We start from the raw sequence: 115343 nt of genomic DNA on the forward strand, positions 1-115343 counted from the left end.
AAGCGCCGGGTCAAGGTCTCGTAGATGGCGCTCATATCGTCCACAGCGCCCCTGCCGTCTTCGCCGCGAATGGCGAATCGACGGTATTCGGACTTCTTGGGGACAGCATCCTCGAAGACCACCATGGAGGCCACCTGGAACTGGCCGCCTACGGTGTTGGAGATGTCGTAGCACTCGATGCGCAGCGGGGCTCGGTCCAGGCCCAGTGCCTTGGCCACGTCGTTCATGGCCTGGGTGCGGGTGCCCATGTCGCTCATGCGGCTGAGCTTGCTGCGCTGCAGGGCCTGACGGGCGTTGGCGTTGGCCCGGTCCATCAGTGACTTCTTCTCGCCCCGGCTGGCCACTCGGATGGTCACTGCTGACCCGCGCAACTGACGCAGCCACTCCTGCAGGTCGCCGGTCCGGTCGGGCTGGACTGGGACAATGACCTCGGGAGGCACTGGCGAGATGGGGGCCAGCAGGTCGGCACGTCCGGTCAGGTCCTGATGGCGGTGTCGGCTCCTGGTGGCCTTGGCCCGTGACTCGGCATCCAGGGCTGTGACCTTCTGGGTGGACCCCATGGCATCCCTGTCCTGGCTGATGGAGACGGGCGTATCGGAATTCCCGGGTAGCTTGTGCAGCTCGCTGTCGTTCTCATTCATCAGGTCCGAGTAGACCTGCACCAGCAGGTCGCTGATCAGCTCGCTGTCAGAGACGTCCTCGACCCGCTCCACGCTCCAGTTGCGTTCGCCGCGGATGGCTCCAGAGCGGACGAAGAAAGCATGGACCGAGGCCTCAAGTTCGTCCGAGGCCACGCCGAAAACGTCTACATCCACGTTGGATGCGAAGGCCACGGCGTTCTGCTCAATGACCGTGTCCAGCATGGCAATCTGGTCGCGCAGGCGGGCGGCCTTCTCGAAGTCCAGATCCTTGCTGGCCTTCTGCATGTTTCTGGTCAGCCCGGCCCGGTAGCTCTTACCCAGTCTGCCGGTGATGACCCCGGTCAGCTCCGTGCACAGACGACGGTGATCGCTGGCGCTGATCCGGCCCACACAAGGGGCCGAGCACTTGCCGATGGAGGCCAGCAGGCAGGGACGGCCGCTGAGCTTGGCCCTGCGGAAGACGCCGGGGGTGCAGGTGCGCACCGGATAGGTCTTGAGCAGAGCGTCCAGGGTGTGCTTCATATCCCAGACCTTGGCGTAGGGGCCGAAGTAGCGGGTGTCGTGCCGCTTGCGCACACGGGTCATCCAGACCCGGGGGAACTCCTCCCCCACGGAGACGGCCAGGTAGGGGTAGGTCTTGTCGTCGCGCAGCTTGACGTTGAAGCGGGGGTCGAACTCCTTGATCCAGGTGTATTCCAGGGTCAGGGATTCCAGGTCAGTGCCCACCACGGTCCACTCCAGGCTCCGGGCCGTCAGCACCATGGTTTGGGTGCGTGGATGCAGGTTTTCCAGGGGCTGGAAGTAGTTGGTCAGACGGTTGCGCAGGTTCTTGGCCTTGCCCACGTAGATGACCCGGCCGTCGCCGTCCCTCCACTTATAGACGCCCGGCTGGGCGGGAATGTCCGAGGTCTTAGGGCGGAAGAGGTCCCGACTGTCGCCCAGCAGGGGTGCGCCGTTCCTGTTGACGCCGGTCGTGGTGCCGGTGGCGGACTCCTCCTCCAGGGCTTGGGCGGTGCGTCGCCATACCTGCGGCGTGTGCCGCTCGAAGCAGCTGCGGGTCATGATCGTGTGGCCTTGGCTACCTTGGCTGGATCCAGCATGGGCTTCAGGTACTTGCCGGTCCAGCTGTTCGGATTGGCGGCCACCTGCTCGGGAGTGCCCTTGGCCACCACGGTGCCGCCGCCGTCGCCGCCCTCGGGTCCCAGGTCGATGATCCAGTCGGCGGTCTTGATCACGTCCAGGTTGTGTTCGATGACGATGACCGTATTGCCCTTGTCGACCAAGCCGTGAAGAACCTTGAGCAGCTTGCGGACATCCTCGAAGTGCAGGCCCGTAGTGGGTTCGTCCAGAATGTAGACGGTCTTGCCGTCGGAGCGCCGCTGCAACTCGGTGGCCAGCTTGACCCGCTGGGACTCGCCTCCGGACAGGGTGGGCGCCGGCTGGCCCAGGCGGATGTAGCCCAGGCCTACGTCCACCAGGGTGTCCAGGTAGCGGGCGATGGAGGGATAGGCCTTGAAGAAGCGCGCGGCCTCCTCGATGGGCATATCCAGCACATCCGAGACGGTCTTGCCGTTGTAGGTGACCTCCAGGGTCTCCCTGTTGTAGCGCTTGCCGTGGCAGGTCTCGCACTGCACGTAGACGTCGGGCAGGAAGTTCATCTCGATCTTGATGGTTCCGTCACCGTGGCAGGTCTCGCAGCGGCCGCCCTTGACATTGAAGGAGAAGCGGCCAGGACCATAGCCGCGCACCTGGGCCTCCGGGGTCTTGGCGAAGAGCTGGCGAATCTTGTCCCAGACGCCGGTGTAGGTGGCCGGGTTGGATCGCGGGGTGCGGCCGATCGGGTTCTGGTCCACATGGATGACCTTGCGCACCTGGTCCACGCCCTCCACTCGGGTGTGCTTGCCGGGCACGATGCGGGCATTGTTGAGCTGGTCAGCCAGGACGGGGTAGAGGATGGAGTTGACAAGGGTGGACTTGCCGGAGCCGGAGACACCGGTTACCAGGGTCATGACCCCCAAGGGGAAGGAGACCTTGAGGTTCTTCAGGTTATTCTCCCGAGCCCCCACCACGGTCAGCTGGCGGGTGCGGCTGGTCTTGCGGCGGCGCTTGGGCACCTCGATGGAACGGCGACCGGCGATGTAGTCAGCGGTGATTGAGCGGGAGGCTTTGGCCAGATCTTGCGAGCGCCCGGAAAAGATGACTTCACCGCCATGTTCGCCTGCTCCCGGGCCGATGTCGACCAGCCAGTCGGCCTGGCGGATGGTGTCCTCGTCGTGTTCGACCACAATCAGTGTGTTGCCCAGGTCGCGCAGCCGCTGCAGGGTTTTGATTAGCCGGTCGTTATCCCGCTGGTGCAAGCCAATGGAAGGCTCGTCCAGCACGTACATAACGCCCACCAGGCCCGAGCCGATCTGAGTGGCCAGACGGATGCGCTGGGCTTCACCGCCGGAGAGGGTGGCTGCCGCCCGGGACAAGGTCAGGTAGTTCAGTCCCACGTCGTTGAGGAAGCGCAAGCGGGCGCGGATCTCCTTGAGGACTTCCCCGGCGATCTTGGCCTGGGCGCCCTCCATGTGCAGGCTCTCAATCCACTTCAGACTGACGGACACGGCCATGTCGCAGACCTGGGCGATGGAGAGCCCGTCCACAGTCACGGCCAGGACCTCGGGCTTCAGACGCTTGCCTTGGCAGACCTGGCAGGGCACCTCGCGCATATAGGACTCGTAATACTGCTTCATAGGCTGCGAGTCGGTCTCGTCATGGCGACGCATCAGGGTGCGGACCACGCCCTCGAACCCGGTGGTGTATTCGCGCAGCCGGCCCCAGCGGTTCCGGTAGGAGACGTCCACCTTGAAGTCATGCCCGTACATGACGGCGTGACGAACGTCCTCGGGCAGGTCCTTCCAGGGAGTCGAGGTGGAGAAGCCCATCTCTTTGGCCAGGCCGTCCAGCAGGTGGCCGTAGAAGCGCTGCTGGCTCTTGGTGCCGCTCCAGGGCTCCACAGCACCGTCTTTGAGGCTCTTCTCCGGGTCGGGCACCACCAGCTCAGGGTCGATCTCCAGGTTGAATCCCAGACCGGTGCAGGCCGGGCAGGCTCCGTAGGGGGCGTTGAAGGAGAAGGTCCGAGGCTCGATCTCGTCCAATTCCAGCTCGTGGCCGTTGGGGCAGGACCGCTTCTCTGAGAACGGCTGGCGACGCTCGGGATCCTTGGCATCCAAATCCACGAAGTCGGCCACCACAGTGCCCTTGGCCAGTCGCAGGGCGGTCTCCACGGAGTCGGTCAGCCGCTGGCGCATGCCTTCCCGAATAACCAGCCTGTCCACTACCACCTCAATGGTGTGCTTTTTCTGCTTGGTCAGCTTGATGGAGTCGGACAGCTGGTGCATTTCTCCGTCGATGACGGCCCGGGAGTAACCGTCGGAGCGCAGAAGCTCCAGAGTCTCCACAAACTCGCCCTTGCGGCCCTTGACGATTGGGGCTAGCAGCTGGAAGCGGGTCCCCACGGGTCTGGACATGAGGGTGTCGACGATCTGCTGCGGCGACTGGGCGCGCACCTCGGCCCCGCAGACCGGGCAGTGGGGAATGCCTGTCCTGGCGAAGAGCAGACGCAGGTAGTCGTAGACCTCGGTAATGGTGCCTACGGTGGACCGGGGGTTGCGGTTGGTGGTCTTCTGGTCGATGGAGACCGCCGGGCTCAGGCCCTCGATGAAGTCCACGTCAGGCTTGTCCATTTGGCCCAGGAACTGGCGGGCATAGGCAGAGAGGGACTCCACATAGCGGCGCTGACCCTCGGCGAAGAGGGTGTCGAAAGCCAGGGAGGACTTGCCGGAGCCCGACAGGCCGGTGAAGACCACCATCCGGTTGCGGGGTATGGACAGGTTGACGTTCTTGAGGTTGTGCGCCCGGGCGCCTTGGATGACTATTTTGCGGTCGTTGGGCACCATGGACAGGTCCGCCACCAAGGACCCCTTGGATTCGATCATGCGCGGGTTCTCGATGGCCGCGTCCACTGTCGATTTAGGCTTGTTCTGCTGCTTCACGTGCTTCCCATCCGCTTCCCTGAAGACCCATGGCCAAGGCTGAGGCCAAAGCCTGACCATGATATCGCCGGGACCGAATAATTCGAACAGGTGTTCGATGACGGCTTAGATGGCAGGTGCAGGCGCATCCAGGGGCGGTCGACCACAGCCGTTGAGGAAGCAGCCATTTTGATGGTCGTTGATCATGCCGGCCGCTTGGAGGAACGAATGGACCGTCACCGGACCCAGGAAGCGCAGCCCCAGGTCGCGCATATCCTTGCAGACGATGACTGACAGGTGGTCGTAACGCGGTATGGACGGATCGTCCGGGTAGTCGTGGTTGATGGTCAGCCCGCCGGTGAAGGACCAGCAGTAGCGGTCGAATGCCTCCCCGGGAAATTGGCGGGCGATCAGGGCGGCATTGGCGACCGTGGCTTCGATTTTCCCTCTATTGCGGATGATGGCCGGATCGGCCATGAGTCGGTCGATATGGTCGGCGTCGAAAGCGGAGACCGCTTGAACATCGAAGTTTTCGAAATCTTTGAAGAGGGCCTGGCGACGGCGCAGGACCAGCTGCCAGCTGAGTCCGCACTGGAATATCTCTAGGGAGAGCATGGCGAAGAGCCTCTGAGAGCCGTGCAGGGGGCGGCCCCACTCATGGTCGTGGTAGCTGCGCATAAGCGGATCGTTCACCTGAGCCCAGTCGCATCGACATAAAGGTTCGGCCATCTCGCACTCCTCTCTCCAATATTTGGCCTCAGGCTAGCACCGGCGGACGCCCGGACCGGGTGGTCAATACCACCGGGCCAGGCTGGCCGATTTAGAGTTGGAACAGAGGCCGGTCGGCCCATGCCCGGGGCAATCCCCACGGCGACAGCAGGCTGCGGCCGGCAAGGAGAGGAAGCATGTGCCATGACTGACAAGGACAATCCGCGCAGACTCTGGACCGACGATGAGGACCCGGCCGAAAGGGCCAAGCGCACCTCCCCGGCCATGCAGGGCCGCCAATCAACGTCAGGCTCGTCATCAGCAACCAGGAATTCGAGGAATGGAAGTTCGGCATCTTCTGCCGCGTCGACTTCGAATTCATCCAGCTCAGGCCCGTCGCCTTCGGGTACCGCAGCCAAACAGTCTGAAAAAACCAGCGCCGATGGGACCGCCAATGGAGGCAAGAGTCGCTCCGATCGCAGCAGCAATGAAGCGGCGCAGGGATCAAATCAGACAAAGCAGGGTCAGTCCGAAAAGGAGCAGGAACCCTCCAAGGGTCGCGGCTGGAAGCTGTTTGAGGATATCCTGCTCTGGGTGGCCTGGATGGCCATGGTGGGCTTCAACGGCTATGCGGAGGTCTACCGCTTCAATGGCACGACCGTAGGCGGCCTGGCCCGCAAGGTCGACCTGTGGATCATGCCCGCCGGCTATGTCTTCGCCATCTGGGGGGTCATCTACATCGCCCTGGCCATCTGGCTCTTCCGCTTCTGCCTGGCAGGCCCCAGCCGCAAACGCCTGGGATTCCTGCCCTTCACACTGAGCGGGCTGCTCTTCGTGGCCACCTGTTGCCTGAACATCGCCTGGCTGGCCCTCTGGCACATGGAGCGCAACTTCTGGGCTCTGGTCATCATCCTCATTCTGACCGTGCTGGCTTGGATGCTCTACGCCCTGGTGCGCAGGGATGCCACCAAGGCCGGAACTCCAACCGCCGCTAAGGCTCTTGATTGGATTCCCCTATCCATCTACGCCAGCTGGCTGAGCGTGGCCACCCTGGTTAACGCCGGATACATGGTGGTCGCGGGGCACAGGGTCGGCAATGCCGTTCAGGGATTCGCCACCATCATCGTGGTCGGCGCCCTCCTGGCCGTCGCATACCTGATGAACAGACATGGCAATGACTGGGTCTTCGGCCTGGTGGTCATCTGGGCCTGCCTGGGCATCGGCATCAGGATCTTCTCCTTCGCGGCCGCCATGGGCGTGCTGGTCATCGCTCTGACCGCTGTGGGCGCCTTCCTGGTCTACTTCCCCTGGAGCAAGTTCAGGCTGGTTCGTCGCTGATCCATCCATGATTCATCCGTTGCCCCGTCAGCCGAGACGCACTGGCGGGGCTTGCTTCTTGCTACCATGATTCCTTGCAAGTTTTGAATCCACAAGGAAAGCGGGGTCGGAGGCGGCATGGCTATTGAGGCGCAGGGACTTGAGATCCGAATAGGTGCCCGACTACTGCTGCAAGCCACCGACTTCCATGTGACCAAGGGCGACAGGATAGGCCTGGTGGGCCGCAACGGCGCCGGCAAAACCACGCTGACACGGGTCATCACGGGCGACATGCTCCCCTCGGCGGGCAAGGTGCGGGTGACCGGACAGCTGGGATACCTGCCCCAGTCCACCCATGCGGGCGACTCCGAGCAGAGCGCCCTGGACCGGGTCATGAGCGCCAGGGACATTGCCTCCATCATCCAGCGGATGCGCAAGGCCGAGACCGAGATGACCAGTCCAGACCCCAAAATCATGGAAAAGGCCATGAAACGCTATGACAAGGCGCAGCAGGACTTCGAGAACGCGGGTGGCTATGCGGCCCAATCGCAGGCCATCGTCATGGGCGAGAGCCTGGGACTGAGCCAGGAGACACTGCAGCAGGCACTAGGCACCCTTTCCGGCGGTCAGCGCCGACGGGTCGAACTGGCCAGGATCCTTTTCTCTGACGCTGACACCCTGATTCTGGACGAGCCCACCAACCATTTGGATGCCGACTCCATCGAGTGGCTCAAGGGCTACCTGCGCCGGTTCGAGGGCGGTTTCCTGGTCATCTCCCATTCCACCGAGCTGCTGGACGAGACCGTCAACCGCATCTGGCACCTGGATGCCCAGCGTTCCTGCATCGACATGTACGCCATGGGATGGAAGGCCTACCTGCGCCAGCGGGTGGTGGACGAGGAGCGCCGCCGCCGCGAACGCGAGGTGGCGGAGAAAAAGGCCGACCGGCTGATGCGGCAGGGCATCCGCTTGCACGCCAAAGCCACCAAGGCTGTGGCTGCCCAGAACATGATGCGCCGCGCTCAGCGTCTGCTGGCCGACACCCAGGAGGCGGAAAAGGCTGAAAAGGTGGCCGACCTGCGTTTCCCGGATCCCGCCCCCTGCGGCCGCACGCCCATCATGGCCGAGGACCTGTCCAAGGCCTACGGCTCCAACATCGTTTTCGCCGGCATCAACCTGGCCATCGACAAAGGCTCCCGGGTGGTCATCCTGGGATACAACGGCGCTGGCAAGACCACCACCCTGCGGCTGCTGGCCGGCATCGAACAGCCTGATACAGGCAAGGTGACCCTGGGGCACGGGGCCAAGATCGGCTACTTCGCCCAGGAGCACGACACCTTGGATAACGAGGTCACCGTTCTGGAGAACCTGCAGCATGTGGCCCCTGACCTGGACAACACCCAGGCACGGACCATCCTGGGCTCCTTCCTCTTCTCAGGGGACGACGCCATGAAGCCCACCAAGGTGCTTTCGGGCGGAGAGAAGACCCGTCTGGCCCTGGCCACCCTAGTGACCAGTCGGGCCAACGTCCTGCTGCTGGATGAGCCCACCAACAACCTGGATCCTGCTTCGCGCGACGAAATACTCAAGGCCATCGCCAAGTACGAAGGGGCCATCGTGCTGGTCACCCATGACGAGGGTGCCGTCAAGGCGCTCAATCCAGAGCGGGTGTTGCTCATGCCCGACGGTGATGAGGACCTTTGGAGCGACGACTACCTGGATCTGGTGGCCGAAGAGTAAGTAGCCACCAGTTGGCCCGCGCCTGTGGGGAGTCTGTCGTCAGCGGGTCAGTCGTCTTCCCCCAGGACCTCTACGCCCTTGACCCCTGGAGTCTGGCCAATGGATTCGACCAGCTCGGTCACGTCCCCCTTGCCCAGCAGGTTGACGGTGACATCGGCGCCCTTCCAGGCATCCCGGTGCAGCTCGTGGATCGTCAGCACCCGGGACTCAAAGCCCATACGGGTGGCCAGCAACAGGGATTCGCGCAGGCAGCCGTGACCGTCCTGATATACGATGCGCAGAACCGTGTTCTGACGGTTGCGCAGGAACCACTTGAGAATGGGCGCGATGACCAGGACGGCCAGAAAGTAGAAGACGACCGCCAGGATGGCGATGGCGAAGAGCTGGACCCCACAGGCCATGCCCACGGCGGCGGCCACCCAGATGGCGCTGGCCGTGGTCAGACCCTTGACTGAATCATGGTTGAAGAAGATGACTCCAGCGCCGATGAAACCGATGCCCGAGGCCACTCCGGCCGCAATTCGCGATGCATCCCAGGAGTAGTTGCCCACAGCAGCCTGGATGCCGTAGAGAGAGACCATGGTGAACAGGCAGCTGCCCAGGCCCACCAGAATATGGGTGCGGATGCCAGCGTCATGCTTGAGGAACTCGCGCTCGAAGCCGATAAGGCCACAGAGGACCACCGTCAGGACTACCGCCATGATCTGGCCCTGGTTCGGCATTGCGAATCCCTGCATGATTTCCTTCCTGCCCTCGTAAGTAGGCAGACCTTATAACGCTTGCAGGACAAGGCCATCGGATAGAGTGGAGAGAGCACGTGGCCGGCTGTGCCGCCGCACGTGGACCTGTTGAATGAGGGGTGTGATGCCATGAAGCCGTCACCAGATGAACGCCGCGAAGCCCGCCGGATCCTGGCCACCAGCGCTTATTCCGCCGACATGATCCGATCTCTGGAACAGCCGTTTTTGGACGACGGGGTGCCCCTGATGCGCATCGCCGCCGGGTCCTTGGCCTCCGTGGCCGACGTCATGCTGACCCATGCCGGGCTGGAGCCGACAGGAGCCAGGATCGTCCTGTTGGCAGGGGCCGGCAATAACGGCGGAGACGGGCTCTATGCCTCGGCTGACCTGGCCAGGCACGGGGCCGACGTGACTGTGGTGGCGGCCGGACGAAGCCTGCACCAGGGTGGGCTGGATGCACTTCTGCGCGCCGGCGGAGTGGTCACGGCCCTGGATCCTCAGGCAGCCATCCCTGGCTGCGAGGCACCGGTTGGACCCAACCAGGCTACCGAGGAGCTGGACCAAGCCCTGGAGCTATGCCGGCAGGCGGATCTGATCATCGATGCTATGACGGGAATCGGCCTCAAGGGGGCGCTGCGCGGAATTCCAGCCGCTCTGGCCTCAGAACTGGGCATGGAGAGCGGTCTGCCCGACAGACCCGCCTGGCACGACCCCGCCGGACAAGACGGGCCCCTGGTGCTGGCCGTGGACACTCCCTCCGGCGTGGACATCGATGAAGGCACCCTGCCCGGTGCCTACATCCCGGCTGACGTGACCGTGACCATGGGAGCCATGAAGCCCTGCCTGATGCTGCCCCCAGCCGCCTACGTCTGCGGCAGAATCGTCCTGGTTGACTTCGGTTTCGACACATCGGCCCTGGCCCCCAGCGTTTCCTGCATGAACGCCGAGGACTGCGCCGGGCTTTTGCGGGCGCCCCGGGTGGATGACACCAAGTACAGCCGAGGCGTGGTCGGCCTGGTCACCGGATCCGCCCTCTACCATGGCGCGGGGCTGCTCTCCAGCAGGGCTGCGGCCAGCAGCAACGTGGGCATGATCCGCTACTGCGGCCCCGGACAGGTGGGTGATCTGATCCTGCAGGAGCTGCCCGAAACGGTACTAGGCCGTGGACGGGTCGAGTCCTGGGTGCTGGGCTCGGGAGTGCCCACTCGGCAGGCTCAGAAGGCCGCCGAGCGTGAAGGCCAAGACGGTCAGCGGGATCTGATCGCCGACATACTCAGTCAACAGGCCGCTGACCTGGACGAGGACGAGGCAGCGGCCGATCCGCCGGTTGTGGCAGATGCCGGGGCCTTGGATCTGCTGCCGGACCGGCTGGGCCCTCGCACTGTGTTGACTCCGCATGCTGGCGAGATGGCCGCCCTGCTCAACTCGCATGGCGAGAATGTGGACGGCGAACAGGTCATGGCCGAACCCTTGCACTGGGCTGTACGCGCCTGCCAGCTGACCGGAGCCACGATTCTGCTCAAGGGTGCCATTACGCTGATTGTCGGCGATGACGGTACCGACCGCCCCCGGGTCATGACCACCGGCTTCGGCCCAGCTTGGCTGTCCACGGCGGGGTCAGGGGACGTGCTCTCCGGAGCCATCGGGGCCATGCTGGCCCAGAACGCCGGACCGATCCAGGACGATGCCACGCTGATGGTGGATCTGACTGCGGCTGCGGCCTTCCTGCATGGGCTGGCCGGTTCCCTGGCCAGCGGCGGCAGGCAGACCGGTTGGGAACAGCCGTTGATCTTCGATCCCCGCAAGCCCCAGGACTTTGCTGATCTGGTAGCCGAGGACAACCAACCGGCGGGCCAGGGGACCGTTACAGGACGCATGGGACAGCCGATCCGTGCCGGGCAGGTGGCCGATGCCCTGCCCAGGGCTATAGGACTGGTCATGTCCAGATCCGTGAGGGCCGCTGAACAGATTGACCAACCCATCCAAGACGGAGAGGATGCCTCTTTTTTCTTCGAGAACAGCTCGCTTTGGTTCTAAGCACATCATTAGAAAAGGAGTCGATTCGATGACCTCGCAACTCATCGTCATGCGTCACGGAGAAAGCGTCTGGACCCAAAAGTCCGTCAACCGTTTTGCCGGTTGGGTGGACGTGCCCCTGACGGATCGCGGACTGGAACAGGCCCGCCATGCCGGACAGCTGCTCAAGGAATCAGGCCTGCTGCCCGACATGGTCTTCACCTCACTGCTGACCCGCAGCATCGTCACGGCTAACACGGTCCTGGACCTGGTAGATCGAGCCTGGATTCCGGTGGAGCGCACCTGGAGGCTGAACGAGCGCCACTACGGTGCCTTCCAGGGACAGACGCGACCGGCCATGCTGAAACGATACGGCCAGCAGCAATTTAATATCTACCGACGTTCCTACGATGTTCGGCCGCCGGCCATCGAAACCGATTCAGCCTACTTTCAGGGACAGGATCCACGCTATGCCCCGGCCTTGGCCGACGGGCTGGACAGCCAGAATCCGGCCGGGATACGTGCCGAGTGCCTCAAAGACCTGCTGCTTCGTCTGCATCCCTACTGGGGCAGCCGGATAGCCCCCAATCTGGTGCAAGACCGGACTGTGCTCGTCGTTACCCATGGTTCCGTGGTCCGCAGTCTGATCAAGGTTCTTGAGAAAGTGGACGACAAGGACATACAATCCATCAATGTGCCCACCGGTGTGCCCATGGTCTTCAGCTTCGAGACGAATCGGCATGGCAACCCCCAGGTCCAGGGTCCGGGTCGCTATCTGGATCAGAAGGCCGCGAATCAGGGTATGGCTGAAACCGAGGCCCTAGGCCGATAGGGCCTCGGGTATAGATTGGCCTATATGACACTGCTCCAACTGCGCTACATCGTCAAGATTGTCGAATGCGGTTCTATGAACGAGGCCTCGCATGAGCTCTACATCTCTCAGCCGGCCCTGAGTTCATCGGTCAAGGAGCTGGAGAACGAGCTGGGCATCGAGATCTTTACTCGCCACTCCCAGGGGATTGCTCTGACCGTGGACGGGGCGGAATTCCTGACCTACGCGCGTCAGATTCTGGATCAGACCGATCTGCTGGAGGCCCGCTATAGGCAGGTCAGGCCCCGCAAGCAGCTCTGCCGGGTCTCCACCCAGCACTACATGTTCGCAGTGGAAGCTTTCGTGGAGATGATTAACTCCATCGATTCCGACGAATACGAATTCACCATACGGGAGACGCGCACCAGGGACATCATCGACCAGGTGGCCACCCTCCAGTCGGAGATCGGCATCATCTACGAGTCCGACTTCAACAAACGGGTCCTGTCCAAGATGCTCCGCGAGAAGCATCTTGACTTCCATCCGCTCTTCCGGGCGGACCTGCATGTCTTCATCGCACGGACCAACCCCTTGGCCGATCGGGCCATGGTGACCATGAAAGATTTGGAGCCCTACCCCTTCCTGCAGTACGAGCAGGGTGAAGAGGGCTCCTTCTACTTTGCCGAGGAGGCGGTCTGGCCCGACTACTCCCCCAAGCAGATCACCGTGAGCGACCGGGCCACCATGCTCAACTTCATCGTGGGGCTGAACGCCTACACGGTCTGCACCGGCATCGACAACGAGGACCTGAACAACGAGAAGATCGTCAGCGTCCCCCTAGAGTCGGACGAATCCATGCTGGTAGGCTGGATCGTCAATAGCCGGACCAAGCTGTCCAATGCCGCTGAACTCTATTTGGACAAACTGCGCCAGGTGGTGTCCAACCATGGATACTCGCTGATTGAACAGGAGTCAGGCGAGTAACAACCGAGCAAACAACAATCGAGCAAGTATCAGCGGAACAGACATCGAATTCCACAGGCTACGGTTCATCTTCCAGCGGCGATAAGCGAAAATCGCCGCTGGTCAGTAGCCTTGGGTTACATTGCTTTCAGCGCTTTTCCCTGGGCTCCGATGGATGGCATCCTCCCCTGATGGCCTACATCCTGCGATTTGAGTCCCAGGGCCTTGAGCAGGGCCCGGTCCAGATGTTCCAGCCCGCCCTGGCTCTTTGCCGCTGCAGTCAGGTCCCAGACCTTGCCGTTGATCATGATGGTGGGCGTCGAGAACTCCCCCTTGGTGTCCTTGGCATCCTTCCTGGTGATGGCGTAGGCATTGACCTTGTCAACCCATGGCCTGTAGGTGCCTTGGACGAAACGGTCTGCCAGGGACCTGGGCACCCCCGCTCCCACGGCCTGGTCGGCCAGTCGGGCATCGGAGACCGCCTGATAGGAGCTTTCATCGGGCTGGAAGTCGGCTGCGAAGACGGCGGCTGCAAAGGCCGGCAGATGATCTGGATCCTCCTGGGCCACCATGGCCAGGGCGTTGTCCACGCGGCTGGAGTACTGGTCGCTGGATGCCGAATCCAGGAAATTCAAAAAGTTGTAGGTGACGTTGATCTGACCGGCGCTGATCATGCGCTGCAACTGGGGATCGATAACCCGGCCCACCTTGCCGCACCAGGGACACATGGGATCCATGAAGATCTCAAGGGTCGGCGCGTCGGCAACCTTCTTCTTGCTGCCGACCCCCCTGGCTGAAACGGTCAACCCTCCTTGGTCGTCGGCCACCGAAGGCTTGGCATTGACCTCTTGCAAAGCCTTGTAGGCCTTGGCATCCCCGTTGGGGCCATTTCTGACTTGCGCGTTCGGTGCTCCTGATGAAGTCTTTTGGGCTGACAGGTTGCCTGCTGAATGATCAACCCACAGCATGTATATGCCTGCTGCAAGCACCAGCACAAGAGCCACCGCGACCAGTATCAGCGACAGCCTCAACGACCGCCGTGCGGTAATGCGTTCTTCAGGCTCGCTCTCCCGCGACTGGCCTGTCTTCCCCGGTTTCTCTTCAGTCGACATTCGTCCATCCACGGGCTCTGCAGCCTTCGGAGATTTCACAGTGCCGGCTGTTGTGGCCGAGACGGCAGGCTTGGTCGCCTTCACTGCGTCGACCCCAGTCTGGTCAGGTTCCTCATGACCGTTCTGCTCCAGCGGTTTCGTCATGATCCATGGCCTTCCCTTGCGACGATGATCCGTCGGCCTGCCCGTCGGACACCTACCAATCTACACGAGGGTCGGCCGACAGATTGGCCGTCCGAAGAATGTGCGTCAATGGCGGTCTGCATGCACAAGTTGGCTGCCCGTATGAGCCCGACATTTGCTCAGGCCCCGTAACGCTCCAGGTAGTCCCTGGCGGCATCGGCGGTGCGCTGGTCCAGAATGGGCGACCCGCCCGGGCCCTTCATGTTGGCGGCGGCATCGAAGATCTGACGGACGTTGACGATGCTGATGACCGGGAAGCGGAACTCGTCCATGATGGATTCGACAGCTGAGCCCTGACCCTGGCCCGTGCGCTCCATCCGGTCCACGGAGAGCACCAGGCCGACGATGGTCACCTTGGCCTGGGACATGATCTTGGGCACCACCTGGCGGACGGCGGTCCCGGCCGTCATGACATCATCCACCAGCAGCACCCTCATGCCGTCCCTGAGCTGGGTACCGACCATGAGCCCTCCATCGCCATGGTCCTTGACCTCCTTGCGGTCAAAGGTGAAGCCGACCGGCATCCCATGCGCCCCGCTCAGCGCGATGGCAGTGGAGACGGCCAGAGGAATCCCCTTGTAGGCCGGGCCGAATACCGTGTCGATGTCTGCGGGCAGGGTTCCCTGCTTCACGGCCTGCACGATGGTCCGGGCGTAGAACTCCCCCAGCAGAGCGATCAGCCGTCCGTCGTTGAAGGCCCCGGCGTTGATGAAGTAGGGCGAGCGCCGCCCCGACTTCAGGGTGAAGTCACCGAACTTGAGCGCTCCGCTCTGGAGCAGGAAGCTGGTGAAACCCTCCTGGATGCGGCGGGTCCGCTTCTGGGCATCTCCGTCATGCTTGGACTTGTTTTCTGCTTCGGATGCGCTCATCGCCAGCACTCCCCTTTCTTGAGCAAATCAGCCAGATCAGGCCGCTCGTCCAACAGATCGTCCAGCTCCCGGGCCACCCGCATGGGCGCCACAGGATCCACTAGGGCCGCAGCCCCCACCTCAACGGCGTTGGCACCCGCATAGAGAAATTCCAAGGCCGTGCGTCCTGAGTCGATGCCACCGATGCCGATGATGGGAATGTCGGGCAGTGCCCGGCGTACCCGCCAGACGAAGGACAAGGCTATGGGCAGGATGCAGGGGCCCGAGACACCGCCGGTGCCCTGGGCCAGTATGGGCCTGCCGTCATTGATGTCGATGCGCATGCCTACCAGGGTGTTGATCAGACTGAGGGCATCCGCTCCCCCATCGGCGGCAGCCCTTGCCACCTCCACGATGTCGGTGACGTTGGGGGTCAGCTTGACCACCATGGGCTTGTCGGTCAGACCCCGCAGCCGGGTGATCAGCCGGTTCAGAGCCTTGGCGTCGGTGCCCACGGACATCCCTCCATGGGAGACGTTGGGACAGGAGACGTTGATTTCCAGCATGTCCGCCGGGGAGTCGGCCAACCGTTCCACGACCGTGGCATAGTCTTCGTCGCTGTGACCAGCCACATTGGTGATCACATTGGCTCCCAGGGCCTTGAGTCTGGGCAGCTCATCCACCAGGTAATGGTCCACGCCCGGGTTCTGCAGGCCCACGGAGTTGACCATGCCGGCTGGGCTTTCGGCGGTCCTGGGCGTGGGGTTGCCTTCCCAGGGAACCGGCGAAACCCCCTTGGTGGAGATGGCGCCCATCTGGGAGACGTCATAATAGCCCCCGCAGGCATCCAGGTTGAAGGTGCCCGAGGCCGTGCCCACCGGGTTCTTCCAGAGCGTCCCGGCCACAACGGTTCCATGCCGCCAGGCGTGCGGCTCCAAAGGATCCATGATTGTCAGCCCGCTCATCGTGTCTCCTTCTTGTCCTCGTCTGTATTCCAGATCAGACGGTCGGCAGCAAAGACCGGGCCGTCCTTGCAGACCTTGAGCCTGCCGTCCACGGTGTCGACCACGCAGGCCACGCAGGTGCCATAGCCGCAGCCCATACGGGACTCCATGCAGCACTGGGTCGGCAGGCCGACTTTACGGGCCCAGGCGGCAACGGCCCGCATCATGGGTAAGGGGCCGCAGGTCAGGATGATGGTTTGCTCGGGGTTGATGTCTTCGCGAACCCGGTCCAAAAGGGTTATGACATCCCCTGAGGCGTTGTCGATGGACTCAAGCCGGTCGGTCAGCGAGCCCATGATGGCATCGGCGAACCGATGATCCCGGTAGCCCAGCAGGGCGGTGGTGCGCGCTCCAGACCGGTCTTGGAGGCACTGGGCTGCGCGGATAAGCGGAGGGACGCCCAGGCCGCCGCCCACCAACAGATAGTGAGCGGGCTTCTCCAGGTCGAAACCATGGCCCAGAGGCCCCAGCAGGTCCACAGCCATGCCTGGCCGCAGTCGGGAGAATTCAGAAGTCCCCTGACCCACCACGGCGAAGATGATCTCGATTTGCTCGCCATCCAGAACTCGGCTGATGCCGAAGGGTCTGGGCATCATGGTTATACGGTCTGCCGAGTAGAGATTGATGAAGGCTCCTGCCGGGGCGTGGGATGCCAGGTAGGGGTCGCGGATGGCCATCCGCCAGACTTGCCTGTCCAGGGGCTCCATGCCGGTGACCAGGGCGGTGCGCCGTCCGGGTAGCCGGCCTGCCTGTTGGGCCTGCTCCTCCACCTGGCTGGTGGATATGAAGAGGTTGGGTTTCATCGGACCTCCTTGATCGCCTGATTGAGATCGTCTTTCATGGCCTGCGCGGCCTGGCGGGCATCGCGGGTGACCATGCCTAGGGCCGCTTGAACGCTGAGCTGCGGGCTGTAGCCCGGATCCTTCCGCCAGGCTCCGATGATTCCCCGTGAGGAGTTGACTACAGCGCCGCCTCCGAACCGGTCGAACATGGGCGCCACATCGGCCCCCGAACCGCCCTGGGCTCCGTAGCCAGGGACCAGGAAGAAGGTGTGGGGCATGGCCCGGCGCAGAAGGGCGCCGTCTTCGGAGTGGGTGGCGCCGACCACGGCTCCGAGCCTGGAATAGCCCGACTGACCGATGGAGGGCTGCCCCCAGGATTCGACAAGGTCGCCCAGGCGCTGATAGATGGTGCCGCCGCCCGAGTCCCTATCCAGGCCCAGTTCCTGGATCTGGCCGCCCGAAGGGTTGGAGGTGCGCACCAGGGCGAAGAGGTCACCATGGGTGTGCTCCGCCGCCTGCAGAAAGGGTTCCACCCCGTCGGAACCCAGGTAGACGTTGATGGTCAGCGCATCCTCGTACCAGGGGAATCTCCCGCCTATTCGGGCCGGGCCATCTACTGCCTGCCTTGGTGCGAAGGGCAGGGGAAGCCCATCCAGATGGGCAGCGTAGGCTTCGGCCGTGGAGCCGATGTCCCCGCGTTTGACATCCCCGATGACGTAGAGGCCACGGTCGGCTGCGGCCCGGCAGGTGCCGGTGTAGGCCCTGATGCCCCAGGGTCCCAAGGCCTCATACATGGCGATCTGGGGTTTGACTGCGGGTACTAGGCCGGCCACGCCCTCCAGGATGGCCAGGTTGAAGCGCAGATAGGCCCGGGCCAGATGGTCTGCCCAGACGGCCTGGGCCTGCTCGTCCTGGGTCTGTTGCGGATCCTTGGGGTCCAGGCCCATCTCTGTCATGCTTCCGGCGGTACGCTGCCTGGCCTGTTCAATCAGTTGGCTGGGCAGCAGTTCCGGTCGCGGATCCAGACCAACCACGGTCGGATTGTGCTTGTCCTCGATGAGCGCGGTCAGTCGGTCCATGCTCAGATCCTTTCCCTGGTGATGACGCGGTTTGCGGGCAGACGGGAAAAAACCAGACGCCCCTCCTTGATGTTGGCCAGGACCCGTCCGGCCAGTTCCGCCCCGGCGAAGGGGGTGTTCCTCGCCTTGGAGTGGAAACGGCTGGGATCCACCTTCCACTTGGCTGCAGGGTCCAAGATGACCAAGTCGACAGGCGGCTGGCCGGAATCGCTGTGCTGGTCGACCTCCAGCTGAAGATGACCGGTGCCGGCCTTATTGACCTTGTCAGCTGTGTGCGAGGGCAGGTCTTCGGGCAGTAGCCGATGCATGCCCATGAGCTCGGCCGGAGCCAGGGACATGAGCTCGATCAGACGGTCATGGCCGATGAGCCCGCTCTTGACCAGGACCTGGTTGCAGACCGCATAGGCAGTTTCCAGGCCGATAATGCCGTTGGGGGCGTCCTTGAGCCCCAGGGCTTTCTCAGCGGTGGTGTGCGGCGCGTGGTCGGTGGCGATCATGTCCACAGTGCCGTCAGCCACCGCCTCAAGGGCTGCCTGCTGGTCGGCGCGGGAGCGCAGCGGAGGGTTCATCTTGGCCATGCTGCCGCAGCGCAGCAGGTCCTCGTCGCAGAGGGCCAGATAGTGGGGCGCGGTCTCGCAGGTGACTGGCAATCCACGGGCCTTGGCCCGTCTGACAGCCTCGAATCCGCCGGCGGTGCTGACATGCTGCAGATGCACCCGGGTGCCGGTGCGCTCCGCCAGGTCGATGTCGCGATTGATGACGGCGGTCTCGGTTGAGGCGGGAATCCCCTCCAGCCCCAGTTGGCGACTGACTGATCCGAGGTTGACCTGACCGTGCTCGTGGTGCTCACAGTGATCCAAAACGGGCAGGTCGAAAGACCGGGCATTGGCGGCCACAGCCTCCAGGGTTTGGTCGGTCACTGCCGAGCCGTCGTCGCTGATGGCCACTACAGGATGTGTCCATCCGTGGCCGGCCAGGTGCTTCGACCAGTCGTCTGGGTTTGAGGCCTGGCGGCCAGTCCGGTCTACGGTGGCAGCCACACAGAGGGCGTAGTCCACCGGCAGGCTCAGCCCACGGTCCCGCTCGTAGGACTCCAGATAGTCGATAACTGTGCGCCCGTCGGCCATCCTGGTGCGGCCGTCCATGGCGGGCTGGGTGTTGGGCATGAGCAGTATCAGCCCGTAGCCTCCGGCCGCTGCGGCAGCCGTACCGCTGACCATGTCCTCCTTGTCGGTCTGCCCGGGGTCGCGCAGGTGGACGTGGGGGTCAACCAGAGCAGGAGCCAGCACCAACCCCCGGGCGTCTATCTGATCCACCTCTGTCGACATGGCACCGGTCTCGTCAACCAGCGTACTGTCAATGGTCTGGGGAAGTACCAGATCGACCGCCCGGCTGCTGCACCAATCAGTCAACCCCAGCAGCCGCATGTCAGTCTTCAGCCTTCTCGTCGCAGTAGTCACAACGGTAGACCCCAGCATCATCCAGGTGGAAGCGTTGGTCCACGCCGGTCTCCACCGTGGTGACGCAACGAGGGTTGACGCAGGTGATGACGTTGACCAGGCGGCTGGGGCGGTCCGGCTGATGCTTGCTGACGATCCTGCCCTGCCGGACCACATTGACGGTGGCCTCGGGGGCGATGAACCCCAGGGCGGTCAGGTCCAGGTCCCCGGTCTGCTCGATCTTGATGATGTCCTTGGATCCGTACTTGAGGCTGTCCGTATTCATGATCAGGGCGAGCCGGGTCTTCGACGGGTCCACACGCAGGTAATGCAAGACCTTCAGGGCTGTGCCCGCACGAACGTGGTCGATGATGATTCCGTCAACAATGCTGGTGACCTTCATGCCGCCACCTCCTTCTGCTTGCGGTAACCGGGCAGCTCGTCGCCCAGCAGGGCGCTCTCCAGGGCCATCCTGACCAGCATGCCGTTGCGGACCTGCTGGAAGTAGGCCGCACGCGGATCATCGTCCACCTCCACGGCGATCTCGTTGACCCTGGGCAGAGGGTGGAGGATGGCCATGTCGGAGCGCGCAGCCCGAAGCTTGTCAGTATCCAAAATGTAGGTGTCGCGCAGCCGCAGGTAGTCGTCCTCGTTGAAGAAACGCTCTTGCTGGACACGGGTCATATAGAGCACGTCCAGGTCGCCGATGACCCCGTTCAGGTCTCCGGTCTCCCGGTAGGTGCAATCGGACGAGGAACGAATCCTCTCCAGGACGTATTCGGGGGTGCGCAGCTCGTCGGGGCTGATCAGAACAAAATCCACGTGGCCCAGGCGGCAGAGGGTGGTGATCAGAGAGTGGACGGTGCGTCCGAAGGTCAGGTCCCCGCACAGGCCGATAGTCAGGTGGTTCAGCCGACCCTTGCGGGCGCGGATGGTGGCCAGGTCGGTAAGGGTCTGGGTGGGATGCATGTGCCCGCCGTCGCCAGCATTGATGACAGGGACCGTGGCCGCCTGGGAGGCCACCAGGGCGGCACCCTCCTTGGGATGGCGGATGGCCACGATGTCAGCGTAGTTGGAGACGGTCTTCAGGGTGTCGCTGATGGACTCCCCCTTGGAGACGCTGGCCAGTTGAGCGCCGGCGAATCCGATGACCTGGCCGCCCAGACGGAGCATGGCCGTCTCGAAGCTGAGCCTGGTTCGAGTGCTGGGCTCATAGAAGAGCGTAGCCAGAACCCGGCCGTCGCAGGTGTGGGCCACCTGACGACGATGATTGTCGATGTAGGCCGCCCGGTCCAGCAGATCCAGGATCTGGGTCATGGGAATGTCGTCGAGGGTTACCACACTTCGCCCACGAAGCGGAAAGACGGCGGAAGAGGTGTTGGATGCGTGATCAACTTGTTGGGACAACGGCTCACCTTCCTCAAGGTGGCCACCTTATGTGACCTGAACAAGCATACGACCGCGGATGGACCCAGGGTCAGCCTCCGTAGAAGAGCCGTTCCATGACCTGCCTGCAGCGGCGCATGGCAGCCAGCAGCTCGTTGACAAAGTGCTGTCCTCGGCGGGCCGGGTAGCCCAGACAGACTGCGATGCCCCCCAGAACCTGACCATCGTCAGGTAGGATGTCCGCCTGGGATACCCTTCCAGACCAAAGGAAATTGGCGTTGCGGGCTGCAGTGCACAGCACCCAGCCGCGGCGCAGGGCCTTGGCATCCTTGGCTTCTATGAATCCCGCAGCCTCCAGGGCGTCCAGGGCGGTCATCGTTCCGGTGACCTGCAGCTCAGGCAGATCGTGGGCGTGACGCAGTTGGAGAAGCTGGACCGTCCACTCCACGTCAGACAGCCCTCCCCGGCCCAGTTTCAGATGCCGGTCCCGACGCACCCCGCGCGGCAGCCGCTCCGCCTCCATCCTGGCCTTGAGACGGCGAATCTGCCCCAGCTCCTCCTCGTTGGGCGGCTGCTGAGGGTAGCGAAGCGGATTGGCTATGCCCACCAGAAAGTCCTTGGCCAGGCCGGCATTCCCGGCTGCGAATCTGGCCCGGATCAGGGCCTGATGTTCCCAGGTTTCAGACCAGTCGCGGTAGTAGCGCTGGTAGGAGTCCAGGGAACGCACCAGAGGCCCCTGGCGTCCTTCGGGGCGCAGGTCGAAATCCAGGTCAATGCCTGGCTCCAGACTGGCCCTTCCTGCCAGGACGGCCCGCAGGTCGGCGGTCACTCCACGCGCGAATTCCGCCGCCCGGTTCTGGTCGACGCCTGACACGGGACGGTAGACCAGCATGATGTCGGCGTCCGAGTTGAAGTTGACCTCTCTGCCCCCGTAGCGACCCATGCCGATCACGGCCAGATCGGCTGGTGCGCCAGCCTGTTCCAGACGGTGGTCCACGGCCCAGTCCAAGGCTGCATTGATGGCTGCATCGTAGACATCCGACATGCCTGCCAGGCAGGCCTGTTGATCGTCCACCCCGCTCATCCAGCCCAGCCCGATCCGCTCGATCTCCTGGCGACGCATGGCCCGGACCGCAGTGGCGAACTCCTCCAGCGAATCCGCATGCCGGGTTCGATAGGCCGCGGCGCGCTTGTCCAAGGTGGCCCGATCACGGGGAATCATGTCCTGGTCATGGCCCAGCCAGGTCACCGACTGAACGGACCGGGCCAGGGCGCCGGACAAATAGCGGGAGTTGGACAGGACGTGGCAGAGGCGACGGGCGGCCGAGGTGGAGTCCCGCAGGAAGCCCAAGTAGGTGCTCTTGCCGCCGAAGTGCTCCTCAAGGGTTCGCCAGCCCAAAAGCCCCATGTCGGGGTCCTGCCCCTCACCCAGCCACTGGAGGACAGCGGGCATGAGAATACGGTTGATCCGCGCCGACCTGGTAACTCCTGTGGTCAGGGCCGCAACGTGGCGGATGGCCGCTTCGGGATCGGCAAAGCCGATGGATGCGAACCGAGCACGGGCTGCCTGGGGGCGCAGGCTGACCTCGTCCTCGTCCACCTGGGCGTTGATGGGCAGCATGGGACGGAAGTAGATGGCCTGGTGAAGATTGCGGACCTCAATCCTGGTGGCCTGATATTGGGCCAGCATCTGGTCGGCGTGCAGACCGAATGCCCGGGCCAGCCGCCTCAGATCGCGGTTGTTCTCCAGCTCCTGCAGGCTGGGCGGCCGCCGGCCGGAAGTGCCTGAACGGTTGGTTTTCGGAAAGAGATGGGTGCGACGCAGTTGCCACATCTGCAGTCGATGCTCCATGACCCGCTCGAATCGGTAGTCGTGGTCCAGCTGGTCGCCGTGCTTGCGTGAAATGTAGCCGCCGCGGGACAGGGCCTGCAGAGCATCCAGGGTTGCAGGACAACGCAGATCCTGGTCGCTGGAGCCATGGACCAGCTGGAGCATCTGGACGGTGAATTCCACGTCCCGCAATCCGCCCTGGCCCAGCTTGATCTCCCGATCCCTGAGTTTTTCGGGTATATTCCGTTCCACTCTGGCCCGCATGGCCTGGCAATCATAGACGAAGTTCCTGCGTTGGGATGCCCCCCAGACGAATTGTTGGGCCATGTCGTGGTATGCAGATCCCAGCACGGCATCGCCGGCAACTGGACGTGCTTTCAACAGGGCCTGGAACTCCCAGCTTTCGGCCCAGGACCGGTAGTAGTCGGCGTGAGACTCCAGACGGCGCACCAGGGGCCCGTCCTTCCCCTCGGGCCGCAAGGCGGTATCAACCTTCCACAGGGGCGGCTCGGTAGATCCGGGAATGATGGACTGGCAGACCTTCTGCAAAAGGATGGCAATCTTGGTGCCGATGCCGATCAGGTCCTGATCGGCAATCTCTCCGGATGGTTCAACTACGTAGATAAGGTCGACGTCGGACACGTAATTCAGCTCCCTGGCGCCCAGTTTGCCCATTCCGATGACGGAGAAACGGCAATGCTCCGACGATGGAACCTGCTTCCTGGCAATGGTCAGCGCCCCTTCCAAGGTGGCCTCGGCCAGATCCGACAGGGACAGGCTGATCTCCGGTTGCACGGTTTCGGGATCCGCGGCGGCCAGGTCGCGAGCCATGACTGCGACCAGCTGTGTCCGATATTCGGCGCGAAGGGCATCGACCTCTTCGGCCAGGGTCCCTTCCCCTGCTGGTTCACCCCCGTCGGCATCCAGTGCCTTGGCGAACCTTTTCTTTCGGACTTGAAGAGGGCAGTCGCTCAGATGAAAGGGATCACAGGCCGCTGTCTCGACCAGGGCGGGGCGCGAGCGCATCAATCTGCCCATGGCCTCAGAAGCCCCCAGGACGCGAACGAGTGATCTGATGGCCGGGCAGGCCAGCTCTGCCTGTCCTCGGAGAAAGCCTGGTGGTCCACCGGAGGAACGCTGGTCAAGAATCATCACCAATGAAGACAGGGCGACATCCGGATCGCAGGCCGATTCCAGGGCACCGATCAGGGCATCCTTGATCCGTCCGTCCAGGCCCAACCCATCCAGGCGGATCAGATCGACCCTGGCCCGGTCCAGGTCCTGCAGACCCAGCCGGATCAAGTCCGATGTCTTGAGCTGCCGCTGCTCACCTTCCGCCATGCCGCCTCCACCCGATACTTGTAAGGAGATGCCCAAGTCATTATAGGTAAAAATCGAAACCGACCGCCGGAGTCAAGGCGCCCGGCGGACGTCCGACCTACTCCTGGACGCATGTCTTACCTGATGCTCTCGTCTCCATCTTCCGCTGGTTGGTATTCCAGGATATCCCCCGGCTGGCAGTGCAGTTCCCGACAAATACCAGCCAGGGTGGTGAAGCGAATGGCCGAGACACGGTTGTTCTTGATCTTGGACAGGTTGACCGGGGTGATGCCCACCCTGGCGGCCAGTTCCTTTAAGGTCATCCGCCGCTCCGCTATGATCCTGTCCAGCCTCAGGACGATCCGACCTTGAGGAATGTGTTCCGTGCGCTGAGAGGGTCCGGCCTTCTCCTGTTCAGATAAGACCATCATCCTCCCTCTGCAGCGTGATTCCGTATGCAAGAATTCGAGCCAGGGCATAGACGACGATAGCGGCCAAAACCAACAGCGCAACGACCGTAAAGTTGTCTTCCATCGTAATGTGAATCGGGCTTTCGTATCCAGCAAGGCCGGATTCCCGCATCGGCCCGTACCGATCGGCGGAGGCCCCTGTGGCCGTATATTCGGCAGTTGCTTCCATGGCTCCTTCAGCAAATCCAATGACCATAGGCACGCCTGAAAAAATCACGGCCAGAGCAATCAGACAGCGGCCCATGCCATGGAGATGACGCAGGTTGGCCTGGTTGAAGGGGGTCACGGGTGTGCGCTCCTCACTATCGGATTTCGCATAGGTCGACATGGCGGCAAGATCATGGAAGAACGATGCCAGCAGGACCAATATGATGGCGGCAAGAAGATAGGAGATTACCGCCTGGATCCGGATACTGGGCCCGTTCGACCGTGTAACGTTCAGCCCTACGCTATAGACGTTGGGCAGGAGGGCATCGGTACACCCCAGCAACCTGAAGGGGAGATTGGACCAGGGAAGAACGGTCATTCCCACAACGACCACCAATGCCCCTGCCCAGTGCAGGTACTCCAGACCACGTGTCAGATTGTGCAGGAAACGATCCATCGGCTGCGGTTTATACATGTTGGCATCCTCGTCATCGAATAAAGAAGCAACGTAACGTCAGCGACAGTATAACATATCGTTTATCGATACGCGATCAGTAGGATACGAGACGCGCCGCAAACAGTCTTCACCGAGGCACAGCACGAACCTACGCCAATTCTCGACATTTCGAACCCGCCGGCCGTTCCAATGGATCAACGAGCATGACCCCGATCCTCCGGGGTTCATGCCGGCGTGGCATCCGTGCCGCCCTCACCCCTAGTCGACGAAACGGGAAGACGGCTATGCGCGTACCCCGAGATTCTCGCGAACGATTCAACGGGCACTCCGGCCTCCACCAGACCATTTCGTCGCAGGACATACCGGGAACCATCCATACTGCCGAACCTCGGCAGGGTGCCCGCTGTGGCATCATCGTGGTTAATGTGTAGGGGTATCATCCGATTGCTCTTGGACGAGGACCGTAATCCCCCAGCTCCATGAAGATACAGACGGGCAGCCGCTCGGACGATTTCGGACTTCCTCATTCCTGCACTCGACTTGGACAAGGTCGGAATGAAGAATTCCGAACCCGTTATTTCCGTTTGTGCATAATACTCATCGTCAGGTCGGAAGCTGTTCGCTCAAGACGCCTCAGTTCCGTGACCGCGAATCCCGATTGTCCCGGCCCCCGTTTTCCTTCCCCGCCTTCCGGCCCTCCTTCCAGGCGCAAACCGCGCAATACAGGGTTACAACCGTTAGGCAGAGCGAAAAAACGATGGTGGGCCAGCTCAGCAGGCTACCATCCCTCGAAGCCTCGCTCAGGGACTGAATCAGCCAGAGGGCACACGCCGCCGCAGTCAGACCGTACAGTCTTGAACGGCCCTTTTCATCGATTTTCATATGACACTCCTTGGTGGTTGCGCTGATAGTGACCTGCCGTGTGCCCCGGGCCGATGACCGTTGGCCCGACCCGGGGACTTGCATCTGGTTGAGGTCTCCCGACCGGCGGTTAGCTCTTGCGGCGCTTGGACATGACATCAATAGCCACGGCCAGCAGGAGGACCAGCCCCTTGATGGTCTTGACGATGGCCGTGTCCACGCCCATGATGGACAGTCCTTGGTTGATCACGCCCATGACGAAGGCTCCGACGACTGCCCCAGGAATGGTTCCGATGCCGCCGGTGACAGCCGTACCGCCTATAAAGCAGGATGCGATGGCGTCCATTTCGAACTCCATGCCAGCCTGGGCGGTGGCCGAGGCCAGTCGTGAAAGCATGCAGATGGCTGCCACAGCCGACAGGAAGCCCATGTGGACGAAGAGCGTGAAGTCCACCCGTTTGGCGTTGATGCCCGAGAGCACGGCAGCCTTGCGGTTGCCGCCCACTGCGTAGACATGCCGGCCGAAGACGGTCCTGGTGAGGATGAAGTTGTAGATCAGGACCAATGCGGCCACAATGACCAGCATTATGGGCGTCCCGCCCTGGTCCTCATTGCCGGAGGAAGCCAGCAGGTAGGTCACGAAAAGGATGACGGCTGCAGCCACGATGATCTTGCCGGTCATCAAGGCCTTGGGTTCGGGAACCAGACCTACAGCCAGGGTCTTGCGGCGGCGGGCAATCTGGGACCAGGCGTAGGCAAGGATGCAGATCAGGCCCAGCACCACGGTCAGGCCGTCCAAGGGGCCCCACCACCCCAGGATGTTTGGCAGGTAGTCACGGGCGATCCCCCTGAACTGCGCGGAGGTGATAGGCACAGACTCGCCGACGATGACAGTGGCCAGGCCACGGAAGATCAGCATGCCAGCCAGGGTGGTGATGAATCCTGGAATGCCGATGACGGCGACCCAGAACCCCTGCCAGATGCCGATCAGCAGACCCACGATCAGGGACAGGCCAATGGCCACGATCCAATTGACTCCCATATGCTCCATGAGGATGGCGCATACGCCTCCGATGAAGGCCACCAGGGAGCCCACCGACAGATCAATGTGGGTGGCGATGATGACCATGACCATGCCGATGGCCAGGATGATCACGTAGGCGTTCTGTTGGATCAGCGAGACAAAACTGTTGGGTTTGAGCAGCACCCCCTTGGTCAGTATTTCGAAGACGACCACGATGACCACCAGAGCGCCGACGATGCCATACTGGCGGGCGTTGCTGGCCAGGGAGGCCAGAATACCAGGTCCTGCCTGTTCTTGTTCCACCGCCTGGGCGGTGCTCTTGTTGCTGTTGGGCGAGCTCATCTGGCTGCCACTCCCTTCTTTTCCTGGGTCATGCCCTTCATCAGATATTTCTGCGAGAAATCCCGGCGCTCCACGTCGTTGGTGATGACCCCCTGGCTGACCGTATAGATCCGGTCACAGATGCCGATCAGCTCAGGCAATTCCGAGGAGATGACCACCACAGCCTTGCCCTGGTCGACCAGCCGGTCGATGATCTCGTAGATCTCATACTTGGCTCCCACATCAATGCCTCGAGTGGGCTCGTCCAGGATGAGCACATCAGGATCCGAGATCACCCACTTGGCCAGCACGACCTTTTGCTGGTTGCCTCCGGAAAGGGTGGAGACGGGCACGTCGATGTCGGTGCACTTGATGTTGAAGTCCTTGCGGTACTCCTCCACCCGTGCCCTCTCCAGGTTCTCATTCATGACTCCATGGCGGCTCATTCTCTTCAGCGAGGCCATGGAGGCGTTTTCCCTGATGTTCTGCAACAGGTTGAGTCCGAAGACCTTGCGGTCCTCAGTGGCGTAGGCCAGGCCTGAATCGATGGCCGACTGGACGTTCGGCAGCTCGACCTGACGGCCATGCATCTCGATTCTGCCGCTGATGCGGCTGCCATAGGACCGCCCGAAGATGCTCATGGCCATCTCGGTGCGACCTGCACCCATAAGTCCCGCCAGTCCGACGATCTCGCCCTGGCGAACCACCAAATTGGCATGATCGACCACGGTTCGTGAGGAATCCTGCGGGTGGTGGACAGTCCAATCACTGACCTTGAGCACCTCCTTGCCGATGTGTGGCACGTGCTCGGGATAGAGGTTTGTCAGCTCGCGGCCGACCATCTTCTGGATGAGCAGATCCTGATCCAGGGGGTGGTCCGTGTCGATTCGCATACCGCCCACCGTGGAACCATCGCGCAGAATGGTCACGCCATCCGCAATCTGTCCTACCTCCCCCAGCTTGTGGGTGATGAGGATGCTGGTCACTCCCTGCTGGTCACGCAGCTGCCTGACCAGGTCCAGCAGATGCTCGGAATCATCGTCATTCAAGGCGGCTGTGGGCTCATCAAGAATAAGCAACCTGACATGCTTGGACAGCGCCTTGGCGATTTCCACCAGCTGCTGCTTGCCCACTCCAAGATCCATGACCCTGGTGTCGGGGTTCTCGTTCAGCCCCACACGCTCCAACAGACGCGAGGCCTTGGCCCTGGTGGTATCCCAGTCCATTACGCCATTGTGGGCCTGCTCATTGCCCAAGAAGATGTTCTCGGCAATGGACAGGAAAGGGCTCAGCGCCAGCTCCTGATGGATGATGACGATGCCGTCGTCCTCCGAATCATTGATGGTCCGATAGCGGCAGGGCTTGCCGTCGAACAGAATTTCGCCGGTATAGCTGCCGTGCGGGTAGACCCCGGACAGCACGTTCATCAGGGTGGACTTGCCGGCCCCGTTTTCCCCGCAGATGCCATGGATTTCGCCCTTGCGCACGTCCATGTCGACGTTGGACAGGGCCTTTACCGGACCGAAGGTCTTGGTTATTCCCTGCATTCGCAACAAGATGTCCTCATCGGGCATGCTCTCACCTCCTCTACGCCGAATGTCCCTCCCCTTGACCGGAAGCGGGACGGTCCGGCGCGACTGTGATGCCAACCTCACTTGGTCAGCTGATCGAATCGTTCCTGGGTCAGGTAGTTCGCCTTGACCAGCTCGGTCAGGTTGTCCTTGGTGATGGCCTGGGGATCCAGCAGCTTCGAGGGCACCTTGATGCTGTTGTTGTCAAAGGTGCCGTTGATGCCGGTAACCTTCTTGCCCTGGGCGATTTCGATGATCATGTCGTAAACGGCCTGGGCCAGCTTGTTGACGTCCTTGAAGACTGTCTGGCCCTGCAGTCCCTTGGAGATATTGGCCACGGAGATCTCCATGGCGTCCTGCCCGGTGATCTTGGGCCAGTTGTCGGTATTGGGCTGGATGTCGGGCCTCTTGGACTGGATGGCGTTGATGACCCCCTGGCTGATGCCGTCATAGGGGCTCAGCACGGCATCCAGCCGCTCGCCGTGGGCGTAGGTCGAATCAAGAATGGACTCCATGTCCTTCTGGGCCTGCTCGGTCTTCCAGGACTGGACGGAGATCTTCTGCCAGTCGGAGAGTTTGAAGTCCTTGGTCACACCGCCGCCATGCTGGGAGGGGCTGACCAGAACGCCCGACTTGAAGTAGGGCTGCAGCAGCTCCCAGGCGCCTTTGAAGAAGTACTTGGCGTTGTTGTCGTCGGGAGAACCGGTAAAGAGCTCAATATTGAATGGACCCTTGGCTCCGTTTTTGAGACCCAGCTGGTCGATCAGCCAGTTGGCCTCCAGCACGCCGGTGCGCTCAAGCTGGAATGTCGCATAGTAGTCGACGGCCTTGGTGTTCATGATCAGCCGGTCATAAGCGATGACCTTGGCCCCGGCATCCTTGGCCTTCTCGACAGCAGGCCCCACAGCGGTGCCGTCCTTGGAGGCCACCACCACGATCTTGGCGCCCTTGTTGACCATGTTCTCGATGTCGGCATTCTGCTGGGCGGGCTTGTCATCCGCGAAGGAGAGCACCACCTTGTAGCCTGCCTTCTCCAGTTTGTTCTTGAGGTTGTTGCCATCCTTGTTCCAACGCTCCTCGGACTTGGTGGGCATGGACACGCCGATGGTGGCGCCTTTGCTGATCGCCCCTCCCTCCTGGGAGGAACTGGAGGCTCGTGAACTTCCGCAAGCGCCCAGTCCGGTCAGCATGGCGACGCCGATAACCGCCGCCATAGCTCGTTGCATCATCTTCATGAAGACTCCTTCATCCTTGAATTCTCTGGCAGGCATCTCTGTCTGCCTTGGCCCCTTCATTACAGGCCCAGTGGTCAGCATACCCATTTGTGTTAACTTTATCAATTCAATAAGGCTTATTTTTTATTTATCTGTTTTGTACATGAATTTAATAATTCACCCGAGTTTTTGGCATCCTCGGCGCAAGGGGTTCTATGGGCGGGGGCAAGCCGCGATCTTGGCTACACTGGAACCTATGGCACATCGATTGTTCGGTTCACAGTCCTCATTGCGTGAGGCCAACCGTGCACTACTGCTGGATACGATCCGAAGATTCGGCGCCATGACCCAGATCGAATTGGCTGAAAATACCGGGCTCTCAACAGCAACTGTCTCCAACCTGGTACGTCTGATGGGCGATCAGGGACTTCTGGAGACATCCTCCACCACAAGAAACGGCCGCCGCGCCACGCTGGTCATGCTGGCCCGCCGCAAGGGCCTCGGGGTCGGGCTCTACATCGGCCGCCACGAGATGCGACTGGAAGTAGTCGACGCCAGCCATGCCATACTGGCAGAGCATGACATGGCTCTGCCACGCCAGCACAAACCGGACACAACCCTGGAACGGGCCATGATCCTGATCAAGGAGACGCTGACTTCCATCGGTGCCCAATCGGATGAGCTTGTCGGTCTGGGCCTGGCCATGGGGGCCCCTGTGGACTGCAGAACTCACCAGCTGGCCATTCCCGGCATCCTGCGAGGCTGGGACAAACAGGATCTGATAGGCACCTTCCATGAGGCTTTTCAGGTGCCGGTCCAAGTGGACAACGACGCCAACTTCTCAGCCATGGCCGAGCTGAGAATGGGCGCAGCAGTCGGCAGACGAAACTTCGTCTACATCCACGCCAACGACGGGGTGGGCGCGGGAATCGTCATCAACGGCGAGATGTGGCGGGGCACCACCGGGCTTGCAGGCGAGATAGGCCATGTTCAAGTGGACCCCTTGGGCGATATCTGCATCTGCGGCAACCGCGGATGCCTGAATACGGTGGTGGACGAGAGCCGCTTGGTCTCCTTGCTCAGCGTGACCCACGGGAACATGACTCTGGAGGATCTGGTGGCCAATGCCGTCAAGGGGACCCAGGGTGCAGACGGATCGTGGGAGATGCGGCCATCCGCATCGGCAATGTAGTGGCCGATCTTTGCAACGCCGTGGATCCCGAAGTAGTGGTCCTGGGAGGCATCCTGAGCACAACCGAAGACGTCTTTCTGGATCCCCTCCGAGAGACTCTTCAGCGCTTGCTTTTCCCTGACGCCATGGTTCCCATGGAAGTGCTCCCTGCCCGCTATCCGATTACCGGATCGGCTCTAGGAGCAGCTATGATGGCTGTCGATAGCGTCAACGAACACATTGATGTGTCCACAAAATCCGCAGGTCGATCATCGTAGAGGAGGTGACCTGGATTGCATGAAACCGCTGTCTTGATGCAGATGGACGACCTCTGCATCAGGTTCGGATTCGTTGAGGCCCTCAAACACATAAACCTGGATATTCGTCAACACGAAGTGCTCGCCGTCGTGGGCGACAATGGAGCAGGCAAGTCCACTCTGGTCAGGATTTTGTCCGGATTGATCCGACCCGACCAGGGTACCTTGTTCTGGAAGGGCCGACCGACCAGCATTCCCTCGATCAGAGTCGCCAATCAGTTGGGCATTGCAGCCGTCTTCCAGGGGCAGGACTTCTGCGACAACCTGGATGTCTCCTCCAACCTCTTCCTAGGCAAGGAACTGCGCGATCGACACCATCGTCGCGATGACGAAGCCATGCGTCGGCGCACCCGTCAGGTCCTCCAGTCGCTGTCCTCCCCTATCCGCGTGGGCCAACCCATGGCCACCCTTTCCTTGGGACAAAAACAGACCGTATCGATCGCCAGGACCCTGCTGGACAATCCCGAGCTGATCCTGCTGGACGAGCCGACGGCCTCCTTATCCGTCATGCAGTCCGCCGAGGTGCTCAACTACATCAAGCGCATGCGTTCAGAGGGCCGCAGCATCCTTATGGTCTGCCACGATCTGCCGGACGTTTTCGCGGTTTCTGACCGCATAGCAGTCATGCGTCAGGGACGGCTGGTAGGAGTTCTTCCTACGGCCAAGACATCTTATGAAACTGTAATAGCGCTGATTTCAGGCATTGATCCTGAGGACGTCATACAGGACCAGGGCCAGCTGGATGCCATGGCCAGGGCCAACGCCCGCGCCCACGCCCTGCGCGGTACCAGAAAGGCCCTGCCCGAGAAATCATGAACAAAGGAATCCTAGAATGCAGCTGACCGATACCCTTCCGACCATCGTCTGTGCCCTGATAGGACTGGCAGTGGGACTGATAGACGGACTTTTGCCAAAGAGCAACGACCGGCAGACCGATTCTCAGCAACGCTGGACAGCGGTTTTCTCCCTGATAGGAACCGGCATGGTAGTAATTCTCATTCTGCTGGGACGTGACCTGACCTCCTGGGTGGCCATCGGCGCTGTGGTCCTAGGGTTGTTGCTCGGCATGATACCACCCCACTGAACAGGGCTGCGCTCAAGACTTGGCCATGGCTGAGGCCCCGCACCGACGATCAGCGCCGAAAGCGTCGCTGAAAGCCGGAAATCTCCCTTTTGCGGTTATTTTCGGCTCCTGACCGTCTCCTCCTTGGTGCCTGCCTGCCGAAAGAGATGACGGACGTTGTGCCAGATGCGCCTGGTGACCCCTGAGTGATTCATGGAGTAGAGGTGGATACCGTCTACTCCATGGGCCACCAGATCTGCGATCTGCTGTGAGGCGTAGATGATGCCTGCTTCGCGCAGGCTGGCCCGGTCGTCCCCCCAGCGCTCCAGGATGGACTCAACCGCTGCCGGGATCCGGGCCTGGCAGACCCGGCTCATATGCCGGACCTGGCCCTCGTTGGTGATGGGCATGATCCCTGCCTCAATGGGCACTAGAATGCCCGCTGCCCGAGCCCGGTCCAGGAAGTCCAGAAAATCGGCGTTGTCATAGAAGAGCTGCGAGATCAGATGGTTGACACCGGCATCCACCTTGATCCGCAGATGTTCAATATCCTCTTCGGGCGAGGAGGCCTCCGGGTGTGTCTCCGGATAACAGGCGCCATAAATCGGCAGGTTCGGCCGACGGAACCGGATGTAGGCGGCCAGATCGCTGGCATGGTCGAAGACCCCTGCGGGCTCGCGGCCCTCCACGCTGTCGCCACGCAGGGCCAGCACCGCTGCCACCCCTGCGTCGTCGAACATGTCCAGGGCCTGATCGATCACCTCGCGGTCCGCATACCGGGCAGTCAGGTGTGCCACGGCAGGGATGCCGTACTCGGTATGGATGGTCTTGGATATGCGGGCCGTGGCTGTGCGGTCCGAGCGGCGGCCGGTCCCGTAAGTCACCGAGATGAAGTCGGGCATCAGCCCTTCCAGGCCATCCAGGGTGTCATAGATGGTGCCCACCGGGGCATCGCGCTTGGGGGGAAAGACCTCCAGGGAAAAAATAGGCTCATGCACGATCTGACACCTGACTGGACGATAGCTCCGCACGCACCTGATGGGCGGCGGCCACCATGTGCTCCAAGCTGGGCCAGGTCTCCTTCTCGCCACGGGTCTTGAGCCCACAGTCGGGGTTGATCCAGACCTTGGCCGCGTCCAGCTTCTTCAGGATGGCATGGATCCGTTCCGCAATCTCATCAGTGGAAGGGATGCGCGGTGAGTGGATGTCGTAGACTCCAGGGCCCGCCTCGGTCTCAAACTTGGCCTCCTGGATGGCATCCAGGACGGTCAGGTCGGAGCGGGAGGCTTCGAAGGAGATCACATCGGCGTCCATGGCATCAATGTCCTTGATGATGTCGTTGAACTCCGAGTAGCACATGTGGGTGTGAATTTGTGTAGTTGGTTTGACCCCGGAATGAACGAGCCGGAAGGCGGGAATGGCCCAGTCCAGGTATCGGCTGTGCCAGTCGGAGCGTCGCAACGGCAACTTCTCGCGCAGGGCGGCCTCGTCGATCTGGATGATGCGGATACCCGCGGCCTCCAGGTCCAGAACCTCGTCACGGATGGCCAGAGCCAGCTGGCGGGTCTGCTGCTTGTGATCGATGTCCTCGCGTGGCCAGGACCAGTTGAGAATGGTCACCGGCCCGGTCAGCATCCCCTTGACCACATGCTTGGTCCGGGACTGGGCATATGAGGACCAGCGCACAGTGATGGGCCGGGCGCGGGAGATGTCTCCCCAGACGATGGGAGGCTTGACGCAGCGGGTGCCGTAGGACTGGACCCAAGCATTCCGGGTGAACAGGTAGCCCTTGAGGTTCTGGCCGAAGTACTCGACCATGTCGTTGCGCTCGAACTCGCCGTGGACCAGAACATCCAGGCCAATCTGTTCCTGGTGGTCGATGACCTGGTCGATTTTGCGGGCGATGAAGTCGTCGTAGTCCTTCCGGCTGATCTCCTTCTTGCGCAGGCGGGCCCGTTGGGCGCGAACTTCAGCGGTCTGGGGGAAGGAGCCGATGGTGGTGGTGGGCAGCAGGGGCAGACCCAGCTCCTGGGCCTGGATCCTCTGGCGTTCGGGCCGGGCGGGGGTACGCACGAAGTCCCCGTCCTCAAGACCGGCCAGGCGTTGCTGCACCTGCGGGTCAGGCTGGACGCGGCTGCCGTCGAAGAGCTTCTGATTGTCAGCAAGGGCCTTGCTGGAGCGGCGCTGGTCCTCATTGGCATCGGCCAGCTGGGCCAGGTCGTGCAGCTCGCCCAGCTTCTCCAGGGCGAAGGCGAAGTGGGGCCGCACGGTGACGGCATCCAGCCCGTTCTCGTCGGCCACGGTGTAGGGCACGTGCAGGAGGGAACACGCTGTGGACACCACCACGTTCGAGGTCACCTGGTGCAGGGCATCCAGCAGGCCCAGGCTGACTGCGTAGTCGTTGCGCCAGATGTTGCGGCCGTTGACCAGGCCGGCGAAGATGGTGGTTGCCTCCGGCACGCCGTGTTCCTTGAGGGCCGCCAGATTCTCGTCCCTGCCCTCGACCAGATCCAGGCCGATGCCGTCGAAGCCCATGGCAACCAGCAGGCCATAGCAGTCGCCCACATGGCCGAAGTATGTGTTGAGCAGGATGCGGACCTTGCCCTGGTCGCTCTGGCGGGCTCTGAGGATAGGTTCATAGAGGGTCTCGAAGAGGTCCTGGTCGCCTGGTTCCTTGTCCAGGACCAGATAGGGCTCGTCCAGCTGCACCCAGTCGGCGCCAAGGCCGATGAACCGCTCCAGAATGTCCGCATAGGCCTTGGCCAGGTCCTGGACCAATGCCGGGTCGGGATCCAGCACCTCGCCCTGGGGACCACGTGCCAGTTTCAGGAAGGTGTAGGGGCCGATCAGCACCGGCTTGGCGGCGATGCCCTGCTCGCGCGCCTCCTGGAACTCCTTGAAAGGCTTGTCGCCTTCGAGTGCGATTTCAGTGTCCTGATCGATCTCGGGCACCAGGTAGTGGTAATTGGTGGTGAACCACTTCTTCATGGGCAAGGCGGTCACGTCACCCTGCTCCCCCTGGTAGCCGCGGCCCATGGCGAAAAGGGTGTCCTCGGGGCACAGGCCCAGCTTCCGATAGCGCTCGGGTACGACGCCGAGGAGGATGGAGGTATCCAAGACCTGGTCGTAGTAGCTGAAATCATTGACGGGAATCAGGTCGACGCCAGCCTCCTGCTGAAACTGCCAGTGCCTGGCCCGCAGATCGGCGGCCGTGCGCCGGACCTCGTCCAGATCCCGTTCGCCCTTCCAATAGCCTTCGATGGCCCGCTTGAGTTCGCGGTGCGCGCCGATGCGCGGGAATCCGGACACGGATGTAATCGCTGCCATGAAACCTCCCAGTTTCGTCCTGATGTCTTTGGTCAGCCTATCAGCGGCGGGGGGAGGCCGGTAATTGGTGCAAATAAGGTGTCGCCATAACCTGAATTGATAACGAGAAGACGGCAGGCACGGGACTGATGCTCGCTAAGCCTGCCCGCAGAAGGTTGCCTCTAGCTTGTTCTGCCGGTCAGCCCTCCAGGTCTTGGGGGCCCAGAATGCCAAGCAAACGGGCCTGGTGGGTTCCCCAGTCGTTCAAGGGCCGCTCGGAGCCCAGCAGGACCATAGTAGCCGGTGGCAGCCCAAGATTGAGCAGGTCCAAAAGGTCGGGATCGGAGTTGCCCTCGGCCAGCCACTGTGAGCAGATAGACATGGTGGGCTCATGACCTAGGATCAGGACCCGGTGGTCACGGTCCTCGGCCTGCACCAACTGGTCGAAGACCGCCTGCATGCCGGATTCATAGAGAGATTCCCGGTAATCGACACGGGGCCGGTCGCCCAGAGGTTTCAGCATGCCATCCAGGGTCTGACGGGCCCGGGGCGCACCCGAACAGATGATGCGGTCTGGCACCAGACCCAAAGCAGCCAATCCACGGCCCATGATCCGGGCCTGTTTCTGGCCACGGTCGGTCAGCTTGCGGCTGCGGTCGCCCTGTGACCCCTGGCGTTCGGTCTTGGCATGACGCATGAGCATAAGGGTTCGGCTGCACCGCCGCAGATCCTCAGCCTTCATACCCTTTCGCAAACCCATTCACGCTTCCTTTCCCGACGATCTCATCAGTCGCCCTTACCATTATGACAAAGCCCAGAGGATACGCTGACCCTGCGCGATCAGTCTTCCTGATCCTCCCTGCCTTGCAGAGTGCGCACCTGATGGTCCAGGTCACGCAGCACCTTGCGCAGTTTGCGATCGGAGACACGGCGCAGCTCCAGATCCGCCAACTCGCGCCCCTGACCGAAGTCGCTGCTCTCGGTGGGCGGCCGACCCTGATCCACGTCAGTCTGGTAGTCCTTGGTAGCCCGGATATGCTTGCGCAGAGCCTGCTGACCGGGAGCCATGGCCCTGCTGGTCAACAAGAAGCCGGTGTGCCCGATCATCTCGTGCTCGGGTCGGACCGCCAGACCGTCGGCCTTCCAGGAACGCTCCAGGCTCTCCATGATCTCGGGCTCGGTCCATCGGCCATCGGCGCGCAGGGCCTCGGCCAGTCGGCTGAGCTGGGTGGTGGTGGTCACGTAGGCGGTCAGCACGCCGCCGGGAGCCATGACACGGTAGGCCTGATCCAGGCGGTTCCAGGGGTCCAGCATGTCCAGAACAATACGGTCGAATTCGTCCTCGGGCAGGTCGGCCGCAACTGTGTCGAAGTCGCCAGTGCGCAGGTCCCACTGGGCAGGGCGCCGCCCAAAGAAGACAGTGGCATTGCCCACGGCTACCCGGGCGAACTCCTCCCGCCGCTCGATGCTGGTCAGCTTCCCCTCCGCGCCAATGGCATCCAACAAGCCCAGGCTCATGGCCCCTGAGCCGGCCCCCGACTCCAAGACCCTCATGCCCGGAAGGATGTCGCCCAGGAGGATGACCCTGGCCACATCCTTGGGGTACATGATCTGGGCGCCGCGAGGCATGGAGAGGATATAGTCCTCCAGCCGGGGGCGCATGACGGTGAAGGCCCAGCCGCCGATGCTTCGCGAAGACTTCCATGGCTGGGCCCTGTCAGACGCCTCTGTATCAGTGTGGTCATTCGGCTTGTGACGCATCTGCCGCCACTCGTCAGCCGAAATTGTGACGACCACGGATCCCTCGGGCAGACCAATCATGGCCTCGTGCGGCAGAAGACCATGGTCGGTCTGGGTCAGGCCGCCAGGTTCCAGCATCACCGTCAGCTTGCGGCCGCGCCGGTCGGTCAGCTGGACCCGCTCCCCTACACTCAGCGGACCGTTTCTAAGGCTCATGCCCCCTCAGTCCTCCTCGCCCTTGGTGAACTGGGAGTTGTAGAGGGAGGCATAGGCGCCGCCACGCTCCAGAAGCTGGTCGTGGGTGCCCTGCTCGACCACCGAGCCGTGGTTGACCACCAGGATCAGGTCGGCGTCGCGGATGGTGGACAGCCTATGCGCGATGACGAAGGAGGTCCTGCCCTTGCGCAGGGTGTTCATGGCCTGCTGGACCAGCAGCTCGGTCCTGGTGTCCACTGAGGATGTGGCCTCGTCCAGGATCAGGATGTCCGGATCGGACAGAAAGGCCCGGCAGATGGTCATCAGCTGGCGTTCGCCCTGGCTGAGCTCGCTGCTGTCCTCGTTGAGAACGGTGTCATAACCTTGGGGCAGCTTGCGGATGAACTCGTCCACGTGGGTGGCCTTGGCGCCCTCGATCATGGTCTGCTCAGGGATGGTCTGCCCCTCGCCCAATCCGTAGAGCAGGTTGTCGCGAACAGTGCCGTCGAAGAGCCAGGTGTCCTGCAGGACCATGCCGAAGTGGCTGCGCAGGTCTTGGCGCGTCACTCTGGAGGTGTCCACGCCGTCGATGGTGATGCGCCCGCCCTGGATCTCGTAGAAGCGCATGAGCAGGTTGACCAGGGTGGTCTTGCCCGCCCCAGTCGGCCCGACGATGGCGATGGTCTGCCCAGGCTTGGCTTCGATGGACAGGTCCTTGATCAGCGGCTCAGCCGGATCGTAAGAGAAGCGGACGTGGTCGAAGCGGACATGGCCCTCGACCTTGCCTCCGGTCTCCTGGCCCAGATGGTCGGGATGCTCGATGTCCGGCATCTCCTCGGCCTCGTCCAGGAAGTCGAAGACCCTGCGGCAGGAGGCCAGGGAAGATTGGAGCATGGTGCCCATGGAGGCCAGCTGGCCGATGGGCTGGGAGGCCTGACGGGTGTACTGGGTGAAGGCCTGCAGGCCGCCCAGGCTCATGCTTCCGTTGAGCACGTGCACGCCGCCGACGATGACTACGATCACGAAGCTCAAGTTGCCGAAGAAGGTCGACATAGGCGTGACCAGAGCCGAGAAGAAGGACGCCTTGAAGCTGGCCTGGTAGAGCTCCTGGTTGCGCTCCTCAAACTCCTCCTCCGCCTTGCGTTGGTGGCCGAAGGCCCGGACCACCATGTGGCCGGAGAACATCTCCTCCACGTGGCTGTTTACCTGGCCGGTGCGAATCCACTGCCTGGTGAACTGCGGCTGGGTCTTCTTGAGGATGATGCCCGCGCACAGGGCCATGACCGGGATGATGATGAAAGCGATCAGGGTCAGCAGGGGCGAGATGGTCAGCATCATGATGAAGGCGCCGATGATGGAGAAGACCGAAAAGAGCAGCTCGCCCAGAATCTGCTGCAGGGTGCCCGAGATGTTGTCGATGTCGTTGGTGGTCCGGCTCATGACTTCGCCGCGCGGGGTCCGGTCGAAGTACTGCAGGGGCAGCCGGTCCAGCTTGTCCTCGATCTGCCTGCGCATGGTGTAGACCGCGTCGGAGACCAGCCGGGTCATCAAAAAGTTCTGCACCAGCCTGACCAAGATGGAAATCAGGTAGATGCCGATGACAAACATGAGGATGGTGCCAAAGCGCCCCCAATCGATGCCCACGCCCACCTGGACGTTCATGGAGTCGATCATCCGGGCGAACTTGTCCTGGCCGCGGGACTGCAGGTAGGTGACCACAGCCTGCTTGGGGGTGCCGGGCTTGGCGCCCATCTTGACCAGCATGGAACCCAGCAGTCCCTCGAAGAGGACGTTGGTGGCCTCGCCCATGACCTTGGGTCCGATGACTATCATGGCCACGGCGGTCATGCCGGCGAGGACCATGACAATGACCCTCCAGGGGCTGACCAGCAGGTAACGGACCAGTCGGCCCACGGTGTGACGGTGTGCACCCACAGCTTGCGAGCCTGTATTTACGCTCAAGTTCTTAGCCATCTACTCGGCCCTCCCCTCGTCAATGCTGAGCTCTTCCACGTCGGGACCCTGCCCGCCCTGGGACTGGACGATCTCCTGATAGGTTGGGCAGTCCTCCATGAGCTGGTCGTGGGTGCCCCGGCCCACGATGCGGCCTCGGGCCAGGACCAGAATCTGGTCGGCCTGGCGGATGGATGCCGCCCTCTGGGCCACGACGATCTGGGTGGCCTCGCGGGTGACCGGCACCAAGGCCTCATGCAGGGCGCGGTCGGTGGTCATGTCCAGTGCGGAGAAGGAGTCGTCGAAGGTGTAGATGCGGGGGTTGCGCAGGATGGCCCTGGCCATGCAGAGCCGCTGCTTCTGCCCGCCAGAGAAGTTGGTGCCGCCCTCAGCCACACGAGCGTCCAGGCCCTCGGGGATCTCACGAACGAAGTCCTCGGCCTGGGCGATGCGCAGGGCCTGCCAGATGCGGTCGTCGTCGGCATCAGGGTCCCCGTAGTGCATGTTGTCACGGATGGTGCCGGTGAAGAGGGTGGCCTTCTGCGGGACCGGCCCAAAGATCAGGGCCAGCCGGTCGGGGTCGTACTCGCGCACGTCATGGCCATCCACCAGGACCTGGCCGTCGGTGACGTCGAACATGCGGTTGGCCAGTCGGATGATGGTGGACCTGCCGGATCCGGTGGCCCCGATGAGGGCCGTCGTGGTGCCCGGCCGGGCGGTGAAGGAAATGTCCGAAAGGACCGGATCCTGGGCGCCCGGGTAGCTGAAGTCCACGTGCTTGAACTCCAACAGTCCCTGGGGGTGCTCATTGCGGTAGGGGTGCTCGGGAGCGGTGATCTCGCTGGTGGCCTCCAGGACCTCATTGATCCTTCGGGCGGCCACAGCAGCCCTGGGCAGCATGACCGACATCATGGCGGCCATCATCAGGCCAGACAGGATGATCATCAGGTACTGGATGAATGCCTGCAGGGCGCCGATCTGCATGGCTCCGGAGTCGATACGGCGGCCGCCGAACCACATGATGGCCACGTTGGACATGTTCAGCAGGAACCACATGAGCGGCACCATCATGCTCATCAGCCGGCCGGTGGAGATCAGGACGCCGTAGACGTCGCGGTTGGCCCTGTCGAAGCGGGCGGCCTCGGTCTTCTCGCGGACGAAGGCGCGGATGACGCGCACGCCGGAGATCTGCTCGCGGACCAGGCGGTTGACCGAGTCCAGCATGTTCTGCAGGCGGGTGAACAGGGGTCCCATCCTGCCCATGAGCACCAGGGCCACCAGGAGGACCAGGGGGACGATGACCGCCAGGGACCAGGTCAGGGGGCCGTCCTGGCGCAGGGCCAGAATCAGGCCGCCGATCAGCATGACCGGGGCCTGCAGAATGATCATCAGAGTCTGCATGGTGGTCATCTGCATCTGCTGGACGTCGTTGGTGGTGCGGGTGATCAGGGAACCTGCCGAAAAGCGCTCGATCTCGTTGAGGCTGAAGCCCTCCACCGAGGCGAACAGGTCCCTGCGCAGCTCGTAGCCCATCCTCATGGCCAGCCGGGTCGCGCAGTAGACGGCGACCACGTTGGCCACGATCTGGATGGCGGTGATGCCCATCATCTGCCAGCCGATCCGGTAGATGGCATTCTGGTCGCCTACGGCCACGCCCTTGTCGATGATGTCTGCCTGCAGGTTGGGCAGGTAGAGGTTCAAGGCCGTCTGCGCCACCTGAAAGAGCACCAGAACGGCCACCTGGAGCCAGTAAGGCCGCAGGTAGCGAGTCCATATCTTGATCACGTCAACATCCTTCACGCTTACAGGTCTGCCGCGGTCCCCGGCAGACAAACCACCACAGTCTATACCCATGCCCTGGGGAACGAATTTGCTATTCCTTGAGCTGATAGGGGCGTGTCAGAACGGGTCCGCGGGCAGTAACGTTCAGACGGCGAAGGCACCCCAGCGTCCGCCGCGGTGAACCACGGTCAGGTCCAGACCGAAGAGCTCGCTCAGGCGCGGACCGGTCAGTCCACCCTCCAAGGGTCCCTGATAGACGATGGTGCCCGGATCCGGATCGCCGGTGTCTTCGGTGTCGGCAGGACGCCGACCCATCATGGCTATCCGATCGAAACCCGGAGGAATCTCCTCAAGCCGGTGGGTGACCAGGATGACCGTGCGGTCCTTGTCCTCGCGGCCGATGTCGCTCAAGGCCCTGAGCACCAGCTCCCGGCCGCCTAGGTCCAGCCCGGTGGTCGGCTCGTCCAAGATAAGCAAATCAGGATTGGCCATCAGCGCCCGGCAAATCAGCACCCGGCCGCGCTCCCCCTCAGAGAGCCGGTACATGCGCTTGCCCTTGAGGTAGGCGATGCCGAACCGGTCCATGAGGGCCAGGGTGGCCTCCTCCTGATCGGGCGTAAAGGTCTCCTTCCAACGTCCCGTGGTGTCGCTGAAGGCAGTCAGCACCACGTCGTAGGGATCCTCCTGGGGGCTGATGGTCTTGGCCAGGCCGGCCGAGGCCAGCCCTATCCGATGCCGGTAGGAGAAGACGTTCACCTTGCCCAACCGGTTGCCCAGGATGTCCACACTGCCGCTGCTGGGGAAACCCCGGGTGCTCATCATGGCCACCAAGGTTGATTTGCCCACGCCATTGGGCCCGAAGAGCACCCACTTCTGCCCTTGTCCCACCTCAAGGTCGACATCGTCCAGTATGACCCGGCCCTGACGGCGGAATCCTACGTGGTGCATGAGCACGGCCTGTTTTTCAGCCACGCTTTCGCCCATGGTCACAGGGCCGTTCCATAGGAGTCCAGGCGGGGATTGTCTCGGTTGCCTCCCACCAGGAAGAGCCCCAGCACGCCCAGACAGAAGACCGCCGCTATGGCGATGGTGGCCCAGATGGGAACATGGGGCAGCCACATGCAGACCAGGAAGGCCAAGCCTGAACAGATGATCAGGGCCCAGACCAGGATTCGCAGCCACTGACGCACGCCGCTGGGAGCCTTCAGCAGACGAGGGTTGCGGTCGTTGGGGTCCACGGAGTCCTTCTGCAACAGGTCGTCGGTGTGCCCGGCAGGCTTCCACTCGGCGCCCTGGCCCGCCTCAAGCCGACGGGAGCGCTCCTGCAAGGCCCGTTCATCCATCACTCCGGCCCTGCCCTTGGCCGTCATCCTCCGGTCGTCGCTGCCGCCACGGCGGCTCCGCTTGGCCTGCGCCCTACGTTCAGCGCGGTTGGTCATATCCCACTGCCTCCATCCCTTCGATCGGCACCATACCTTTTCATATTAGCGTGGGCGCCGGTCGGCCGCAGGTAGGGTCATGGCGCGCTCATCGGCTCGTATGAGGGCAGGCAGTTCGGTGGCACCGGTCAGATATCGGTCCACGGCAGCCGCACAGGAACGGCCCTCCGCCAAGGCCCAAACCACCAGGGACTGGCCACGCCCGGCATCACCGCAGACAAAAATGCCGTCACGGTCAGTGGCGTAGTCGGCATCACGGGCCACGTTGCCGTGAGCGTCCAGGCCTACGCCGGTCTGTCCGGTCAGGGCGGCCGTCTCCGGATGGGCAAAGCCAACGCTGATCAGAACCAAGTCGGCAGGCAGGACGCGTTCGGTATCGGGATGAGGGATGATTCGGTCCTGATCGTCACGACTGACGTCGACCACGCGAACGCCACGCACCCGTCCCTCACGGTTCCGGTCGAAGCCGGTGGGGACACTGGTCTGGTCCAGATTGATCCGGTCATCGGAACTGTCGCCCAGGTACTCCAGGCTGTCCACTGAGTACTCATAGCGGCCGCCTTCCTCCATGGAGGAGGTGGGGTTGTAGAGCCGGGCATAGGTCGGCCAAGGCCGGTTGTCGGGTCTGGAAGGTGGCTCCCGGGGCCGGATCTGCAGGACGGTGACCGACTTGGCGCCTTGACGCAGGGCCGTGCCCAGGCAGTCCGACCCGGTGTCGCCGCCACCGATGATGATGACGTCCTTGCCGGCTGCATCGATGTCGTTGATGGGCTCGCGGCCCATGAGTTTGCGGGTGGGGTTGGGCAGGAAGTCCATGGCGTAGTGGATGCCCTTGAGCTCCCGTCCGGGCAGATCCACCCGCCGGGGTTCGGTGGAACCAATGGCCACCACCAAGGCGTCATAGCGGGCCCGCAGCTGATCCCAGCCCAGGTCTTGGCCGATTTCGACGCTAGTGCGGAATCGAGTCCCCTCGGCCTCCATCTGCTCCAGCCGACGGTCCAGCAGGGACTTCTCCAGCTTAAAGGCAGGAATGCCGTAGCGCAGCAGCCCGCCAATGGCATCGGCGCGCTCGTAGACCACGACCGTGTGCCCGGCCCGGGTCAGCTGCTGGGCACAGGCCAGCCCTGCGGGGCCCGACCCGACCACAGCCACAGTCATATCGGTCAGCCTCTGAGGCGGTCGGGGCTTGACCAGGCCCAGGGACCAGGCCTGGTCGATGATGGTCTGCTCGTCCAGTTTGATGGTGGTGGCCGGCTGGTGGATGGAGAGCACGCAGGAGGATTCGCAGGGAGCCGGGCAGATCCGTCCCGTGAACTCCGGGAAGTTGTTGGTCAGGCTGAGCCGCTCGTAGGCTTCCTCCCAGCGTCCTCGGGACAGCAGGTCGTTGAACTCGGGGATCAGGTTGCCCAGGGGACAGCCGGTCATGCAGAAGGGGGTGCCGCAGTCCATGCAGCGGGCGGCCTGCTCGGCGGTCCAGGGACCTGGACCAGTGGTCTGATGCACGTCCCGCCAGTCCTTCAGGCGTTCAGCCACTGGGCGTTCGGCGAGCTCGTGCCGGGTGCGTACCTTGAGGAATCCCTTGGGGTCGACCATATCAGTGCGCTCCTTCCATGACCTGGGCGTAGGTGGCGTCCCAGACGCCGGGCGCGTTGAAGTCCACCTGCTCGCGCTCGGCCTTTTCCATGGCCTTCTTCATGGCCAGATAACGGCGGGGAACCAGATGGGTGAACCGAGCCAGCGCGCTTGGCCAGTCCTCCATCAGGGCGGCCGCAGCCTTTGATCCGGTCAGCCGGACATGCTCGGCGACGAGATCTCTGAGCATGGCCGCCTGGTCCCGGTCGGGCTCCAGGGCCAGCAGGGAGCCGTCATTCCAGGCTTCAGGATTGAGCCGTGAGGCATCCATATCCAGCAGGTAGACATCCCCTCCCGAGAAGCCAGCGCCGAAGTTGCGTCCAGTGGAACCCAGAACCACTACCAGGCCGCCGGTCATATACTCGCAGCCGTGGTCGCCCAGGCCCTCGACCACGAAGCGGCCGCCCCCGTTGCGCACGGCAAAGCGCTCCCCGGCCCGTCCAGCTACGAACATATCGCCTGAGGTGGCACCGAATCCTGCCACATTGCCGCAGATGACGGTTTGGTGCGGATCGAAGCGAACTCCCTGGGCAGCGTGGAGGACCAGACGACCGCCGGACAGGCCCTTGCCTGCATAGTCGTTAGCCTCGCCGATCACCCGGATGGTCTCGCCACGAGGGATGAAGGCGCCCAGGGACTGTCCGGCAGAACCTGTCAGCGTGATGTCCACGGTGTTCCGCGGCAGGCCGGCTGCCCCGTATTTGCGAGTGATCCTATAGCCCAGCATGGTGCCCACGCTCCGGTTGACGTTGCGCACGGCTCCCTTGACGGCCACCGGCCGACCCTCATCCAAGGCGTCGACGGCCTGATTGATCAAGTCCACATCCAGGGACTTGTCCAGTTCGTGATCCTGAGCCTGGGTGTGATGCAGCACAGTGCCTGGGGTGGGGCCCGGCTTGCGCAGGATGGCGTCCAGGTTGATGCCCTGGCTTTTCCAGGCGTGCACAGAGGTGTCCCGGCGCAGGCACTCCACGTGGCCGACCGCCTCCTCCAGGCTGGTGAAGCCCAGGGATGCCAGGATCTCCCGCACTTGGCGGGCCATGAACGTAAAGAAGTTGACCAGGTCCTCGGGCCGACCGGTGAAGCGCGAACGCAGCTCCGGATCCTGGGTGGCAATGCCCTGGGGGCAGGTGTTCTTGTGACAGGCCCTCATCATGACGCAACCCTCCACCTGCAGCGCCGTGGTGGCGAAGCCGAACTCCTCGGCCCCCAGCAGAGCTGCTATGACCACATCGCGGCCGGTCTTGAGCTCACCGTCGCACTGGACCACAATCCGCGAGCGCAGGTCGTTCATGACCAGGGTCTGCTGGGTCTCGGCCAGACCCAGCTCCCAGGGGGTTCCCGCGTGCTTGATGGCATTGAGGGGCGCCGCTCCTGTGCCGCCGTCCTGGCCGGAGATGAGGACCACGTCGGCATGGCACTTGGCCACGCCTGCGGCCACGGTTCCCACCCCGTGCTCGGAGACCAGCTTGACATGGATGCGGGCTCGAGGGTTGGCCATCTTCAGGTCGTGGATGAGCTGCTTGAGGTCCTCGATGGAGTAGATGTCATGGTGGGGAGGAGGCGAGATGAGCTCGACCCCGGGTGTGGAGCGCCTGACCTGGGCTATCCAGGGCGGGACCTTGGCGCCGGGAAGGTGTCCGCCTTCACCCGGCTTGGCTCCCTGGGCCAGCTTGATCTGCAAGTCGGCGGCCGAGACCAGGTAGTCGCTGGTCACCCCGAACCGAGCCGAGGCCACCTGCTTGATGCGGCTGGTCCTGGCAGGGTCTGCAATCCGGTCCGGAGACTCGCCGCCCTCGCCCGAGTTGGACCTGGCCCCCAGCCGATTCATGGCCAGGGCCATGGTCTCATGAGCCTCCTGGGAAATGGACCCATAGCTCATGGCGCCGGTGGAGAAGCGGGTGACGATGGACTCGGCGGGCTCCACCTGGTCCAGTGGTATGGGTGCCCTGCCGGAGTGCAGCTCCATGAGGCCACGCAGGGTCATGCCCCGCTTGGCCGCCGCGTTCACATGGTCGGTGTAGGCCCTGAAGAGCCCGTAGTCCCCGCGCTTGGTGGACTGCTGGAGCAGAAAGATGGATTCGGGGTCGTTCAGATGGTCCTCGCCGGTGCGCCGCCAGTGGTAGTTGCCGCCTGTCTCCAGATCATGCCCGGATCCGGCGGTCCACTCGATGGGGTAGGCCACCCGGTGGCGCTGGGCCACCTCGGCAGCTATCTCATCCAGGCCTATGCCGCCCACCAGGGAGGTGGTGCCGGTGAACCAGCGGTCAATGACCTCACGGCTCAGCCCGACGGCCTCGAAGAGCTGGGAGCCACGGTAGGACATAATGGTGCTCACGCCCATCTTGCTCATGATTTTCAGGACCCCGGTGCTCAGGGCCCTGACCAGGTTGGCAGAGGCCTTTTTGGCGTCCACATGCAGGTCGCCGCTGTTGGCCAGGTTCTCCACGGACTCCAGGGCCAGGTAGGGGTTGACGCAGGCGGCGCCGTAAGCGATCAGCAGGGCCACATGGTGGACCTCGCGCACATCGCCGGCCTCCACTGCCAAAGAGACCTGCGTGCGGGTATGCTGACGAAGCAGATGGTGCTGGACTGCCCCAGTCAGCAGCAGGGAGGGTATGGGTCCCCAGATGTGGTTGGAGTCCCTGTCTGACAGGACAAGCACATTGCAGCCCTCCTCGATGGCCTGGTCCACCTCCCTTTCGATGGCTTCCAGACGCTCCTCGAGGGCCTTGCCGCCTCCGGCCACTTGGTAGAGGCCGCGGATCAGACGGGGGCGGAAACGGCCTTCCAGGACTGGCGCCCGGTCCAGGCGCTTGATCTGTGCCATCTGCACGGAGTCCACCACAGGCAGGTCGACGTGGATTTTCCAGGCGTGCTCGGGGGTGTCCTCCAAAAGGTTGGGCTCAGGGCCGATGGCTGAGGCGATGCTGGTCACCAGCTCCTCGCGCTCCCAGTCCAGAGGCGGGTTGGTGACCTGGGCGAATTTCTGGGTGAAGTAGTCGAAGAGCAAGCGGGACCGGCATGAGAGCACGGCGATGGGCGCGTCATTGCCCATGGACCCGATGGGTTCGCCGCCGCTTTCGGCCATGGGCCCCAGCAGCATGGTCAGGTCCTCCCGGGTGTAGCCGAAAGCCTGCTGCCTGCGGTGAACCGAGATGCGCGAGTAATTGACATGCTCGCGCTCGGGAAGGTCGTCCAGACGGACAGTCCGCTCGGAAACCCACTTCCTGTAGGGGTGCAGACCGGCCAGCTGGTGTTTGATCTCATTGTCGGGCACTATCCGGCCCTCTTTGGTGTCCGCCAGGAACATGTGTCCCGGCTCCAGCCTGCCCTTGACGACGATGGATTCCTGGGGCGTATCCTCCAGGACGCCGGCCTCCGAGGCCAGGACCAGGTGGCCGTCCTCGGTCAGCTGCCAGCGGCCCGGACGCAGGCCATTGCGGTCCAGCTGGGCGCCCACCAGGGTTCCGTCGGTGAAGACGATGGCCGCCGGTCCGTCCCAGGGCTCAATCAGTGTGTCGTTGTACTGGTAGAAGGCCTTCAGGTCCGGGTCCATGTCCGGATCCTGCTGCCAGGCCGGAGGCATCATCATGGAGACTGCATGGGGCAGGGACCGTCCGGCCAGGTGAAGCAGCTCCAGGGTCTCGTCGAAGGTGCCCGAGTCTGAGGCGCCAGGCGTATTGACCGGCAGCAGCTGGGCCATGTCGCCCAAGAGCTCCGAGCTCAGCTTTCCCTCGCGGGCCGACATCCAGTTGCGGTTGCCCTGGATGGTGTTGATCTCCCCGTTGTGGGCGATCATCCGGAAGGGCTGGGCCAGGGGCCAGGAGGGGAAGGTGTTGGTGGAGAAGCGGGAGTGGACGATGGCCAGGCGGGCCTTCATGGCCGGATCGCTCAAGTCGGGGAAGAAGCCCTGCAGCTGCTTGGCGGTCAGCATGCCTTTGTAGGTGATGGTCCGGCAGGACAGGGAGGCGAAGTAAACGCCCAGCTCGTGCTCGGCACGCTTGCGGACCCGGTACCCCAGCCGCTCCAGGTCCAGTCCTCCTCGGCCCTGAGGGCCGGCGTCGCACATGATGGGCATAAGGAATCGCGGCATGGAGGCCAGAGCCTGCAGACCCAGTCCGCCCGGGTCGGAGGGCACTGCCCGCCAGGCCAGGACACGCAGTCCCTCCTGGCCTGCAATCGATGCGATGGCCTCCTCCTGGCTGGCAGCCTGTGCCGGATCCCTGTCCAGGAAGGCCATGCCCGCCAGATAGCGGCCGGCTTCAGGCAGATCCTGGTAGACACGGGTGCGCATGAACTCGTCAGGCATGGAGAGCATGATGCCGGCCCCATCGCCGGTGTTGGGCTCGGCTCCCACGGCCCCTCTGTGGTCCAGGTTGACCAGGACGCGGATGCCCTGCTCAACAATCAGTCTTTCGTCCTGTCGGTTGAGGGTGGCCACCATGCCGAAACCGCAGGCATCGTGTTCCGTATCAGGGTCATAGAGCCCTTGCGGGCCGTGGACATGCAGATCGAGGGGGGCCGTGAATGACACCGCAATCACCTCATTCGTGGGACGCGGGCGGGGCCGGCATGCTCCACCCTTGAAGAGCCTGGTCATTGGTGAATAAACACAATAATGCATTCACAGGTGACATCCGTGTAACGTTCCGCAGCGTCTAACGAATTCCTACTGCCTCCAGGACCTGATCGATGACCAGATCATTGAGCAGGCGGCCCCGGCGGGTCACCTGGATCCTGTCGCTCACGGGATGCAGGAGTCCCTGGTCGACCAAAACCTTAAGAATCTTCGGGTCGGCCGGACGACCCGCCTGTCTGGTCAGCCGATCCATTCCTAGGCCTTCAGGCAGGCGCAGGGCCAGCATGACCGTTTCCTCCAGGTCCTGCCTCCAGCCCAGAAGCTCGGCATCCTGCCAGGGCACTTGTCCGGCATCCATGGCGGCTGCCCAGTCCCTGGGGTGGGCGATGTCCCAGGAGCGAATAGCCCGGGCACGCCGCTCCTCCAGGCCGGGCTCCGGCGAAAGCCACCAGTGTGCCATGGAAAGGGCCTCTTGCGCTGTTGACGTTCCTGTGGCTCTGAACCCGGGCGAAACGGAGGGCATGGGCTCCTGCTCCCGGGTTGCTTCCACCGGTGCCATGCCCGTGACCTGGCCTTCCAGAGCACGATAGTGGGAGTGAGCGCCGGGCCCGATGCCAGCCCAGTCCACGTTGTGCCAGTAGCCCAGGTTGTGGCGGCTCTCCTGGCCGGGGCGGGCCCAGTTGGAGATCTCGTACCAGTCAAGGCCTGCCTGGGAGAGCATGTCGTCGGCCATCTCGTACTTGGCCGCCTCGTCATCGTCATCGGGGGCGGGCAGTTGGCCCCGGCGCACAGCACGACCCATCTTGGTGGTGGGTTCCAGGGTCAGGGCATAGGCGGAGACATGGTCCACGCCCAGGTCCAAGGCAGCCTGCAGGCTGGTCCGCCAATCCTCAAGCCGCTCCCCCGGCGTCCCGTAGATCAGATCCACGCTGGCCCTGAGACCCAAATCCCTGGCGGCGGCTACATCGGTGGCCACATTGGCCGGGGTATGAGTGCGGTCCAGGGTGGCCAGGACGCTGGGCACTGCTGACTGCATACCAAAGGACACCCGGTTGATGCCCCCTTGGAGCAGCTGCTCCAGGTAGGCCCGATCCACGGTGTCAGGGTTGGCCTCGGTGGTGATTTCGGCCCCCGGGGTCAACCCCCAGAGGTCGGCCACGGCCTCGACCATGCGCACCAGATCCTGGGCAGGCAGAATGGTGGGCGTTCCGCCGCCGAAGAAGATGGTGGACACGGGCGGCTCTATCAGGCCCCGGGAAGTCTGCCAGGCGCGGACCATGCGCATCTCCTGAATGGCCAGGTCGGCGTAGTGCTCCCGGCTGGCGCCCCCGCCCAGGTCCCGGGCCGTGTAGGTGTTGAAGTCACAGTATCCGCAGCGGCGCATGCAGAAGGGCACATGGATGTAGACCTGGTAGGATCCCACCCGTTCAGCCCTCCTTCTTGGCGGCAGCCCGGATCTTGTCCTTGGTGTCCCGATCCTGGGCCTGGCCCGTGCTCAGGGCGGCGATGAAGGCCTCCTGGGGCACTTCGACATGTCCCAGCATCTTCATGCGCTTCTTGCCAGCCTTCTGCTTCTCGAGCAGCTTGCGCTTGCGGGTGATGTCGCCCCCGTAGCACTTGGCCAGCACGTCCTTGCGCAGGGCGCTGATGGTCTCGCGAGCGATAATCCGCGACCCTATGGCCGCTTGGATGGGGATCTCGAACTGCTGACGCGGAATCAGCTTGCGCAGTTTCTTGGTCATCATCACCCCGTAGGCGTAGGCCTTGTCCTTGTGGACGATGGCCGAGAAGGCATCGATCTTCTCCCCCTGGATGAGGATATCCACCTTGACCAGGTCGGCGGACTGAGTGCCGTCGGGCTGGTAGTCCAGGCTGGCGTAGCCCTTGGTCCGGCTCTTCAGCTGGTCGAAGAAGTCGAAGACGATCTCGGCCAGGGGCATACGGTAGTGCATCTCGACGCGCTCGGGGCTCAGGTACTCCATGGTTCCCATCTGCCCGCGATGGTCCTGGCAGAGCTCCATGACCGGTCCGATGAACTCCTTAGGAGTGATGATGTCGGCGCTGACCACGGGCTCCAGAATCTGGCGAACCTTGCCATCGGGGAACTCGCTGGGGTTGGTCACCGTGTGCTTGCTGCCGTCCTCCATAGTCACCTGGTAGGTGACGTTGGGGGCCGTGGCGATCAGATCCATGCCGAACTCCCTGCTCAGGCGCTCGGTGACGATCTCCATGTGCAGAAGCCCCAGGAAGCCGCAGCGGAAGCCGAAGCCAAGGGCCACGGAGGTCTCCGGCTCGTAGACCAGGGCGGCATCGTTGAGCTTGAGCTTGTCCAGGGCGTCGCGCAGCTCGGGGAACTGGGCGTTGTCGATGGGGAAGAGCCCGGAATAAACCATGGGCTGGGGGTCCTGATAGCCAGGCAAGGGCTCCTTGGCCGGGTTGGACTCGGTGGTGACGGTGTCGCCCACCTTGGACTGGCTGACGTCCTTGACGCCTGTGATCACGTAGCCGACCTCCCCGGCCCCCAGGGCCTTCGTGGGGGTCATATCGGGGCTGATCACGCCCAGTTCGATGGGGTCGTGCACGGTCCCCCGGCCCATCATGCGGATCTTCTGACGCTCCTTGAGTTCGCCGTCCACCATTCTTATGTAGGTGACGATTCCCCGGTAGGAGTCGTAGACCGAGTCGAAGATGAGGGCGCGGGCTGGGGCCTTGGGATCCCCTTTGGGGGCCGGCACCTGGTCCACGATTCGATCCACCAGCTCGCGGATCCCCTGGCCGGTTTTGCCGGACACCCGGAGCACCTCGTCCGTGGAGCAGCCGATCAGATTGGCGATCTCCTCGGCGTGCTTGTCCGGCTCGGCCGAAGGCAGGTCGATCTTGTTGAGGACGGGGATGATGGTCAGGTCATCCTCCAGGGCCATATACAGGTTGGAGAGGGTCTGCGCCTCGATGCCCTGGGTGGCGTCCACCAGCAGAACTGCGCCCTCGCAGGCCTCCAGGGCCCGGGAGACCTCGTAGGTGAAGTCCACATGGCCAGGGGTGTCAATCATGCCCAGGGTGTATTCGACGCCATCCTTGACCCAGGGCAGGCGAACGGCCTGGGACTTGATGGTGATGCCGCGCTCCTGTTCGATGTCCATCCTGTCCAGGAACCGATCGTGCATCTCGCGCTTGGGCACAATCCCGCTCAGCTGCAGGATCCGGTCGGCCACCGTGGATTTGCCGTGATCGATGTGGGCGATGATGCAGAAGTTGCGGATCAGCGATTGGTCGGTGAATCCTGGTTGGTTCTTGGCTTCCTGCACCGGTCTGCTCTCCTCACGTACGTCTGGTCTAACGATTCTAGACGATGCCCTGGGCCGAAGCGCCCGCTCCAGGAGGGTTCTTCTCGCGGTCAGGTGCTAGTATGGTGGTTTGTCTGTACAGATACATTCATCGTTTGGAGCAACATTGGCAAACATCAAGTCGCAGAAGAAGCGGGTCATCACCAACGAAAAGGCGCACCTGCGCAACACGGAGGTCAAGAGCGCGATCAAGACCTCCGTGCGTTCCGTGCGCAAGGCCGTGGATGCCGGTGACAAGGAGGCCGCTCAGGCTGCCTACCAGGTGGCCGCCCGCCGTCTGGACAAGGCCGCCGGCAAGGGTGTAATCCACCGCAACCAGGCCGCCAACCGCAAGTCCGGTCTGGCCAACGCCGTCAACGCCCTCTGAAGCGCCCCACAAGGGCCGGTGATCCAAGCGCTTGGATCACCGGCCCTTTTTGACGCCCGGCTCCCCTTTTGAATTCTCATTGGCATCCTCGTCGTCGTGCTGGATGGTGACGCTGATGTCCGACCGGCCGCGCATCAGATGCCGGATGGCCCTGGTCAGCTGGGCATCGTTGAGCGGCAGCCGGGCCGAGCGCCGGTCCATTGCCCCAGGCACCAGGATGTCGAATTTTACCGAGATGATGCGCAGGACGACCACCAGGGCCACGATGGCCAGGTCCAGAGCCATGTCGACCCGGACCGGATATAGCCCATGCTGCCGGGCGCGCGCGGAGGCTAGGGTCAGCAAGCAGCCGATCAGGGAAGGCAGCGCGTACCAGTGCTGGTCCTGGATGACTGCAGGCACCTGGTTGAGAAGGATGTCTCGAAGGAGCCCCCCGACCAGGGCCGTGGCCATGCCCATGAAGATGGCTGTCATGCCGCCGGTTCCGCACATCAGTGCCTTGGCGGTCCCGTTGACGGCGAAGGATCCCAGCGCCATGGCATCGGTGACCAGCATGGACCAGGTCATCCTGCTGATCTCGGGATGGGCGACAGCCACCACCAGGCCTGATGCCAGGGTGACGATGACCGAGCCCTTGTCGGTGATGCCGCTGGGAGGCACCTGGCCCAGCAGGACATCACGGACCACTCCGCCGCCCAGAGCGCTGATCCATGAAACCAAAAGGATGGCGATGATGTCGTAACCCTTGCGCACGGCAGCCAGACCGCCCGAAAGCCCGCAGCTGAAGATGCCCAGGTACTCGATGACCATGAAGATGAGGTTCCCCTCCAAGGCCGTCTTCATCCCGCGCTTCTCCTCCCGGAATCGTCCCGCACTCAAGTCTGTCTATAGATTAGCCAACCCCACAGCTGAACAGGCCGATGATGTGCGCAAGGCCACAAAGATAACGGAAGGCGGCGCAGGGCGACACTTCGCCCTGCGCCGCCTTCCTCTTAAGACCTGCCAGGCAGGCATGGGTTCAGCGTTCAGCAGACCTTCCACATCCAGTCGTGCGGATCCTCGATCTCGCCCAGCTGGATGCCCAGGAGCTCGTTGCGCAAGTCCATGGTGACCTCGCCCGAGCCTCCGTCGGCCACCTGAACGTCGAAGTTCTCGGACTTGAAGCGCCCGATCGGGGTGATGATGGCAGCAGTCCCGCAGGCGAACACCTCGGTGACCTCGCCCGAGCGGATGTCATCCAGCAGGGTGTCCAGACGGATCATGGTTTCCGTCACGTCCCTGCCGTTGTCCTGTGCCAGAGCGATTAGGGAGTTGCGGGTGACGCCGGGCAGAATGGTTCCGGTCAGGCTGGGGGTCTCCAGGTGTCCGTCCTTGTGGACGGTGAACATGTTCATGCCGCCCAGCTCCTCCAGGTAGGTCTTGGTGGCCGCATCGACGAAGCAGACCTGCTCGCAGCCGTGCTCGGCACCGCGGTTCTCACCCAGCAGGGAGGCCGCATAGTTGCCGCCGCACTTGGCAAAACCTGTGCCGCCGGGGCCGGTGCGGAACCACTTGTCCTCCACCCAGATGCTGACCGGCTTGACACCGCCGGCGAAGTATGGTCCCGAGGGCGAGGCGATGACGCAATAGTCCACCGCATGCGGAGCGCGCACGCCCAGGAAGGGCTCGGAGGCGAACATATAGGGGCGCATATAGAGCGTGTACTCGCGCCGCTTGGGCACCCAGTCTGCGTCACGGCGGACCAGGGCCGCGACCGATCCTAGGAAGTCATTGGGCTCGAGCGGGGGCAGGGCCAGGCGCTTGGCTGAGTTGTAGAAGCGCTGGGCGTTGGCATCGGGCCGAAAGAGCCAGATAGAACCATCGTCGTGGTAGTAAGCCTTGAGCCCCTCGAAGGCCTCCTGAGCATAATGAAGCACCGAGGCACCTGGATCAAGGCTCAGCGGCCCATAGGGCTCAACCCTGCGATCCTTCCAGCCGTCATCCGAGGTCCATCCCATGTGGGCCATGTTGTCTGAGAAAAGCTGGCCGAAGGCGGGCTTGTCAATCAGCCGGGCACGTTCCTCGTCAGAGGCTGGATGATCGTTGGGAATGACCTGGAAAGCGTCCGCCAACTCATTGAGTGCCTTCGGGTCGTGATGTGATTGCTCTGCCATTATCTACCACTTCTTCTTGCTGCTGTATCTGGTTGCTCGGGTGCGATGCTTATGGCGATGCCCGGTACCCGAACTATCGCATAGGCAGGCCCAAACCTGTCCGGCGCATTTCGCATAGTGACCGTCTCAGACAAAAAGGCCGCAGGATCGTGATGATCCCACGGCCTTATAGAACGGAACTCTGGGTTCACTCGCCCTGGGCGTCGGCCTCCGGAGCAGCTTCCGCATCGGCCTGTTCGGTCTCCTCGGAGGGGGTCTCCAGGCTCTCCTCCTTGGGGATCTCGACTGAGACGATGGAATCCTCCATATCGTCGATGACCAGCTCGGAGCCCTCGGGCAGCTTGACGTCCTTTGCCAGGATCTTGTCGCCCTCGGACAGGCCCTCCACGCTGATGTCGATGCGCTCGGGCAGGTTGGACACGTCAGCCCTGACCTGCAGATTCTGGGTGTCGATCAGCGCCACGGCGGCGCCCTTGGTCTCGCCGCTGACGAAGACAGGCACCTCCACGGTGACCTTCTCGCCGGCGCGGACCTCGTAGAAGTCGATATGCTCCACCTGGCGCTTGACCGGGTTGCGCTGCACGTCCTTGACCACGGCCGTCTTGGTCTGTCCGCCGAAGCTGATGGAGAAGAGGGCGTTGGCGCGACGCAGGGCCAGAGTGGTCTCGCGCATGGGCAGCTTGATGTAGTCGGGCTGGGCGCCGCCGGCGTAGATGGTGGCGGGAATCTGCTGGGCCACGCGCATGCGGCGTGCCGCTCCCTTGCCGAATTTGTCGCGGACTTCGCCATCGAGCTTAATTGTGTTAGCCATGCTGGCTTCCTTCCTTGAGTGGTTCCTCAAGACCGACCTGGGCCGGTCCTGGCGCATCGCCGCGTCGGATTCCGGACCGCCCATAAGGAAAGGCCGCCGATGATCCAGCCGAGTCGATAACGGAGGCCATAAATCCTCCCTCGCCAAAGCAACATGTGTACTTTAGCACCCAGCCTGCCCTTTTCCAAGTAGGCGGCTATTCTGGACATATCCCGCGATTATTGAAGGAGACAACGTGTCGTTACTAGCATCGGCCAAATCTTTTATGGCACACCAAGTGGGTCATGGGGAGGGACCGACTGGCGAGGAGAATGGGGATCCGTCACAGGCCTCCCCCCGGGCCGCCGAGGAGTCACTCGCCCTGCCCAACACGCATTTCTGGTCGGCCGACTACGCCACCACCACGCGCATGGATCCAGCCTCGGGGCTGCTTTCGGCCACCACCGCCGGCATGGGACCGGTGCCAGACGACATGACTGTCTATGACATCTACGCCGACCGGGCCCGCCGCACCCCCGACCAGCCGGTTCTGCACTTCGTGGAGAACGGCAGCTGGACCTACCGGACCGGCCGTGAGATCCTGCATGACATCAGAACCACCGCCAAGGGCTTCTTGCACTATGGGCTGAAGAAGGGCGATGCCGTGGCCTTCATGTGCAGGACCAGCTACGAGTGGGACATCGTGGATGCCGCAGTCCTGTCCATCGGCGGGGTCATCGCCACCATCTACGACACCGATTCGGCCGAGCAGATTCGATTCATCGTCAACAACTCCGACGCCAGGCTGCTGGTGGTGCAGACCGCTGAGATGCGCGCCAAGGCCGAGGGGGCCGACAAGGACTGCCCTACCCTGGAGCGGATCGCCTGTCTGGAGTCCGGGGCCCTGCAGGAGCTGCAGGCCTACGGGGAGTCGGTCAGCGACACCGAGCTTGACGAGCGGATCAACTCCATCCACAAGACTGACCTCTGCTCCATCGTCTACACCTCGGGTTCCACGGCGGCGCCCAAGGGCGTGGAGATGACCCATGAGCATTACTGCCAACTGGCCAGAAACCTGAACGCCTTCATCCCCAATCTGACCCTTGACCCGGATGGATCCATCCTGCTTTTCCTGCCCCAGGCACACACCTTCGCTCGGGCCATCAGCTACGGGGTCGTCTACGGAACCATGCACGTGTACATATCCTCTGGACTGGCAACCCTGCTGTCCGACCTGCAGGAGTCCAAGCCTACAGTCATTATCGGCGTGCCCAGGGTTTTCGAGAAGGTCTACAACGCCGCCTCCCAGAAGGCCGGGCACGGTATCAAGGGCAGAATCTTTAACGGAGCTGCTCGGGCGGCACGCACCTATATGGAGGACATCTCTCGCCAGGGCTGGCCAACCAGGCGAAGCGCCCTGCGGAGAGCCCTCTACGACCCGCTGGTCTACTCTTCCCTGCGCCAGGTCCTGGGCGGACGGGCCAAGTGGATCGTCTCCGGAGGCGCTCCTCTGGACCCGGAGCTGCTGGGGTTCTTCCGCGGCTCCAATGTCCCGGTCTATGAGGGCTACGGCCTGACTGAGACCACTGCGCCCTGCGCCTTCAACCCCCTGGGCACCCCCTACCACAGGGGCTCGGTGGGCATCCCCTTCCCGGGATTCACCATCCGCATCGCCTCGGACGGCGAGGTGCAGATCAAGGGCGTCTGCGTATTCCACAGCTACCACAAGAACGAGGAGGCCACCCGCGATTCTTTCACTGGGGACGGCTGGTACGCCACAGGCGACTTGGGGCGGCTCTCCCGAGACGGGTTCCTCTTCCTGACCGGGCGCAAGAAGGACCTGATCATCACGGCCGGAGGCAAGAACGTCTCCCCCAGGCCCATCGAGGAAGTCATCGAACGTTCCGAGATCGTCTCCCAGGCTCTGGTTCTGGGCGACAAGCGCCCCTTCATTTCTGCCCTGGTCACCCTGAACGAGTCCGCCCTGCGGCCCTGGCTGGCATCCAAGGGGCTGGATCGCAACATGTCCCTGCAGGAGGCGGCGCAGAACGCCGTGGTACGGGCCGAAGTCCAGGAGTATGTGGACCGGGCCAATGAGGGCGTCTCACGGGCCGAATCGGTGCGCAAATTCATCATTCTGCCCGAGGAGTTCACCCAGGACAACGGGCTGATGACACCATCCATGAAGGTGATCCGGCCCAAGGTCATCGAGCGCTATGCCGACCTGCTGAACACCCGGATGTACACGGCCAAGCGCACCCCGGCACCCCGCCGCTGAGCACGATCAGAACCCCAGGCGATCCAGCTGCCTGGGGTCGGTCTGCCAGTTGCGGGCCACCTTGACGTGCAGATCCAACCGGACCTTGCGACCCATGGTCCGGTTGACGGCAGTACGCAGCTTTTTCTTCACCCGCACCAGATGCTCGGCCCCACGCCCGATGACGATGGGCTTCTGGGAGTCGCGCTCTACATAAATGCCGATCTGAACTGTGTCGCGTCCGCCCTCCGGATCCGGTTCGATGGACTCCACACGGACGGCCAGGGAATGGGGTAGCTCGTCGTTGAGCTCTTCCAAGTAGGCTCCGCGAACCATCTCGGCGATCATATCTTCTGGACGCTCCTCGGTCAGCTGGTCGTCAGGGTAGAGCTGGGGGCCCTCGGGCATGGCATCAATCAAAACCTGTGCCACCTCGTCCACGTTGTCAGCCTCCATGGCGCTGACCGGAACGATCTGAGAGAAGTCTGCAAAGGCGCCAATCTCCAGAAGCTTGTCCACCAGCTGGCTCTTGCCCAGTTGGTCGATCTTGGTCACTATGGCGATCAGGGGCTTTCGCCAGATCCACTTGCCGTCCTTGTCCTTGCGGGCGAAGTCGGACCGCAGCCGGCTGAGAATGCGACGGTCGCCAGGGCCTATGGCTTGGTCGGCAGGCAACAAAAAAGCAATGGCGTCCACGTCCGACAGGGAGGCCTCCACCACGTCGTTGAGCCGCTGGCCCAGCAGGGTGCGCGGACGGTGAATGCCCGGGGTATCCACCAAGACCACCTGGGCCTCAGGGCGGGTCATAATCCCTCGAATAGCCTTGCGGGTGGTCTCCGGCCGGGAGGAGGCGATGGCGATGGGCCTGCCTACCAGGGCGTTCATGAGCGTGGACTTGCCCACATTGGGTCGGCCTACTACTGCCACAAACCCCGATCGGTGGACCGGCGCCTTGGCATCACTGTGTTCTTCCTTGGTCATGAATTCTCCTGACTGCCCTGCCCGGGTTGATCCCCGTCGGCCTGTTGGTCTTCTTGCCCTACACCGTCCTCCAGGGCGATGCTGGATCCGTTGGCTGGCTCGACCACGATGGTGGCGATCTTCTTGCGGCGACCCACGGCTTCTCCTGCGGTCAGCCTGATTCCTCGGGTCACTGCCGATGAGCCTGAGACTGGCACGGAGCCCAGCAGCTTGGTCAGCAGGCCATAGACCGTATCCACATCGTCCTCGTCGATGGTGATCTCGTAGAGCTCCTCCAGGTCGGCAATGGGCGTGCGGACCGGCAACTGCCAGGTGTGTGGGCCGATCTGCTTGGGCTCATCGTGCTGGACCTGGTCATGCTCGTCCTCCAGCTCCCCCACGATCTGCTCGATGGCGTCCTCAATGGTGACCAGACCGGCGATGCCCCCGTATTCGTCCACGACCACAGCCAGGTGGTGGCGGGAGCGCTGCATGTAGTGGAAGAGGTCGTCCACCGGCTTGGATTCAGGCACCAGGACGGGCCGACGGATGATGGAGGCGATCGATCTGTCGCCCTTACGGCTAAAGGCCAGGGCGCGGACCACATCCTTCAAGTAGACGATGCCGACCAGGTCATCCACGTCGTCGCCAATGGCGGGAATGCGGGAGAATCCCGACCGGGAGAAGAGCTTCAGGGCCGAATCCAAAGTGGCATCCTTGGAGATGCAGATCATATCGGTGCGAGGAACCATGATCTCCCGGGTAAGCGTAGTCGACAGGGTCAGCACGTTCTTCAGCATCTCGGAGATCTCCGGATCGAAGGCGCCGGCCTCCACCAGCTGGTCGACCATAGCACGGCCCTGTTCGATCTGGATCTTCTCCAGTTCCTCGTCGTCGGAAAGGTCGCCACGATGGTTTTTGCGGGAACGGGCCTCAGCCTGCCGCCGACGCTTGAAAGGCGTCAGAAGAACGGCCAGCCCGACCAGACGCACGTGCTTGAGCAGCGTTTCCATAGGCTGGCGGGAGCGGCCATGCGGACCCAGAGTGACGGAGACGGCGGCCACCAGGATGGCCATGACCACTCCACACAGCAGCTGCTCCCAGAGGGACAGGCCGCCAAGAGCAGCCATGCTGGCCACCAGGACACCGACCATGATGTCGCAGATGATGCGGAAAAAGGCACAGGCGCTTCCGGTCACCTGCCGTTGGGAGATCAGACTCTGGGCCCGATGAATACGGTCGATTCGCTTCATCCTAGAGAACTGGCTGAGTTCCTGATCGGTCTGCAATCCCAAGATCAAATTGTTGAGACTGGATCGGGTCACCCGGTTGAGTGCACCCTGGGCCTCGGCAAGCGCCAGAGAGAGCACGACCAGGGCGATTACGGCCAAAGCCATGATCACCAAGGCGGCGATGGTCCGCTCACTCATGGGATTTGCCTCCCTGATGGGCATCGCGGCCGTACCGCTCATAGATCTCCAGAGCATTGGTGGCCCCGGCCGGCAGCGCGGCATCCGTGATGGGCCCTTGGCGCAGGGCCAAAAAGGTCAACAGGAGTTGGCGCTGCAATCCAAACATCTGCGCCTCCTGCTCCCTGCTGACGTGGTCATACCCCAGCAGATGCAGGGTACCGTGGATGGCCAGCAACAGCATCTCCTCCATGGTGGAATGGCCGGCTGCCAAGGCCTGCTGCGCCGCCACCCAGGGGCAGATGACGATATCGCCCAGGATTCCCTCCTGCCGATGGTTTTCATCGCCGGGGCGCAGCTCGTCCATGGGAAAGCTCATTACATCGGTAGGACCGTCCAGGTTCATCCAGCGCTCATGCAGCACCGCCATGGGCTCGGGATCGTTGAAGATGATGGTCATGTCGGACTGGGTGCTCACCCGCATCTGGTCCAGTACCCACACCCCCAAGTCGGAGAAGGTCTTGGCATCGATCAGCCATTGGGTCTCGTTGGTCACTTCTACGCTCATGCCTGCTCCCGTCCCCGGTTGCTGGCTTGATCGGCGCGGTCGTAGGCCCGGACAATCTGCCCAACCAGTCGGTTGCGCACAACATCGGCCGCCTGCAGGTGTACGAAGGCAATATCGTTGATGCCGTGCAGCACCTGTTCTATAGTGGCCAGACCAGATGCGGGCCCGCCCAGATCCACCTGGGTGACGTCGCCGGTGATGACCATCTTGGTGTTGAATCCAAGACGGGTCAGGAACATCTTCATCTGCCTGCGGGTGGTGTTTTGCGCTTCGTCCAGGATCACAAAGGCATCGTTCAGGGTACGCCCGCGCATGTAGGCCAGCGGGGCAACCTCAATGGTCTCATCAGCCAGAAGCCGATGGAGCCGCGAGGTGCCCAGCATGTCAGCCAGGGCATCGTAGAGGGGCCGCAGATAGGGGTCTACCTTCTCATTGAGGGTGCCAGGCAGGAAGCCCAGGCTCTCCCCCGCCTCCACGGCAGGCCTGGTCAGAATGATGCGCCCGATGCGCCCGGCCCGGAATTCCTGCACAGCCTTGGCCACCGCCAGATAGGTCTTGCCGGTGCCGGCCGGGCCGATGCCGAAAGTGATGGTATGCGTTTCAATGGCGGCCACGTAAGCAGACTGGCCAGCAGTCTTGGGCCTGATCGGACCCTTGGAGGCCTGGGTCAGAGGGCGGCGACGAACTGCAGCGGGGGCCGCCTGGCGGAGTTGACCGATGCCTTCCAGTGTGTTGTCCTCCTCGGACTCTGCAATGGCTGTCTCCTGATAATTGCGGTCTGTAATGTTAATTGTCCGCCCTTCTGGAGGGGAGTAATCGGCTGCGCCGGCCGTCCCCAAGCGGCGATGGTCCAGTATTCGCCCCACCTGATCGGCATCCACTGGGACCTGGTCGGCTGTCTGCATGAGTTCGGTCAGCAGGTCCCGTATTTGAGCCGCCTGAACGTCCCCCTGCCGGTCTTGAGCCTGCAGCATGATCTGGTTGCCACGAACCAGGATGGACACTGCCGGGAAGGCGCGCTCAATCCTGTCGATGACTGCATCCTCCGGCCCCAGCACCTGAACCGGGTCGATCCCCTCCGGAATCTCCAGGGTTCGCGTAGTTACCGCCACGGATTCCCTTCCTGCACGATGACGATGGTGAACACGGGCATCACTCGGGCAACACCTGTCCGGTCAGGACGTGTGCGTGGACATGGAAGACTGATTGGCCGGCATCCTCCCCCGTGTTGAAAATCAGCCGGTAGGCTCCATGATAGTCCTGATCGGCGATCTGCTGCGCCACCTGGACGATGTGGGCCAGAGTGTCAGGATCAGCCTTGGCCAGGTCGGCCACCGACGCATAGTGGTGACGCGGGACGATCAGGACATGGACGGGGGCCTTGGGGTTGGCATCCTTGAAAGCGTAGACGGTCTCATCCTCATAGACCTTTTCGCTGGGGACCTCCCCTGCCACGATTCTGCAGAAAATGCAGTCCTCCTGTCGATCGTCATCGCTCATGACCACTCCTTGCTTCCTTACTGTTTGCCGAAATTGCTGTTTTTGGTGTTTTCGCTGTTTTCCATCTTATTGTCGAGGTTGTATATTGCGTGCGACTTCATGCGCTGGGCTCAGGGGCCTCTGACTGCCAGCGACCCAGCATGTCCGCCAGCAGGGTCAGGGCCACAGGTCCAGCCAGGGCAGCCCGGAGGATATTGTCCCCCAACCGGACTGCCAGGGCCCCCTCCCTCATCATGGTCTGGACCTCCTGATCGGCAATTCCGCCTTCAGGACCCACAACCACGGCGACCGACGAGCTCTTTGGCAGCTTGTCTACGCGTTTGCGGACCGCATCCCAACCAAGGTCGGCGTCCTGGTGCAGCACCAGGACCAGGCCTCCCTCATCGGTCGCCTTCCGACACCAGGCGGCCAGACCACGGCTGTCCACCTTGCCCAGCAGCCGAGGACGGTAGGCCCTCCGGCTCTGCTCAGTGGCTGCTTCCAAGACGGCCTGCCAGTGCCGGTCGTTGCGGCCTGGCCTCCATTTGGCTATGGACCGATCAGCCTGCCAGGGCATCACTTCATCCACGCCGATCTGGGTGGCCATATCTATGGCTTGCTCGTCCCTGCCGCCCTTAGCCAGGGCCTGGACCAGAATCAGTTCTTTCTCGGGAGGCGCCTGCCGGCCCACAGCGGTGACCTCCACCAGGCCGGTTGAGGCATCTCTGACCAGGGCGCTGATGCGCAGTCCGCTCCCGTCTGATAAATCCAGCTGGTCCCCGTTCTTCAGCCTCATGGAACCCAAGGCATGACGACAAACGTGCTCGGGCAGGGTCAGACGCCAGCCAGCATGGAGCTCATCGCTGGCCAGTGGGGAATCATCGTGGTCGGGATCCAACAGGAAGAGGGGTGCAGTCATGGTGTTAGGCTACAGCCCGCCGCCGAAAAAGCACTCTCCGTGACGACACGCTCCCCCAATCGCTCAGTGCGTGATTCCGCCCAAGATGCTATGATTATTTCCGTTGCAATTACGCACCTGTCCGGGTGGCGGAATGGTAGACGCGCTAGCTTGAGGTGCTAGTGCCTATATATATACAGGCGTACGGGTTCAACTCCCGTTCCGGACACTCGATTCCAGGTCGTTGGAGACTACAGGGATCTCCATCCTGCTCACATATTCATCGAAGTCATTGGACTCGTATTCGCCGATGAGGCAGAACTCCAAGGGATCTCCGTCCACACGGTAGCCCATGGTCTTTAGATCTTCGAGCATCTTGCCATGGATTTGTCTGCAGCGAGCAAAACTGCCCACGAAGGTGCAGGAGGCATAGGTGCCAGCTGGCAGATCATAATCACCGCTAAACCCTGGATCGGGGCAGTAGAGCAGGATGGCCTTGGGCGGGAACCAGCCCTTGACCGGACGTGAAGCATCCACTTGATAACAGGTCAGCGTATTGAGGATCTGCAGCGTCTCGTGGTGCAGTGCCGTGTAGTGGGCGAATGCGAAGGGTATCCTGTCGTAGCCGATCATGTGGTCCGCCACCAGGGCGCAGTGACGCAAGGGACGGTGGACGATTACGGTCCGTGCCGGGGATATGGAAGTCATGGCATGCGTATACTTCTGCAGGCTGCTCAAGAGGCCACGCTTGATGGAGGCCAAATACCGCATCTGGCTGTCAACACGTTCCACCTCCTCGTCAATCAGCGAGAGGGTGGCATCGAAGGTGCGATTTTTCAAGTAATGTCCTATGCGGTCCAGGCTGAAATCCAGCTTCCGAAGGGCCTGTATAACGTTGAGCCGAGCAAAGTCGTCCGGCCCATAAAGTCGATAACCGTTGACCGGATTGCGTCGGGGCACCACCAGCCCGATCTGCTCGTAGTAATACAGGGTCTCAGTGGTGATGTCGTACAAGCGTGCCGTCTGACGGATGGTGTAGCCCTCCTCGATCAGGCTCTCTGTGTCATCTACCTCGGCTTCCATGGCTGCCTCCTGCACGGGTCTGGTCCGACCCTAGGGTTTTTCCATACTCCCCTCCCCCTGCATCTTTATGGACGTAATCCATCGTATCAGCCTGAAATCCTCGTTCTGTCAGTGTTTTGCCCCCTATATGAATCTTCAGACCCAAAGCTGCACACTGCCCTTCCACCCGATTTGACCTTCGGCTGACACCAGGCCATAGGGTGACATTTATCCAGGGTCGACGGGGACACAGCCGCCGACCGATCATTACTTCCTGGAAAGGAAAATCATGCCAACTGTCACCACAGAATTTGGCACCTACCATGGCATCACCACCTCTCAGGGGACTGTCGCCTACCTGGGCATCCCCTACGCCAAACCTCCCGTGGGCGCACGCCGCTGGAAGGCCACGGAGCATCTGGATCCCGAGCACCGCGACTACGACTGCACTCACTTCGGGGATTCCGCCCTGCAAAAATACGACCCAGTCATGTATGCCTCACGCCGCCAGCAGAGCGAGGACTGCCTGACCCTGAACGTCTGGGTCGGCCATGAGGGCGCCCAAAGGCTGCCCGTCATGGTCTTCATCCACGGCGGCGCATACGTGGAGGGCGGTTCGTCCGACCCCATGTACGACGGAAGCAACTTCACCAAGCGCAACGATGTCGTCTATGTCACCATCAACTACCGGGTCAACCTCTTCGGGTACATGAACCTGGCCGGATTGCCTGGGGGCGACGAATACCGGCAGTCAGGCTATCTGGGACTCATGGACCAGGTCGCCGCCCTGCAGTGGATTCAGGAGAACATCGCCGCTTTCGGCGGAGATCCTGACCGGGTCACCCTCTTTGGCGAATCATGCGGTTCAGGCTCCACTATGCTGCTGACCGTCGCTCCAGCTGCCAAGGGGCTCTTCCAAAGAGCCATCGGCGAATCCGGCCCCATCCAGCTCTACAACACCCCGGAATCCACGGCTCCCTACGCACGCGAGTTCATGGAGATGATGGGTTGCAAGACTGCCCAGGAGCTGGCGGCCCTGCCTGTCGGCGACATCATGATGAAGTTCACCGGAGAGTTCTTTACCAAGCACATCCATGAGATCTCGCTGATCTTCGCTCCCACCACCGATGGCGACTACCTTCCGGCCAAGCCCCTACAGGCATTCAAGGACGGTGCCGCAAAGGACGTAGAGATCATGCTGGGCTGCAACGCCGACGAGTTTGCCTACTGGAAGCTCTACTTCAAGGACTTTGGCAACGAAATGCCTGACTTCTGGCACCACCAGGCTATCTTCCACTTTGATGGCAAGTTGGACTCCGAACACTACGAGAAGCTCTGGGAGCAGGCCCACCCAGGAGAAGATCCCGCCGAGCGCTACTTGGAGTACGCCAACCAGATCGGCTTCAGGGTTGGCACCAACCTCATGTGCGAGTACCAGTCCAAGTACAGCACCGTCTACCAGTACCTGTTCACCTACGCCTCCAAGATCCCCGGAATGGGATCATGCCATGCCATTGAACTGCCCTTCGTGCTGCATAACACCCAACGGCCTGACCTGCCCGAGACCTTGACCGGCGAGGTGCCGCCCATGCATCTGTCGGACGAGATGAACGACGCCTGGTGCTCCTTCGCCGCCACCGGCCATCCTGTCAGCGGCGTAGGCGATGCCTGGAAGCCCTACAGCATCGACCATCCAGACACCATGGTCATCGACGAAAACGGCTGGAACCTGCGCCGGGACGTCAACAAGGAGAACATCGATCTGCTCCGTCCGGCATTCGAGGAGTGCCTGTTGGATGGAGACCGTCACTAAGCTGCCTGTTCCACGTAAACCGTGGAGGGAGAGAACATGAACACTCGAAAATCATCCAATTACCGCTGGGTCATCGCGGCCGTGGTCTGCCTGATCGGCATCCTGTCCAACTACATGCAGTACCAGATATCCGCTCTGGCGGTCTACCTGATGCCCATGCTGCACATCGACCAAGCCGGATTCTCGACGCTGCTGCTCATGCCCATGCTGACTGCAGTATTTCTCAGCATCCCCATGGGCACCATCGGTGACCGTGTTGGCCCCAAGAAGGTAGTCCTGACCGGTCTGGCCATAGCCGTGGTCGGCGCCTACATCAGGACCTTTGGCCTCAACTTCCCGCTGCAGATGCTCTCAATGTTCCTGCTGGGGGCCGGCATTGCGGCTTTGAACGCCAATCTGGTCAAGATCTTCAGCGTCTGGTTCGGCGATCAGACGCAGATTGCCATGGGATTCTTCTATGGATCGGCCGGCATCGGGGTCATTCTGGCCCAAATGGTTGCTCCCCGGTTCTCGGTGCGCAACTCCTATCTGAGCGCAGCTATCATCCTGACGGTGGCAAGCCTGCTCTGGGTCTTTCTGATTCGTGACGCTCCTGAAGGAGTGCATCTGCCACCAGCCACCGATTCTCCGCTCAAATACTTTAACGTCGCAGCACGGAGTCGCAATGTCTGGCTGATCGCCCTCTGCTACGGCTGCTCCATGGCTGCATCTACCGCCTTCGCTGGATTCATTCCCCAAACGCTGATCAACAACAACGGCTTCAACAAGACATCAGCCGGTCTTGTCGCCTCAGCAGCGGCCCTGGGCTCCATCGCAGGATCCATCGTCGGGCCCATGATCAGCTCTCGTCTTGGCAAGTGGAAGGGTTACCTCTTCGCCACCATTCTGGTGGGTACGGCACTCATGGTCTACTTCTGGGCAGTGGTGCTGATGCTGAAGAAGGCCCCTGTTGTGGGTTTGCTCTGCTGCATCATGTTCATTTCAGGCGCCTTTGGTGCCATAAACGGCCCCATCGTCCAGGCCATGCCCTTCGCCCTGCCTGAGATTCGCGGCAAGTATGCCGGAAGCGCCGGTGGTCTGGTCAGCACTGTTGGTCTTCTCTGCGCCTTCCTGTTGCCTATCATCATCTCCTCGATCAGCAAGGGCAACTACGTGCTCAACCTGGGGCTGGAAAGCATGATCTTCCTGCTCTCCGATGTCTTCGTCCTGCTGCTGCCGGAGCTTGGCCCTCAGGGCGACATCGCAAAGCGCATTGCTGCCGCCGATAGTCAGGCTGCACAAGAGAGGCAGTGATAGCTTACCTGAGCTGAATTTCAACTGCCCTAGGCGGCGCGACCGGATGTTTTCGGTTGCGCCGCCTATGCTGTTCTCAGGACCGGGAAAAGGAGCTGCAGGCGTGCTCAAGGTGAGAATCGACTCCATAGACGATGAAAGAATCGAGGCATACACCAGGCTGACCGAGCCGCAGCTGCGCAATCGTCTGGAGCCTGCCAAGGGCCTGTTCATCGCCGAGTCCCCCAAGGTCATCGCCCGCGCCCTGGATGCCGGGGTTGAGCCTATCTCCTTCCTGGTGGAAGAGACCTGGCTGGAGGGGATGCATTCCATGTTCGACCAGGTGGACGCTGCCTTCGGGCCCAACGTTCCCGTCTACGTAGCCAGCCCCGCACAGCTCAAGACCATCACCGGCTACCGGCTGCATCGGGGCGCGCTGGCGGCCATGAGACGCTGGCCGCTGCCCACAGTCGAGCATATCTGCCGCTCGGCAAGACGGGTGGCCGTCATGGAGAACATTGTTGATCACACCAACATCGGCGCTCTGATGCGTTCTGCGGCGGCCCTGCAGGTAGATGCGGTCCTGGTCACCCCCTCCTGCTCTGATCCCCTTTACCGCAGGGCCGCGAGAGTCTCCATGGGCACGGTCTTTCAGGTTCCCTGGACAAGGATTGGTGGCGACGACGTCCACGCCTGGCCCGACCAGGGCATGCGCCAACTGCACGATTTGGGCTTCACCACTGCAGCCATGGCCCTGAACCGGGATGCCATCAGCCTGGATGATCTGGCCGAGCGTCTAAGACCCGGGCCCAATCAAATCGATCGTCTGGCCCTGATATTCGGTACAGAAGGCGACGGGCTCAGCCACAGGACCATCGCCCGGGCGGACCTGACCGTGCGCATCCCCATGAGCCACGACGTGGACAGTCTGAACGTGGCTGCATCAAGCGCCGTAGCCTTCTACGCAACCAGACCCCAGCAGGCATGCTAGCCGAGCCTTGCCAGCTGACTAAGCCAGCCAACCAACTGAGCCCTCTGCTGCATAGCGAATTCCTGCTGCCCTGAGTCTCTTCACTGCATGGCTGCGTACTTAATACCGGACAATCTTTGGCGTCAGGCGATACTTGTCAGCAGTTAAGGTTCGAGCATCAGGCAACCAGGGAATGTCGGGCGGACATGGCGCAATCAGCTCTGCTGGGAGACGGCTTGCGAATCCTCATGGATGTAGTCGTCCGGGTCGATAGTTCCCCGCCAGCGGCCGATGGCCTTGAGACCGTGATATATGGCCAGAGTAGCCACAGAGCCAATAGCGATGCCGTTGAAGCTGACTCCAGCCACTGCGAAGGTGAAGTCTGCGATGCCCACGATCATGACGACGGCGCCCACGGTCATGTTGACGGATTTGCCGAAGTCCACCTTGTTCTCAACCCAGATGCGGATGCCCAGCATGCCGATCATGCCGTAGAGCATGGTGGTGACCCCGCCCAGAACGCCGGTGGGAATGGTGTTGATGACGGCACCGAACTTGGGGCAGAGGGAGAGCAGGAAGGCGAAGATGGCGGCGCACCAGTAGGCGGCTGTGGAATAGACCTTGGTGGCAGCCATGACGCCGATGTTCTCTGCGTAGGTGGTGGTGCCCGAGCCTCCTCCCAGCCCGGCCAGCGTAGTGCCCAGACCGTCGGCCATAAGGGCGGTTCCGATCTGATCGTCATAATCGCGCCCGGTCATCAGGGCCACAGACTTGACATGACCGATGTTCTCGGCCACCAGGACCAGCACCACAGGGATGAACATGGCCAAGACTGAAGGGTCGGCCTGAGGAGTGTGGAAGTGAGGCAGACCGAACCAGGCGGCCTTTTCCACAGCTGCGAAGTCGACCTGGCCCTGGGCGACCGCAAAGATGTAGCCGACGATGACGCCCAGAAGAATATTGAGACGGCCGATCAAGCCCTTGAAGAGCACGGCTATCAGCATGACGGCCACCAGGGTGACCAGGGCGGTCAGCGGGGCCGATTTGAAATTCTTCCAGGCCGAGGGGGCCAGATTGAAGCCGATGATGGCCACGATGGCGCCGTTGACCACCGGGGGCATGATCATATCGATCCATCGCGAGCCTGCGAAGTGGACAATCAGGCCAATCAGGAAGAGCAAGGCGCCGGTGACCATGATCCCGAAGGAGGCCACAGCAAGACCCTTGTGAGCGGTGGCCACTGCCAGGACCGGGGCGATGAAACCGAAAGAGCTGCCCAGGTAGGAGGGCAGACGGTTACGGTTGATAAGCAGGAAGAGGGCCGTAGACATGGCCGTGAAGAAGAGGGTAGTGGAGGGGTCGAATCCGGTCAGAATAGGGACTAGGAAAGTGGAACCGAACATGGCGATGACGTGCTGGGCACCGATCCCGGCCGTACGTGGCCATGTGAGCCGCTCATCCGGTTCTACTACCTCGCCCGGAGCCAATGTTTTCCCGTCGCCATGAAGTTTCCAGCCCATGGTCAATGCCATTTCACTGTGCTTTCTCTCATGCGCCGTGCCGGTCACGGCGGACCGGAATCATCAGTATATTCGCATGGAAGGACCTGAAACGACCTACCTGGCAGATGGCCTCACTGATAGGTGGGCATGTTCTCGAAGTTGAAGCCGATGGCGGCCAGCTGCTCACGACCCTCAGGAGTGATCATGTCCAGGGTCCAACGCGGCGACCAGGTCCAGTCAATACGGAACTCCTCGACCAGGCCCGCCAGGACACTGGCGCACTGGTCCTCAATCAGATCTGTCAGCGGGCAGGCTGGCGTGGTCAGGGTCATGGTGATGATGGCCCTTCCCAGTTCGTCGATTTCTATGCCATAGACCAGTCCTAGGTCGACCACATCAATGCCCAGCTCGGGATCGATGACCTGGTGCAGGGCCTCCCTGACATCCTCGGCGGTGGCCCGGCCGATGTCGTCGACGGCCTTGAGAGGGATGGCCTCCTCAGCGGCGGCCTCAGCATCAGCGGCATTCTGGTCAACTGTTTTCTCGCTATTGGTGACCTGCTCGCTAGCCGAAGCTTGGTCATTCGAGCCTTGGTCCGCTGACTCACCCTCGGGGGAGACTTCAGGGGCAGTCTGGTCGGCGCGCTGATCGCCGGCCTTGGCCAAATCAGACTCCTTGTTCGCCTGACCATCGACCTGACGCATGGAACCTCCCTCGGCCGACTTCAGAACCGTTTCTGCGCCCAGGGGATTGCCAGCCAAGGCCTGTGCCGTGCCTGGATCGCTGATGGCCCTGCCCACCGAGGCCAGGATGGAGTCCTGGGGTTCGGGCACCAGATTCGTGTTGCCGCTCATGCCTGCTCCTCCTTCACAGCTTTGTCGCCCACCCGCCCAGCTGACAGGGCCTGGGCCACCGAGGCCTTCATACCCTCCCAGCCCAGGAGGGCGCACTTGATTCGCATGGGATACTTGGACACGCCCTGGAAGACCATGGCATCGCCAAGGGCATCTTGCGCCTTCTCATCCTCGATGCCAGCTCCGCGCGATTCCATAAGCTTGCGGAAGTCAGCAGCCAGATCCATGGCATGGTCAACGGTCTGCCCCTGGACCAGATCCACCATGATGGACAGGCTGGCCTGGCTGATGGAGCAGCCTGAACCTTGCCAGACGATTCGCTGGATGAGGTCGGGGCCGCCCTGCTCGCCAAGCGCCACCTCCACATGAATGGTTGCCTGATCCCCGCATGTGGGATTGAACTGATGGGACTCGGCAGCCAGGCAGGCCTCGTGCTCCACCCTGATGGTCACGCCGTCGCCGTCAGAGTCTTCTCCCCCATCAGCCTGATCCCCTACACGCCCGTGAGGATCCCTTGCCGCGTCCAGGATCACCTCCTGGTACATCTGCTCCAGATCCTCGTCATCCATCCCGAAATCTGCCATGTCCTTAAACCTACCAGTATGTCTTAGCCAAAACCGTCGATGCGCTGCCGGTGAAGACCCTCACGCCACCCGGAAGAACCTGCGGACTCCGGAGACGGCATCCAGCAGGGCATCCGTGTCGGCCACAGTATTGTAAACACCGGTCGAGGCCCGGTTGGAGGCCATCAGACCGAAGTGTCGATGGACCGGCTGAGCGCAATGGTGTCCTACGCGGATGGCAATGCCGCGCGAATCCACATACTGGCCCACGTCGTGGGGATGGACCCCCTGCACGTCGAAGGCAACCGTGCCGATCCGGTCCTCTGGAGTGGTCGGCCCTAGGATACGTACCCCATCCAACTCCCCCACCCTCAACAGACCAATGGCGATGGCCTTCTCGTGTTCAGCCACGTTCTCCATGCCCAGATCCATCAGCCAATCGGCAGCTACGCCAGCGCCAATCATCTGTGCAACCGGCTGGGTACCAGCCTCAAACCGGGCTGGCGGATCCATATAGCTGGCTGGACGGTCCAGATAGGCCAGCTCCACCATGGATCCGCCGAATGACGCCGGTGGCAGGGCCTCAAGCAGCTCTCGGCGGCCATAGAGGAAGCCCACGCCGGTGGGGCCATACATCTTATGCGCACTCCAGGCAGCGAAGTCCACGTCCATGGCGTGCAGATCGATAGGCAGGTGAGGCACCGACTGGCATACGTCCAGCACCACCAGGGCGCCCACCTGATGGGCACGGCGGACAATGGGCTTGATGTCAGTAATGGCGCCGGTCACATTGCTGACGTGGGTGACGGCGACCACCTTGGTCCGCTCGGTAATGACCTGGTCGGCGGTATCGGCCAGAACACGGCCATCCGGGTCCAGATCGAAACTCTTGAGGACTGCCCCAGTCCGGTAGCAGAGCTCCTGGAAGGGCAGGAGAACCGAGTGATGCTCGGCCTTGCTGACCACGACCTCATCCCCGGGCTTCAGGGCGAATCTACGTGCCGCCTTGCCTCCACGACCCAGGCTGGCATTGCCGAAGGCGGTGGCCAGCAGGTTCAGAGCAGCCGTGGCCCCGGCGGTGACGACAATCTCCTCGCCGCCCTCCTGGCCTTCTGCGCCGACCAAGGCGGCCACGCGTGAGCGTGCATGCTCGAAGGCCATGGTACTGCGGGCAGCCAGTTCGTGGGCGCCCCGGTGCACCCCGGCATTGTCCTTCAGGTAGAAGTCCCGAACGGCATCGATGACCGCCAAGGGCTTCTGGGCAGTGGCAGCCGAGTCCAGATAAACCAAGGGGTGGCCATGCACCTGCTGGTCCAGAATCGGAAACTGCTGCCGAATGCTGTCATCAATGACCATTGCGGACCTCTTCTCTTATCCTCAGGCCAGGGCCGATTCGGAGTCGGCACCCTCTGGCAGGTACTGGTCGTACCCGGTCTCCTCCAGGGTGTCGGCCAGCTCGGGACCGCCGGTCTTCACAAAGCGACCGTCGGCGAAAACGTGGACGATGTCAGGCTGGATATACTTGAGAATCCTGGTGTAATGGGTGACCATGAGCACGCCCATGCCGGTTTTCCCTTTGGCTCTGTTGACCCCTTCGGAGACGATGCGCAGAGCGTCCACGTCAAGCCCGGAGTCGGTTTCGTCCAGGATGGCGAACTTAGGTTTGAGGAGCTCCAGCTGTAGGACCTCGGCCCGCTTCTTCTCGCCGCCTGAGAAGCCTTCGTTTACCGAGCGCCGGGCGAACTTGGGATCCATGCGCAGCCGCTTCATGGCATCATTCAGATCCTTGGTCCACTGGCGGATGGCCGGGGCCTTGCCGTCGACCTCGGTCTTGGCAGTACGCAGGAAGTTGGTCATGGACACGCCAGGCACCTCTACCGGGTACTGCATGGCCAGGAAGAGCCCTGCCTTGGCCCGCTCGTCCGGGGTCATCTTGAGCAGATCCTGCCCATCCAGCAGGGCCTGGCCCGAATCCACCTCATACTTGGGATGGCCGGCCAATGTATAGGCCAGAGTGGACTTGCCCGACCCGTTGGGCCCCATGATGGCGTGGGTTTCACCGGAGTGGACGGTCAGCGTGGCCCCCTTGAGGATCTGCTTGCGACCCTCCTTGGTCTCCACTGAGACGTGCAGATCCTTGATTTCCAATGTGGACATGTCAGTTCTCCTCCAAAACGTGCTGCATCTCTTGATCCTCGCCGGCCGCCAGCCTGCGGTCGATGACCCCCATCAGGTGCCCGGAGACGCTGGGGACGTCAATCTCCTCCACCAGTTCTCCGAAGAAGCCTCGAACCACCAGCTTGCGGGCCTCCTGCTCGGGGATGCCGCGGGACTGCAGGTAGAAGAGCTCCTCGTCGTCGAAGCGCCCAACCGAGCTGGCATGGCCTGCCCCGATGATGTCGCCGTTCTCGATCTCCAGGTTGGGCTCGGAATCCGCGATGGCCCCAGGGGTCAACACCAGATTCCGGTTGAGCTCGTAGGAGTCGGTTCCAGGCGCGGTGGGCTGAATGAGCGCATTACCCACCCAAGTGGTGTGCGCGCCGATTCCATCCAAGGCCCCCTTGTAGACCACGCGGGACTTGCAGTTGGGATGGTTGTGCACCACCATGGTCCTGTGCTCCATGTGCTGGCCAGGGTCGACGAAGTAGATACCCAACATGTTCAGGTCGCCCTGCTCGCCGCCGAAGTCCTGGTCCATGCGCAGCCGCACGACATCGCCGCCCAGGCTGACTACAGAGTGACGCAGGGAGGCCTCGGCTCCCAGGTGAATGCGATGGTTGCCTACATGCTTGCTGCCCTTGTCCCACTCCTGGATGAAGGTGGTCGACATCTGCGATTTGTCACCGATGTCGATTTCAACGCCCTCAGCCAGACGTGCCTGGCCCTGGTGCTCGACCACCAAATCGGCCTTGGTGCCCGCCTCTGCCTTGATGACCAAGTGGAAGGCATCCAACTCGGGGCCGCCGCCATTGACACGGACCAACACGGGCTGATCCAGGGTGCCTCTGAGGTTGACCACAGTCGCCTGCTTGCCGCTCGCCCACTCCACGGCTGCCGCTCGGTCGCTGGGCTTGAGGACAGTGCCGCAGGGAGCCTGAGCCATGGGAATCTGGCTGAAGCTGATCTGATCTGCGGGAGGGACGGACCCGTCGATCATGGTGACCGAGACCCTGGTCAGACCGCTGGGCTTGAAGACAGCGAAGAACTCCTCCATTCGGTCGATGGGGGTGAACCGCCAGTCATCCTGCTTGCGGGTGGGCATGGGGAAGTCGTCAGGATTGAAGGAGCGGGGCTCCTTGTCGGCGCTGGACGGCATGGTTGCCGGGAAAGCGTATGGGTCCTTGGGATCCGCATGCGGAATGGTTATTTCGCTCTTCTGTGACATCAGCCTACCGAACCCTCCATCTGCAATTCGACCAAGCGGTTGAGCTCCAACGCGTACTCCATGGGCAGCTGCCGGGAGATAGGCTCCACAAACCCCCGCACGATCATGCCCATGGCTTCCTTCTCCTCCAGACCGCGGCTCATCAGGTAGAAGAGCTGGTCCTCGGAGACCTTGGAGACGGTGGCCTCGTGGGCCATGGACACGTCGTCCTCGCGAACGTCTACGTGCGGGTAGGTGTCCGACCGGGAGTAGTCGTCCACCAGCAGGGCGTCGCAGACCACCGAAGAAGAGGACTTCTCGGCACCCTTGATGATCTTGACCAGGCCCCGGTATGCGGCCCTTCCCCCGTTGCGGGAGATGGACTTGGAGACGATGGTTGAGGAGGTGTGGGGTGCCAGGTGAATCATCTTGGCGCCCGTGTCCTGGTATTGTCCCTTGCCGGCGAAGCCCAGGGAGAGGGTCTCGGCCTTGGCGTAGGGCTCGGCAAGGATGCAGGCCGGGTACTTCATGGTCGCCTTGGACCCGATGTTGCCGTCCACCCACTCCATGGTGCCGCCCTCGCGTACATAGGCACGCTGGGTAACCAGGTTGTAGACGTTGTTGGACCAGTTCTGGACCGTCGTGTAGCGCACACGGGCGTGAGGCTCGACCACGATTTCCACATTGGCCGCATGCAGGGAGTCGGTGGAGTAGATGGGGGCCGTGCAGCCCTCCACGTAATGGACGTAGGAACCCTCGTCGGCGATGATCAGCGTGCGCTCGAATTGGCCCATGTTGGGCGTGTTGATCCGGAAGTAGGCCTGCAGGGGAATGTCCACATGGACTCCCTTGGGCACGTAGACGAAGGAGCCACCCGACCAGGCCGCCGTGTTCAAGGCGGCGAACTTGTTGTCGTCCGGGGGAATGACCGTGGCAAAGTACTTGCGGAAGAGGTCCGGGTATTCTTTCAGGGCCGTATCCGTATCCAGGAAGATAACCCCCTGTTTGCGCAGGTCGTCACGGATGGAATTGTAGATGACCTCGGACTCGTACTGGGCGGCTACACCGGAGACCAGCCGCTTCTTCTCGGCCTCGGGGATGCCCAGCCGGTCGTAAGTAGTGCGGATGTCGTCGGGCAGTTCCTTCCAGTCCTTGGCCTGCTCCTTCAAGGGCTTGACGTAGTACTTGAAGTCGTCGGCATCGAACCCGCTTAAATCCACGCCCCACTTGGGCATGGGCTTGTTCATGAAAGCCCGATAGCCCTCGAGTCGCATCTGCAGCATCCAGTCAGGCTCGCCCTTGTCGGCCGAGATGGCCCGGACCACGTCCTCGTCGATGCCCTTGTGAGCGTTGCGACCGGCATCATCGGAGTCGTGCCAGCCATAGGTGTAGTCGCCGAACTCGGAGATGATCTGGTCGTCTTTTTTGATTTTTTCTTCATTGACGCGGGAGCGGTCGGCCACATATTGGCTCATTTCCACATCCCGCGATGTGTCTGTCCGCTGCGAGGTGCTGTCCACGAGCTGAGACCTCCTAACACACGCACGGCCACCATATGCGGCCGATCACACCTTTACAGGATAACCGTGGCACTGGTGAACCGCCAGACCCGGGCTTACGCTCTCTAAGGAATCCGACCCTTCCTTTCGGCGAAAGCGCCGATATGGACAATCGCCCGCTTCCCTATAAGAGGGAAACGGGCGATCTTACCGGAAGAGTCCAAAAGGAATTGACTTCAGGCCGCCTCCTGGCCTCCGTGCTCCAGGCTGGCCTTGACCAGGCCGGTAAAGAGAGGATGCGGCTTGGTGGGCCGGGACTTGAACTCCGGGTGGGCCTGGGTACCCACATAGAAGGGGTGCTGGTCCTGGGAGAGCTCCACGAACTCGGTCAGCTGCCCGTCCGGGCTGGTGCCTGAGATGTGCAGGCCGGCCTTGTCCAGCCGCTCCTTGTAGGCGACGTTGACCTCATAGCGGTGGCGGTGGCGTTCTGAGATCTCAGTGGAGCCATAGAGCCGGGCTACCAGGGAGTCGGGCTTGAGCACTGCCGGGTAGGCGCCCAGCCGCATGGTGTGGCCCATGTCGCCATGGCCGGCCACGATTTCCTTCTGCTCCTCCATGGTGGCGATGACCGGGTTCTCGCAGTCAGGCTCGAACTCCGAGGAGTTGGCATCCTCCAGCTCCAGGACGTGACGGGCGAATTCGATGACCATGGACTGCAGACCCAGACAGAGTCCCAAGGCGGGCAGGCCGGTCTCACGGGCGTAGCGCAAAGCGCCAATCTTGCCCTCGATGCCACGGATGCCGAAGCCTCCGGGAACCACGATGCCGTCAACGCCCTCCAGGGCCTTGCGGGCGCCATCCATGGTCTCGCAGGTGTCGGCTGCCACCAGCTTGACCTGGACCTGGGACCGATTGGCGAAGCCGCCGGCCTTCAGAGCTTCGATGACCGACAGGTAGGCGTCAGGCAGGTCGATGTACTTGCCCACGATGGCGACGGTCACCTTGGTACGGGGGTTGTGGACCCGGTCCAGCAGGTCCTCCCACTCGTTCCAGTCGACGTCGTGGAAGGGCAGCCCCAGCTTGCGCACCACGTAGGTATCCAGACCCTCCTTATAGAGGATCTTGGGCACGTCGTAGATGCTGGGCGCATCCACGCAGTTGACCACGCCCTCGGCATCCACGTCGCACATCAGGGAGATCTTGTCCTTGATGCCCTGGTTGAGCGGCCTGTCAGAGCGCAACACCAAGGCATCGGGGGCGATGCCCAGCTGACGCAGGGCCATGACCGAGTGCTGGGTGGGCTTGGTCTTCAGCTCGTGGGCGGCTGCCACATAGGGCACCAGCGAGACATGAACGAACATGCAGTTGTCCGGACCGATGTCCCGACGAACCTCGCGAGCGGCCTCCATGAAGGGCTGGGACTCGATGTCGCCCACAGTCCCTCCGATCTCGGTGATGATTACATCCACATCGTCACTGGCCTGGGCCCGCATGCGGCTCTTGATTTCATTGGTCACATGGGGAATGACCTGGACGCACTGGCCCAGGTACTCCCCCGCCCGCTCTTTGCGCAGAACGGACTGGTAGATCTGGCCGGTAGTTACATTGGCCTTCTGGGAGAGGAAGACGTCGGTGAAACGCTCGTAATGGCCGATGTCCAGGTCGGTTTCGGCCCCATCCTCGGTCACATAGACCTCGCCGTGTTGGAAGGGGTTCATGGTCCCTGGATCGACGTTGATGTAGGGATCCAGCTTCTGTTGAAGAACGCGGATTCCACGGCTTCTCAGCAGACGACCCAGAGATGATGCGGTCAGTCCCTTGCCCAGCGAAGAGACCACGCCGCCGGTGACGAAAATGTGTTTGGTGATATGCCCTTGCGGATTTCCATGTTCTCTGACCATGGAACTTCAGCCTATCAGGCGGGAGCGACCAGAAACCGGTCAACACTCGAGGAGGACTGACTGATTCAAGGACGGCTCAAATGCAGGTGGTCGGCCAGGTAGCGGCCGGTCACCGAATCCGGGTTGCGAGCCACGGATTCCGGGTCCCCTTGGGCCACGATTCTTCCGCCTCGATCGCCGCCCCCCGGACCCATATCGACCACATGGTCGGCGTTGGCGATCATGTCCAGATCGTGTTCGATGAAGACCACCGTGGCCTCCTTGCTGACCAGGCGCTCCAGTACTCCGATCAGGACGCGCACATCCAAGGGATGCAGGCCTGTGGTGGGCTCATCGAGAACGAACATGGAGCCATTCTGCCTACGGCCCAACTCGTTGGACAGCTTCAGCCGCTGGGCCTCCCCTCCAGACAGGGAGGGGGTGTCCTCCCCCAGGGTCAGGTAGTCCAAGCCCAGGTCCTTCAATGTCTGCAAGCCTCGGCGGATGGCTGTGTACTCGCGGCCCTGTGCGAAGACCTCCAGGGCACGGCCCACCTCCATGGCCAGCAGATCGGGCAGACTCATCGGCTCCGCGTGGGCCGGCGTGGACAAACGGTAGTGCTCGGCCTCCGGACGGTATCGACGACCATGGCAGCTAGGGCAGGTGATGGGGATGTCAGGCAGGAACTGCACATCCAGGCTGATCTGCCCGGTCCCGTCACACTGGGGGCAGCGCAGGGATCCGGTGTTATAGGAGAATGCAGAGATGCCCAACTTGTCCTTTTTCGCCTGGCCAGTGGCCGCGAAGAGGCGACGCAGCCGGACCATCAGCCCCGAGTAAGTGGCCACCGTGGAGCGCACGTTGATGCCTATGGGCGAGGAGTCCACCAGCCGGACCCTGTCGATGCCCGCTGGTTCCAGGCTGTGTACATGCTTGGGCATGGGGTCGCCCTGAATGCGGGCCTGCAAAGCCGGGACCAGAGACTCCAGGATCATGGTTGTCTTTCCTGAGCCGGATACGCCGGTTACTGCCGTCATGCACCCACGGGGAATGGCTAGAACGAGAGGGTGGACTGTGTGAATGGGTCCTGATTGCATACGGATCCACTCATTCTCTGCAGGCATGGGATGCCGGTCCCGTACCAGAACAGGCTCGCGTCCATCCAGAAAACCGGCAATACGCGAGTCCGGGTCTGCAGCGATCTGCTCAGGGGCTCCATGGGCCAAAATCCTGCCGCCGCGCTCCCCTGCTCCGGGACCCATTTCGATCAGATAGTCGGCTGATTGCAGAACCTTGACGTCGTGGTCGACGAAAACCACCGAATTGCCGTCGGCCAGCAGGTCGCGCATGACCCCTGTAAGCCCCTCCAGGTTGGCAGGATGCAGGCCGGTCGAGGGCTCGTCCAGCACATAGAGCACGCCAGTGGTCTCATTGCGCACAGCCCTGGCCAGCTGGGCCCGCTGCCGCTCCCCGGTAGACAGGGAGGCGCTGGAGCGGTCCAGGGTCAGGTAGCTCAGTCCCAACTGAATCAGTCGCCTGCCCATCTCATCCAGGGTCTTGCAGAGGGCCGACGCCATGGGCCGCATAGGTTCAGGCAGCGTGGGCGGCAGCTTCCGACCCCAGTCCAGCACCCGATCAAGAGGCCAGGAGGTGACCTCGGCTAGGTTGTCTCCGTTGATCTCGGGCAGACGCGCCCGCTGGTTGAGCCGGGTGCCCTTGCAGTCCGGGCAGGTCCGTTCGGTCAGGAACTTGGCCACCTTGGCCAGGCGCTTGTCGTCGTTGGCTCTCTTGAGCTCCTCGGTCACGGTCAGCCGTGCGTTGCGGAAGGTGAAGTCCAGCTCATGGACACCCTTGATTGAAGTAATGGTGATGTGCTTCTTCTCGGCTGGCCCCTCGAAGACGATCTTTCGTTCCCGATCGGTCAGATCCCGCCAGGGCACGTCGGTGCGGACTCCGAACTCGCGCACGATGTCGGGCTGGACGTTGAAGCCGAAGGTCCGCCATGGCACCACGGCCCCTTGGTCGATGGTCAGGCTGCCATCGGGAACCAGGGTGGCGTCGTCCACCTCGCGCACGGTCCCGGTCCCTTGGCAGGCAGGGCAGGCCCCCAGGGAGTTGAAGGCCAGCTCCTCGGCGCTGGGAGGCTCCACCTTTGCACCGCAAATAGGGCAGCTGATGGTCATCTCGGCTGCCACTGCCAGGGTGGGCTCCTGCCGATGGCCATTGGGACAGACGTGGCTGGCCAGCCGGGAAAACATCAGCCTGAGCACGTTAAGCAGCTCGGTGGCGGTGCCGAAGGTGGAGCGCATGCCGCCCACGCCCGGGCGTTGACGCAGGGCCAATGCGGGGGGCAGGAAACGCACCGAGTCCACCTGAGGGCGCTGGGCCTGGGTCATCCGCCTCCTGGTGTAGGTGGACAGGGATTCCAGGTAGCGCCGTGAGCCCTCGGCATAGAGGACCCCCAGAGCCAGGGAGGACTTTCCGGAGCCCGAGACCCCGGCGATGCCCACCAGATGATTCAAAGGAACGTCGACATCCAGATTGCGTAGGTTGTGGACCCTGGCGCCGCGGACAAGGATGGCCTTGGGCGGTGCAGAGAGCTTCTTGCCGATCTCTCCGCTGTCTCTCATGCGCTCTCCTGCAGGTGAGCCACTGCCTCCAAGGCCAGCCGGTAGCCGTAGAAGCCCAGGCCAGTGATTGTGCCGGTGGCCACCGGCGAGATGACGCTGCGTCGGCGGAAGGCCTCCCGGGATGAAGGATTGGAAATATGAACCTCCATCAGTGGCAGCCCTGCCTGGGTGACCTGGACGGCGGCATCGGCAAGTCCATAGCTGTAGTGGGTAAAGGCCGCCGGGTTGAGTACCACCGCGCTGCCCTGGTCTACCGCCTGATGCATCCAACAGATGACCTGGCCCTCGTCGTCCGATTGCAGCACCTGAACATCCAGGCCCAGCTGCTGACCCCATTGTTCGCAGTCCCGGGTCAGTGTCTCCAGATCCTGACGACCGTAGACATCAGGGTCGCGCACACCCAGCCGACCCAGGTTGGGTCCGTTGACCACCAGAACCGTCTGCCTGCCCTTGTCGGCTTCCGCCATTTGTCATTCCTCCTTGCGTATGGCCTGGAAGGCCTCCTTGAGCGCCGAGACCGGCGGGTCGTCCAGGTGGGTGGGTTTGCCCAAACCATCAAGAATGATAAACCGCAACTTGTTGCCACGGGCCTTTTTGTCCCGATGCATAAGGGTCAGCACATGGTCGAAATCGCCACCATCCCACCAGGTTCTAAGGCCCAGGGAAGACAGAAGCTGCCGGTGGTAGTCGACCGCCTCCTGATCCAGATGGCCGGTGATCCTGGCCAACTCGGCCGCGAAGACCATGCCCACTGAGACGGCCTGACCATGCCGCCAGGTAAAGTGTTCGATCTTCTCGATGGCGTGGCCCAAGGTGTGGCCATAGTTGAGGAACTCCCGCAAGCCGGACTCTTTGAGATCCACTGAGACGTGCCGGGCCTTGACCTCCACGGTGCGTTCGATCAGATCCTGGACCACCGTGCCCAGCCACTGGTCAGACTCCTGTCCGTCGAAGGCTCGCAGGCAGTCAGCCCGCTCCTCCAGCTCACGCAGAATACCTCCGTCCATGATGAAACCGGACTTGGCCACTTCTCCCAGGCCCTCTACGAAGATCTCGTTGGGCAGGGTCCGCAGAGTCCGCAGATCAGCCAGGACGCCGGCAGGGGTGTAGAAGCTGCCTACCAGATTCTTGCCCTGCTCCATGTTGATGCCGGTCTTACCTCCGGTGGAGGCATCAACCATAGCCAGCAGGGAGGTGGGGCAGTTCACATAGCGGATGCCGCGCATCCAAGTAGCGGCGATAAACCCGGCCTGGTCTGTGGCCGCTCCCCCTCCCAATCCCACAACCGCGTCGGAACGGGTGAAGCCCTCGGTGGCCAAGCGCTCCCAGATACCCTGGCTGACCTGGATGGTCTTGCCTGCCTCCGCGTCGGGAATGGTCAAATCCACCACCTGATACCCGGCCTGGCGAAGCAGGGCCCGGGCATGGTCGGAATGACGCTGGACCGGCTGGGTGTGAATCAGGGCCACCCTCATGGTCTGGTCGCCAAGCAGCTCATGCAGTCGCCCGGTCACCCCGGTGCCGATCCTCACATCATAGGGATAGGGACCGCTGACGTGAACCACCCGCTCAGTCAAGGCATCGGCTAGCCGTCGGGCTAGGGCCCAGGGGGTGGTGTTCCTGGATTTGAGGGTGATGGTAGCCAGCCCCTGGTAGACGCTGCGACGCTCACGATAGAGAGCCATCCAGCGCTCCGATGCGCCGCCGCGAAGAAGGGGACGACGATCCGAGTGAGCCGCTCGGCTGATCCCCTCCTCAGGGTCGATCTGCAGGTAGACCACAGCACCGCCAGCCCGCCGATAGTCCTGCAGCGCCTGGAAGACCTCGATGCTCATGGGAGCACCGCCTCCCAGGGACAGGATGCCGCTGGGAAAATCCTTCAAGAGGTCCAGGACCGTCCTGGTCTCCATACCGCGGAAGGCCTGCTCACCCTGGCTGTCGAAGATCTCGCTGACCGACAGACCTACTTCTTCCTCGACGCATTGGTCCGTATCCCGGAAGGGCACCTTGATCAGGGCGGCCGTCTCCCTGCCCAGACGGGTCTTGCCCGCACCGGGCATGCCGATGACGACGGCCTTGGGCATGCTGCTGCTTTCAATCATGCAAGACCGCCCCCTACCGCAGATGCTCGGGCCAGGACTGGAGGTAGGCCTGGGCGTTGCGCCGAACCTCCTCGAGCGAGTCGCCGCCGAACTTCTCCAAGGCGAATCGTGCCAGCGTCAGGTTCATCATGGCTTCGCCGATCACTGCGGCGGCAGGCACTGCAGTCACGTCGGAACGCTGATGGATAGCCTGGGCAGGCTGGCCGGTGGCCACATCCACCGTCCGCAGGGCTCGGGGCACCGAAGAGATAGGCTTCATGGCGGCCCTCACCCTGATGGGCTGGCCGTTGGATGTGCCACCCTCCAGGCCGCCCGCGTGGTTGCTGAGTCTGCGGATGGTGCCGTCAGGACCGGGCTCCATCTCGTCATGGGCCTGTGATCCTGGGCGATCAGCCTCGCTGAATCCATCTCCGATCTCCACGCCCTTGATGGCCTGAATGCCCATGAAGGCGCTGGCCAAGGCCGCATCCAGACGCCGATCGTCCTCCACATAAGTGCCCAGTCCTGCAGGCACGCCATAAGCGATGACCTCGAAGACCCCACCGGCGGTGTCGCCGTCCTTCTTGATCTGGTCGATCCTGGCCACCATCCGCTTCTCAGCGTCCTTGTCCAAGGTCCTGACCGGAGAGGCATCCAGGGCGGGTCCGTCTTCAGGGCCGGGCGTAGCCTCATGCCCCTCCAGCCCGACCCCGGCTATGGAGATGACGTGGGAAACGGTCCGTATGCCCAGGGCCTGCTGCAGGAAGTCGGCAGCCACCGATCCTAAGGCCACCCTGGAGGCGGTCTCCCTGGCAGATGAGCGCTCAAGGACTGGACGCGCATCCGTAAACCCGTACTTGCGCATACCAGTCAGATCGGCATGGCCTGGCCTGGGCCTGGTCAGAGGGGCGTTGCGACCGGTCGCCGGGGGCTCCTGATCGGCAGGCAGCTCGTCCACGCTCATGATCCGCTCCCACTTGAGCCACTCCGTGTTGCCGATCTCGACGGCCACTGGTGAACCGAGCGTCCGTCCATGTCTGACTCCGGTCAGCAGTCGCACCTTGTCCTGCTCAAATCCCATCCTGGCCCCACGGCCATAGCCCAGCCGACGACGGGCCAAGGCCGATTCGATATCCTTGGTGGACACGGCGACACCGGCGGGCAGACCCTCCATCATGGCCACCAAGGCCTCTCCGTGGGATTCCCCTGCCGTCTGCCAGCGCAACATATTCAAGCTCCTCGTTTGTTCCTCGTTTGCCAGGTTAGGGCTACGTATGATTATCTTAGAAGATGGTCTACCTCATCCCAGCGCCGGGACTGCTGACCGCCCTCCTCCTGGCCCTGATAGACATCCGCTCCCGGCGAGTCCCACGTCTTCTGGTGCTCTTCGGGCTGGTGCTGCAGACCGTGACCCTGCTGGTCTTTTCCCTGATCAAGGGTCGTCCGATGCTACTGGCGCAGTGCCTGCTGCTGACTCTGGCATGTGCAGGACTTCAGCTCCTGCTGGCCCTGGTCCGACCCGGCGCCCTGGGACTGGGCGACGTGACGGCTACAGGTCTGGTCGCCCTGAGCCTGTCTGTCCTAGGATGGACGACCATTCTGGTCTGGTGGCTGATAATGGGCCTGCTGGGACTGGTTTCCCTGGCTCTGGTCTGGTTGGCTCGGCGCCGCAGGTCGGCCAGAACGAACAACCCTCTCTCGCTGGCCTATGTCCCAGTCATCCTAGCCGCAGCGGTGATAGCTCTGGTCATTGAAGCCATCTAGGACTGGCGGTCTGCCGGATAATTGAGATCCTGAATTCCAGGGGGACAAGGCGCTACTTGCTCTGCTCGTTGTGCTGGGACTCCCAGGCCTTGTACTCCTTGACATCGCGGTTGAACTGATCTGGGTTGTCACTGAACCTGGTCTCTCCCGTGTCCATGTTGACGGTCACGAAATAGAGCCAGTCGCCAGACTCAGGGTGCATGGCCGCCTGAATGGCCTCGTCTCCAGGGCTGCCGATGGGGCCTGGCGGCAGGCCCGGGTGGACCCTGGTGTTGTAGGGGTCGTTGGCATTCTTCAGCATGGCATCGGTCAGCTTCAAGGCAGAGACATTGTTGGAGTACGCCACGGTGCTGTCCATGCCCAAGGGCATTCCCTTGGCCAATCGGTTTTCAATGACCCGGGCCACCTTGTTGTAGTATTCCGACTTGTTGACCTCGGCCTCGGTGATGGAGGCCGTGTTGAGTATAGTCTGCCGATCCTGGCCCCCGGGCACGCCCAACTGGTCCAGGTGCTCGATCCGCTTGGAGACCAGGTTGCTCAGGATGGCCTTGGCCGATCCGGCCTTGCGCACATCGTACTCACCTGGCTGCAGCCATCCCTCGAAGTTGCCCCGTGCCTCCTGGGGCAGGATGTCCTCGCCCTTGGCTTGGATCAAGGCGTCGAAATCGCCCTGCGGAACACCGGAAAGCTGGGCGGCCCGGGCAACCACATCGCGGACCCGTTCGCCCGCTCTCACCTGCAGGAAGCCTCCGGCCTTGCTTCGGTCGGTCAGAATGGCCACCACATCCGAGGCCTTCATTCGCAGACGCAGATCGAAGGTGCCGGGCAGGAGCCGGGATTCGGACTGGGTGCTGGTGATGGCGTGCAGGAAGGCGGCCGTGGACTTGACCACCCCGGCCTTGACCAGATTGGCACCCACCTGATCAGCCCCCTGGCCGCTCTCGACTGTGAACTCCAGGGGCTGTCCGCCAGGGCCTGGATAGTCGGGGGCTACCTCCTTGGTGGCTACGATCCGGGGGGCGCCATGGCGCAGCCCGCCCACCAGGATCACCACGCAGAAGGTGGCCAGCACAACAGCCAAGGCAATGAGGACGATCATGATCTGCTTGCGATGTTTGCGTCTTTCGCGCCGACGGCGCATTTCACGACGTGAACGAGGAGGACGTGGCGGCATAGCGGAAACCGGGGCCTGCCCGTCGGCAACCCATTGGACCTTGTCCTGGAAGAATTCCTGCATGTCGTCGGCCAATTAGCACTCCTTGTCGGCACGTCGGTCGTCCAGGGCCGACTGCAACAGCACAACAGCGGACTGCTGATCGACCACCGGACGATGTCTTCGCCCGTCCACGCGGGCATCATAAAGCTGACGGTGGGCGCTGACGGTCGTCAGTCGTTCGTCTCGCAATACTACACTGGGCAGCTGTCCAGGGGCAACGCCAGCATCTTGTGCAACCTCATGCAGGCGGCCGGTCAGGGCTCTCACCCAACGGGCCGCCTTTTTGGCGCTGCGACCAGCCTGGCCGCTCAGCAGCAGGGGGTGTCCGACTACGACCTTGGACACACATTTATCCATAATCAGGTCTTCCACCTGGTCCAAGGCCTGAAAATAGTCACCCTGGACCTGGATGTTACCAGCGGGAAAGGCCAAGGACAACTCCGGGTCCGACAGGGCCAGACCCACCCTGGCTTCGCCTAGATCCACCCCCAGCCACACGCCTGTCTGTGATCCCACGGGAGAGCTCAGCCCTCTCGGACCTGATCGCTTAGGGCTTTCAAAGCCCGATCAATGGCTGAAGCATCCTGGCCGCCACCCTGGGCGAAGTCAGGCTTGCCACCACCGCCGCCTCCCAGGACCTTGGATGCTTTCCTGACCAGGTCGCCGGCCCTAAGACCACGGTCACGTGCAGCCTGGTTGGTGGCTACAAAGATGACGGGCTTCTCATCCTCGCTGACACCGGCCAAAGCAACCACAACCGGGTATTCATCGCCCATGCGGGCCCGCAGGTCGGTTACCGTCTTGCGCAGGGCATCGACCGAGCCAAAATGCTCCATATTCCGAGAGGCGATCTTGACCTCGCCTGGGGCGTGCAGAGCATGGTTGGCCAGCTCTGGCACAGCCTGGGCCATCTGCTGCTCATAGGTTGCTGCCAGTCGGCGATCGGACTCCTTGAGCTTGGCCAGCAGGGTAGAGATCCTAGACTCAAGCTCGTCAGGGCGGGCGTTGAGCTTGTCTGAGAGCTGTGAGACCAGGGCGTGCTCACGGGCGTTGTACTCGTACGCCCCCTGACCCACTACGGCATCGACACGACGAACGCCGGTGCCCACCGAGGCCTCGGACATGATGGAGACCGCGCCGATCTTGCCCACGTGGTCCACATGGGTTCCCCCGCAGAGCTCACGACTCCAGCCGTCCTCGCCAATGGAGACCACACGGACCACGTCGCCATACTTCTCCCCGAACAGGTGCATGGCGCCCAGGGCGATGGCATCGTCGTACTTCATCTCCTGCGTGGTCACGGCCAGGTTGTCTCGCAGGCGGTCGTTGACGCGGGATTCCACCGCATCCATGGCCTGGCGGCTGGGGGCCTGCGACCACTGGAAGTCGAAACGCAGCCTGTTGGGCGCATCCTCAGAACCGCGCTGCGTGGCCTGGGGACCCAGTTCCTCTCGCAAGGCCTTGTGGACCATGTGCGTTGCGGTGTGTGAGCGGGCGATGGCGCCGCGCCGGTTCCGGTCGATGGTGGCCGTGACCTTGGCCTGCAGGGTCAGCGTCCCTTCGGTCAGCCGACAACGGTGGATAGTCAACCCCTTGATGGGCTTCTGCACGTCGTCCACTTCAAGGACGGCCCCATCGTCGGCCAGTATCTCACCCTGGTCGGCTAGCTGACCGCCGGCCTCGGCATAGAAGGGCGAGCGGTCCAGAATCACCTCAACCTGGGCAGGTGCCTTGACAGCCGGAACCGCTCCCTTGCCCTCCTGGATGATGCCCAGGACGGTTGACCGGCTGGAAAAGTCAGTGTAGCCCAGGAAGACCTGAGGCTCGGCCAGACTCTTGCGCATATCGTCGTAGACGCTCAGGTCCACGTTGTGCCGCTTCTTCATAGCATCGGCGCGAGCCCTGGACTTCTGCTCGTTCATGAGCTTCCGGAACTCGTCCTGATCGACCTTGACTCCCTGTTCGGCAGCCATCTCCAGGGTCAGCTCGATGGGGAACCCATAAGTGTCGTGCAGAGTGAAGGCATCCTTGCCGGACACCTCAGGTTCGCCCTTCCCGCTTTTGGCCTTGTTGACGGCAGTATCCAGAAGGGTGGTTCCCTTGTCCAAGGTCCGGCGGAAGGACAGCTCCTCGCCATAGGCCGATTCGGACACATCAGAGAAGGTGTCGTTCAGCTCCGGATAGCTGAGGGCCATGGCCTCCTTGGAGACTGGGAAGAGCTGAGGCAGAACCTCCTGGTCCACGCCCAGCATCTTCATGGAGCGGATGGTCCGGCGCAGCAGACGACGCAGCACGTAGCCACGACCGACGTTGCTGGGGCGGACTCCGTCGCTCATGATCATCAGGGCCGAGCGGACATGGTCGGCCACCACACGGAAGCGCACGTCATCCTGGGCGTCGTCGCCGTAGTGCCGACCAGACAGGCTCTCGGCCGCCTGGATGACAGGGTAGACCTCGTCGGTCTCATAGATGTTCTGCTTGCCCTGAAGCAGGTAGGCCAGACGCTCCAGTCCGGCACCGGTATCGATGTTCTTGTGCTCCAGCTCGCCCACGATGTGCAGGTCTGTCTTGGATCGGACATTGTCCACCTCGTAGTTTTCGAAGACCAGATCCCAGATCTCGATGTATCGGTTCTCGTCTGCCGAAGGGCCGCCCTCCTTGCCATAGGCAGGGCCGCGATCCACGTAGATCTCGGAGCACGGTCCGCCGGGGCCGGGGCCGCCGGTTGTCCAGAAGTTGTCCTCCATGCCCAGGATTTCCATGTGCTCTGGGTCGAAACCCTCGTTCTTCCACAGTGAACGAGCCTCGTCATCGTCGGTGTAGGTGGTGACCCAGATCGTTTCGGGGTCGAAGCCGTAGCCGCCCTGGTCCTGGGGCTTGGTCAGCAGATCCCAGGCATAGTGGATGGCCTCCTCCTTGAAGTAGTCGCCGAAGGAAAAGTTGCCCAGCATCTGGAAGAAGGTGCCGTGACGGGTGGTCTTACCCACCTCATCAATGTCCAGGGTACGCACGCACTTCTGATTGCTGGCCATGCGGTTCTTGGGCGGGGTCTGCTCCCCCAGCAGGTAGGGGATGAAGGGAACCATGCCGGCGATGGTGAAGAGCGTGGTGGGATTGGGCGAAATCAAGGAGGCGGAGGGAACCACCAGATGATCCTTGCCCTGGAAATAATCGAGGAAACGCTTGGCGATTTCCGATGTGCGCATGCTGCTTCTGCTCCTTCAGACCCGGCAAACACCGAGGGGATTACGGGTTGTCTAAATGACTCGGTTGTACGGGGTGCGAGCAGGTCGCCCTCACTCCGGACTCTTAGCTGAATATGGTGATTTTATACCGGCCAGGCGTGTCTGCCTTGGCCTGTCCGCCCCGGGCTCAGCCCTGGAAACGGTCCAGATAGCGGCGGTCCAGCTCGTCCTGCCGCTGGTGCATTGTCTGGGTGAACTGGCGCACCAGACCGGACAGGGTCCGTGAAGCTACCTGGTCCTGGTCCTCACCCAGCACGAATTCCCTCGCACGCTTCGGGGTATTGGCCCTCACATAGGCCTCTGCCTTGGTCACCAGGACCACGCCTGCCGTGACGCCCAGCCCCATCCAGAAGATCCGTTTGAACATCAGCGGGTCCTCCCCTCGTTCCCTTGACCGTCATTGGTCTTTTTTGCTGTGGAGGGATTGGATTCGGCGTTGCCGCGACCACCTGAAAGGAATGACGAGATCGTCTTGCGCAGGGCATAGAGGAAGGCTGCCACTTTGATGACCGGCTTGCCCAGCATTGATCCATACAGGTCGGTCAGGGCGCCGACGTTGCCTGCCGTGGTCGAGGCCGCTGCGGAGATGCGATTGATGTCGGTCAGGGTCTGGTTGAGCTGAGTGACCGTGCTGGCGGACTCATCCAGGGTGGGCACCACATGGTCGCCCGCCTGCTTGATGGTCTGCGCCAACTGGTCGAAGAGCTTCCCTAGACGAATCAGGGGATAGATCAGAAACCCCGCCAGGATAGCGAAAGCAATGGCCGCTATCAGGCCGGCAATCTCTCCTACGCCCATCTGCTACCTCTCTTCCATTGGTACGATACTGGGGACAACGCTAGCACGCACCGTCTATCAGACTAGGCCACGACCGGCCGGTTGAAGCCGATTCAGCGGTTGAAGGACTGAACCTGCAGGGCGCGCTCAAAGGGGGCTTCCGTATCAAAGTCGAATACTGTGACGCTTCCGTTGCTCGGGCGGCAGCTGGTGTCGTAACGACCGCCGCCGAAGCGGTTGACCAGACTGAGCAGGGTGTTGCCGTGCGAGATCAGCAGGACGCGGTCGCCATCTTTCAGATGCGGATCGGCTGCAATCAAGGCGAATCCGCCGGCAATGCGCGTCCAGTACTCGCTGTCGGACTCCGCATCGCCAAAGGGGTCGGCCTCCTTGAGGAAGTCCCTGGTGGCGGCCAGACCGAACTGGTCCACAATCTGCTGGTAGGTTCCTGCTCCATGTGGCGCGCCTGCAGCCCACCAGGCCAAGGCCATGTCCTGCCCCTCGAAATAGCCATAGAACTGCTCGCGGAAGTGACTGTCGCTGACCGGCTCAGGCTTGTTCTCCGACTGGTTCTGGTCCAGGATTCTGCGGACTGTCTCCTGGGCGCGTGTAGTGTCCGAACAGTAGGCGGCCGCAAAGCTCACTTTGCTCAATCTTTGGCCCGCACGATCAGCATCCTCGAGCCCCGATGAGGTCAAGGGCGAGTTGGACCAGCCTTGGAGACGGTTGTAGCGGTTGAAATAAGTCTGTCCATGGCGGACAGCATACAGATGGAGCAACATGACCCCATTATCCCACGCGAATCCCAACAGGGGCGGCAGAACCTGACATGCAAAGAGCCCCGGACGAACCGGGGCCCCGAGATTTTTCGCGGTCAGCGAGCGTAGAACTCGACCACATACTGAATGTTGACCTGAACCGGGATCTCCTCCGGTTCAGGCTTGCGGACCAGGGTGGCCTTCAGGGAGGCCAGGTCCACGTCCAGGTAGCCGGGGACTGCAGGCAGCACGTCCCTATGGACGCCTTCCGCGGCGATCTGGAAGGGCACCATGGTCTGGCTCTTGGGCTTGACCTGAATGGTCTGACCGGGCTTGACCCTGTAGGAAGGACGGTCCACGATGTTGCCGTCGACCAGGATATGGCGGTGGACCACGTACTGACGAGCCTGGGCCGTGGTGCGTGCGATGCCGGCGCGCAGGACCAGGTTGTCCAGGCGGCACTCCAGCTCGCGAAGCATGGCTGCACCGGTCTGGCCGGACTCGTGGGTGCCCCGCTCGTAGGCGGCACGCAGCTGCTTCTCGGAGACGCCGTACTGGGCGCGCAGCCTCTGCTTCTCGCGCAGACGGACAGCGTAGTCGGACTCGGTGCGACGGCGGCTGCGGCCGTGTTCGCCTGGGCCATAGGGGCGCTTTTCGAACAGGCGCTGGGCCTTGGGGGTCAGGGCGATGCCCAGAGCGCGGGACAGGCGGACCTGGCGACGCGCACGCTGAATGTTAGTCATTGATGCAATCCTTACTTGCTTCTGTCGTTATCTGAACGAAGACGGCCGAAACCGTCGAGTCAGGCCTCTCCAATGCTTCACCGTGCCAAGCACGAACGACCTTGCGGCCGCCGACCCATTGATGGGCTGAGACTCCAGATAGATTTGTGCACAAATGCGCAAACCAAGTGTTCATTAAACCACATGTGCCCGACCTGGGGCAAAGAGTATGTTGTGATATATTCATACCAACGGTCGGTATGATATTGAGTCATGACAAGCAGACTCCCCCAACCAACCGACGATGACCTATCGTCATCGACCTGAAAGGAAGACGCCTATGGCCCGCAATGCTCACCCTGAACTGACGCAAGAGCGAATCATCAAAGCCGCTACCGAGCTCTTCACCCGCCAAGGCTACGACAAAACCAGCATGCAGGACATCATCAATGCAACAGGAGGCTTGAGCAAGGGAGCTGTTTACCATCACTACCAGTCCAAGGAAGACCTCTTCGACGCTGTGGCCAATAGATTGATGAGCACTGTGAGCGAGACGACCAGCAAGGCCCATGCCCGGTCGAAGCAAGACACGGCTTTGAAGCAGCTGCAGTCGCTCTTCTCTCCCGAGCGGGCGCGAAAGAGGCTGGAGGCCGCGGATCTGATGTTCCGCGAATTCAACCCAAAGGCCAATCCTAAGATGATCGGCATGGAATTCACCGCCTTGGTGGATGAGCGGGACGACTTTGTCGACCTGATCAAGCAGGGCAACCAGGAGGGTTCAATGCATGTGGACCACGTCGAACAAACTGCAGAGATCTTCCGCCTGCTGGCTAATATGTGGCTCCTTCCCTTCTTTCGTAGGGGAACACAGGCGGAACTGCGCACCAGAGCCGCTTGCTTTTTCTCTATCCTGCAGGGCCTGGGCATCCCCCTGGAGGACCAAGGGTTCTCCGACCTGCTGGCCTCCTTCGGCACCGATGCCAAAGGGGGCGGCAAAGAAAAGACCGAAGGCGAGGGGAGCATATGAACCCGCTCGCTCACAACCAAACCTCAGGCAAAGGGTTGCTGGCACCGCCGTTCATTGCTCTTCTGACGACTGAGATTCTCTCCAATCTAGGGCAGACATGCTTGGTCTTCGCCCTTCCCCTTCATCTGCTCAACATCTCAGGATCGGCATCCCTCTATGGCATGGCATCCGCTCTGGCCGTCCTTCCATCCATACTCCTGACCCCCCTGGGCGGAGCTCTGGCTGACCGACTGCACAAGCAGTCCACCATGGCAGTGCTGGACATTCTGTCGGCATTGACCGCCTTCTTGTACATTCTGATCGGCCACAAAATCGACCCCGTTTTTTTGACCGTGGCCTGCATGATGCTGGTCAACGCCTATAGGGCCTGTTACAGCCCAACGGTGCAAGCAGCCCTTCACTGCCTGGTAGACAGAAAAGACCTGACCCGTGCATCAGCCCTGGTTTCCCAGGCGATCTCCCTCGTAGGAATGATCGGACCAGTGTTGGCCGGCATGGTCATGGGATTCTTCGGAATCATGCAAACGGTCGGGATTGCCGCCTTGGTCTGTCTTATTTCTGCTGTCTGGATCAGGATCGCCGTCAGGATTCCCGAACCAGCACAGGGCTCCTCCCAAGGCCCAAGAGCACTGGTGAGCCATCTGGCCGCGGACACCAAAGCGGCTGCACAATTTCTGGTCAGGCATGGCAACCTCAAAGTGGTCATAGGACTCAGCCTGGCGACCAACTTGATCTTTGCCTCCTACATCAACGTGGCCCTGCCCTATATGGTCACTCGCACGCTGGGCCTGAGCAATGCCATGCAGGGGCTGGCCGAAGGAATACTGGCCTGCGGAAGCCTGCTTGGAGCCGTCTTGGTGTCCATCCGTCCAGCCTGGTTCAATCTGCAACGAATACCCATGCTGCTCTCGGCCAGCGCCCTGGTTCTCCTGCCCATTGCAGCAGGACTGCTTCTGCATTCGCCTGCTCATGTCCTCTTCGCACTGGTAACCGGATGCATAGCTCTGGCAGCGGGAATAGTGCAGACGGTCAGCATCACTTCCCTGTCCTATGAGCAGATTCATACCCCTGCAAGGCTGATAGGCAAGGTGATAGGGCTGACCAATAGTCTATGCATGTGTGCGATTCCGCTGGGACAAGCCGCCTTCGGCCCGCTGATCGACCACTGCCCCATGACCCAGATCATCACTGGAGTGGTCATGGTGACACTGCTGACATGTCTGATCGCCAGGCTGGCCATGGAACCGGACGAATGACTGGCATGGCGTATGCCCTTTGAATGCCGCGCCAGCGCTTTTCGTCATTGACGGTCAAAGGTCCATCGCTTAAAGGCTGACAGGTCTTACTTTGCTGAAGGCACTGTCTTGCAAATCTTCCGAGTGAAGGCCTTGCGGCGTCCAGGCGTATCAACCTTCGAGTCGATGCGGCCCAGAATGCTGGCCCCAGTAAATTTGATACCGCAGAATTTTAGGATGGAATACTTCCATCGGGTCACGGTGGAACCATGCATCTTGGAGACGAAGGCCGGCCCATGGCTGCTGCTGATGATTTGCGCCGTCTTGCCCTTGAGCAGTCCCTCCGATTTGAGACTGCTCCCATACCGGTAGGCGAATTGTGGCGTGAGTACCCTATCCAACCAGCCCTTGAGGATGGCTGGTTCACCTGCCCACCAAATGGGGAAGACAAAGACCAGATGATCGGCTCGGGCAACCATGCTTTGATAACGCTTAGGTGCTGATTCGTCCTCCATGTGCTTGGCATAGCCGTAACGAAGCACCGGGTCGAAGTCTTCTTGGCTGAGGTCGATCATCTCGACCGTGTGACCCTTACGCCGGGCAGTTAGCGCGTAAGCCTGGGCGTTGGCATGGCTAAAACTACCTTCATAGGGTGATCCTTGAATAACAAGTATGTTCATGTCATCTACTTCTTCAGTTGTACTGCATTTGGCTTTGGCGCTATCTAAAACTTCAGCTGGCTCTATTATTCAATAATAATTTCATATCCGGTAACTTACCGCGAGCAAAACCGTCGACAGATTGGACAGCGATGGGTCTGGCCTGAAGATTATATGAATGCAGGTAAGCTACCCGATCATACTAGGATCGGAGCCAGCAAGAGCGACCAGGGTGGCCCGGGTGCGTGTCAGGCGGGAGACCATGAGACCAACGCAGGAATAGGCCAGTGCGAACAAGGCAACCACAGTAAGCGGAAGACCCCAGGAGGCCAGATCTGCCGCACTTGTATCCACTATTGATTGGACAGCGGTGTTGTACCACCAGCCCGGAGTCAGTTTACCGATGGTCTGCATGACCGGAGGCAGGCTGCCGCCGGTACTTGACCCGGAGGTGAACATAACCACCAGGCCGAAGATGACGCCTACAGAGTTTATGAGCGAAGAGGAAGGATTGAACTGAGCAAGCATGAATCCGAAGGATGCCGCCGATACCGCGAATATCAGCATGGCGAAAAAGCTCAGCAGCACCCTCCCCCAGCCCAGTGAAGTCAAGGACACCCCAGAAGCCGCCATACTGAAGGCAACGAGTGCCACATAGTAGGCCCAGGAGATGCCTGCCAGGATGAGGGCTGCCGTGAGCTCCTGTCCATTCAGACTGCTTGATCGCATTGGAGAGGCAAGCAGGCGCCGACGTCGGTCAGGAGAGCTGAACGCGGCGAAGAGCGTGGCGACGCTGACCGTCAGCGCTGTCATCAAGGGAAAGGCAGCCAGGCCAACTGTCGTAGCGAAGCCTTCCGACAGTGCTCTATTGTCGCCCTTTGGGCTGGCATGGATGCCCACATGTGGCTGCTTGTCGGCATAGTGGGCCACTGCATAGGCGGCAGCACCATTGAACACTGCCGACGAATGCAGCTCCATCGAGCCGTTTTGTCCTCGACCTGCAAGCAAAGCAGAACGAAGAGCATCAAAATAGCTGTCCACCTGCAGTTGTGCCAGACTGCCGCGGCTGGAATTATAGGAGGCCGCCGTTTCAACTTTCGGGAAACCAAGCGTCTTACCGCCGCTGGGAGCTTGGGCAGCAGTGTCTTCAAGCGCCTCAAGGAAGCGTTGCCCATATCCGGCTGGGATGATAATGGTCAAATCGCTTTTGCCGGATACATTTGCGTCCTGCAAAGCCTGTGGCCTATCTTCGACTGTCACCAGCTGGGCCGACTTGCTCAGATACTGCTCCAGACCCCGGCCCAGCTCGCAACCGACCTGGTCACCGCAATCCCTGTTGATGACGGCTACCTTCGCACGTGCGGGTTCGAAGCGCCCAACCGAGCTTGAGGCATTGGCACGCACCGCGGCCTGCATATTCGTGGAACCGATGACAATCATGACCAGGCTCATGCCCACCAGATACAGGAGGAGGTAGAACTTATGCGCCCAGATGACGCGCAGTGCTGTTTTACAAGTATTCATACCGTTGTTTCCTTAGGAGCAGACCACAGGCAGCCAGGAAGAAGGCGGCCATAATGACCAGGATGCCGCAGGTGCGGGCGAAAGGTGCCAGGCTGTCGTAGTAGACGATGTCGTAGAAAAGGTTGGAGACCTGCTTGACGGGGTTGATCAGGTGCAGGACCGGAGCGCGTTCCTGTATGGCATTGTTGAGGTCCATAGCCAAGCTGCCATAGAGGCCGATAAAGGCACTCAGGGTGCAGTCGATGCCGACGACCAAACCAACCTTCGTTTCGATGGGGAGTTTGGGAATCGCACCCATCATAGAGCCGAAAGCGGTAGCCATAAAGGTGCCCACGGCGATGGCTATGAGTGCTATCGGGTCACGACCGCCGATTTGCACGCCGCAGACTGTTCGGACGAAGATATAGGCGACTAGGAGGCTGACTGCGGAGAAGAGCCAGGAGGCCAGAAAGGCACCCGCTGCCTGCCGCCACTTGGGGCTGGGAGAACTGGCCCGTCGGGCTCCCAAGGCTGAAAGGTTGGGCTGAGTCCTGGCAATCATCTCAGCTGCGGTGCTGGCACTGATAAGACAGGCCATAGCGAGCACAGCGAAGAAGTAGGGCGCGGTCATCGAAGGGTGGATGTGCGTCAGGCGGATTTGCTTGGTGTAGGTCTGTCCGCCGGATCGCACCAGAATTTGAGTACTTGGTGAGGATTTGGTAGACCTTGCGGATTTTGCTTGGTTGAAGCTGCCCAGCGAAGCGGAGAGAATGGAGACCGCTATGCCTTCGGAAGCGGTTGAATCGGATTGGATGCTGGCTGCTTCACGGTCGCACAGGACCATGTTGACCAGACCGTCAGAGCCCGCGTACAGGTATCCGATGTCTTTCCGGCTATCCAGACGCGTGTCTGCTTCGGCCTTGGTAGCCACCGTCGTCGGGATAAGCAGCTGAGTGTCGTCGGACCCAGCCTTGGGTTTCTTCGATAGTGAGGAAACCAGCTCGTCAGCACCTGGGCTGGCTTTCCAGTTGCTGTCCGAGACTATGGCGAAATGCTGTGCCTCGGCAGTGTAGCCGTCTTGCAGGTTGCCCATGATGCCCAGCATCAGAGCGGCCAGAATGACCGGAAAGGCCAGGACCCAGAAAAGGGAGGAGGTGTTGCGTATCGAGGTCTTGACGTTGATCAGGAATGAGTTCCACATAGATATGTGCTCCTTACGGCAATTGAGCCTATGGACCGCGCTCAGTCACGCAGTTCCTTGCCGGTCAGCTCCAGGAAAACGTCGTTGAGGGATGGCGGACGGCTGGTCAGGTGGCCGTAGCTGGTCTGGGTGGATTCCAGGACCGTCAACACGTCCTGCAGGTTGTGCTCGCCCTGGCGGCAGCGGATGACCAGCTCCTTGCCGTCATAGTCGACAGATTGAGCCAGAGGCAGGGCGCGGATTTTGGCCAGTGTGGACTCCTGCAGGTCCAGAGTCTCGACGGTGACCTGCTCACCGGCCTGGACCATGCCCTTGAGTTCCTCAGCCGCGCCTAGGGCGATCTGACGGCCATGGTCCATAATCATGATCCGCGTACAGATCTGCTCCACCTCCTCCATGTAATGGCTGGTGTAAACCACGGTGGCCCCCTGGTCGTTCAGCCGTTCGATGCCCTCCAGAATGGCGTTTCGGCTCTGGGGGTCAACGGCGACGGTGGGCTCATCGAAAAAGATGAGGTCGGGCTGGTGGGCGATGCCACAGGCGATGTTGAGCCTGCGCAGCAGGCCGCCCGACAGCTTGCCCGGGCGGAACTTGCGGAAATCGCCCAGCCCCACGAAGTCGATGGCCTGCTCGACCAGGTCCTTGCGGTCGGCCTTCTTGGGCACGTAGAGGGAGCAGAAATAGTCGATGTTCTCCTGGACGCTCAGTTCATTGAAGACGGCCACATTCTGTGGAACCACGCCGATATGACTTTTGAGATCGTAGGAGGTCGGGGTCATCTCCTGCCCGAATATGCGAACCGTTCCCGATTCAAAGCTGAGCAAGGCCAGGATGCAGTTGATGGCAGTTGACTTGCCTGAACCGTTAGGGCCGAGCAGTCCGAATACCTCGCCACGACCGACTTCCATGTCGAAGTGGTCCAAGGCCACCGTGTCACCGTAGCGCTTCACCAATGCGCTGACCTTCAAGGCCGGCTCTTGCTCATGTGAACTGTTCATGATTCCATCATCCCAGCTGCAGCTGGCCCAACACCGTGACAGTTGTCATCAAAATTGTAAAATGCTCGAATCAGATTAATGACATCTGTCATGGGTGCTCCCGCCTGTGGATCGGCGCAGGAACGGGTAGTCCGCCAATTACTATTTAGGACAATAGAGCAACAGGGCGAGGAGACATTCATGGGCAGGATAGCTGGCTGGCTGGCCCTGGTTGGTCTGGGGGCCTTATGCGGATCATGGTATGGTTCAGTGGTTTCAGCAACCCTGATCGCTGGCCTCTTGGCCTCGGTAGCAGTAGGAGCCCTGTGTGAATGGACGTTGCCAGCGCCAGGTTCCATGTTGGGTGGTGCCCTGGTGTCGCTTTTGGCAACATTCATACCAGTCTGGCTTTTCTTTTTGCCAGCGCTGGCTTTCGAGGCGGGAGTTGGACTCGGAGCCATAGTCCCGACTGCCGGATCAGTCGGCATGAAAGACTCCCTGGCCAAGGACTCTAGGCTGCTCTTGGACCTGTTGCCGGCATTCTTCTGGCTGATACCTGCCATCACTGACCTCATACTGTTCAGAGGCCTCACCCAACGCTATGCGCTGCTGACTTTGTTGACATCAGCACTGGCGCAAGGCGGCGGTCTGGCATGTGCGCGCTTAGCGGAGGCTAAGGAGCGTGTATGGCAGATTGAAGACACCGGGCGCTACCAGATTCGCCAACTGCGCGGCCGCATCAACGACCTGGACGAGGAGAGGGCCCAGGCGACCCGGATGGCACACTTATCCGAGCGGACCCGAATCGCCCGAGACATTCACGACAATGTGGGACACCAGCTCACCCGTGCCATCGTGCAGATCCAGGCTGGCCGCGTGGTGGCTCAAAGCAAGGGTGACCAGAGTGCCGAGCAGCTACTGGACAGTGTCGGCAAAACCTTGGACGAGGCCATGACCACAATTCGTCGTTCCGTGCATGACTTGGAGGATGAGGGCACTGACTTCGCATCCCAGATGCAGGAAGCCAGCTCCGAAGCTTCGACGGGGCGGTTGCAGGTCGATCTGAACAATGGCATTGAGGCAGCGCCTGCACCAGTGTGCCGTTGCTTGGCCACCATTGTTCGCGAGGCCCTTACCAATACGGTCCGCCATTCTTCAGCCAAGTCAGCGCAGGTTATCCTGCGCGACCTCCCAGCCTTCTGGCAGATGGTGGTGCAGGACGACGGCGGGATTCAGCAATCGCAGCCTGACAGCTCGCACTTAAAGAAGCCAGAGCTCCATCGCGGCATGGGGCTGGCCGATATGGAGGCCAGGGCCAGGGCCTTGGGCGGCACGGCCAACAGCGGCCCCAACCAGCAAGGATGGAAGGTCTTCGTATCCTTGCCTAAGGAACCTTGGTTCTACCACACCCCAGCCGAGCATGAAGAGGGTAGGAAGGTAATGGCATGAAAGTCGCTATCGCTGATGATGATCCGATCGTCTGCTCATCCCTGTCAACGATTTTGACGGCAACCGGTACTGCAGATGTGCTCTGGACTGCCGGTGACGGCCAGTCAGCCCTCGAGAGTTTTCAGGCAGCTGGAGGAAAGCCAGACGTTCTGTTGCTTGATGTGCAGATGCCTGGCATGGATGGTCTGGAGGCGGCGGAACGCATCATCGCCATGGATTCGGCTGCCCGTGTGCTCTTTCTAACCACCTTTGCAGACAAGGAATATATTTCACGCGCCCTGGCCTTGGGCGCCAAGGGGTATGTGATCAAGCAGGACGTGGCTTCAGTGGTGCCGGCTCTGCAAGCCGTCATGGCGGGACAGACGGTTCTTGGAGCTGAGGCCGTGGCTAATCTGTCACTAGGCAATAAGGACACACAGTCGCAAAAGAATCCGGCTGAGCCTGTTCCCCGGCGCTTCCAAACACTGACCGACCGCGAACGCGAAATCGTCGCTCTGGTGGCCGGCGGCCTCAACAACCAAGCCATCGCCAGGCGGCTCTGCCTCAGCGAGGGCACTGTCCGCAATCACATCTCAGCCATCCTGGCCAAGACCAACCTGGCCAACCGCACTCAGTTAGCCGTGGAATGGCTGTCCTCGCAAGAGTCATGAGTGCATAGTTCCGGCGGTCTCGTCCCTGGACAGGCTCCGAGTCTCGATCGTTCAGAGTTTTTCTATCGGTGCCAAGCGCAGCATCAGCCTCTTGGTTCCCTCGGAACCGAAGTCCACGGTCAAGACCGAGTTGTGCCCCTTGTCCTGAATATCGACCACCTTGCCCAGGCCATACTGATCGTGGGCCACCCTGTCGCCCAAGGAGAAGTCCTGAATGGACAGGCCATTCGACTTGGGCTGGCCCGAGGCCCTGCCAGTGTGTGCGGATGACGATGAGCTTGCTGTGCTGTGCCTGGTCGTAACTCTTCCGCTTCTGGAAGAGGAGCTACGAGAGCCATATCCGGATGATTCGAACGACCGCTGCGAGGAGGTCCGCGAGCGCCCATGCACATTATGGGAAGAGCCAAAACCGGAGCCGGAGCCGAACCCGCCGAATGAACGATGACCGAACGCACGGCTATCGCTTTCACCCTCGAAGCCGCCGAATTCGTCCTCGTCGTCACCAAGGTCCCAGCCTGCGCGCATCCGCTCATTGCTTGCCTGCCGACGCTTCCAGTCAATCAGCTCGTCAGGGATGTCGTCCAGGAACTGGCTGGGCAGCATCTCATTGACCTGCCCCCACTGTGAGCGGACGGCCGCCCTCGTCAGGTAAAGACGTCTCTTGGCACGGGTCACGCCCACATAGGCCAGCCGACGCTCTTCCTGCATCTCGTCGGCATCCTCGAGGCAGCGGGAGTGAGGGAAGGTTCCCTGCTCCATGCCAGTCAGAAAGACCACCGGGTACTCCAGGCCCTTGGCCGTGTGCAGGGTCATCAGGGTCACTTTGCCTGAGTCGTCGCCCAAGCCTGGCAGCTGGTCTGAATCGGCCACCAGTGCCGTGGTCTCCAGGAAGCCCGCCAGCGTAGCGTCAGGAGTCTTCTGCTCGAACTCGGCAGCCACAGACTGCAGCTGTCCAAGGTTCTCCAGCCGAGAGGCATCCTGCGGGTCAACGGACTTGCGAAGCTCGTCCAACATGCCGGACTCCTCCAGGACCTTCTCAACAATCTGCGATGGCTTGGCATCGTGCTCAGAGGCAAAGTCGGTCAGGGAGCTGATCAGATCCCTGAAGGTCTTCATCCGCTTGACCATCAGCGTGGAAGCTCCGGGCACTTCCTCAATATGCTGCACCCCCTCCCAGAAGGAGACCTGATGCAGATCCGCATAGGAGGTCGCCGCCGCCTCGGCACGTGCGGCCAGGCCCCGCTTGGGCACGTTGAGTATCCGACGCATGTTCACGTCGTCCTGGGGATTGGCGATGGCGTGCAGGTAGGCCAGGGCGTCCTTGATCTCCTTGCGCTCGTAGAAGCGGGTCCCGCCCACCAATTGATAAGGCAGACCGGCGTTGATCAGCCCCTCCTCCAGGGCGCGGGACTGGGCGTTGGCCCGGTACATGATGGCCATGTCGGAGTAGGGAATGCCCTCCTCGCTGCGCAGTCTGGCGATCTCGGTGGCGATCCAGGCGGCCTCCTGCTGGGCGTTGTCGGCTGCGTAGCCCACGATGGGCTCCCCCTTGCCCAGGGCGGTCCAGAGCTTCTTGGGCTTGCGGCCTTCATTTTTGACAATGATGGCATTGGCTGCATCCAGAATGGTCTGGGTGGAACGGTAGTTCTGCTCCAGGAGGATGGTCCGGGCCCCAGGGAAGTCCTTCTCAAAGTCCCTGATGTTGCTGATATCGGCCCCTCGGAAGGCATAGATGGACTGATCCGAATCACCCACCACGGTGATCCAGGCCTGGTCTTGCTTGCCTGCATCGGCACCGGCAAGCTCGCGCATGAGCACATACTGGGCATGGTTGGTGTCCTGGTACTCGTCCACCAGCACGTAGCGGAAGCGATGGTGGTAATACTGCGCCACCATCGGGGATTGCTGGAGCAGCTGGACGGTGCGCACAATCAAATCGTCGAAATCGACGGCGTTGGCCTGAGCCAGCCGATGCTCGTACTCGGCGTAGATCACGGAGTAGAGCTCCTCCTCGTTGCCGAAGCGGGCGGTAATCTGCTGGCCGCGCTGCCCGGGCCGGTAGTCGGGGGCATACTCCTGCAGCTGCGTGTGCCAATCCTGCAGGTTGTTCTTGTAGTCGGATATGTGGCTCAAAATGTTTCTGGGCGTGTAACGCTTCAGATCGATGTTGAGGTCCTTGCCAATCAGTTTGATCAGGCGCTCGGAATCGGCCGTGTCGTAGATGGTGAAGCCCGATCGCAGACCGATCTCCTTGCCATCCCTCCTCAGAATGCGCACGCAGGCCGAGTGGAATGTGGACACCCACATGCGGTCGGCCACGGGTCCGATCAGCCGACGCAGACGCTCGCGCATCTCGGAAGCTGCCTTGTTGGTGAAGGTGATGGCCAGGATCTGGCTGGGCCAGGCGCCGAACTGGCTGAGAATCCAGGCGATCCTGCGGGTCAGCACTCGGGTCTTGCCAGAGCCTGCGCCTGCCCCGATCAGCAGGGCCGGCCCCTGGTATTGAACAGCCTCGGCCTGCTGATCGTTGAGCCCCTTGAGCAGCTCCTTGGCGCTGCGCTGGATCAAGTCCGGTTCCTCGTTCACAAGCCACCTCTTGCCATCTGGTCTCGGTCACCGTCACAGGCCGGATGGCGCACACCCGGCAACCAACTATTTCTACCACAAAGCGGTGTCATCGACCTTGGCTCAGGGGTCAGCCAGCAGATATAAAAATCCCGTCCGCTTTCGACGGGGAAAGCGAACGGGGTAAATCGGGGAAGTCAGATGACCCGGTCAGTTGCGCATTTGGTCCTTGGCGTTGTTGGCGGCCTCAGTGGCGCCCTGCTCAGCCTTTGCCTTGCCCACCTTGACATCGGCCTTGGCCTGGTCCATCTTGTCCGAAGCGGCGTCCTTGGCATCGGATGCCTTGTCCTGGGCAGCGTCCTTGGCGTCGCCCATCTTGTCGGCAACGGCATCCTTGGCATCGGATGCCTTGTCCATAACGGTGTCCTTTACATCGCCTGCGACGTCGGAAATCTTCTCGCCGGCAGACTTCATGGCATCCTTTGCATCATCCAGAATCCCCATATGGTCCTCCTTAGGTCCTTTAACGCACCGCGACGATGCGCGACCAATGCGGTCAATTTTCACTGTAACAGTCAGGACCTTGAATCCGCGGATTGACGGGCTGACACGCCAGGAAGACACTCCAATCCGCTGGAGGTGAAACCTGGCGGATCAGGGCGGCCTGACCACAGTCCCAGAACCGGGTTATCTTGGTGTCTATCCGCCGGGACCACAGGGGCCCCGCATTCATGACGACAAGGACGATGACATGCAGGAACTCGAGGAGCGAATCCGCCGCCAAGGCACGGTCAAGCCTGGCAATGTACTCAAGGTGGACGCCTTCCTCAACCATCAGTGCGACGTGCGGCTCTTTGACCACATGGGCGCTGAATGGGCCCGCCTATTCGCTGGTCACAGGATCGACAAGATTCTGACCATTGAGGCATCCGGCATCGGCATCGCCTGCCTGGCCGCCCGCCACTTCGGCGACGTGCCGGTGGTCTTCGCCAAGAAGACCCAGTCCATCAACCTTGACGGCGACCAGTACACGGCCCGCATCTACTCCTTCACCAAGCAGCGCGAGTACCCCGTCATTGTGGCCAAGCGCTTCCTTACGGAGGGCGAGCATGTGCTGATCCTTGATGACTTCCTGGCCAAGGGCAACGCCCTGCACGGTCTGATCGACATCTGCCATGATGCCAAGGTCGTCATTGAAGGCATCGGCATCGCCGTGGAGAAGGGCTTCCAGGAGGGCGGCCGTACCCTGCGCAAAGAGGGCTACAACCTCAAGTCCCTGGCCATTGTGGAAAACATGGACCCGGACCAGGGCACCATCACCTTTGCGCACAATCCCGCCTGAGCAGGCCGGCGCCCGGTCCGGGTCGCGGAAACATAGCGTCAGTCCACCTGATGCTCGCTGGTGCCGCCCTCCAGAATGGTCTTGACGTCATTCAGGGAGATGTTGACCATGGCGTTCACGGCGGCATCGGTGTAGAAGCCGATGTGGGGTGAAACCTCCACATTGGGCATGGCCTTGAGGGTCTCCAAGGCCTGGTTGCCGACCCTGGCTCCACTCAGGTCCTTTTCGAAGATGCCAGCCTCCCCCTCGATGGTATCGATGGCTGCACCGGCGATGGACTTGGTCTGCAGGGCCTCAATCAGCGCCGGGGTGTCCACAATGGGGCCGCGGGCGGCGTTGACCAGGAAGGCCGAGGGCTTCATGGCATCCAGGGCCTGCGCGTTGATCAGATGGTGGGTGGTCTCGTCCAGCGGCGTATGGACGGTGACGATGTCGGCCCGCTTCAAAAGGGTGGGCAGATCCACATAATCAAGAGTGTCTGCCAGCTCTGGGCGGTGAACCGGGTCGTTGGCGATGACGGTGGAACCCAGGGCCCGGAAAATCCTGGCAACGGCCGATCCGATCTTGCCTGCTCCAATGATCCCCACGGTCAGGTTGTGGATCTCGTGGGCCTGAAGCCCAGCCCAAGTATAGTCGTCCTTGGCCTCGCGAGCGCTGGCCTCCCCCAGATGCCGGACCAGACGCATGACCTGGGCCAGGACCAGTTCGGAGACCGACCGGGGCGAGTAGGCAGGCACGTTGGTGACGACTAGTCCATTCTCCCGGGCGGCCTGCAGGTTGACGATGTCATAGCCCGTAATCCGCAGGGTCAGCTGCTTGATGCCATAGTCCTTGAGCCGCTGGTAGAGCTCGGGCTCGGGCAGGGCCGCGTGCTGCTGGATGACGATGCCGTCGTATCCCTTGATCATGTCCACGGTCTTCATCCCCAGATCGTGGTCGGTAGTATCCACCTGAATGTCATTGGCTTGCGCCCAGGCCCGAATGGCCTCCTGCTCGTCGGGGCGTACTGAATACATAAGAATGCTGGTCATTGTTCCTGTCCTTGGTAACTGCCTTCGTCGATTGTTGCTAGATGATGATTGTCGAATGAATCGCCAGAAGGATCAGCCGCGATTTTGGCGCATATAGTCGCCGATCCGCTCCACTGCGGTATGCAGGTCCTCCATGGAGGCCGCATAGGAGATGCGGACGTAGCCTTCCCCACCGGGCCCGAAGCTTGCTCCGGGGATTACCGCCACCTTGGCCTTTCGAGCCAGGTCGTAGACGAAGCTCCAGCTGTCGCGCATGCCCTCGGGAAGCTGGGCGAAGATGTAGAAGGCACCCTTGGGATCGATCACGCCCAGGCCGACCTCGGGCAGGGCCTTGGCCAGATAGTCCCGCCGCTTGCGGTAGGCCTCGCGCATCGGATCCGTGTCATTCATGCCCTTAGTCAGAGCCTCCTGGGCGGCATACTGGGCGTTGGTGGTCACCGAAGTGATGGTGAACTCGTTGACCTTGCTGATTTGGTCAATGACGTCGGCTGGGCCAGCGGTGATGCCGACCCGCCATCCTGTCATGGCATGGGACTTGGAAACCCCGCCAAGCACGACCGTCTGCTCGGGCAGGATGGCGCCCATGGATACATGGGTGTCCTGGTAGGTCAGCTCGGCGTAGATCTCATCGCTGAGCACGAAGAAGCCGTGCTTGCGCGCCACCTGGGCCAGAGCCTCCAGATTTTCACGGGCATAGGTCACGCCGGTGGGGTTGGTCGGATAATTGAGCACCAGGGCCTTGACCGGACCATCGCTGTTTTCGACGGCGGCCTCCAGCTTGTCCGGCTTGAGAATGAAGCCGTCATCGGATGTGTCGACAAAGACGGTCTTGGCGCCGCTCAGCTGGGCAATGGGAATGTAGAGAGGAAAGATGGGCGTGGGCAGAATGACCGTGTCGCCCGGGTTGATCATGGCCGTGAGGCCCGAGAAGATGCCCCCGGTGGCCCCGGCCGTGATCACTATCTGACTGTCAGGGTCGTAGTCCAGCCCGTACTTGGCCTGAAGGTAGTCGGCTGCCGCCTTACGCAGACTGGGCATACCGCGACTCTCGGTGTAATGACTGTGATTGTCTTGGATGGCCTGGATGCCCGCCTGCTTCACGTGCTCGGGGGTGAAGAAGTCAGGCTCACCCAGGGTCAGCTTCACAATGCCGTCTATTCCGGCGATCTCCTTGTTGAACTCGAGAATGTCGCTCGGTGCCAGAGCTTTGACCCTGGCATTCATATGCTCCGCCAATGTCATTGGCTTGTCCTTTCCCATGCGGTTACTACAACCATTGTCGCTGGTGCTGCCCTACCGACTATGCGGTGACGATGCACGGGAAATGCTGTCGACGACTGCAGGGCCGGTGGGTTCCGATCCGTGCAACCGTTCCTACAAGGCACGCGGCGTCACAGATCGAATCCGTGCCACCAATAGGTAAATCGTGTGCCCTGCATGCTGAAACCTCCTGCGGAATCTACAATCAGCATTACTACTCAGTATACAGCGAAGCTTAGGCAAGCTTATATACCCGACCATTATTTGACCAAGCGCTCGTGCGAGAGTGTGCAGCACAATTCCCCCGATTGCCCCGGCTCTCTCATTCCTCAAACAGCCGCATGGCAGCCTGCGAATCCGTGATAAGCACGTTGGCATAACCGCCTTGAAGAGCCGCCCGCATGGACGCTATCTTGGAAGGCCCTCCCGCCACCAATATGGAGCAGGGCTTCTTGCGCAGCCGATGAAGTCGTATTCCCACCGTTCTTGCGTCAATATTGTCATCCGCAATGGAGCCATCGGCAGCTATGAATCGTGAAAGCACATCGCCGACGGCCTTATGCTGGAGCATGGTGATTTCTTTACGGGAAAGATACCCTAGCTTGAAGAGCATGGCATCGTCCCGAACGGTTCCGCAGGTGAACACGGCGATATCGGTCCGGTCCCCCTGACGAACGATCGCGTTTATGAAACGGTCCTTGAGCACAATGTCCCTAGTCAATGCATTGTCGAAGATGACCGGCAAGGGCAGCACTGTTGTTGTGGTGCCGAAAGCCATGCCGAATTTCAGGGCGATATCCGCGGCATAGTTGTTGAAATCGGATGCGGAGACGCTCCCCTTCAGCTGCACCACCGACACATCCTTGTGCTCATTCGGCCGCAGATGATCGGCTACGGCCTTGAGGGTCCTTCCCCAGCTGATGCCCAACCGGTCATGGTCTCCGACAATCTCGGCCAAGTAATCTGCTGTAACCGCGCCCAGTTTACCCCTGATGACATCTTCATCGCCGGTCGAGTCATATGTCAGCCTGACCTCGCGCAGTCCGAATGCCACTTTGAGTCTTCTGGCCAAGGACTCCAGATCAGTCTGCGGGTCCGCGATGAGCACGCGGACAAGCCCCTCCTGCTTAGCGAATGCCAGGAGACGCGAAACCGTAGGACGGGAAACATTCAGTCTGCGGGCGATGGCGCTCTGGCCTAAGCCCTCCTCGTAATACCAGTGGCAGACTGTGACAGCTTGATTTCTATGCTGTTCATCTTTGATCATAAAACCTTCTCCTCTCCTGCTCATGTGGAACCAAGATGCAAAAGAGCTTCACGGCTTGTCGGCAATTGAGCATTAATTTCTGAACATATGTTCATTTTAGCATTTCACTTCTGTTCATTCACTGTTACGGTTAGGCCAACAAGGAGGCAACAACATGCAGATCAATCGCCTCATCGATCACACCCTGCTCAAACCAGACGCAACGCTCGCGCAAATCGACCAGGTCATCGACGAAGCCCTGAACAACCATTTCTATTCAGTCATGGTCAATCCCCACTGGGTTTCCCACGTCCATGAAAGGGTAAGGGGGTCGGATGTCCTGACTGCCTGCGTCATCGGCTTCCCCCTCGGCGCCAACACCACTGCTATCAAGGTCGCCGAAAGCCGGGAAGCCATCGCGGACGGAGCCGATGAACTGGATATGGTGATCAACATCGGTGAAATGGCAGGCGGACGGGAAGACCTGGTTGCCAAGGACATTCGTGCGGTTGTCGAGGCAGTCCATCAGGCAGGAAAGGTGATCAAGGTCATCATTGAGACTGCCCTGCTTAGCGATGAACAGATTGCTCGGGCCAGCATGCTGGTGGCTGATGCAGGCGCCGATTTCGTCAAAACATCCACCGGATTCGCCAGCCGTGGCGCCAGTGTGCACGACATAGAAGTCATCAAACAAGCAGTCAATGGAAGAATCCACATCAAGGCAGCCGGCGGCATCCACACCCGGCAAGAGGCTGAAGCCCTGATCGACGCAGGCGCTGAACGGCTGGGCACTAGCTCCAGCATGGCCATCATCGGCAAAGCCTGACTTCGGCATCCGGGGGCGCGCCCCCGGGCCGACTCTTATATTCTCGGTGAACGCAATGCGGCGTCCCCGAATGCAAACCCAAGGAGGGGTTCATGCAATCACCGACCTTTCATCTGTTCAAACTCCACGCGCAGGAATTGGATGACGGTTACCTGGACAGGACGCCTATGCTCCAGTACATCCTGCTCTCCTGCCTGTTCCCCCTTTGGGGTGCGGCCGCCAGTCTCAATGACATACTCATCACCCAGTTCAAAACCATTTTCACCCTTTCCAATGTCGCCAGCGCCTTTGTGCAGACGGCCTTCTATCTTGGCTACTTTCTGATAGCCATACCGGCTTCGCTGATCATCAAGAAGACCTCATACAAGGTCGCCATCATGATCGGCCTTTCGCTGTACACCATCGGATGCTCGTTCTTCTTCCCCGCCTCGCGCATGGCCACCTATGGTTTCTTCCTAATCGCCCTGTTTGCCTTGGCCTGCGGTTTGAGCTTCCTGGAGACCTCGGCCAACACTTTCAGCTCCCTTATGGGGCCGAAGAAGTACGCCACCCTGCGGCTGAATATTTCTGAGACCTTTTACCCGCTCGGAGCCATAGCCGGCATACTCCTAGGCAAATACCTGATTTTCGGTGCAGGCCAGAGCCTGGAGAAGCAGATGAAAGGGCTTCACGGACAGGCCCGCATCGCCTTCGGCGAGCGCGCGCTTCAGCACACGCTGCTACCTTATAAATGCATCATTTTCGTTCTGCTAGTCGCCCTTGTGCTTTTCGCGCTGACACAATTCCCCTCAGGCAAGCCCAAGGTGGATGCGACTAAACAGCATCCTCAGGCGCGCATCAGTGAAACTTTGGTCTATCTGGCGCATAATCGCCGCTTCCTTTGGGGCATTTTCACCGAGTTCATGTATGTAGGAATGCAGACGGCCGTCTGGTCCTTCACCATCAGATTGGCCATGGAGCTCAATTCCTCAATCAACGAACGCTTGGCATCGACTTTCATGGTCTACAGCTATGCGGCCTTCTTCGTAGGCAAGGTCATTGCCAACTTCATGATGAAGTCCATGCATCCCGCTCGGGTCCTGCAATGGTTCTCGGCATTCGGACTGGCTGCCCTGGCCTATATCCTCCTTGTGCGCAACATGAGCGCCGTCTATGCGGCCATTCTCCTCTCAGGTCTGTTCGGACCCTGCTGGGCAACCATCTACTCGGAGACCTTGGATACCGTGACCGACAAGCGCCACACGGAAACAGCAGGGGCCATCATCGTCATGTCCATCGTGGGCGGGGCCTTCATCCCTGTAGCGCAGGGATTCGTCGCGGACATCTCGAACATGTCCCTGTCCTTCCTTGTCGATGTGGTCTGCTTCGCCGTCGTCTGCGCCTATTCCACAGCAAAGATGCGCGCCTTCAAAGCTGAAGGCGCTCAGCAAAACCAATGAAAGGAACCCCAATCATGCAACAGCTTCACCTCAATCATGACATGTTCGGCCCGGCCGAATTCACCCTCTATCAGGACGATGACTTCAAAGCCGTCACCTTCACTTACCCATCAGGAGTGGAAGCGGTCCGTCTGGAGAATTCTCGCGGCCAGCTCACCATCCTGCCTTATATGGGCCTGATCATCTGGGATGCGGTCTTCTGCTCCATCAGCCTAAAGATGAAAGACATGTTCTCGCAGCCCCTGCCCGGCACCGGCATCGCTGATACCTATGGCTGCTTCCAGTTCACTTCAGGACTCCTTGGCGGCGGAACGCCGGCCCCGGAGGATGACTACCAACTTCACGGCGAGGCCCCGACCAGCCGTATGGATAGTGCCTGGCTGGAATTCGGAGATAGGACCATGTCAATACATGGACAATACGAATATGTCAAAGGATTCGGCGACCACTACCTGAGTCGGCCATCCGTAACATTGCACACGGATTCTGGCCTCTTCGACATCAGCCTGGACGTTACCAACCTCTCCAACTGCCAAACCATGCCCCTGCAATACATGTGCCATATGAACTACGCCTACGTGCATGACGGGCATATGGAACAAAATGTGCCCGACAAGGCTTTCCGCCTACGCCGGACCGTTCCCGCCCACGTCCATCCCACCTCGCAATGGCTGGCCTACAACGAAGATCTCAAGGCCAGCGGCGAGCTGATCAACGACCTGAACGACGAGAGCCACTACGATCCTGAGATCGTCTTCTTCTCCCAAAACCTGGCCAAATTAACCGATGTGGCCGAGTTCCGACTCCACCTGAATGCCGAGCACAACTTCCTGACACGGTTCAGCACAGAGCAATTCCCCATCGTCACCCGCTGGATCCTCTACAACGCTGATCAGCAGGTGGCGGCCTTTGCCCTGCCTGGCACCAGCACGCCCGAGGGCCGCGCCGCCGCAGAGAAAGCAGGCACCCTGATCCACCTCAAGCCCAGGGAAAAGCGTTCATTCCTGGTAACCACCGGCCTGGAAAGGTAAGGATCAATATGACCGACATCACTGTCATCGGTTCTAACATGTATGAGCTGACCACCTTTGTCAATCGCATGCCGATGGAGGGAGAGACTGTGGAAGCTCCTGAATTCGAGATGGGATTCGGCGGCAAGGGAGCCAACCAGGCCATAGCCGCCGCCCGTCTGGGTTCGGAGGTCAACTTCATCACCATGGTCGGCAACGATGAATTCGGCAGACAGCAGCTGAAGAACTATCGCAGCAACGGCATCAACAGCGATGGAATCGGCATCACCGATGGGAGCAGCGGCGTGGCGCCAATCTTTGTGGACACCAGCGGCGACAATCGGATTCTGATCATAAAAGGCGCCAACAAGCAGTTGACGCCTGCCGCCTTGGACGGTAAAAAAGACCTCATCAAGGGGCCGAAACTGGTCGTTCTTCAGCAGGAGATCGCCTTGGAGACCAACTATCATGCGATTGAACTGGCGGAGGACTACGGTGTGCCTGTCTTGCTGGACCCTGCGCCAGCCAATGACGATCTGAACATCGACCATGTCTCCAGAGTGACCTTCTTCGTACCGAATGAGACCGAGCTGGCTACGCTCACCGAAATGCCCACAGGGACACTGGACGAGGTCAAAGCCGCAGCGCGAGACTTGGTAAGGCGTGGGGTACGCAACCTGATTGTCACCATGGGCGGCAAGGGCGCCCTATGGATCAGCGCCGACCAGGAGCTGCTGGTGCCTGCGGTCACGGTTGAAGCCGTGGACACTACTGGCGCCGGCGATGCTTTCATCGGCTCGTTTGCCCACTACTACACGCAGGGCGAGGATGTGCCAACAGCTCTGGGCCACGCCAACAGATACGCTGCAATCAGCGTCACACGCCGCGGCACCCAAAAGGCTTATCCAACAGCCGCCGAGCTCAGCGACCTACTGCTGGAAAGAGTGCAGGTGTAAGGTCTTCACCATGGTCGCATTGCCAGACGTGGACGGATAGACCGCCCTCGTCTGCCTTTTATGTCCTTACTTTGAAATGCTGTCATATACTGTGTCTCAAAGAAAAGCAGGAGCCACGATTCACAGACACCAGCCAGAGAGGGTAATGAATATGGCCAATCAAGTGGCACTGGTCACTGGAGCCACAAGCGGCATAGGATATGAAACCGCGCGAATGCTCGCCGAGCATGGATACAGGGTGTATGCGGCAGGGCGACGAGTCGAACGACTGAAGCCGCTGGGCGACAAGGGGGTTACAGCCCTGCAGATGGACCTGACCGATTCTGCATCCATTGAGAAGGCCGTCGCACAAATCCTGCAGAAGGAGAGGCGGGTGGATCTGCTGGTCAACAACGCCGGCTACGGGTCCTATGGCCCAGTCGAGCAGGTCTCCATCGAAGAGGTGCGTCGACAATTTGAGGTCAACCTCTTCGGCCTTGCCCACTTGACCCAGCAGGTACTGCCCGCCATGCGCCGAGCCGGACGCGGCCGGATCGTCAACACCTCATCCATGGCAGGCCGAATGGTCACCTATATGGGTGCCTGGTATCATGCCACCAAGTACGCCCTTGAATCCTTCAGCGACGCCCTGCGCATGGAAATGCGTCCCTTCGGCATAGACGTGGTCCTGATCGAGCCCGGAGCCATTGCCACCAACTGGGGTGCAATCGCCGCCGACCATCTCCAGACGGTCACCCGCAAGAGCGCCTATCAACAGTCAGGATTCCGAGCTGCTGCCGAGCTGCGCAAACTGTACTCCAGCAGGCATTTGACCCAACCATCAACCATCGCCAAGGCCATCGTCCGTGCTTCGATGGTACGCCATCCCCGCCCACGCTACCTTTTGGGCTTCGGCGCCAAACCTCTGGTTGCCCTTCATGCTTTGCTCCCCACCCGCGCTTGGGACTACCTGATGGTCCATGCCAAGGACCTGTAGGCGAAAAACAAGCTATCAGAACAGTACTCCTGAGCAGCCGAATGCTTGGCGAGGAAGCTGTCGGACAGGAGCGGCAGTTACAATGGGATCCCTAGCTAACTGTCAGGATTCTAGATCCTCAAGCCTCTAGAGCGCGCGCTCCCAGGAGCGCCTGCTCAGCATCCATGGGAACGCGGCCCAGGCCGTCAAGGCCTACATTGAGCAAGTAGTTGATGCCGTACTTGTTCAGATGGGCCTTGTAATCATGAATGGTCTGCGGACTCTTCCAGTTCTGGTCATGATAGGAAAATCCCCAGGAATCGTTGATGGTCCCGGCGGTCTCATAGAGGCCGAGCTTGGAGGGCTTGAATCCTTCGATCGAGTTGTAGTCGACATCCCCGTCCGAGGTTGCCTTCTCGCTGGCATCCGAATCTTCGGGAATCTCGTTGTCCCCCAGAGAGACGTAGTCGTAACGACCGTTGCCCAGTCTGGAATTGATCAGGCAGTCGGGCTGCAGGCGCTTGACCGTATCGTAGATGGTCTGGCTCTGCTCGTCGCTGAGGGTCATTGGTACGTCAAACCAGGCTACCGATATTTCCCCGTAGTTGCTCATGATCTCTTCGATCTGCGGCATGATCTTGTGCTCGAATGCCCGGTCGTAGTTCTTCTCCCCCGTGAAGTCCCAGCTGTTGTCCCAGGTGGTGCCTGCGGTCTCAATATCGTTCGAGAGGTATCCGCCGCCATCCGGTTCATGCCAGTCCAGGTCCTGCGAATAGTAGAGACCAAAACGCAGTCCGGCCTTGCGGCAGGCCAAGGACAGCTCGCCGATCACATCCCGGTGGAATGGCGTCGCGTCATAGACGTTGTAGGGATCCACCAGCGACCGGTACATGGCGAAGCCGTCATGGTGCTTTGTAGTGACGACCAGATACTGCATGCCGCAGCGCTTGGCCAGATCCACTATGGCTTCCGCGTCGAAATAGATCGGGTTGAAGGCCTGCGTGAGGCGTTCGTACTCCTTGTTGGGAATTTGGAGCTTGGATTGGATCCACTCCGCATAGTTGCTTGACGATTTCCCTTGGTACTCCCCTCCCAGGAGGGAATAGAGACCCCAGTGAATCATCATGCCGTACTTGGCTTGCTTGAACCATTCCACGGTATCGATCATTATTTACCTCTGTCTCTGCTGATTGACACGAACTGCTGTGACAGCCCTCAGATGGTCAGCTTGTCTTTCTTGACGACGAAGGCATCGTAAAGGGCCAGGATCACGTAGCAGACTCCTGCACACATGATCATGAAGCCTGGGTCTTTCTTGCCAAGCACCCCGCCCAGAGCCTGGAAGAAGTAAGGAGCCACCAGGGAGCCGACGTTGATGCCGATCAGGATGATCGAAGTGGTCAGGTTCATAGAGCCCTTGGGCGAATAGGCAACCATGCGGGCAGTCAGAGCCGGATTGATGATGCCGTTGCAGAACCCTGCCACCAGGACCAGGACCAGCAAGAGCGGAATGGAGTTGGTGAAAGGCATGGCGATCATAACCACTGCCGTCAGCACCTCGAAGATGAAGACAGTGTATCGTCCGCACCACTTGGCAAGTTGTTCGAAGGCGATACCTGAGATGATCGAACAGAGCACCAGGAAGCCGAAAATCCTGGTGGCATCGGCGGCAGAACCTATGCCGGACTCAACCATGTGGCTGGCCAGCTTCAGAGAGATGGCCGAATAGAAGAGACATACGAAGAGGAAGAGGATGGCCAGCTGGATAACGCCGCCGTTGGTGGACGGCTTGATAGAGGTGTCTTCTTCAACCTCCTTGCCGTCCTCCACGATGACGCGGTCAAGCCTCTTGGGGACGAAGAGGGAGACAAGGACAATGGGCACAATCAGGAAGAGGAACACCAGATAAGTGGCGTGCCAGGAGATATTGATCAGGAATCCTGCGATGAAGAGCATGATCGAATCGCCGATAGCGCCGACGGAGTTCCTCCAGCCCAGAAGCCTGTTCCTGATTTTCTCGGGGAAGACATCGGTGATGTAGGAGACGCTCAGGGGGGTGAAAATGCCCATGCCCACGCCGAACATGGCCCTCGACAGGAAAATGGCCGGATAGTTATAGAAGAAGGCGGGGATGATTCCGAAAACCAAGGAGACAATGAGCCCCAAAAGGACCGTGTACTTCTTGCCCAGCTTGTTGGATATGAGGCCGCTGACCACAGTTCCCAGCAGGACGCCTCCCGTAGGGATGACAACCAATAGCTCGACGTTGGCCTCTGAAATGTTGGAAAAGTACTGCTTCATCAGCGGGATGGTCCCTGAGACGGCATTGGAAACCGACATCAGAAACGATATGGACAAGATGCCCAACATCAAAATCGGTGAACTGGTGTTCACCTGTTTCTCTTTTGACTCCACGAAAGTCCCTTCCTCGGAACTGTCATCACATCCGCATTCGCGATGGCGAGCACTGATTGACTCATGTACTGCAAAACAACTAGATTCCATGGACCATCTTGATCCCGAACTATTTCAAGAGAAATGGTTTGTTAATAGTATATATCAAATTGGAAACTGTACATGCCGAATTGTTGCCTCATCCAGAATTGGTGGGATCTGCTGTCTAGCGATCACTGG

94 protein-coding genes, 1 tRNA gene and 1 pseudogene (1 of these 96 only partly in view) are annotated in these 115343 nt (G+C 61.5%); 25 read left to right on the plus strand and 71 right to left on the minus strand.

Features of this window, described 5'->3' with window-relative positions; all coding sequences use genetic code 11:
- The 3 genes from uvrC to GYM67_RS04735 form a co-directional block, all read right to left on the minus strand.
- On the minus strand, nt 1–1703 hold the 5' portion of the coding sequence (gene uvrC / locus GYM67_RS04725; RefSeq protein WP_220235848.1) for an excinuclease ABC subunit UvrC. Its footprint begins 598 nt before the window's first position; the window shows 1703 of its 2301 coding nt (coding positions 1–1703); it begins with the start codon at nt 1701–1703; its stop codon lies beyond the left edge, outside the window.
- Complete coding sequence (gene uvrA, locus GYM67_RS04730; protein WP_220237412.1) at nt 1700–4621, minus strand: excinuclease ABC subunit UvrA; 2922 nt, start codon at nt 4619–4621, stop codon at nt 1700–1702. The genes uvrC and uvrA overlap by 4 nt, the downstream gene beginning before the upstream one ends.
- 162 nt (nt 4622–4783) lie before the next feature.
- Nucleotides 4784–5386 carry a DNA-3-methyladenine glycosylase I gene (locus GYM67_RS04735; RefSeq protein WP_220235849.1) on the minus strand — a complete coding sequence of 201 codons (603 nt, stop codon included), beginning with the start codon at nt 5384–5386 and terminating at the stop codon, nt 4784–4786.
- A gap of 183 nt (nt 5387–5569) precedes the next feature.
- Between GYM67_RS04735 and GYM67_RS04740 the strand changes: the two genes are divergently transcribed.
- On the plus strand, nt 5570–6703 hold the full coding sequence (locus GYM67_RS04740) for a TspO/MBR family protein (RefSeq protein WP_220235850.1): 1134 nt from the start codon (nt 5570–5572) through the stop codon (nt 6701–6703).
- Nucleotides 6704–6820: 117 nt separating this feature from the next.
- Nucleotides 6821–8422, plus strand: coding sequence for an ABC-F family ATP-binding cassette domain-containing protein (locus GYM67_RS04745; RefSeq protein ID WP_220235851.1), 1602 nt, complete (start codon nt 6821–6823; stop codon nt 8420–8422).
- 47 nt (nt 8423–8469) lie between these two features.
- Here the strand turns inward: GYM67_RS04745 and GYM67_RS04750 are convergent, their stop codons facing one another.
- Nucleotides 8470–9159 carry an MgtC/SapB family protein gene (locus GYM67_RS04750; protein ID WP_015021846.1) on the minus strand — a complete coding sequence of 230 codons (690 nt, stop codon included), beginning with the start codon at nt 9157–9159 and terminating at the stop codon, nt 8470–8472.
- A gap of 132 nt (nt 9160–9291) precedes the next feature.
- Here GYM67_RS04750 and GYM67_RS04755 point away from each other — a divergent pair, with 132 nt between their 5' ends.
- From GYM67_RS04755 to GYM67_RS04765, 3 genes are read left to right on the plus strand one after another with little or no spacing between them, the layout of a single operon-like run.
- Entirely contained in the window at nt 9292–11199 is a 1908-nt protein-coding gene (locus tag GYM67_RS04755; RefSeq protein ID WP_220235852.1) for a bifunctional ADP-dependent NAD(P)H-hydrate dehydratase/NAD(P)H-hydrate epimerase, read from the plus strand.
- A 28-nt stretch (nt 11200–11227) separates the two neighbouring features.
- On the plus strand, nt 11228–12010 hold the full coding sequence (locus tag GYM67_RS04760) for a 2,3-bisphosphoglycerate-dependent phosphoglycerate mutase (RefSeq protein ID WP_220235853.1): 783 nt from the start codon (nt 11228–11230) through the stop codon (nt 12008–12010).
- 24 nt (nt 12011–12034) lie between these two features.
- Nucleotides 12035–12973 (plus strand): LysR family transcriptional regulator, encoded by a 939-nt coding sequence (locus GYM67_RS04765; RefSeq protein WP_220235854.1) that lies wholly within the window; start codon nt 12035–12037, stop codon nt 12971–12973.
- A 116-nt stretch (nt 12974–13089) separates the two neighbouring features.
- Here GYM67_RS04765 and GYM67_RS04770 read toward each other — a convergent pair whose 3' ends face one another.
- The 15 genes from GYM67_RS04770 to GYM67_RS04840 all read right to left on the minus strand — a co-directional run bounded on the left by GYM67_RS04770 (nt 13090) and on the right by GYM67_RS04840 (nt 30022).
- Nucleotides 13090–14208, minus strand: coding sequence for a DsbA family protein (locus tag GYM67_RS04770; protein ID WP_220235855.1), 1119 nt, complete (start codon nt 14206–14208; stop codon nt 13090–13092).
- A gap of 158 nt (nt 14209–14366) precedes the next feature.
- Nucleotides 14367–15116 (minus strand): orotate phosphoribosyltransferase, encoded by a 750-nt coding sequence (gene pyrE / locus GYM67_RS04775; protein WP_258561440.1) that lies wholly within the window; start codon nt 15114–15116, stop codon nt 14367–14369.
- Nucleotides 15113–16060 carry a dihydroorotate dehydrogenase gene (locus GYM67_RS04780; RefSeq protein ID WP_220235856.1) on the minus strand — a complete coding sequence of 316 codons (948 nt, stop codon included), beginning with the start codon at nt 16058–16060 and terminating at the stop codon, nt 15113–15115. Before GYM67_RS04780 ends, pyrE begins: the two co-directional genes overlap by 4 nt.
- The gene (locus tag GYM67_RS04785) at nt 16057–16902 is read right to left on the minus strand and encodes an iron-sulfur cluster-binding protein (protein ID WP_220235857.1); all 846 of its coding nucleotides are present in this window, start codon (nt 16900–16902) and stop codon (nt 16057–16059) included. The genes GYM67_RS04780 and GYM67_RS04785 overlap by 4 nt, the downstream gene beginning before the upstream one ends.
- Nucleotides 16899–17960 (minus strand): orotidine-5'-phosphate decarboxylase, encoded by a 1062-nt coding sequence (gene pyrF, locus GYM67_RS04790; protein ID WP_220235858.1) that lies wholly within the window; start codon nt 17958–17960, stop codon nt 16899–16901. The genes GYM67_RS04785 and pyrF overlap by 4 nt, the downstream gene beginning before the upstream one ends.
- A gap of 2 nt (nt 17961–17962) precedes the next feature.
- Nucleotides 17963–19387, minus strand: a complete 1425-nt coding sequence (locus tag GYM67_RS04795) for a dihydroorotase (RefSeq protein ID WP_220237414.1) — start codon at nt 19385–19387, stop codon at nt 17963–17965.
- A gap of 1 nt (nt 19388) precedes the next feature.
- Nucleotides 19389–19802, minus strand: a complete 414-nt coding sequence (locus GYM67_RS04800; protein ID WP_220235859.1) for an aspartate carbamoyltransferase regulatory subunit — start codon at nt 19800–19802, stop codon at nt 19389–19391.
- The gene (gene pyrB, locus GYM67_RS04805; protein WP_220235860.1) at nt 19799–20806 is read right to left on the minus strand and encodes an aspartate carbamoyltransferase; all 1008 of its coding nucleotides are present in this window, start codon (nt 20804–20806) and stop codon (nt 19799–19801) included. The genes GYM67_RS04800 and pyrB overlap by 4 nt, the downstream gene beginning before the upstream one ends.
- Nucleotides 20807–20876: 70 nt before the next feature.
- Entirely contained in the window at nt 20877–23957 is a 3081-nt protein-coding gene (locus GYM67_RS04810; RefSeq protein WP_220235861.1) for a bifunctional [glutamine synthetase] adenylyltransferase/[glutamine synthetase]-adenylyl-L-tyrosine phosphorylase, read from the minus strand.
- Between the two features lie 116 nt (nt 23958–24073).
- Nucleotides 24074–24367, minus strand: coding sequence for a helix-turn-helix domain-containing protein (locus GYM67_RS04815; protein ID WP_396019980.1), 294 nt, complete (start codon nt 24365–24367; stop codon nt 24074–24076).
- A complete protein-coding gene (locus GYM67_RS04820) occupies nt 24351–25028 on the minus strand; it encodes a hypothetical protein (protein ID WP_220235862.1) in 678 nt (225 codons plus the stop codon). Before GYM67_RS04820 ends, GYM67_RS04815 begins: the two co-directional genes overlap by 17 nt.
- A gap of 615 nt (nt 25029–25643) precedes the next feature.
- On the minus strand, nt 25644–25892 hold the full coding sequence (locus tag GYM67_RS04825; RefSeq protein ID WP_258561442.1) for a carbon starvation protein: 249 nt from the start codon (nt 25890–25892) through the stop codon (nt 25644–25646).
- A gap of 109 nt (nt 25893–26001) precedes the next feature.
- On the minus strand, nt 26002–27237 hold the full coding sequence (gene mmsB / locus GYM67_RS04830; protein ID WP_220235863.1) for a multiple monosaccharide ABC transporter permease: 1236 nt from the start codon (nt 27235–27237) through the stop codon (nt 26002–26004).
- A complete protein-coding gene (locus GYM67_RS04835) occupies nt 27234–28790 on the minus strand; it encodes a sugar ABC transporter ATP-binding protein (RefSeq protein WP_220235864.1) in 1557 nt (518 codons plus the stop codon). Before GYM67_RS04835 ends, mmsB begins: the two co-directional genes overlap by 4 nt.
- Before the next feature lie 77 nt (nt 28791–28867).
- Nucleotides 28868–30022: a substrate-binding domain-containing protein gene (locus GYM67_RS04840; RefSeq protein ID WP_220235865.1), complete on the minus strand. Its 1155-nt coding sequence runs from the start codon at nt 30020–30022 to the stop codon at nt 28868–28870.
- Between the two features lie 235 nt (nt 30023–30257).
- Here GYM67_RS04840 and GYM67_RS04845 point away from each other — a divergent pair.
- The 3 genes and pseudogenes from GYM67_RS04845 to GYM67_RS04855 all read left to right on the plus strand — a co-directional run bounded on the left by GYM67_RS04845 (nt 30258) and on the right by GYM67_RS04855 (nt 32573).
- Nucleotides 30258–31450: pseudogene (locus GYM67_RS04845) on the plus strand (ROK family transcriptional regulator).
- A 15-nt stretch (nt 31451–31465) separates the two neighbouring features.
- Nucleotides 31466–32305 (plus strand): ATP-binding cassette domain-containing protein, encoded by an 840-nt coding sequence (locus tag GYM67_RS04850; protein WP_258561443.1) that lies wholly within the window; start codon nt 31466–31468, stop codon nt 32303–32305.
- A gap of 16 nt (nt 32306–32321) precedes the next feature.
- On the plus strand, nt 32322–32573 hold the full coding sequence (locus GYM67_RS04855) for a hypothetical protein (RefSeq protein ID WP_220235866.1): 252 nt from the start codon (nt 32322–32324) through the stop codon (nt 32571–32573).
- Between the two features lie 95 nt (nt 32574–32668).
- Here GYM67_RS04855 and metF read toward each other — a convergent pair whose 3' ends face one another.
- The 12 genes from metF to lepA all read right to left on the minus strand — a co-directional run bounded on the left by metF (nt 32669) and on the right by lepA (nt 52486).
- Nucleotides 32669–33550: a methylenetetrahydrofolate reductase [NAD(P)H] gene (metF, locus tag GYM67_RS04860; RefSeq protein WP_220235867.1), complete on the minus strand. Its 882-nt coding sequence runs from the start codon at nt 33548–33550 to the stop codon at nt 32669–32671.
- Nucleotides 33543–35879 (minus strand): 5-methyltetrahydropteroyltriglutamate--homocysteine S-methyltransferase, encoded by a 2337-nt coding sequence (metE, locus tag GYM67_RS04865; RefSeq protein WP_220235868.1) that lies wholly within the window; start codon nt 35877–35879, stop codon nt 33543–33545. Before metE ends, metF begins: the two co-directional genes overlap by 8 nt.
- A gap of 178 nt (nt 35880–36057) precedes the next feature.
- Nucleotides 36058–36618 carry a SixA phosphatase family protein gene (locus tag GYM67_RS04870; protein WP_220235869.1) on the minus strand — a complete coding sequence of 187 codons (561 nt, stop codon included), beginning with the start codon at nt 36616–36618 and terminating at the stop codon, nt 36058–36060.
- Nucleotides 36619–36698: 80 nt separating this feature from the next.
- On the minus strand, nt 36699–37814 hold the full coding sequence (locus GYM67_RS04875) for a tRNA (adenine-N1)-methyltransferase (RefSeq protein WP_220235870.1): 1116 nt from the start codon (nt 37812–37814) through the stop codon (nt 36699–36701).
- Nucleotides 37815–37820: 6 nt separating this feature from the next.
- The gene (locus GYM67_RS04880) at nt 37821–39767 is read right to left on the minus strand and encodes an ABC transporter ATP-binding protein (RefSeq protein ID WP_220235871.1); all 1947 of its coding nucleotides are present in this window, start codon (nt 39765–39767) and stop codon (nt 37821–37823) included.
- Nucleotides 39768–41531, minus strand: a complete 1764-nt coding sequence (locus GYM67_RS04885) for an ABC transporter ATP-binding protein (protein ID WP_220235872.1) — start codon at nt 41529–41531, stop codon at nt 39768–39770. It abuts the gene before it with no gap.
- A 141-nt stretch (nt 41532–41672) separates the two neighbouring features.
- Nucleotides 41673–42512, minus strand: coding sequence for an ABC transporter ATP-binding protein (locus GYM67_RS04890; RefSeq protein ID WP_220237417.1), 840 nt, complete (start codon nt 42510–42512; stop codon nt 41673–41675).
- A gap of 2 nt (nt 42513–42514) precedes the next feature.
- A complete protein-coding gene (locus GYM67_RS04895) occupies nt 42515–42967 on the minus strand; it encodes a DUF2975 domain-containing protein (protein ID WP_220235873.1) in 453 nt (150 codons plus the stop codon).
- A gap of 45 nt (nt 42968–43012) precedes the next feature.
- Nucleotides 43013–44560: a glutamate synthase subunit beta gene (locus GYM67_RS04900; RefSeq protein ID WP_220235874.1), complete on the minus strand. Its 1548-nt coding sequence runs from the start codon at nt 44558–44560 to the stop codon at nt 43013–43015.
- 1 nt (nt 44561) lies between these two features.
- Nucleotides 44562–49136, minus strand: coding sequence for a glutamate synthase large subunit (gene gltB, locus GYM67_RS04905; protein WP_220235875.1), 4575 nt, complete (start codon nt 49134–49136; stop codon nt 44562–44564).
- Between the two features lie 124 nt (nt 49137–49260).
- Nucleotides 49261–50604: a radical SAM family heme chaperone HemW gene (gene hemW / locus GYM67_RS04910; RefSeq protein ID WP_220235876.1), complete on the minus strand. Its 1344-nt coding sequence runs from the start codon at nt 50602–50604 to the stop codon at nt 49261–49263.
- A gap of 4 nt (nt 50605–50608) precedes the next feature.
- Nucleotides 50609–52486 (minus strand): translation elongation factor 4, encoded by a 1878-nt coding sequence (gene lepA / locus GYM67_RS04915; RefSeq protein ID WP_220235877.1) that lies wholly within the window; start codon nt 52484–52486, stop codon nt 50609–50611.
- A gap of 145 nt (nt 52487–52631) precedes the next feature.
- Here lepA and rpsT point away from each other — a divergent pair, with 145 nt between their 5' ends.
- The gene (gene rpsT, locus GYM67_RS04920; protein WP_220235878.1) at nt 52632–52892 is read left to right on the plus strand and encodes a 30S ribosomal protein S20; all 261 of its coding nucleotides are present in this window, start codon (nt 52632–52634) and stop codon (nt 52890–52892) included.
- Nucleotides 52893–52928: 36 nt separating this feature from the next.
- On the opposite strand, the gene GYM67_RS04925 is transcribed toward rpsT, so the two are convergent.
- The 3 genes from GYM67_RS04925 to GYM67_RS04935 all read right to left on the minus strand — a co-directional run bounded on the left by GYM67_RS04925 (nt 52929) and on the right by GYM67_RS04935 (nt 55856).
- Complete coding sequence (locus GYM67_RS04925; protein ID WP_220235879.1) at nt 52929–53735, minus strand: trimeric intracellular cation channel family protein; 807 nt, start codon at nt 53733–53735, stop codon at nt 52929–52931.
- Nucleotides 53736–53917: 182 nt separating this feature from the next.
- Nucleotides 53918–55045, minus strand: a complete 1128-nt coding sequence (locus tag GYM67_RS04930) for a branched-chain amino acid aminotransferase (RefSeq protein ID WP_220235880.1) — start codon at nt 55043–55045, stop codon at nt 53918–53920.
- Nucleotides 55046–55232: 187 nt separating this feature from the next.
- Nucleotides 55233–55856: a 50S ribosomal protein L25/general stress protein Ctc gene (locus GYM67_RS04935; RefSeq protein ID WP_220235881.1), complete on the minus strand. Its 624-nt coding sequence runs from the start codon at nt 55854–55856 to the stop codon at nt 55233–55235.
- A gap of 265 nt (nt 55857–56121) precedes the next feature.
- Between GYM67_RS04935 and GYM67_RS04940 the strand changes: the two genes are divergently transcribed.
- Nucleotides 56122–58113 carry an AMP-dependent synthetase/ligase gene (locus GYM67_RS04940; protein ID WP_258561444.1) on the plus strand — a complete coding sequence of 664 codons (1992 nt, stop codon included), beginning with the start codon at nt 56122–56124 and terminating at the stop codon, nt 58111–58113.
- Between the two features lie 6 nt (nt 58114–58119).
- Here GYM67_RS04940 and era read toward each other — a convergent pair whose 3' ends face one another.
- From era to GYM67_RS04970, 6 genes are all read right to left on the minus strand, one after another.
- Nucleotides 58120–59073, minus strand: a complete 954-nt coding sequence (era, locus tag GYM67_RS04945; RefSeq protein WP_220235883.1) for a GTPase Era — start codon at nt 59071–59073, stop codon at nt 58120–58122.
- Nucleotides 59070–60482 (minus strand): hemolysin family protein, encoded by a 1413-nt coding sequence (locus tag GYM67_RS04950; protein ID WP_220235884.1) that lies wholly within the window; start codon nt 60480–60482, stop codon nt 59070–59072. The genes era and GYM67_RS04950 overlap by 4 nt, the downstream gene beginning before the upstream one ends.
- Nucleotides 60475–61029, minus strand: coding sequence for an rRNA maturation RNase YbeY (gene ybeY, locus GYM67_RS04955; protein ID WP_220235885.1), 555 nt, complete (start codon nt 61027–61029; stop codon nt 60475–60477). The genes GYM67_RS04950 and ybeY overlap by 8 nt, the downstream gene beginning before the upstream one ends.
- Nucleotides 61026–62141 carry a PhoH family protein gene (locus tag GYM67_RS04960; protein ID WP_220235886.1) on the minus strand — a complete coding sequence of 372 codons (1116 nt, stop codon included), beginning with the start codon at nt 62139–62141 and terminating at the stop codon, nt 61026–61028. The genes ybeY and GYM67_RS04960 overlap by 4 nt, the downstream gene beginning before the upstream one ends.
- Nucleotides 62142–62181: 40 nt before the next feature.
- Nucleotides 62182–62529, minus strand: coding sequence for a histidine triad nucleotide-binding protein (locus GYM67_RS04965; RefSeq protein ID WP_220235887.1), 348 nt, complete (start codon nt 62527–62529; stop codon nt 62182–62184).
- Nucleotides 62530–62626: 97 nt separating this feature from the next.
- On the minus strand, nt 62627–63427 hold the full coding sequence (locus GYM67_RS04970) for a 16S rRNA (uracil(1498)-N(3))-methyltransferase (protein ID WP_220235888.1): 801 nt from the start codon (nt 63425–63427) through the stop codon (nt 62627–62629).
- Between the two features lie 119 nt (nt 63428–63546).
- Between GYM67_RS04970 and GYM67_RS04975 the strand changes: the two genes are divergently transcribed.
- Nucleotides 63547–63635 (plus strand) — tRNA-Leu (locus GYM67_RS04975).
- Here GYM67_RS04975 and GYM67_RS04980 read toward each other — a convergent pair.
- On the minus strand, nt 63617–64489 hold the full coding sequence (locus GYM67_RS04980) for a MerR family transcriptional regulator (RefSeq protein ID WP_220235889.1): 873 nt from the start codon (nt 64487–64489) through the stop codon (nt 63617–63619). The two genes, GYM67_RS04975 and GYM67_RS04980, sit on opposite strands and share 19 nt — an antisense overlap.
- A gap of 268 nt (nt 64490–64757) precedes the next feature.
- Between GYM67_RS04980 and GYM67_RS04985 the strand changes: the two genes are divergently transcribed.
- The 3 genes from GYM67_RS04985 to GYM67_RS04995 all read left to right on the plus strand — a co-directional run bounded on the left by GYM67_RS04985 (nt 64758) and on the right by GYM67_RS04995 (nt 68544).
- Nucleotides 64758–66281: a carboxylesterase/lipase family protein gene (locus GYM67_RS04985; RefSeq protein WP_220235890.1), complete on the plus strand. Its 1524-nt coding sequence runs from the start codon at nt 64758–64760 to the stop codon at nt 66279–66281.
- A gap of 36 nt (nt 66282–66317) precedes the next feature.
- Entirely contained in the window at nt 66318–67574 is a 1257-nt protein-coding gene (locus tag GYM67_RS04990; protein WP_220235891.1) for an MFS transporter, read from the plus strand.
- A gap of 103 nt (nt 67575–67677) precedes the next feature.
- Nucleotides 67678–68544, plus strand: a complete 867-nt coding sequence (locus GYM67_RS04995; protein WP_220235892.1) for a TrmH family RNA methyltransferase — start codon at nt 67678–67680, stop codon at nt 68542–68544.
- 194 nt (nt 68545–68738) lie between these two features.
- Here the strand turns inward: GYM67_RS04995 and GYM67_RS05000 are convergent, their stop codons facing one another.
- The 12 genes from GYM67_RS05000 to aroC all read right to left on the minus strand — a co-directional run bounded on the left by GYM67_RS05000 (nt 68739) and on the right by aroC (nt 84124).
- Nucleotides 68739–70055, minus strand: coding sequence for a uracil-xanthine permease family protein (locus tag GYM67_RS05000; RefSeq protein WP_220235893.1), 1317 nt, complete (start codon nt 70053–70055; stop codon nt 68739–68741).
- 101 nt (nt 70056–70156) lie between these two features.
- Complete coding sequence (locus tag GYM67_RS09340) at nt 70157–70879, minus strand: metal-sulfur cluster assembly factor (RefSeq protein ID WP_220235894.1); 723 nt, start codon at nt 70877–70879, stop codon at nt 70157–70159.
- Nucleotides 70876–71463 carry a Fe-S cluster assembly sulfur transfer protein SufU gene (gene sufU / locus GYM67_RS05010; protein WP_220235895.1) on the minus strand — a complete coding sequence of 196 codons (588 nt, stop codon included), beginning with the start codon at nt 71461–71463 and terminating at the stop codon, nt 70876–70878. Before sufU ends, GYM67_RS09340 begins: the two co-directional genes overlap by 4 nt.
- 60 nt (nt 71464–71523) lie before the next feature.
- Nucleotides 71524–72798: a SufS family cysteine desulfurase gene (locus GYM67_RS05015; protein WP_220235896.1), complete on the minus strand. Its 1275-nt coding sequence runs from the start codon at nt 72796–72798 to the stop codon at nt 71524–71526.
- 21 nt (nt 72799–72819) lie between these two features.
- Entirely contained in the window at nt 72820–73599 is a 780-nt protein-coding gene (sufC, locus tag GYM67_RS05020; RefSeq protein ID WP_220235897.1) for a Fe-S cluster assembly ATPase SufC, read from the minus strand.
- 1 nt (nt 73600) lies between these two features.
- Complete coding sequence (sufD, locus tag GYM67_RS05025) at nt 73601–74827, minus strand: Fe-S cluster assembly protein SufD (protein WP_220235898.1); 1227 nt, start codon at nt 74825–74827, stop codon at nt 73601–73603.
- Nucleotides 74827–76281: a Fe-S cluster assembly protein SufB gene (gene sufB / locus GYM67_RS05030; RefSeq protein ID WP_220237418.1), complete on the minus strand. Its 1455-nt coding sequence runs from the start codon at nt 76279–76281 to the stop codon at nt 74827–74829. The genes sufD and sufB overlap by 1 nt, the downstream gene beginning before the upstream one ends.
- A gap of 260 nt (nt 76282–76541) precedes the next feature.
- Complete coding sequence (locus GYM67_RS05035) at nt 76542–78206, minus strand: CTP synthase (RefSeq protein ID WP_220235899.1); 1665 nt, start codon at nt 78204–78206, stop codon at nt 76542–76544.
- Between the two features lie 65 nt (nt 78207–78271).
- Complete coding sequence (locus GYM67_RS05040) at nt 78272–80815, minus strand: excinuclease ABC subunit UvrA (RefSeq protein ID WP_220235900.1); 2544 nt, start codon at nt 80813–80815, stop codon at nt 78272–78274.
- Complete coding sequence (aroQ, locus tag GYM67_RS05045) at nt 80812–81282, minus strand: type II 3-dehydroquinate dehydratase (protein ID WP_220235901.1); 471 nt, start codon at nt 81280–81282, stop codon at nt 80812–80814. The genes GYM67_RS05040 and aroQ overlap by 4 nt, the downstream gene beginning before the upstream one ends.
- 3 nt (nt 81283–81285) lie before the next feature.
- Nucleotides 81286–82917 carry a bifunctional shikimate kinase/3-dehydroquinate synthase gene (locus GYM67_RS05050; RefSeq protein WP_220235902.1) on the minus strand — a complete coding sequence of 544 codons (1632 nt, stop codon included), beginning with the start codon at nt 82915–82917 and terminating at the stop codon, nt 81286–81288.
- A 13-nt stretch (nt 82918–82930) separates the two neighbouring features.
- Nucleotides 82931–84124, minus strand: coding sequence for a chorismate synthase (gene aroC / locus GYM67_RS05055; RefSeq protein WP_220235903.1), 1194 nt, complete (start codon nt 84122–84124; stop codon nt 82931–82933).
- A 62-nt stretch (nt 84125–84186) separates the two neighbouring features.
- On the opposite strand from aroC, the gene GYM67_RS05060 reads away from it, so the two are divergent.
- Nucleotides 84187–84660: a hypothetical protein gene (locus tag GYM67_RS05060; RefSeq protein ID WP_220235904.1), complete on the plus strand. Its 474-nt coding sequence runs from the start codon at nt 84187–84189 to the stop codon at nt 84658–84660.
- A gap of 52 nt (nt 84661–84712) precedes the next feature.
- On the opposite strand, the gene mltG is transcribed toward GYM67_RS05060, so the two are convergent.
- The 7 genes from mltG to rpsD form a co-directional block, all read right to left on the minus strand.
- Nucleotides 84713–85909 carry an endolytic transglycosylase MltG gene (gene mltG, locus GYM67_RS05065; RefSeq protein WP_258561445.1) on the minus strand — a complete coding sequence of 399 codons (1197 nt, stop codon included), beginning with the start codon at nt 85907–85909 and terminating at the stop codon, nt 84713–84715.
- A complete protein-coding gene (gene ruvX, locus GYM67_RS05070; RefSeq protein WP_220235905.1) occupies nt 85910–86392 on the minus strand; it encodes a Holliday junction resolvase RuvX in 483 nt (160 codons plus the stop codon). It lies immediately after the preceding gene.
- Nucleotides 86393–86400: 8 nt separating this feature from the next.
- The gene (alaS, locus tag GYM67_RS05075; protein WP_220235906.1) at nt 86401–89082 is read right to left on the minus strand and encodes an alanine--tRNA ligase; all 2682 of its coding nucleotides are present in this window, start codon (nt 89080–89082) and stop codon (nt 86401–86403) included.
- 166 nt (nt 89083–89248) lie between these two features.
- Nucleotides 89249–89488 (minus strand): hypothetical protein, encoded by a 240-nt coding sequence (locus GYM67_RS05080; RefSeq protein WP_024627396.1) that lies wholly within the window; start codon nt 89486–89488, stop codon nt 89249–89251.
- A complete protein-coding gene (locus GYM67_RS05085; protein WP_220235907.1) occupies nt 89488–89919 on the minus strand; it encodes a DUF948 domain-containing protein in 432 nt (143 codons plus the stop codon). The genes GYM67_RS05080 and GYM67_RS05085 overlap by 1 nt, the downstream gene beginning before the upstream one ends.
- 92 nt (nt 89920–90011) lie before the next feature.
- Complete coding sequence (locus GYM67_RS05090; protein WP_220235908.1) at nt 90012–90680, minus strand: histidine phosphatase family protein; 669 nt, start codon at nt 90678–90680, stop codon at nt 90012–90014.
- 92 nt (nt 90681–90772) lie between these two features.
- A complete protein-coding gene (rpsD, locus tag GYM67_RS05095; protein WP_220235909.1) occupies nt 90773–91399 on the minus strand; it encodes a 30S ribosomal protein S4 in 627 nt (208 codons plus the stop codon).
- A 319-nt stretch (nt 91400–91718) separates the two neighbouring features.
- On the opposite strand from rpsD, the gene GYM67_RS05100 reads away from it, so the two are divergent.
- Complete coding sequence (locus tag GYM67_RS05100; protein ID WP_220235910.1) at nt 91719–92405, plus strand: TetR/AcrR family transcriptional regulator; 687 nt, start codon at nt 91719–91721, stop codon at nt 92403–92405.
- Nucleotides 92402–93661, plus strand: a complete 1260-nt coding sequence (locus tag GYM67_RS05105; protein WP_220235911.1) for an MFS transporter — start codon at nt 92402–92404, stop codon at nt 93659–93661. The genes GYM67_RS05100 and GYM67_RS05105 overlap by 4 nt, the downstream gene beginning before the upstream one ends.
- 86 nt (nt 93662–93747) lie before the next feature.
- Here the strand turns inward: GYM67_RS05105 and GYM67_RS05110 are convergent, their stop codons facing one another.
- The 4 genes from GYM67_RS05110 to GYM67_RS05125 all read right to left on the minus strand — a co-directional run bounded on the left by GYM67_RS05110 (nt 93748) and on the right by GYM67_RS05125 (nt 98001).
- Nucleotides 93748–94320 carry an NAD(P)H-dependent oxidoreductase gene (locus GYM67_RS05110; RefSeq protein ID WP_220235912.1) on the minus strand — a complete coding sequence of 191 codons (573 nt, stop codon included), beginning with the start codon at nt 94318–94320 and terminating at the stop codon, nt 93748–93750.
- Nucleotides 94321–94488: 168 nt separating this feature from the next.
- Nucleotides 94489–95823, minus strand: a complete 1335-nt coding sequence (locus GYM67_RS05115) for an ABC transporter permease (RefSeq protein WP_220235913.1) — start codon at nt 95821–95823, stop codon at nt 94489–94491.
- A complete protein-coding gene (locus GYM67_RS05120; RefSeq protein ID WP_220235914.1) occupies nt 95810–97003 on the minus strand; it encodes an ABC transporter permease in 1194 nt (397 codons plus the stop codon). Before GYM67_RS05120 ends, GYM67_RS05115 begins: the two co-directional genes overlap by 14 nt.
- Before the next feature lie 41 nt (nt 97004–97044).
- Complete coding sequence (locus GYM67_RS05125; protein WP_220235915.1) at nt 97045–98001, minus strand: ABC transporter ATP-binding protein; 957 nt, start codon at nt 97999–98001, stop codon at nt 97045–97047.
- A 180-nt stretch (nt 98002–98181) separates the two neighbouring features.
- Here GYM67_RS05125 and GYM67_RS05130 point away from each other — a divergent pair, with 180 nt between their 5' ends.
- Nucleotides 98182–99429, plus strand: coding sequence for a sensor histidine kinase (locus GYM67_RS05130; protein WP_220235916.1), 1248 nt, complete (start codon nt 98182–98184; stop codon nt 99427–99429).
- A complete protein-coding gene (locus tag GYM67_RS05135; RefSeq protein WP_220235917.1) occupies nt 99426–100079 on the plus strand; it encodes a response regulator transcription factor in 654 nt (217 codons plus the stop codon). The genes GYM67_RS05130 and GYM67_RS05135 overlap by 4 nt, the downstream gene beginning before the upstream one ends.
- Nucleotides 100080–100130: 51 nt before the next feature.
- On the opposite strand, the gene GYM67_RS05140 is transcribed toward GYM67_RS05135, so the two are convergent.
- Together GYM67_RS05140 and GYM67_RS05145 are read right to left on the minus strand one after the other, a co-directional pair.
- Nucleotides 100131–102665 (minus strand): UvrD-helicase domain-containing protein, encoded by a 2535-nt coding sequence (locus GYM67_RS05140; RefSeq protein WP_220235918.1) that lies wholly within the window; start codon nt 102663–102665, stop codon nt 100131–100133.
- A 189-nt stretch (nt 102666–102854) separates the two neighbouring features.
- The gene (locus GYM67_RS05145) at nt 102855–103148 is read right to left on the minus strand and encodes a hypothetical protein (protein WP_220235919.1); all 294 of its coding nucleotides are present in this window, start codon (nt 103146–103148) and stop codon (nt 102855–102857) included.
- A 247-nt stretch (nt 103149–103395) separates the two neighbouring features.
- On the opposite strand from GYM67_RS05145, the gene GYM67_RS05150 reads away from it, so the two are divergent.
- The gene (locus GYM67_RS05150) at nt 103396–103986 is read left to right on the plus strand and encodes a xanthine phosphoribosyltransferase (RefSeq protein ID WP_220235920.1); all 591 of its coding nucleotides are present in this window, start codon (nt 103396–103398) and stop codon (nt 103984–103986) included.
- A 38-nt stretch (nt 103987–104024) separates the two neighbouring features.
- Here the strand turns inward: GYM67_RS05150 and GYM67_RS05155 are convergent, their stop codons facing one another.
- From GYM67_RS05155 to GYM67_RS05165, 3 genes are all read right to left on the minus strand, one after another.
- Complete coding sequence (locus tag GYM67_RS05155) at nt 104025–105017, minus strand: D-2-hydroxyacid dehydrogenase (protein WP_220235921.1); 993 nt, start codon at nt 105015–105017, stop codon at nt 104025–104027.
- A 72-nt stretch (nt 105018–105089) separates the two neighbouring features.
- Complete coding sequence (locus GYM67_RS05160) at nt 105090–106259, minus strand: aminotransferase class I/II-fold pyridoxal phosphate-dependent enzyme (RefSeq protein ID WP_220235922.1); 1170 nt, start codon at nt 106257–106259, stop codon at nt 105090–105092.
- A gap of 340 nt (nt 106260–106599) precedes the next feature.
- On the minus strand, nt 106600–107544 hold the full coding sequence (locus GYM67_RS05165; protein WP_220235923.1) for a sugar-binding transcriptional regulator: 945 nt from the start codon (nt 107542–107544) through the stop codon (nt 106600–106602).
- A gap of 154 nt (nt 107545–107698) precedes the next feature.
- Here GYM67_RS05165 and deoC point away from each other — a divergent pair, with 154 nt between their 5' ends.
- The 5 genes from deoC (at nt 107699) to GYM67_RS05190 (ending at nt 112730) form a co-directional block, all read left to right on the plus strand.
- Nucleotides 107699–108349 carry a deoxyribose-phosphate aldolase gene (deoC, locus tag GYM67_RS05170; RefSeq protein WP_220235924.1) on the plus strand — a complete coding sequence of 217 codons (651 nt, stop codon included), beginning with the start codon at nt 107699–107701 and terminating at the stop codon, nt 108347–108349.
- A gap of 92 nt (nt 108350–108441) precedes the next feature.
- Nucleotides 108442–109788, plus strand: a complete 1347-nt coding sequence (gene fucP / locus GYM67_RS05175; protein WP_220235925.1) for an L-fucose:H+ symporter permease — start codon at nt 108442–108444, stop codon at nt 109786–109788.
- A 14-nt stretch (nt 109789–109802) separates the two neighbouring features.
- A complete protein-coding gene (locus GYM67_RS05180) occupies nt 109803–110819 on the plus strand; it encodes an aldose 1-epimerase family protein (protein ID WP_220235926.1) in 1017 nt (338 codons plus the stop codon).
- A gap of 8 nt (nt 110820–110827) precedes the next feature.
- Entirely contained in the window at nt 110828–111754 is a 927-nt protein-coding gene (rbsK, locus tag GYM67_RS05185; RefSeq protein WP_220235927.1) for a ribokinase, read from the plus strand.
- A 151-nt stretch (nt 111755–111905) separates the two neighbouring features.
- On the plus strand, nt 111906–112730 hold the full coding sequence (locus tag GYM67_RS05190; protein ID WP_220235928.1) for an oxidoreductase: 825 nt from the start codon (nt 111906–111908) through the stop codon (nt 112728–112730).
- Nucleotides 112731–112848: 118 nt separating this feature from the next.
- Here GYM67_RS05190 and GYM67_RS05195 read toward each other — a convergent pair whose 3' ends face one another.
- Both GYM67_RS05195 and GYM67_RS05200 read right to left on the minus strand, forming a co-directional pair.
- Nucleotides 112849–113877, minus strand: a complete 1029-nt coding sequence (locus GYM67_RS05195; RefSeq protein ID WP_220235929.1) for an alpha-L-fucosidase — start codon at nt 113875–113877, stop codon at nt 112849–112851.
- Between the two features lie 47 nt (nt 113878–113924).
- Complete coding sequence (locus tag GYM67_RS05200; RefSeq protein ID WP_258561599.1) at nt 113925–115079, minus strand: MFS transporter; 1155 nt, start codon at nt 115077–115079, stop codon at nt 113925–113927.
- Nucleotides 115080–115343: the final 264 nt, after the last annotated feature.

The organism is Bifidobacterium asteroides, assembly GCF_019469425.1.
GTDB lineage: Bacteria > Actinomycetota > Actinomycetes > Actinomycetales > Bifidobacteriaceae > Bombiscardovia > Bombiscardovia asteroides_I.

Coding starts and splice junctions, on each gene's coding strand:
- GYM67_RS04815 (WP_396019980.1), bottom strand. CDS start 24,367: ATGATGGTCTTATCTGAACAGGAGAAGGCCGGACCCTCTCAGCGCACG.
- GYM67_RS04740 (WP_220235850.1), top strand. CDS start 5,570: ATGACTGACAAGGACAATCCGCGCAGACTCTGGACCGACGATGAGGAC.
- GYM67_RS05015 (WP_220235896.1), bottom strand. CDS start 72,798: ATGGTCATTGATGACAGCATTCGGCAGCAGTTTCCGATTCTGGACCAG.
- GYM67_RS04810 (WP_220235861.1), bottom strand. CDS start 23,957: ATGGCGGAAGGTGAGCAGCGGCAGCTCAAGACATCGGACTTGATCCGG.
- GYM67_RS04745 (WP_220235851.1), top strand. CDS start 6,821: ATGGCTATTGAGGCGCAGGGACTTGAGATCCGAATAGGTGCCCGACTA.
- ybeY (WP_220235885.1), bottom strand. CDS start 61,029: ATGAGCGTAGAAGTGACCAACGAGACCCAATGGCTGATCGATGCCAAG.
- GYM67_RS05160 (WP_220235922.1), bottom strand. CDS start 106,259: ATGACATTGGCGGAGCATATGAATGCCAGGGTCAAAGCTCTGGCACCG.
- GYM67_RS04980 (WP_220235889.1), bottom strand. CDS start 64,489: ATGGAAGCCGAGGTAGATGACACAGAGAGCCTGATCGAGGAGGGCTAC.
- sufC (WP_220235897.1), bottom strand. CDS start 73,599: ATGTCCACATTGGAAATCAAGGATCTGCACGTCTCAGTGGAGACCAAG.
- GYM67_RS05190 (WP_220235928.1), top strand. CDS start 111,906: ATGGCCAATCAAGTGGCACTGGTCACTGGAGCCACAAGCGGCATAGGA.
- sufB (WP_220237418.1), bottom strand. CDS start 76,281: ATGAGCCAATATGTGGCCGACCGCTCCCGCGTCAATGAAGAAAAAATC.
- GYM67_RS04940 (WP_258561444.1), top strand. CDS start 56,122: ATGGCACACCAAGTGGGTCATGGGGAGGGACCGACTGGCGAGGAGAAT.
- GYM67_RS04785 (WP_220235857.1), bottom strand. CDS start 16,902: ATGAAACCCAACCTCTTCATATCCACCAGCCAGGTGGAGGAGCAGGCC.
- GYM67_RS05085 (WP_220235907.1), bottom strand. CDS start 89,919: ATGGGCGTAGGAGAGATTGCCGGCCTGATAGCGGCCATTGCTTTCGCT.
- GYM67_RS05035 (WP_220235899.1), bottom strand. CDS start 78,206: ATGGTCAGAGAACATGGAAATCCGCAAGGGCATATCACCAAACACATT.
- GYM67_RS04825 (WP_258561442.1), bottom strand. CDS start 25,892: ATGAAAATCGATGAAAAGGGCCGTTCAAGACTGTACGGTCTGACTGCG.
- GYM67_RS04950 (WP_220235884.1), bottom strand. CDS start 60,482: ATGAGTGAGCGGACCATCGCCGCCTTGGTGATCATGGCTTTGGCCGTA.
- sufD (WP_220235898.1), bottom strand. CDS start 74,827: ATGTCACAGAAGAGCGAAATAACCATTCCGCATGCGGATCCCAAGGAC.
- alaS (WP_220235906.1), bottom strand. CDS start 89,082: ATGCGCACATCGGAAATCGCCAAGCGTTTCCTCGATTATTTCCAGGGC.
- GYM67_RS05145 (WP_220235919.1), bottom strand. CDS start 103,148: ATGGGGATTCTGGATGATGCAAAGGATGCCATGAAGTCTGCCGGCGAG.
- rbsK (WP_220235927.1), top strand. CDS start 110,828: ATGACCGACATCACTGTCATCGGTTCTAACATGTATGAGCTGACCACC.
- GYM67_RS04965 (WP_220235887.1), bottom strand. CDS start 62,529: ATGAGCGATGACGATCGACAGGAGGACTGCATTTTCTGCAGAATCGTG.
- GYM67_RS04800 (WP_220235859.1), bottom strand. CDS start 19,802: ATGAAGGTCACCAGCATTGTTGACGGAATCATCATCGACCACGTTCGT.
- GYM67_RS09340 (WP_220235894.1), bottom strand. CDS start 70,879: ATGAGCGGCAACACGAATCTGGTGCCCGAACCCCAGGACTCCATCCTG.
- aroC (WP_220235903.1), bottom strand. CDS start 84,124: ATGTTGCGCTGGCAGACGGCAGGGGAATCCCACGGAGAGGCCTTGGTG.
- GYM67_RS05155 (WP_220235921.1), bottom strand. CDS start 105,017: ATGACCAGCATTCTTATGTATTCAGTACGCCCCGACGAGCAGGAGGCC.
- GYM67_RS05120 (WP_220235914.1), bottom strand. CDS start 97,003: ATGTGGAACTCATTCCTGATCAACGTCAAGACCTCGATACGCAACACC.
- GYM67_RS04780 (WP_220235856.1), bottom strand. CDS start 16,060: ATGAGCGGGCTGACAATCATGGATCCTTTGGAGCCGCACGCCTGGCGG.
- GYM67_RS04875 (WP_220235870.1), bottom strand. CDS start 37,814: ATGAGCCTTAGAAACGGTCCGCTGAGTGTAGGGGAGCGGGTCCAGCTG.
- metE (WP_220235868.1), bottom strand. CDS start 35,879: ATGGCAGCGATTACATCCGTGTCCGGATTCCCGCGCATCGGCGCGCAC.
- GYM67_RS04765 (WP_220235854.1), top strand. CDS start 12,035: ATGACACTGCTCCAACTGCGCTACATCGTCAAGATTGTCGAATGCGGT.
- GYM67_RS04985 (WP_220235890.1), top strand. CDS start 64,758: ATGCCAACTGTCACCACAGAATTTGGCACCTACCATGGCATCACCACC.
- GYM67_RS04840 (WP_220235865.1), bottom strand. CDS start 30,022: ATGAAGATGATGCAACGAGCTATGGCGGCGGTTATCGGCGTCGCCATG.
- fucP (WP_220235925.1), top strand. CDS start 108,442: ATGCAATCACCGACCTTTCATCTGTTCAAACTCCACGCGCAGGAATTG.
- GYM67_RS04770 (WP_220235855.1), bottom strand. CDS start 14,208: ATGACGAAACCGCTGGAGCAGAACGGTCATGAGGAACCTGACCAGACT.
- GYM67_RS04820 (WP_220235862.1), bottom strand. CDS start 25,028: ATGTATAAACCGCAGCCGATGGATCGTTTCCTGCACAATCTGACACGT.
- GYM67_RS05110 (WP_220235912.1), bottom strand. CDS start 94,320: ATGAACATACTTGTTATTCAAGGATCACCCTATGAAGGTAGTTTTAGC.
- mmsB (WP_220235863.1), bottom strand. CDS start 27,237: ATGAGCTCGCCCAACAGCAACAAGAGCACCGCCCAGGCGGTGGAACAA.
- GYM67_RS05180 (WP_220235926.1), top strand. CDS start 109,803: ATGCAACAGCTTCACCTCAATCATGACATGTTCGGCCCGGCCGAATTC.
- GYM67_RS05165 (WP_220235923.1), bottom strand. CDS start 107,544: ATGATCAAAGATGAACAGCATAGAAATCAAGCTGTCACAGTCTGCCAC.
- GYM67_RS05105 (WP_220235911.1), top strand. CDS start 92,402: ATGAACCCGCTCGCTCACAACCAAACCTCAGGCAAAGGGTTGCTGGCA.
- GYM67_RS04870 (WP_220235869.1), bottom strand. CDS start 36,618: ATGGGTTTGCGAAAGGGTATGAAGGCTGAGGATCTGCGGCGGTGCAGC.
- era (WP_220235883.1), bottom strand. CDS start 59,073: ATGACCAAGGAAGAACACAGTGATGCCAAGGCGCCGGTCCACCGATCG.
- GYM67_RS05135 (WP_220235917.1), top strand. CDS start 99,426: ATGAAAGTCGCTATCGCTGATGATGATCCGATCGTCTGCTCATCCCTG.
- deoC (WP_220235924.1), top strand. CDS start 107,699: ATGCAGATCAATCGCCTCATCGATCACACCCTGCTCAAACCAGACGCA.
- GYM67_RS04750 (WP_015021846.1), bottom strand. CDS start 9,159: ATGCAGGGATTCGCAATGCCGAACCAGGGCCAGATCATGGCGGTAGTC.
- GYM67_RS05080 (WP_024627396.1), bottom strand. CDS start 89,488: ATGTTCAAACGGATCTTCTGGATGGGGCTGGGCGTCACGGCAGGCGTG.
- GYM67_RS05050 (WP_220235902.1), bottom strand. CDS start 82,917: ATGATTGAAAGCAGCAGCATGCCCAAGGCCGTCGTCATCGGCATGCCC.
- GYM67_RS04855 (WP_220235866.1), top strand. CDS start 32,322: ATGCAGCTGACCGATACCCTTCCGACCATCGTCTGTGCCCTGATAGGA.
- pyrF (WP_220235858.1), bottom strand. CDS start 17,960: ATGGACCGACTGACCGCGCTCATCGAGGACAAGCACAATCCGACCGTG.
- GYM67_RS05130 (WP_220235916.1), top strand. CDS start 98,182: ATGGGCAGGATAGCTGGCTGGCTGGCCCTGGTTGGTCTGGGGGCCTTA.
- uvrA (WP_220237412.1), bottom strand. CDS start 4,621: ATGATCGAATCCAAGGGGTCCTTGGTGGCGGACCTGTCCATGGTGCCC.
- GYM67_RS05040 (WP_220235900.1), bottom strand. CDS start 80,815: ATGAGAGACAGCGGAGAGATCGGCAAGAAGCTCTCTGCACCGCCCAAG.
- GYM67_RS04900 (WP_220235874.1), bottom strand. CDS start 44,560: ATGGTCGACCCCAAGGGATTCCTCAAGGTACGCACCCGGCACGAGCTC.
- GYM67_RS04925 (WP_220235879.1), bottom strand. CDS start 53,735: ATGAAGACGGCCTTGGAGGGGAACCTCATCTTCATGGTCATCGAGTAC.
- GYM67_RS05200 (WP_258561599.1), bottom strand. CDS start 115,079: ATGTTGGGCATCTTGTCCATATCGTTTCTGATGTCGGTTTCCAATGCC.
- GYM67_RS04760 (WP_220235853.1), top strand. CDS start 11,228: ATGACCTCGCAACTCATCGTCATGCGTCACGGAGAAAGCGTCTGGACC.
- GYM67_RS05100 (WP_220235910.1), top strand. CDS start 91,719: ATGGCCCGCAATGCTCACCCTGAACTGACGCAAGAGCGAATCATCAAA.
- aroQ (WP_220235901.1), bottom strand. CDS start 81,282: ATGGCGGAAGCCGACAAGGGCAGGCAGACGGTTCTGGTGGTCAACGGA.
- GYM67_RS04755 (WP_220235852.1), top strand. CDS start 9,292: ATGAAGCCGTCACCAGATGAACGCCGCGAAGCCCGCCGGATCCTGGCC.
- GYM67_RS04880 (WP_220235871.1), bottom strand. CDS start 39,767: ATGGCTAAGAACTTGAGCGTAAATACAGGCTCGCAAGCTGTGGGTGCA.
- GYM67_RS04835 (WP_220235864.1), bottom strand. CDS start 28,790: ATGCCCGATGAGGACATCTTGTTGCGAATGCAGGGAATAACCAAGACC.
- GYM67_RS04990 (WP_220235891.1), top strand. CDS start 66,318: ATGAACACTCGAAAATCATCCAATTACCGCTGGGTCATCGCGGCCGTG.
- pyrE (WP_258561440.1), bottom strand. CDS start 15,116: ATGAGCGCATCCGAAGCAGAAAACAAGTCCAAGCATGACGGAGATGCC.
- GYM67_RS04970 (WP_220235888.1), bottom strand. CDS start 63,427: ATGACTGCACCCCTCTTCCTGTTGGATCCCGACCACGATGATTCCCCA.
- GYM67_RS05125 (WP_220235915.1), bottom strand. CDS start 98,001: ATGAACAGTTCACATGAGCAAGAGCCGGCCTTGAAGGTCAGCGCATTG.
- GYM67_RS04795 (WP_220237414.1), bottom strand. CDS start 19,387: ATGCGGCTGCTGGGGTTGACTGATTGGTGCAGCAGCCGGGCGGTCGAT.
- GYM67_RS05115 (WP_220235913.1), bottom strand. CDS start 95,823: ATGAATACTTGTAAAACAGCACTGCGCGTCATCTGGGCGCATAAGTTC.
- GYM67_RS05060 (WP_220235904.1), top strand. CDS start 84,187: ATGGTCTACCTCATCCCAGCGCCGGGACTGCTGACCGCCCTCCTCCTG.
- GYM67_RS04895 (WP_220235873.1), bottom strand. CDS start 42,967: ATGACCAACCGCGCTGAACGTAGGGCGCAGGCCAAGCGGAGCCGCCGT.
- GYM67_RS05195 (WP_220235929.1), bottom strand. CDS start 113,877: ATGATCGATACCGTGGAATGGTTCAAGCAAGCCAAGTACGGCATGATG.
- GYM67_RS05000 (WP_220235893.1), bottom strand. CDS start 70,055: ATGGCATTGACCATGGGCTGGAAACTTCATGGCGACGGGAAAACATTG.
- GYM67_RS05090 (WP_220235908.1), bottom strand. CDS start 90,680: ATGTTGCTCCATCTGTATGCTGTCCGCCATGGACAGACTTATTTCAAC.
- GYM67_RS04935 (WP_220235881.1), bottom strand. CDS start 55,856: ATGGCTAACACAATTAAGCTCGATGGCGAAGTCCGCGACAAATTCGGC.
- GYM67_RS04890 (WP_220237417.1), bottom strand. CDS start 42,512: ATGGGCGAAAGCGTGGCTGAAAAACAGGCCGTGCTCATGCACCACGTA.
- rpsD (WP_220235909.1), bottom strand. CDS start 91,399: ATGACTAACATTCAGCGTGCGCGTCGCCAGGTCCGCCTGTCCCGCGCT.
- GYM67_RS05150 (WP_220235920.1), top strand. CDS start 103,396: ATGCAGGAACTCGAGGAGCGAATCCGCCGCCAAGGCACGGTCAAGCCT.
- sufU (WP_220235895.1), bottom strand. CDS start 71,463: ATGGCAGATTTCGGGATGGATGACGAGGATCTGGAGCAGATGTACCAG.
- GYM67_RS04930 (WP_220235880.1), bottom strand. CDS start 55,045: ATGGCAGAGCAATCACATCACGACCCGAAGGCACTCAATGAGTTGGCG.
- GYM67_RS04735 (WP_220235849.1), bottom strand. CDS start 5,386: ATGGCCGAACCTTTATGTCGATGCGACTGGGCTCAGGTGAACGATCCG.